This is a genomic window from Streptomyces sp. NRRL WC-3742 (assembly GCF_000720635.1).
Taxonomy (GTDB): Bacteria; Actinomycetota; Actinomycetes; order Streptomycetales; family Streptomycetaceae; genus Kitasatospora.
The window spans coordinates 1-92,651 of record NZ_JOCF01000020.1; the positions used below are offsets into that span (position 1 = coordinate 1).

The following is a 92,651-nucleotide window of genomic DNA, read 5'->3' on the forward strand; positions in this document are numbered from 1 at the left end:
GTGGAGGGAGGTGGGGGTGTGGGGTCGGGGGCGGTGAGGCGGGTGACGGCGGCGACGGGGTCGACGGTGCCGTAGCCGTAGGCGGGGTCGCCGGTGCGGTAGGCGGTGGCTTCGAGGCGGCGGGTGAGCTGGTCGGGGGTGAGGGTGGGGTGGTAGCCGAGGGTGAGGGCGGCGGTGGCGGCGACGAAGGCGGTGGCGAAGCTGGGGCCGGCGCCGGTGTAGTAGCCGCCGGCGGCGGGGCCGGGGCCCATGACGGCGTCGCCGGGGGCGGTGAGGTCGACGCGGCCGCTGAGGGTGCCCTCGGGCAGGGTGCCGCCGGGGGTCAGGTCGCGGACGGAGAGGACTTCGGGGTAGGCGGCCGGGTAGGCGGGCGGGAGTTTGCCGTTGCCGGCGGTGGCGTCGGGGCCTGCGGGGGCGACGACCAGCGCCCCCTTGGCCCGCGCCGACCGTACGGAGGCGGCGAGCGCGTCGTTGCCGGAGGGCAGGGCGACGCCGACCGCGATGACCCGGGCGCCCGCGTCGGCGGCGGCGGTGATGCCCCGGGCGAGGAGGTCCGGGGAGCTGCCGCCGCCCTCGTCCGTCACGGAGACGGCGAGGATGCGGGCGCGGGGTGCGAGCCCGGCGAAGCCCGTGCCGTCGCGGTGGTCGGCGGCGATGAGGCCCGCGAGGAAGGTGCCGTGGCCGACGCAGTCCTGGGCGGGGTCGCCGGCGCCCTGCAGCCGGGGGGCGTGGTCGAGGCGTCCGGCGAGCAGCCCGGCCCCGTCCGTGACGCCGGAGCCGACGACGGCGACGGTGACGCCCTCGCCCCTGCTGAGCGGCCAGGCCCGTTCGGGGCGCAGGAAGGTCTGCGGCCAGGGCGTGAGCGCGGTGCTCCTGGTGGACGGCGGCAGGCAGCCGGCGGGTTTGCCGCCGGAGTCGCGCCGCTGCTGGGTGACGCCGGGCAGTGCGTCCGGGGACGGGGAGTCGGCGAGGGCGACGCCGGCGGTGGGGAGGACCAGGCCGAGGGCGAGCACGACGGCGCAGGCACGCTTCACGCGAGGCTGCCGGTGCGCTCGGCCGGGATGTCCTGCGGCAGCAGCAGGCTGAGCTCGTCGAGGTCGGCGACGTCGAGGCTGGCGAGGCGCCCGGCCTGCCGGGTGATCATCGACTCGAGCACCTGCCGCGCGAAGCGCCCGTTGCCGAAGGAGCGGTCGCGCGGGACGGAGGCGAACAGGGTGCCGAGCGCCGTGAGCGTCTCGGGCGTGCAGCTGTACCCGGCGGTCTCGGCCTGGAGGCGCACGATGGTGACGAGTTCGTCGTCCGCGTAGTGGCCGAAGGTGATCTCGCGCGAGAAGCGGGAGGCGAGGCCGGGGTTGGAGGCGAGGAAGCCGCGCATCTCGTCCTCGTACCCGGCGACGATGACCACGACCTCGTCGCGGTGGTCCTCCATCAGCTTCATGAGGGTGTCGACGGCTTCCTGTCCGAAGTCCCCTCCCCCGCCGTGGCGCGGGGTCAGGGTGTACGCCTCGTCGATGAACAGCACGCCGCCGCGGGCGCGTTCGAAGGCGTCGCGGGTGAGCTGGGCGGTGTGGCCGATGTAGCGGCCGACGAGGTCGGCGCGGGCGGTCTCGACGAGCTGGCCGGCCGGCAGGACGTCGAGTTCGGCGAGGAGTTGGCCGTACAGCCGGGCGACGGTCGTCTTGCCGGTGCCGGGCGGGCCGGAGAAGACGAGGTGGTGGCTGACGGTGGCGGCGGGCAGGCCCGCCTCGACGCGGCGGCGGGTCTGGCGGGTGAGGTTGACGAGGTCCTCGACCTGCTGCTTGGCCGCGCCGAGGCCGACCATGTCGCGCAGCCGGTCGAGCAGGCCGGGTTCGGCGGGCTCGTCCTGACCGGCGGCGGCGCGGGCGGCGGCCGCGGCGGCCTGCTCGCCGACGTCGGCGGGCAGCAGCCGGGTGAGGTCGGCGTTGTCGAAGTTCTCGAGTTCGGCGAGGCGGGACGCCTGCCGGTCGACCATCTCCTCGAAGACCTTGCGGGCGGCGCGGCCGTTGCCGAAGTCGGGGCCCTTGGGCATCCTGTCGAAGTGGACGGCGAGGGCCTCGCGGGTGCCGTCGGCGAGCTCGTAGCCGTGGCCGCCGGCGGCGTGCTCGACGATGGTGGTCAGCTCGCCGACGCTGTAGTTCTGGAACTCGACGGTGCGGCTGAACCGGGAGGCGAGGCCCGGGTTGGAGGCCAGGAAGTCGCGGATCTCGGTCTCGTACCCGGCGACGATGACCACCAGGTCCTCGCGGTGGTCCTCCATCAGCTTGACGAGGGTGTCGATGGCCTCGCGCCCGAAGTCGGGGCCGGTGCCGCCGGAGCCGGCGGAGAGGGTGTACGCCTCGTCGATGAACAGCACGCCGCCGAGGGCCTCCTTGACGACCTCGGTGGTCTTGAGGGCGGTGCCGCCGATGATCGAGGCGACGAGGTCGGCGCGGGCGACCTCGACGAGGTGGCCGCTGCGCAGCACGCCGAGTTCGGCGAGGATCGCGCCGTAGAGCCGGGCGACGGTGGTCTTGCCGGTGCCGGGCGGGCCCGCGAAGACGAGGTGGCGGCTCATCGGCAGGGCGGGCAGGCCCGCCTGCTCACGGCGGCGGGCGAGCTTGTTGAGGTTGACGAGGGTGGCGACCTGCTCCTTGACGCCCTCGAGGCCGACGAGGGTCTGCAGGACGGCCTGCGGGCCCTGGGGGCCGGGTGCGGCGGGCGCCTCGGCGGCGGCCGCGCCCTCGGTGGCGTCCCCGGAGCCCGGGCCCGAGCCCGAAGCCGAGGACGCCGCCGGCGTGGCGGAGGCGGCCGAGGCGGTGCCGTGGGCGTCGGGCGAGCGGTTGTCGTGGCTGTCGAGGTTCTCGACGGCGAGGCGCTCGGTGGGCTCGCTCTGGCGCAGCCCGGCGCCCTGGTTCTCGGCGGCGACGCAGTCGGTGAGCCGTACGGGCTCGGCGGATTCGGAGCGCAGCCCGTCCACGGTGTTGCCGGTGAACTGGCAGGCGGTGAGGGTGGCGCGGGCGCCGGGCATCAGGTGCAGGCCGTGGCGGCGGTTGGCGCGCAGCCGGGCGCGGGTGGCGGTGAGTTCGCCGCCGCGTTCGACGCTGACGCCGTCGTAGGTGTTGTCGGCGCACTCGACGTCGCGCAGGGTGGCGATGCCTTCGGCGCCGATCGAGACGCCGCAGGACTTGGCGCCGCGGATCTGGGAGCCGCCGAGGTAGGTGTTGGCGCCGTCGCTGATGCGCACGCCGTGCTTCCCGGAGTCGAGGACGGTGGCCTCCTCGATCCGGCCGCGACCGTCGCGCAGCACCTCGATGCCGTGGGCGGCGGCGTTGGTGACGGTGGAGCGGCGCACCAGCGGGTTGGCGCCCTCGCGGACGACGATGCCGTTGCCGGAGCTGTCGTGCACCTCCAGCCGGTCGAACTCGGCGGCGCTCTCGCCGGTGAGTTCGACTCCGTCGCCCTCGCTGTCGCGCACGATCGCGCGCAGCACGCTGGGCCCGGCGGACTCGCCGACGTGGATGCCGGGCCCGGTGGCGGCGGTGACCTCGCAGTCCTCCAGGGTGCCCCGGGCGCGTCCGGCGATGTGCACGCCGCTGCCCTGGGGGCGGACGGCGCGGCAGCGGCGCAGCACGGGGTCGGTGCCGTTGGTGAGGACGTAGCCGTGGCCGCGTACGGCGGTGACGGTGCAGTCCTCCAGGACGGCCCGGGCGGTGGTGCCGACGAAGACGCCGAGGGCGGCGTCGCGGATCTCGGTGCGCAGCAGGCGGGTGGTGCTCTGCTCCTCGATGGCGACGGCGGGCTTGTCGGTGGCGAAGATCTCGCAGTCCTCGAGGACGCCGCGCGACTCGCCGTTGGCGCAGACGCCGTTGCCGCGGGCGTCGCGCAGGACGCAGCGGCGCACGGTGGGGTTGGCGCGTTCGCCGATGACGATGGCGGAGGTGCCGAGGTGCTCGACGACGCTGTCCTCGATGACGCTGTTGCCGGTGGAGGTCTCGACGAGCCCGGCCCCGGCGGTGTTGACCACCCGGCAGCCGCGCATGGCCAGTTCGCCCTGCTGGCGAGTGAGCACGGCCGTCCAGGAGTTGCCGACGACCTCGCAGTCCTGGAGGGCGAGCTGGCCGCGCGGGACGTCGACGGCGGGCAGGTCCTCGTCCTGCCCCTGGAGGATGAGGCCCGTCAACTGGACGGCTTCGGCGAGGACTTGGACGACGGAGCCGCGCCGGGGGCTGATCCGCACGCTCCCGCGGACGTCCTCGGCGGTGATGCTCACCACCTTGGTGAGGACGAGGTTCTCCTCGTACCGGCCGGGGCGCACCGAGATCACGGCGCCGCTGCGGGCCGCCTGGACGGCCTCGCCGATCGTGCGGTAGGAGCCGGGCTCCTGCCGCTCCGCGCAGACCGTCAGCACCGGGCGCGACATTGCCTGGGGGTTCCCTTCGTCATGGTGTGGTGAGCCCCGCCGGGGCGGCGGGGATCAGGGGGTGCAGGTGGCGCGGACGGCGCTGGCGGCGTGGTGGGCGTACTGGTTGCCGCCCCAGTCCACGCCGCGGCTGTGCAGGGTGACGGAGAGCCCGCCCTGGTAGGGGAAGGTGCCGGCGTTGACCCAACTGCCCCGGTAGGCCGTCTGGTTGATGTTGAACGAGCCGCCGCTGCTCACGGTGTAGACGGAGGGGTTGCCGCCCACGTTCTTCGCGTCGCCGCTGGCGGGGATGTAGACGGCGACGGCGCAGCTGGTGACGTTGCCCAGGTTGCTGAAGGACCAGACCACCGAGTTTCCGGTGTCGTCCTTGTTGGCCGCGCCGGACATGGGCATCGAGACGTAGGTGCCGTTGCAGCCGTCGCTGCTCCAGCCGCCGGAGTTCTTGTGCCAGCCGGTGACGCCCTGGTCGAACCAGCCGTTGATCTTCACACTGCCCTTGGCGTCGCAGTACGGGCCGGCGACGGCGACGACGGGGGCGGGCTTGGGCGGCGGCGCGGGCTGCTGGGCGGCGGGGGGCGGCGCGACGGCGCCTCCGCCGGAGCTGCTGGAGCCGCCGGTCGAGCCACCCGCGGACCCGCCGCCCGTGGAGCCTCCGCCCGAACCGCCCGACGAGCCGCCGGAGGCGCCCGAGCCGCCCTGGGAGCGGGTGTCCGTGCCGCCGGTGCCGGGTGCCGCCGCGCCGGGGTGGGCGGGCTGGCCGGGGGCGACCGGGGCGCCCGCGTTGGGGACGGCGGCCGGCTGGTCGCCCGGCGCGGCGGTGCCGCCGTCGGGCGCCGGGGCGGGTACGCCGCCCTGGCCGTCCGGGGCGGGGGTTCCGCCGGAGCCGCTGGTGCCGCCGTGCTCGTCGAAGGTGGGGGCGAAGCCGCTGCCGCCGCCGTCGCTCTGCCCGTAGCCGGGCGGGTTGTCGGCGCGGGCGGGGCCCTGCTTGGGGTCGTGGCCCAGGCGGGTGACGACCACGGAGGTGCCGACCAGGACGAGTCCGACCGCGACGGCCGCCGCGATCATCGGGCGGGAGACCCGGCCGGGGCGCGGTCCGGGGTCGCTCTCGCCGGCGGTGTCCGGCTCGGCCGCGACGGTGGCGGCGGCCGCTTCCGCGGCGACGGCCACGGCGGGTGCGGGCACGGCGGGTGCGGCCACGGCGGATGCGGCGGGCGCGGGCACCGCGAGGGCGGCCGTCGGGTCCGGGTCGGGCTCGGGCTCGGACTCCGGGTCCGGCGCCAGGGACGCCGGGGGCGCAATCGGCTGCGGGAGGGGAGCCGTGGCGCCGCCCGTCCCGTTCCCGCCGCTCCTCGCCCCGCTCTCCCGCTCGCCCTCCGACGGCGGCGCTTCAGGCTCCTCGGCCGCCAACGCCCAGTTCACCGACGGGAGTTGGAACCCCGCCGAGCCCGAGGCCCCCGCCCCGCCGCGCTTCTCCTCGCCCACCATGCTTCCCCTACGCTCGACGACACTCCCGTGGTGAGCTACGGACGGCGTGCCCGACCTGGTTCAGCCGGGTTCAGGACCCGACCGTCCACACCGGTTCGGCCGCCTCCCCGGGCGGGGTGAGCACGAAGGCCACCGCCCGTTCCAGCGCCTCCGCAGACGGCTTCGGGCACGGCACGTCGCCCTGGGCGCGCAGGTGGGCGAGCAGTTCCGGTTCGGGCGCCAGCCCGTACTCCCGCAGGTAGTACGTCACGGTGTCGGTCCAGACCCAGCAGCCGTCGGTTCGAAAGCCCATCGGGACGACGCCGCGGCGCTGCGGGTCGAGGACGTCGTCCATCAGCATGGGCGTCAGCAGCACGGCCTCGCCCTCGCTCAGGTACCGGACGAAAGCCTCCTGCTCGGCCCACTCGAGCCGTGGCCGGTCGGGCGCGAAGCCCGGGCCCGTCACCGGGTCCACCACGTCGAACACCGCCGCGAGCCGGAACCCGCCGTCCACCGTCGTCTCCTCGCCCATCCCCGTACTCCTTCTGCCGCCGGGCCTCACTCCCCTGACCACGGACGGCCGGCGCCCCGGGGTTCACCGAGGCCCCCGGCCGTCCGTGTCAGCGCTCCTCGCCGGTGTGCGTGGACGAGGGGGAGACGGGAGTGAGCGGGAGGGTGGCCGTGACCCGGAAGCCCGAGCGGTACGGCGCGGCGGACAGTTCGCCGCCGAACAGGGCGACGCGCTCCGCCAGCCCCAGCAGCCCGTGCCCGGTCGACAGCCCCCGGGCGGCGCTGCGGCGGCTGCGCCCGGCGCCGTCGTCCACCACCTCCAGGCGCAGCACCTCCGACCAGTCGATGCGCACCACCGCGCGGCTTCCCGGTCCGGCGTGCTTGGTGACGTTGGTGACGGCCTCCTGGAGGAGGCGGTAGGCGGTGAGGTCGAGGCTGTCGTCCAAGTGCGCCGGGGTGCCGGACACTTCGAGGTCGACGGCCACTCCGGCGCGGCGCACGTCCTCCAACAGGGTGGCGAGGTCGGCGAGTCCGCGGCGGGCGGTGTCGGGCTCGGTCTCCCGCTGCTCGTCCCGCTGCTCGTCCTGCTCGAGGGAGGATTCGGCGGTGCGCAACAGGCGCAGCAGGCGGCGCAGTTCGGCCATCGCCGCGCGGCCGACCTCCTCGATCCGGGCCAAGGAGGCGTCCGTACGGGCCGGTTGGACACAGGCCGTGGAGCGGGTGGCCTCGGCCTGCATCACCATCACCGCCACCGCGTTGGCGACGATGTCGTGCAACTCCCGGGCGATCCTGGTGCGTTCGTGCGCCACGGCGCGGCGGGCCCGCGCCAGCTCGCGCCGGTCCCGGGCGGCCGCTTCCGCCACCGCCCGGGACCACACGCCGATACCCCAGGCCGCGGCCGTCACCGGCAGGTAGAAGGCGATTCCCGCGATCAGCGCGGCCGTGCGGTGGCCGGGCGAGGCGAGGTGCTCCACGGTGTAGCGGATCGCGAGCCCCGCGGGCACCAGGGCGAAGGCGAGAGCGGCCAGGGCGGCGGCGCGCCCGCGCTGCCGGGCGACGGTGTAGAGCGCGACCAGCATGCCGAAGTACGGCGTGAACTCGAAGTCGGTGATGGCGGTGACCAGGTCGGCGCTCACCGCCACCGTCCACACCACCGCGAAGGCCGGCACCGTCCACCGGCGGCGGTACAGCAGGGCGAGGAACTCGGGCAGGCAGAACGCGACCAGTTCGAGCCGGCTGCGGGTGTCGGCGCCGGGGGTGACCGGGGCCCCGAAGAAGAACGCCTCGGGGACGATCACCGCGAGCGCGAGCGCCGCGTCCTGCAGCCGCGTCGAACGCAGCCAGCGGCGGCGGCGCGCGGGGGCTGGACGGCTCATTTCGTCCTGCAGCCACCGCAGTTCACGGTGATGCAGCAGATGCCCCCGGCGAAGACGACCAGGTCGTCGACGGCCAGGGAGAGCCACCAGGTGTCCGCCGGTGCTCCGCTGTCGTCCACCTCCGGGGGCTCCACCGGGAAGCCGAGGTCCGCGTAGGTCGACCACAGGTCACCCCGGTGGCGGCGCAGGCTGTCGGTGAGCGCCGCCAGCGTGGTCCGCACCTCCGCCGGCGCGGCGTTCCGGGACGGCTCCACCAGCGCCAGCACGGCGGCCGCCGTCCGGAACCCGTCCACCGAGGCGGCGGCCAGGCTCACTCCGGCCACCCGTACGGCCTCCGTGCCGATCTGCACCAGGTAGCGCTGCCACGGATCGCCGACCGCCTGCGGCGGATCCGGCACCAGCACGGTCGTCGGCCCCGCGAGGAACCCGTTCGCGAGGGCCGGCCCGGCGGCCCCGTCCGGCTCGACGAGGTGCACGGTGACACCGACGGTCGGGGAGTCGTTCATGCGCGGATCCCTGGGGGTGAGGCCACCGGGCACGGGGCCGGGCGGCGACCGGATGATCTCCCGTCCAGTCCTAACCCGGGTTCGCGGCCGGGCGCGCCCGGGAGCGGCCCGTGCGAGTGGAATACGCGGGCGGTGGGAGGCCGCACGGAAATCCGTTCGACCGGGGCACGGCCCGGTGCGAGCATCGCGGGATGGGCGCACTGGACGCGGTGGCGAGGAGGGTGGCCGACGGGGCCACGGTGGAGTTCCGGCCGAGCGGGACGTCGATGGTGCCGCTGATCCGCAGCCGCCAGGCGGTGGTCGTCGCCCCCGTCGATCCGACGCGGCTGGCGCCGGGCGACATCGTGCTCGCCCGGGTCGCCGGGACGGTGTACCTGCACCTGGTGTCGGCCGTCGACCCGGCGCGCCGACGGGTGCAGATCAGCAACAACCGGGGGCGGGTGAACGGGTGGACGGGGCACGAGCGGGTGTACGGGGTCTGCCTGTCGGTGGACGGCGTTGCCCGGCCGGGGGCGGCGGGGAAGGTGCGCTGAGGGCGGCGGGCGGGGCGGGCTGACACCTGCGGCGGCGGCCCGGCACTACGCATGTAGTGCCGGAGCCCCTTTACTCGGCCGGATCCGCAGGAGACGCCCGGCTACTGACAACTCAGCGGAGATCGGGCCGAGGGCAGCCGCTACTCCTCCGCCGACCGCGTAGCTCCCAGGTCGAGGAGGTAGCGGGACGGGTCGGCCGGCCGCGCGCGGTCGGCGGGGGCGACCGCGTCGCGGCGGGCGAGCCAGCCGCGCAGGCGGTCGGGGCCCGGGCGGACGCCGCCGATCTCGTGCAGGAGCACGCGCAGCGGGCGGCCGGTGTCGGGGTCTGCCGGGTCCACGTCGATCACCTCGAACCCGGTGCCCGGGGCGAAGATCACGGACGGCTGGTCGCCCGGCTCGCCGAAGGCCGAGCTGCGGCGTCCGCCGACCGACCAGATGGCGAACTCGACACCCACGCCGTCCCCCAGGTCCACCCCCGGCGCCGCGACGCCGCTGACCGGCGCCGCCTCCACCAGCACCGCGCCCGGGGCGTACCGCTCGGGATCGGCCGCGTCCGCCGGACCGGCCACCAGCACGCCGCCGTAGTGGCTGGGCAGACGCCGCAGTCCGGCGGCGAGGCAGCGCAGGTACGGGCCGTACGCCTCGGCGGCCTCGGGCGTGCCCGAGCGGGCGGCCGCGAGGAGGTCGGCGCGGGGCGCGAGGGGGGTGCTGTCGCCCTGGTGCAGGAGCACCGCGACGAGTTCGGCGGCGGCGTCCCCCTCCGCCGCCTGGACGCGCAGTGCGGGCAGGCGGGTGGCGGCGTCCTCGGCGCGGCGGGCGAGGCGGTGGTAGGTGGGGCCGAGTTGGGCGACCAGGGTGGCGCGGTCCTGGTCTGGCGTGGTGGGGGCACATTTTGGCCCCTCGGGGGGTTCGGGAGTCTCGCTCGCCACGGCGGGGGCCGGCGGGGTCGGTTCGGGCTCCGGGTCCGGTTCGGGCTCCGGGTCCGGTTCGGGCTCGGGCTCGGGTTCGGGCTCGGGGGCGGGCTCAGGCTCAGGTTCGACCTCGACCTCAGGTTCGACCTCGGGCTCGGGCTCGGGCTCGGTGCTCGCCACGGTGACCATGGGTGTGGGCGGAGCCAGCTCCAACTCGGGGCCTCCATCCGGTTCCTCGGCCTCGACGGGCTCGGGTTCCGGCTGGGACTCAGGCTCGGGGACCGCACTCGCCACCGTGACCACCGGGGTCGGCGGGGCCAGTTCGAGCTCGGGGGCGGCCTCGGGCTCCTCCGCCTCGACAGGCTCGGGAGTGGCCTCCGCCGTCACCGCCGCCGGGGCCGGCTCAGGCTCGGGCTCGGGCTCGACAGCAGGCGCAGGGGCGAATATTGGCCCTCCACCCACCACCGGATCAGCCCCCTCCACCCACTCCAGCCCGTACAACCGCGCGCAGAACCGCCCCACCGCCCGCGACTCCACGTCCAACGCGCCCGCCACCGTGAGCGCCAGCCGCCCCGGCGCGGGCGGCAGGGAGCCGAGCAGCGCACCCAGGTGGTCCCACAGCGACTCGGGCACCGGCCGCCCCGGCGTACCGACGACCAGCACCGGGCCCGCCGGGTCCGGGCGCCGCAGGCGCGGGCCGCGGTCGCCGGTCGCCGCCGGGCGCAGCCACAGGCCCGCCGCCACGGCCTCCAACTCCCAACCGGGGAAGGCCGGGTAGCGCGCCACACCGGGTACGGCGGGCAGGTCGGGCCGGGTGCGCCAGCCGACCGCCGTGACCGTGCGGTCGCTCGGGCGCGCCACCAGCTCGGTCAGGTACGGCTCCCACCCGGCACCGCCGTCCGCCGCCGGGTGCACGTGCCGCTGCTCGCCGACCGGTACGCCGACCGCCGCCCGCACCTCCCGGCCCAGCGAGGCCGCAACCACGGCCACCAGCTCGATCAGCGCGACCGGCTCCGCCCAGGGCGCGCTCAGCGTCAGTCGCTCGGGATCGCCGGACTGCTCCAGCAGCAGCGAGGCGGCGTTCGCGAGTTGGGGTCCGGTCGGCAGCCCGCCGTCCGACTCGCCGAGGACCAGCAGCAGGCCGTCCGCGACCGCCTGCCCCAGCACCGTCGGCGCCGACCTCACGGCGGCCTCGGTGACCCGGTACGCGCCACGGCCCAGCGGGGTGACGGTCGCGGCGGCCGGCCAGTACGCGCCCAGCGCGTCGGCGGGCGCGCCGTTGCCGTACGGGCGGCAGCGCCACCAGGTGCCGTCGACGGCGAGCAGGGTGCCGTCCGCCTCGATGCTCACCACCGAGTCGGGCGCCACCACCGTCAACCCGCAGCGCGCGGCCAGCAGTTCGGCCAGCCGCCGCCCGTCCGGGCCGGGCGCGGCGAGGCCGGAGGCCGCCAGGACCAGCACCTCGGCGCCACGGTCCGCCGCCGCCTTCGCCACCTCGTCCAGCGAGGCCAGCAGCACGGGCGCCGCATCGGCCGCCGCCGCGAACAGCAGCAGCGCCCGCGCCTCCGCCCGCACCGGCGCCAACGCCTCCGCCAGCCCGGCCGCCTCCGCCCCGACCGGCGCGATCACAAAGTGCGCCCCGAGCGCCCGCAACGTCGACGCCGTAGAACCGCCCATCACTCCATCTCCCGACCGACCCACACACCACCGACAACCGACACCACGCCACACCCGCCGCAACCGGGCCGGACACGCCGCGCGAACGTCACCGCACCACGCCCACCGACGCCGGACGCCGCGCCCGCGCGGCCCGGCACCTCCACGACCGCACCGCCCGACGCGAAAAGCTGTGGGCACCGTGGAAGCCCCGCCGCACGCGCCGGAGTCGTCGACCACGGCCGGCGAACCGGGGCGCGACGCCCCACGGGCGGGACGGCGTCGGCCGCTTCCGGCCGCCGCCCGGGACGCGTCACCCGCGCGGGGCCAGCGCCCGTCACTGCTCCTCCGTGTCCGCCAGGAGGCCCGTCTGCACCTGGACCGTCCGGCGGCGGGTCATGTAGAGGCCGCGGCCTGCGGGGAGGGCGCGGGGCTTGACGTTGCCCCAGAGGTAGCCCTCGCTCGGGGGGCAGGACATCAGCAGCGTCGGGGAGTTGACCTCCTGCAGCTTGCGGATCAGCGGGTCGCTCATCGCGCGGCCGATGCCGTTGGCGCTGCGGGCGATGACGAGGTGGAGGCCGATCTCGGCGCCCTGGGAGAGGTCTTCGAGGACGGCGGCGAAGGGGTGGGCGCCGGCGGTGGAGCCGACGAGGTCGTAGTCGTCGACGAGGACGAAGAGTTCGGGGCCGGTCCACCAGTCGCGGAGTTTGAGGCGGGCGGGGGTGATGTCGGCGGGCGGGATGCGGTTCTTCATGGCGCGGGCGGCGCCGTCGACGATCTGGCGGAGCTTGTCGACGGCGACGGCGTAGCCGAGGCGGTACTCCTCGGGAACGGCGTCGTAGAGGCCGCGGCGGTAGTCGACGAGCATGATGCGCGCTTCGGCCGGGGTGTAGGCGGTGGTGATGGCGCGGATCATCAGGCGCAGCATGTTGGTCTTGCCGGCTTCGCTGTCGCCGACGACCAGCAGGTGGGGGCTCTCCTCGAAGTCGTGCCACAGCGGCGAGACGTCGGTGTCCTCGAGGCCGATGGGCACCCGCAGGCGGCCTTCGGGGGCGGGGAGGCGGTCGGCGTCGAGGGTGAGGGGGAGGGTGCGGACTTCGGGGGCGCGGGGGCCGGTCCAGTGGGCGGCGACGGCGTCGACGAGGTCGGCGACGCCTTCGCCGAGGTCGTCGGTGTGGCCGGAGCCGTCGATGCGGGGCAGGGCGGCGAGGAAGTGGAGCTGTTCGTCGGTGAGGCCGCGGCCGGGCGACTTGGGGACCTTGGCGGCGGCGCGCATGTTGATGACGGAGTCGATGGCGTCGCCGAGGCGCAGTTCGAAGCGGGTCTGGAGCTGGTCGCGCAGGGCGCTGCTGATCTCGCCCCAGCGGGTGGTGCCGATGACGAGGTGGACGCCGTAGTTGAGGCCGCGCTGGGACATCAGGGTGAGCGGCTGGACGAGGTCGCCGAACTCCTGGCGCAGGGTGTTCCAGCCGTCGACGACGAGGAAGACGTCGCCGTGCGGGTCGTCGGGCAGTTCACCGGCGGCCTTGCGGCGGCGGAAGGAGGCGAGGGAGTCGATGCCGAGTTCGGCGAAGTACCGTTCGCGGCGGGTGATGACGGCGTTGACCTCGGCGATGGTGCGCAGGACGCGCTCGGCGTCGTGCCGGCCGGTGACGCCGCCCATGTGGGGCAGGCCCCGCAGGGCGGAGAGGGTGCCGCCGCCGAAGTCGAGGCAGTAGAACTGGACTTCGGCCGGGGTGTGGGTGAGGGCGAGGCCCGTGATGAGGGTGCGCAGCAGGGTGCTCTTGCCGCTCTGCGGGGCGCCGGCGATGCCGACGTGGCCGCCGGCGCCGGAGAGGTCGGCGGTGAGCATGTCGCGCAGCTGCTGGAAGGGCCGGTCGACGACGCCGACGGGCAGCGTCAGGGCGCCGTGGGCGCGTTCGTCGCCGGTGGTGAGGCCGCGCTCGGGGTGCGGGACGAGCGGGGGTAGCAGTTCGTCGAGGGTGGGCGGGACGTCCAGGGGCGGCAGCCAGACGCGGTGGGCGGGCGGCCCGGCGTCGCGCAGCCGTCCGGCCGCGACCTCGAGCAGCGAACCGGGGGACTGCTCCTCCTCCACCTCGACGGCCGCGACCGGCAGTTGACGGGGCATCACGTAGTCGGTGCCGTAGGCGACGACCTGTCCGGCGATGGCGGCCTGCTGCCCGGCGCGGCGCTTGGGCCGGTACGGGCCGGAGACGTACGCGGCCTTGAAGCGGGTGAGGGTGGAGGTGTCGCTGCGCAGGAAGCCGTTGCCGGGCGAGGAGGGCAGCTGGTAGGCGTCGGGGACGCCGAGGACGCCGCGACTCTCCATCGCGGAGAAGGTGCGCAGGCCGATCCGGTACGAGAGGTGGGACTCGAGCGCGCTCATCCGGCCCTCGTCGAGGCGCTGGGAGGCGAGCAGCAGGTGGACGCCGAGGGAGCGGCCGAGGCGGCCGATCATCACGAACAGGTCCATGAAGTCGCGGTGCGCGGACAGGAGTTCGCTGAACTCGTCGACGACGACGAACAGGGTGGGCAGCGGCCGCAGCGCCGTGCCCGCGGCGCGCGCGGTCTCGTACTCCAGCAGCGACGCGTACCCGGACTCGCGCAACACCTCCTGACGGCGCACGAGTTCGCCGTGCAGGGCGTCGCGCATGCGGTCGACGAGGGCGGCCTCGTCGGCGAGGTTGGTGATGACGGCGGAGGTGTGCGGGAGGGTGTCGAGGCCGAGGAAGGTCGCGCCGCCCTTGAAGTCGACGAGGACGAAGTTGAGCACCTCGGAGGAGTGGGTGACGGCGAGGGCCAGCACCAGCGTGCGCAGCAGCTCGGACTTGCCGGAGCCGGTGGCACCGATCAGCATGCCGTGCGGGCCCATGCCGCCCTGCGCGGACTCCTTCAGGTCGAGGTCGACGGGCCGCCCGTCCGGGCCGAGGCCCAGCGGCACGCGCAGGCGCTGCGGGATGCCGCGCTGCGCCCACAGGGCCTCGACGTCGTGGGCGTGCAGGTCGGGGATGCCGAGCAGGGCGGAGAGGTCGAAGTCGGTGGCGAGCGGCTCGGCGGAGTCCACGCCGTCGGCGATGCGGTAGCGGGCGAGCCGGGCGGCCAGGCGGGTGGCGGCGGCCGCGGTGAGGGTGTCGGGGCGGCCGAGGTCGGTGACGACGTCCTTGCGGTTGCGGTCGGCGCCGACCATGGCGAGGCGCCCGCCCTCGATGCGCAGCCGCAGGGTGACGCGCGAGGCCCGCCACTCCAGGGTGTCGGCGAGGTCGATCATGACGGTGTTGCGGTAGCCGGTGAGGGCCGCGCGGCTGCCGGTGTGGGCGCCGGGGCCGTCGAGGACGATGACGGTGAACGGCTCGTCGCGGTGCGGCACGGAGTCCGGCTCGAAGCCGGGGCGGCCGGTGAACTCCTCCCCCAGGAGCTGCTCGGCCTCGACGAGACTGCCGGCGACGAGGCGCACGGGCCCGGCGCCGTCCGTCTCCGTCGGGTGCAGGGCGTGCGGCAGCCACTTCGCCCAGTCCCAGTCCGCACGGCGGGCGTCGTCGGCGACCACGGCCACGCGCAGCTCGTCCGGGCCGTGCACGACGGCGAGTTGGGCCACCAGCGCCCGTACGAGGTCGCGGGCGGCGGCCTCGTCGTCGCTGCGCAGCAGCACCTGGGCGAAGCCGCGCAGGTGGATCGCCATCGGCTGTTCGGCGACGGTGCCGTACGCGTGGATGAAACGGCGCAGCGCGTGCGCGCAGAGCGGCTCGAGGTCCTCGACGGGCTTGGTGGAGAGCGGCGCGAGCGGGGTCGCCAGGCGCTGGGCGCCGATGCCGATGCGGACGTCGCTGAAGTCGGGGTGCGCGGCCCGGCGCTCCCACAGGCGGCTGGTCCCGACCAGGGACGGCAGTTCGGCCGGGGCCGGGTGGCGCCAGGCGAGCGCCTTGCGCTGGGCGTCGATGGCGCGGCGCACCTGGCGGCGCATCTGGGCGAGGTAGCGCAGGTAGTCGCGGCGCTCGGCGCGCAGCTGCTGCTTGCGGTCGCTGGAACCGCGGATCAGCTGGGTGACGAGCATGCCGACCGCGGACAGGGCCATCATGCCCATCGCCACGTAACTGAGCGCCCCGCCGCCCCCGTCGCCCCCGCCGGGGTGCAGGAACATGAACACCATCGACAGGGAGCCGAGCGCCATCGGGGCCATGGCGATCACGCCGGCCATGCCGCTCTGCTTCTCGGGCAGGCCCGGCGGCTCCTGGAGCTGGATCTCGCCGTCGGGCATCTCGGGCCCCGGGCGCCGGGGCGTCCGGCTGACCAGCTCGACACTCACTCGGGGCTCCTCATCGCCACGCGGTCCACGCTCACGATCTGACCCACGGCCGGTGCCGCGCCGCGGGTTCAGGTGGCTTTGAACGCGGCACGCCCGGCAGGCCGTTCAACCGGGCGGAGAGCATTCACCGAACCGGAGGACCGGCGTGAGCAGCAGTGTCGTGGCAGGACTGTGCCGATTGAGGTTCCACGCACCGGGAACGGCCTTCGAACTGGCCGTCCCCGCCGACGTGCCCCTGGCCGACCTGCTGCCCGCCGTCGTGGCCCACGCCGGCCCGGAACTCGCGGAGGAGGGCCTGGAGCACGGCGGCTGGGTGCTCCAGCGCCTCGGCGAGGAACCGCTGGACGAGGAGAACACGGCCGAAGCCCTGGGCCTGCACGACGGCGACACCGTCTACCTCCGGGCACGTCACGAAGCCCTGCCCGCCGTGCACTTCGACGACCTGGTCGACGGGGTCGCCACCGGCATGGACGAGCGCGGCGACAGCTGGCGGCCCGTCCTCACCCGCCGCCTCGCCCTGGCCTTCGCCCTCACCGCGCTCGCCGTCGGCTGGGTGCTGCTCGCCCTGCCCGGCCCGGCGCACGCCCGGGAGGCGGCGGCCGGGGCGGTCGCGGTCCTGCTGCTGCTCGGGGCGGCCAGCGCCTCGCGGGCCATGTCGGACGCCGGTACGGGCGCGGCCCTGGGCGCGGCCGCCGTGCCGTACCTGGGGCTGGCGGCGCTGCTGCTGCCGGGCGGGTCCGGCGGCTCCTCCGACGTGCTGGGCGCGCAGGTGCTGGCCGCCTCCTCGGCCGGGGCGGGCGCGGCGGTGCTGGGGCTCGCGGCGGTGGGGGCGGCGGCGCCGCTGTTCCTGGGAATCGTGCTCGTCGCCGTCATCGGGGTGCTGGCGGGCGTGCTGATCCTCGCCGGGCTCTCGCCCTCCGAACTCGTGTCGCTGGTCGCGGTGTTCGCGGTGCTCGTCGGGGCGTTCGTCCCGTCCATGGCGTTCCGGCTGTCCGGGCTGCGGCTGCCCATGCTGCCGCGCAACGCGGAGGAGCTCCAGGAGAACATCGAGCCCGTACCGGCCGAGGCCGTCCTGCCGCGCGCGCTCGTCGCCGACGACTACCTGATGGCGCTCTACACGGCCATCGGCGCGGTGTGCGCCGGCTGCCTGACGGTACTGGCGTACGCGGACGGGTGGGCCGGGGCCTGGGAGGCGGGCGCGCTGTCCCTGCTGCTCCTGCTGCACGGGCGCGCCATCGGCAGCATCCGCCAGCGGCTCGCCCTGCTCCTGCCGGGCGCGTACGGGGTGCTGGTGCTGATCGCCCGCGAGGCCGGATCGGCGTCGGCGGGCGGGCGACTGGGGCTGCTCGCCGCGCTGCTGGGCGTCGCGGCGGCGCTCCTGGTCGCCGGGTGGACGGTGCCGGGGCGGCGCCTGCTGCCGTACTGGGGGCGGCTCGCGGACATCCTGCACACCCTGTGCGCGCTGTCGCTGCTGCCGCTGGCGATGCAGGCGTGCGGGGTGTACCACGAGCTGCGGGGGCTGATGGGCTGAGCGGCGCGCGGTCAGGTGTCGTGGCTGCCGCCCCAGGGGGCCCGGAAGCCGGGGCTCGTCCTGCCCTACCGTCCACCCGCCCTACCGTCTGCGCGGTACGAGTCCGGCCTCGTAGGCGGTGATCGCCAGGTGGACGCGGTCCCGGGCTTCGAGCTTGGCGAACAGGCGCGCGACATGCGTCTTCGCCGTCGACGCGCTGATCACCAGCCGCTCGGCTATCTCGGCGTTCGACAGTCCCTGTCCGACCAGGGCCAGCACCTCGCGCTCCCGGTCGGTGATCCCCGCGATGAGACGCGGGTCCGCGGCGGGCTCGGCGTCCGGTCCGGGGGCCGCGGGGCCGGACATTCCGGCGAAGTCCGCGATCAGCCGTCGGGTCACGCTCGGCGCGATCAACGCGTCGCCGGCCGCCACCACGCGGATCGCGTCCAGGATCGCGTCCAGGGCCATGCTCTTGAGCAGGAATCCGCCGGCTCCGGCGCGCAGTGCGCCGTAGACGTACTCGTCGTCGTCGAAGGTCGTCAGCACCAGCACCTTGGGCGGGTCCGGCTCGGCGGTCGCCTGCCTGGTCGCCTCGATCCCGTCCATGCCCGGCATCCGGATGTCCATCACCACGACGTCCGGCCTCAGTTCACGCACCAGGCGCACCGCCTCGCGGCCGTCGCCGGCCTCGCCGACCACCTCCAGGTCGTCGGTGTCGCCGATCAGGATCCCGAGCCCGACCAGCATCAGCGGCTGGTCGTCGACCAGCAGTACCCGCACACTCATGCCGGGAGCCTAGCCGCCACGCGGAAGCCGCCCTCCGGACGCCGGCCCGCGCTGAACTGGCCGGACAGCAGCGTCACCCGCTCACGCATGCCGAGCAGGCCGAAGCCGCTCCCCCCGGCCGCCGAGTGCCTCGGACGGCCGGGCCCGCCGGGACCGTCGTCCCCGTCGTCCACCACCTCGATCGTCACTCCCGTCGGCTCGTAGCCGACCGCGACCCGGCACGTCCGCGCACCGGAATGGCGCACCACGTTCGTCACCGACTCCTGGACGATCCGGAACGCCGACAGCTCGATCTCCGGCGGCAGCGGACGCTGCTCGCCCCGCCAGGTCACGTGGACCCGCACCCCGACGTCGGCCGTGCGTTCGGCGAGCCGCGGGACGTCCGCCAGGCTGCCGGCCGGCGCCAGCGGAGCGGCCCCCGGCATGGCGTCGTCGGGCTCGGCGCGGCGTAGCGCTCCGAGCATGCGCTGCAGCCCGAGCAGCGTCTCCCGGCTGGTGGTCTCGATGCCGGTCAGCGCCTGCCGCGCCTGCGCGGGCCTGGTCTCCACGACCCGCGCCGCCGCTCCCGACAGCACCGTGATGATCCCGATGCTGTGCGCGACACTGTCGTGCAGTTCGCGGGCGATCCGCAGCCGCTCGGCCATGACGGCGCGGGCCGCGGTCTGCTCGTCCAGGGCTTCGAGGTACTCGCGGCGCTTGCGGTACACCCCGCCGAAGACCCAGGCGACCGCGAACACGAACGCAAGCTGCCCGGCCCCCTGGGCCACGTAGCCGACGGAGCCCCTGGGGTAGACGAGGGTGTCCTCGACGAACGCGGTCGCGACGGCCGCGACGGAGCCGACGGCGGCGGCCTTCGGCCGACGGGCGGCGAGGTACCCGGCCAGGACCGGGAGCAGGAGGACCACGAACCAGGACCGCGCGCCGAAGAGGTCGCCGAGGGAGGCTTCGCCCAGGACCGCCGCGAAGACCGCCGCGGGCAGACGGCGCACCAGCAGGATCGGAAGGGCGAGCACGAGGCAGAGACCGATCATCTGATCGGGCCTGAGGTCGGGGAACCGGAACGGGCCGCCGCCGTGCCGGACCTGACCGAGCGGCATCGTCCAGAAGAGCATCAACGCGTAGAAGCAGGCGGCGGCCAGCACCAGGGCCCGCGACGTCAGCCAGGTCACGGGTGCCGACGTCGAGAAACGCTGGAGCAGCTCTTCCATGCGGAGATCGTATGGACCGGTGTCGGCCCCGCGCGTCACCCCGGGGATGTACGCGGGGATGTACGCGGGTACGCCGCCGGGCCGATGGCCTGGGGGGAGGGGTGACATCCGCCGGCCGACGCGACGGACCACGGTCCGTTCCTAGGTTGATGGCCCATGACGAACGAACCGATGATCGCTCTCCAGGACGCGACGAAGAAGTACGACGACGGCCCGCCCGCGCTGGCCGGGGTGAGCCTGTCCGTGGCGGCCGGTGAGTGCGTGGCGATCCTCGGCCACTCCGGCAGTGGCAAGTCGACGCTGCTGAACCTGGTCGCGGGGCTGGACAAGCCCTCCAGCGGCACCGTGACCGTCAACGGAACGCGGGTCGACCAGCTCGGCGAGGCCGGTTCGGCGAAGTACCGACGGGCTTCCATCGGCATGATCTTCCAGTTCTTCAACCTGCTCGACGACCTGACGGTGCTGGACAACGTGATGGTCCCGGCGCAGTTGGCCGGGATGGGCAAGCTCGAGGTGAAGCGACGGGCGACCGAGTTGCTCACCTCGCTGGGCATCGACCGGCACGCCAAGGCATACCCGCAGCGGCTGTCCGGCGGTCAGCGGCAGCGGGTGGCGGTGGCCAGGGCCCTGATGAACCGGCCGGCGCTGCTGCTGGCCGACGAGCCGACCGGCGCGCTGGACTCGAGCTCGGCCGAGGACGTGCGCCGGCTGCTGCTGGAGCTGAACGCCGACGGCCAGACCATCCTGCTGGTGACCCACGACATCCAGCTGGCCGCGACCACCGCGCGACGCACGATCGAGCTGGTGGACGGTGCCGTGGCCCGGGACATGGTCAACCCGGTCGGCGGCGCCACCTCCGACAGCCCGGCGGGAGCGAGCCGGTGAGCGCCCTGGGCAAGGTCGTGCGCTCCGGCGTCGGCCGGCGTCGTGTGCAGTCCCTCGTCCTGGCCCTGACGACGTTCGCGGCCGTCACCTCCTCGGTGCTCTCGCTCGGTCTGCTGGTCGTCGTGCAGGCACCGTTCGAGCACGCCTTCAAGGCCCGGCACGGCGCGCACCTGTCCGTCCAGTTCGACGGCTCGAAGGCCACCGCCGCGCAGGCCGCCGCCACCGCGCACACCGCCGGCGTCACCGAGGCGTCCGGACCGTACCCGGTCACCGCCGCCCTGAACACGGCCTTCGGCGCGGACTGCACCTGGGAAATCACCCCGGGCATGCCGCTTGCCGGTCGCGCCAACGAGCCGGTCGTCGCCACCACCCGACCCGACCTGGCCGGCACCTCCGGCCTGGACCATCTGGCCCTGGTCGACGGCAGGTGGCCGACCCCGACCGCCGCGAACGAGATCGTCCTGGCCTCATGGGACCACCACTGCGCGGACGGTTCCGTGGTGTTCGACTCGCTGCCGGGCAAGCCCTCGTTCAAGGTCGTCGGCCTGGCAAACTCGCTGACGAACACCGCGACCGGCTTCCTCACCGGCGACGGCTTCGCGCGGCTGAACGCCGCCGGCGCCAGGACCGACGAGCAGATGCTCTACCGGTTCGCCGCATCCGGGACCGAGGCCGACCTCACCACGGACAAGCAGGCGATCACCGCCGCCGCGACGGCCGGTTCGGTCGAGAGCGGACAGTCCTACCTGGCCGCGGAGAAGCAGGCCGTCGGCACCGCGAAGTCCTACGTGCCGTTCCTGGTCGTCTTCGGCGTCCTCGGCCTGTTCCTGTCGGTGCTGATCATCGCGATCGTGGTCAGCGGCGCGGTGGTCTCGGGAATCCGGCGCATCGGGATCCTGAAGTCGCTCGGCTTCACCCCCTGGCAGGTGGCCCGCGCCTACGCCGCGCAAGCCCTGATCCCGGCGACGATCGGCGTGGTGGGCGGCACGCTGATGGGCAACGTGTTGGCCGTTCCGGTCCTGGGCAAAGCCGGCAAGGATCTCGGTGCCGCAGACACCGGCCTGCCGGTGTGGGTCAGCCTCGTCGTGCCGATCGGGACCTTGGTCATCGTCGGTGTCACCGCGCTCATCCCGGCACTTCGGGCCGGCCGCATGCCGGCGGTGCAGACCCTGGTCGTCGGCCGCTCCCCGAAGGCCCAGCGCGGCCAGGGTGCGCAGCGCCTGGCGAGCCGGCTGCCGCTGCCCCGGCCGATGTCGCTGGGACTGGCCCAGCCGTTCGCCAAGCCGGCCCGGGCCGTACTGGTCGGCGCCGCGGTGCTGTTCGGCGCGGTCAGTGTCACCTTCGCGGTGGGGCTGGAGAGCGCGTTCACCAAGTACTCGGACACGGGCAGCAACGGCCTCAACGCCGGGTCGATGATCGTGGTGCCCGCCGGCATGCCCGACGGCTTCCGCTCCCCCGGCGGCGGCCCTGCCAATCCCCACCTGGACTCCACCGGGGTGGCCGCCGCGCTCGCCTCGGTCCCGGGCACGAAGGCCGCGTTCGGCTGGGGCAACAGCGGCGCGACCGTGATCGGCGTGCCGCCGGGGGACCATACGGTGGTGGACACCACCACCGGTGACCTGTCCTGGACCAACCTGGCTCTGCTGCACGGCCGCTGGTACCAGAACCCCGGCGAAGCCGTGGTCAACGACCACCTGGCCTCGGCGGTCGGCCTGCACGTCGGCGACACCGTCACCGTGGCGCAGGACGACAAGCGGCTGCCGCTGCGGATCGTCGGCATCGACTTCGACGCCAGCGGCGACGGGGCCGTGATGACCGACAACGCCACCTTCATCGCCGCCGGTCTGACGCCGTACATCACCCAGTTCGACGTCGAGCCGGCCGACAACACCAGCGGCTCGGACTGGTCCCGCTCGGCCGCCCCCGCGCTGACTCCGTTGCACGCCGAAGCCACCCCGAACATCAGGCACGAGAACCTCACGGTGCTCACCATGATCGCCCTGGTCGCCACCCTCACCCTGATGATGCTCGCGGTCGCCGCACTCGGCGTACTGAACACCGTGGTGCAGGACACCCGGGAACGGATCCACGACCTGGGGATCTTCAAGGCCCTCGGGATGACGCCCAAGCAGACCATCGCGATGGTGCTGACCTCGGTGAGCCTCACCGGCCTGGTCGCCGGGCTGATCGGGGTCCCGATCGGGATGGCGGTGGAGAACGCGACGCTGACCCGGATGGGGAACGCGATCGGCAGGAACCTGCCGCCGAGCGTGACCCACGTCTACACCCCCGGGATACTGCTCCCGCTGCTCGCCGGCGGAATCGCGATCGCCCTGCTCGGGGCACTCCTCCCGGCCGGCTGGGCGGCTCGCTCCCGCACCGCCACCGCGCTGCGCACCGAGTAGAACCGGCCGCTCGTAGCGCTGGGGATCCACTGAGAGAGCGTCAAGGTGGTACGCCGTGCCCCACGCATGCGTGGGGCACGGCGGTTCCGGTACGGTCGCGAACTCGAACCACACCACCTTGCCGGGCCCGGCCGGGTGCCAGCCCCACGCGTGGGCCAGCGCCTCGACGAGCAGCAGGCCGCGCCCGCTGGTTGATTCGGCATCACGCTCCTGTCGCGGCAACTCCGGGCAGGGGTCGGACACTTCCACCCGCACACGTCCAGCGCCGCGCCGTACGGTGACGGCGCAGCGCTCCCTCGTGTGCAGCAGCGCATTGGCGATCACCTCGCTCGCACACAGCTCCAGTTCCCGAAGCGCCTCGGCGGAGAGCGGCACGTCCCACTCCCGCAGAATCGCCACCACCAACCGCCGAGCCGCCGGGACCGCACCCGGTCCCGGCGGCTCGCCCCACTCCAGCGGCACCGGAAAGCGCGCGGTTTTGAGCGGGCTCACGATCAACTCAGACCCCATCAGTCCTCCATCACCACGGATGGACGGAGAGCCGAAGGCAGCGCTCAGATCCACCCACAAGCCGCGACCGCCGGCCAGCGGTAGCGAAATGGACTCCGCCCATAGCTCTGCGCCATGGCAACGACACAGAAAGTAGTCGCAGAGTTTCTGCGAGTCAGCGATACTGTTACTCGCAGATTTTCGCCGAGTCGTGCGAGACTCGACCAAGCCTGGAAGGGGAGAACCATGGGATTCGGCCTTGTTGTGCGGTTCGTCGCCCGAGACGCGGCATCGGCTCAAGCCTTCGACGCCTTGGCAGCGGAGACGCTTCAAGGAATCCGGACCGCCGAGCCCGGCACGCTCCTCTATGTCAACCACGCGGTGCCGGACGAGCCGCATGTTCGAGTCTTCTACGAGCTCTACGCGGACCGCGAGGCGTTCGACGAGCATGAGCGACAGCCTCACGTCCGCCGGTTCCTTGCCGAGCGCGGCCAGTACCTCGAGTCATTCGAGGTCACCTTCCTCGAGGAGATCTCCGGCAAGGGCACCTCTCCCAACCAGGTCGCCTGATGACCGCTGAAGAAAGGCGGGCGTTCGGCGCTCGAGTCGCTCAGCTACGCAAGAGCCGCGGCTTGAGGCAGGATCAGCTCGCCGCAGCAATCAACCGAACTGCCAGTTGGGTCTCGCAGGTTGAGCGAGGCGTCCAGCCGGTTGTCCGCCTCGATGTGCTCCAGTTGCTGGCAAACGGCCTTGGCGTCTCCGTTCAGACACTGCGCCCCGATGCTCCGGTGCCCGCGGCACCAGCAGCCATGGACCAGCCCAACGACCTCGACCTGGCGCGACTCTCCCTCTCCGGGCACCCAGCCCTCGACGCATTGCTCGGCACACAACGTCAAACCGCTGCTCCTGACCTGGCCGAACTCACCACGGCTGTCGAGAGGCTCTGGAGTCTGACCCACGGCGCACGATTCGCCGATCTGAGCGCCGCCATCGCCGATGTCCTGCCACGGTTGGAACAGGCGGCGCGGGCATCCGGTGAGGGAAAGCGCGCGGAGATCCATCTGCTCCTCAGCCAGGCGTACCAAGCGGTCGCAGCCGCGTTCGTCCGTCAGGACGAGGCCGATGCAGCTTGGGTGGCCGCAGATCGCGCCATCCGGGCCGCCGAGTCATCAGGACACCCGCTGAACGTCTTCGCCGGGATCTATCGAATGGCCCACGCATTCGTGCGGCTCGAGCGGCTGGACCAGGCCGAACACGTAGCCGGGCCTGCGATCTCCGCCCTCCGGGCGTATACGTCGACCCCGAACCCGTCGGCAGAAGCCCTGTCGGTCCTGGGGTCGCTCCATTTGGTCCTCGCGCTGGCCGCCGCTCGTGGCGGTCAGCGCGAACAGGCCCGCAAAGCGATCGCCGGCGCCCGAGAGGTCGCCGCGCAACTCGGCGAAGACCGCAACGACTTCAACTTGGAGTTCGGCCCGACCAACGTGGAAGTGCAGGCGGTGTCCACGGCCGTCGACCTCGGGGACGCGGGTGAAGCCCTGGACCTCGGCAAGCGAATCGATGCCGGGCGGCTGTCGCCCGAGCGAAGGTCGAGGCTTATGATCGACCTCGGGCGTGCACACGCACAGCGACGTCAACTCGGAGAGGCGCTCGAGTGCCTCCTCCGTGCGGAAGAGGTGGCACCCGAGAGCGTTCGAACCCATGCGGCAGCTCGTGAAACGATCCATGAGTTGATCGCGATCGCCGGCCGTAGTGCCCCGTCGGAATTGCTGAAGCTGGCCAAGCGGGCGAACGCCACGGGGTGAGGGCCCGGCTCGATCGTTGACTCCACCTCAACGATCTTCATTCGATCTTGTCTTGATACCGGCCCGGGATTTGTGGATCGTGGAACCCGTCACCACGACCACCCTCACCACCCGGAGCAAGCCCCCATGCGCGTCATCGCCCTCGACCACCTCGTCCTCAACGTCGCCGACATCGAGCGCTCGCTGGCCTTCTACACGGGCCTGCTCGGTATGGAGCCCGTCCGGGTCGAGGAATGGCGGGCGGGCAAGGTGTCCTTCCCGTCCGTCCGAGTCAACGCCGCGACCATCATCGACCTGTTCCACCGTCCCCGGAACGAGTCCAACGTCGACCACATCTGCCTCACCGTCGAACCCCTCGACTGGCAGGAGGTCGTCGACTCCGGCGTCTTCACCGTCCTCGACGGCCCCGGCCCCCGCTTCGGCGCCCGAGGCACCGCCACCTCCCTCTACGTCCAGGACCCGGACGGCAACACCGTCGAACTCCGCTGGTACCCCGAGGACACCCCTGCCGCCTGACCAACCCCGAACACCCGAAGACCGCCCGCCGTGCCCCACGCATGCGTGGGGCACGGCGGTTCCGGTGCGGTCGCGAATTCCGGCAGCGGCTCGGCCAGGCGTGTGAAGAAGCCGCCCTCCTCCCGGGTCACCCCCGATCCGTGGACCAGCACCGCTACCGGACCTCGCGCTCCGGCTGCGCACACTGTGCCGAACAACGCGGTACGGTCCAGGGACCGAAACGCCGTCTCGTGATCGACCATGAGCAGATGGTAGCCATCCAGCGGGGTGCCAAGGCGCACCGTGGGTACACAACTCGAAGGAACCGGCGGTGTTGCACCGGTTGAACGAGGGATGGATCGATGATGCGCGGCGAGGGTACAAAGGGACGGTGACGTGCGGATAGGGATCACGGGACATCGCGGGCTGACGGTCGAGGTCGAGGCGCGGGTGCGGCGGTTGCTCGCCGGTGCCCTGATGAGGGCTGATTCGGTGGAGCTGACGGTGGTGTCGTGCATCGCGGACGGGCCGGATGCCTGGATCGCCGAGATCGCGCTCGCGTTGGACGGGCGGCTGGAGGTGGTCGTTCCCGCTTCTGAGTACCGGGGCGGGTTGCCGCAGTGGCATCACCCGGTCTACGACGGGCTGTTGGCGCGGGCCTCCGCCGTGCATCGCACGGGGTTGACCGCTTCTGACGAGGCTTCGCACATGGCGGGCAGTGGGCTCCTCGTCCGGCACGTCGACAGACTCCTCGCCGTCTGGGACGGCCTGCCGGCGCGGGCCTTCGGCGGGACCGCCGACGTGGTCGCGTACGCCCGGTCGCGCGGCGTGCCGGTCGAGGTGCTCTGGCCGCAGGGCGCACGTCGGTGAGGGGCGGGCCCCGGGATCGGGTGGCCCGGAGCGTCCGGGGCATCACGCGATCCCAGCACATCGAGGTGATCTCGCCCTGAGTTACCGGAAGTTCGTGCTGAGATCTATCGGCCTTCGCCTCGGCCCAGCACAATCACCCGTATGACGATCACTGCGGGTGTGTCGCCGTCGCCGCCCACGCACAACACGCCCCTCGCGCTCGCGCGGGGGGTCCTGACCGGTGGGGTGGTCGGGGCGTCACTTGCCGCGCTCGTGGTGAGCACCATCGTCGACAGACCACCGCTGTTCGTCGCGGGGTTGGTCGTTCCCGTCGCCTACGGGCTGCTGTTCCGTCTGGCCGGTGCGCCGAGGCGGGCGCGGGAGGCGGCGGTCGTGCCTCGTACGGCGCTTGCGATGATCGAGAGCCGGGAGGCCGTCGACGGCGAGACGAGCGACGTGACGGTGCGGTTCGAGCTCTCCGTCGTGCCGGACGAGGGGCCGGCGTTCCGGATGAAGATCACGCAGGGCATCAACCTCGTCGACCTGCCCGACTACCGGCCGGGCGGTGTCGTGGTGGTGCAGTACCCTCCGGACCGGCCCTGGCGGGTGCAGATCGTCAAGCGGCCGACGCCGGAGTGGGAGGAGCGGGCGGCATCGGCGCGGCTCGATTCGGTGCCCGGGACGGCCACGGTGGCCGCGCCGCCGGAGGGGTGTGCCTTCGGCTTGGTGGCGCTGTTCGGCCTGTTGCTCGGTGCGGCTGCGGTGGTGCTGTTCTTCCGTGCGGAGCTGTTCGACCGGGGCGACGACACCCCGAAGCCGTCGGTTTCGACCACCTCGTCGACGATCGTCGTGTCCTCGGCGTCCGGAACGGTGGCCCTGGGCCCGGGCCAGTCGTTCCTCAACCAGGGCGAGCTGGACCGGGCCCTCGGCTCGCTCACCAAGGGCGAGGACACGGGCCAGGCGCTCACCGTCGTCGTGCAGGAGCGCCTGCTCTCGGTGGTGTTCTCGCCACCCGGCACGCAGGCCCCGGGGTTCGACCCCCGTACGCTGCCCTTCGACCGGTTCCCCGCCCTGGTCGCGGACGCCACCAGTACCCTCGGGGTCCACTCCCCGCAGAGCTGGCAGATCACCGTCGAGCGTCTCACCGGCCCACTCGTCATCAGGGTCGTCGTGACCGGCGCCGAGGGCACGGCCACGCTGGAGGCGGACGGGCAGGGCCGAGTGACGCGCCGCGCTCCGGCGCGGTGAGGTGGCAGGAGGAACATGGACTGGTACGGGTATCTGCCGCTGTGGTGCGGCGTGTTCGGCGCGCTGGCGCTGGTCGGGTACGGGAGGTCGCTCGCCGGCGTGACGAAGGCGCAGCGGACGGTCCGGGTGAAGGGGCGGATCGAGCGGGTGGACGAGCCCCGGCACGGGAGTTCCCCGTCGGACGGGATATCCGTGGTCGTCTCCTTCCAGGACCCGTCCACCGGGCAGGAGTTCACCGTCACCAACGACGGCGGTCCCGGCGAGACGATCGGCACGGCCTGGACGGGCCGGGAGATCGGGGTCCACTACCCGCCCGGCCGGCCTCACGCCTTCAAGTTCGCCAATCACCTCTCCGAGGGCGGGCGCGGGCTCGGCTGGGCGAACTTCGCGCTGTTCCTGGTCTACGCCGGCGTGGTGACGGTCGTCGCGATCGACCGGGGCTGGCCGTGGGCGCTGGTCGGCTTCTGCGGCCCCTGGGCGCTGTCCGGCCTCTGCCACCTGCCGGGGAACCTCCGTGACCGCAGCCGCCGGATCGGCGCGCTGGGCGCCATGGTCGCCGTTCCCGGCCGGGTCGTCGCCGTCCTCAAGAGTGTGACCGTCGACTCCGACACCGGCACCTCCACCCGTCTGGTCCCGGTCCTCACCTTCACCACCCTCGACGGCAGGGCCGTCACGGCCTACTGCGAGTCCGGGCTGAAGAACCCGGCCGGATCGCGGGGGCTCGACGTCACGATCCACTACTCCCCCGACGACCCGGCGCGCTTCGTCCTGGACGTCGAGGCCGAACGCGATTCCTGGCACTGGGACATGGTCGTCAACATCGTCGGCGTCCTGGCCGTGACCGCGGCCGCCGTGGTGGGGGCGGTCATGCTCTGACGCGGGCGACGGGCTATCGTCCCGCCATGGAACCAGAGCCGCTCACGTTCGACTACGAGGACCTTCATCTGCGCGTGGACCGGGGGGTGTTGGAGGTGTTCAGCAGGGGCAGGTCCGAGCTGCGGGTTCCGCTGCGGTGGGTCGGGGCGCTGGTGCAGTACAAGAAGCCCGACAAGCCGGGCCAGTTGTTCATCGGCACCGTACGCGACCCGAACGCCCTGCTCTACGGCACCGATCCGGCCGCCTTCCAGTACTCCACCTCGCCCGCGTTCCGGGTGCCGCGCGCCGACGAGCCACTGTTCCGCACCTACTTCACCGAGGTCGCCCGGCTCGCCGACCGGCCGATGCCCACAGGGTGAGCCCCGGCTAGGGTGTCGGGCATGCCACTCGTCGACGTGACCTACGACCCCGCCGTGCCCGAGACCGTCCTGCGCGAACTGGGCGCCGTGCTACCGCACTTGGTCTCCCTCGCCGTGGAGTGCCCCGAGGAGCCGTACGACGGGGACCTCCAGCCCGGGGACGTGGAGATCCGGTTCCGGGCGCTGGGGCCGCTGGACCGCAGCGGGCTGGACGTCGTCATCGAGATCAGGTCCAAGTGGTTCGCCAGCAGGGCCGCCGACCGGCAGGAGCGGGTGGACGCCCTGCACGAGGGCGTCCACGCCGCCACCGGGCTGGAGGAGTTCGGCGTCTACCTGTCGCTGCCGGTCGCCGCCTGGTCCCAGGGGGACTGACCGGCGGTCAGCCGGTCAGCCGTTCCTGGGGTGGTGGGCGGGGGTGAGGACGTAGTACTTCCCCCCATCGGTGTCGATCTCCTTCTCCCACGCCTTCTCGTAGCCGTACCAGAGCCGGACCTCCATGGAGACCGGGCCCATGGACAGCCCCCGCTTGTTCTCCTGGCCCTTCTCCCCGTACGGCTTGCCCCGGGTCGGCTTGGCGTAGAGGACGATGACCTCGATGTGGGGGAAGTACTTGTTGTTCATGTCCTCCACCACGAACTTGCAGCTGTCGCAGGTGCCCTGGGTGGAGGCCACGATCAGGGTGCCGCGGGCATCGGTACGGTTCCTCGGGGTGAAGCCGCGCAGACCCATCTGCTCGTAGACCCTGCCCATGAGGTTGACCTCGGCGTCCTTCCGCTGCTGGCCGAGGGTCGCCATGTCCGTCTCGTTCCTGATCGTGGGAAGCGGCCGCTCCAGCTGCGCGGCCATGCTCTCGTGCAGCGGGCTGAGGGGCGTCAGCCTGGTCTCGACGACGCCGAGCGCCCTGACCACGCCGGTCACCGCCTCGCGTAGCGTCGCTTCGGGCTTCCCACCGGCGTTCACGACCTTCGCGAGCGCCGCGCGGGCCTTCGCCAAATCACCGACGGCCGCCCTGGCCGAGACGACGGCGTCCCGGGCAGCCCTGAACGGCGCACGCTCGATCGCCGTTCCGGGGCCGCTCGCCTGCTCGGTGTCCACCCGCTTCAGGAAGTCCTCGGACTCCTTCAGCGTCCTGTGGAGGGCTTCCCCCGCCTCCTTGAGCCGTGTGACCGCCTGCGCGTCCGGCTTCGGGTTCTGCCTCAGCTCCTCCCTGAGGAGGGCCTGCCGGGAGGCCGCTTCACGAATCCCGGACGCGATCCGGCCGTTGTCCTCGACGGCGGTCACGAGGGCCTTCCTCGCCGTGTCCAACCGCCACTTGTTCGCCGAGTCGGTCGCCAGGTCCTTCAACGCGGCTGCCGCCGGCGGGACCGTCCGGGCGGCCTGCTTCCCGTTCTTGAGCGGTCCGAGGGTCTTCCACTCCGCGGCCGTGGCCTGCTTCTCGTAGCCCTTCCTCCCCACCATGAGCCCGGCCGCCGCGAACGTCCCCGGGGCGCCGGCGTCCGCTTCCACGGCTTCGGCCAGCTTCGCGACGAGGGTCTCGATCTGGTCGTGGATGGCGGTGTCCCCGGGCAGGTGGTGATCGCGCGTGTAGGAGGTGACGGCCCGGATCTCGGCGCCCTCCTCGATGCCCTCGGGGTAGCGCTTCCCGTCCGCGGTCCACAGGTCGCGCCTTCCGGCATCGATCCAGTACCCCTTGCGGTCCTCACCGTGGACCACCGCGGCGAATCCGTGCTCGCCCAGGTCGACGACGGCGAAGCCGCCCGGACCCATGGCGCGGATCTGCCGTTCCACCGCCTTCAGGCCCTCCTGCCCCTTTCCGTACGTCCGGTAGTGGTCGGACAGGGCCGTCGGCACGTCGGTCAGCGTCGACTCCTTCTCGGCGACCTTCAGCCCGTTGTAGAACACCTCGCGCAGGGCGATGACGGCTTCCAGGCTCTGGAACCGGGTCGGCGCCTGCTCGCCGGGGTCGTGCGGGTTGACCAGCCTGAGCAGCTCCCCGGTGGGGGCCACCGGCGTCGTCGACGGCTCTCCGAGGTGCTTCTTGAGCGCCTCCAGCTCCGGTGAGTGCTTCGCCTGTCGGCCGGTGTCGTCGCCCAGGACGGTCGGCGGCTTGAGCTCCGGGTCGATCGGGGAGTCCGCACGCGCCGCTTCGATCGGCTTGTCGCCCTCGCGCAGGAGTTCCTGTCCTCGCGGCTCGGCGTGGACGACGCCGTCCTCGACCGTGAGGTGGTACCAGTCGCCCGGCTCCTCGACCCTGGGCTTCTGCGCCGCCGCATAGCCGACCGACCGGGCCGTGACGAACCTGGGCGGGCCGCCGGCTGCGGCCACGTGCACCGCGTCGGCCGCCGCGTAGATCGACGGGACGAGCTTCAGCTCAGGGTGCGCGGCGAGTTGCTCGTGCAGGGCCAACAGCGTCTTCGCGGCGGGCGACTCGGCGCCGCCTCGGGCGAAGTGGCCGGACAGGAAGCGCAGCGGTTCGCCCTTCCAGGTGCCCGCCGCGGCGAGCTTCAGCAGGGCTGCGGCCGTCGCCTTCGGGTCGGCGTTCCAGCCGTGGCCGGCGCCCTCCGCTCCGGTGAGGTGCGCGATGGTGACGTACCTCTCGTCGTTCGGGAACCGGCCCAGCAGAGCCTTGATCGGCTCCGGGAACGACGACCACGTGTCCGTCGGGTCGGACAGCAGGTGGAGCTTTCCGGCGGGCGTGAGCTCGAGTTCCCTCGATGGGCCGGGCGGCGGGGCCGGGTGGGCGTTCAGGACGGTCGGGTTGAGGGCCAGTTCGATGAGGTCGGCCTCGCTCAGCGGGTGCGGGTCGGCGAGCACCGGCTCGGGCTCCGGGACGAGGTTGGGCTCGCCCGTCGCCATCTCGTTGAACTCCCTTAGCCCGCGCAGCTGTTCGTCCGCCTCGCGGGTCCGCGTGACCGGGTTCGCCAACGCGGCCTGCGGGTCCGGCCCGTAGAGGCGCTCGAGCAGCGGCAGCAGCTCCGGTTCGTTCTCCCGCACCCAGTCGGCGCCGTTGTTGCGGGGCTGCCCGGTGACGGGGTCGTTGCCGTGGTTGGTGCCGAGGTAGGTGTTGGTGAGCTGGGCGAAGTACTCGTACTCGTCGGTGGCGGAGTAGTTGCCGACGAGCTCCTCGCCCCGGTTGCGCCGCCCGCCGTCCGGCCAGGTGCTGACGGACTCCTCCTGGAACACGTCGGCCAGGCCGTCCGCCTGCCGCTTGCCCAGGTACACGTCCTCGATCAGCGCCTGCTCGTCCTCGTCGAGGCCGAACTTGTGGACGGCGTGGGCGAGTTCGTGGGTGGCGATGGAGTACCCCTCGGCGTACTCGTTGCCGTGGCCGATGTTCGTCCGGTCGCCGGTGAGGTTCTCCTCCGGGATCACGACGATCTTCTCCACGTTCGCGCCACGGACCTGCCACCAGGCACGGCCGTCGCCCGCGTCGCCGCCGGCCTGGCGGCCGCGCAGCTGCTTCAGGCCCTCGACCTCGGTGATCGGCACGTCCTTGGGGACGACGACCACCTGGACGCCCTTCACCAGCATCCGCTCGGTGACCTCGGGGTCGTTGAGCAGCCGGCTCAGCTGGGTATGCGCCTGGTTGCGCGCCGAGACGGGCTGGTGGACGCCCGGGTCGACGTGCACCAGCAGCCGGGCGGCGGCGTCGGCGAAGTCGGCGGCGGGCATGCTGTCGCGCAACTGCCGTACGTACGCGGCGTCCTGGGCGAGGGTGCGCCGGTCCTCGTGACTCAACAGCTCCAGCTCCCGCACGCGCTCGTGCACGTCGCGCGGGGAAGCGGACGAACCGGGGTCGCGGACGGGCGGCGCCGAAGCGTTCTCCGACCCGGCCGGCGGCATGTTGTGGCGGCGCTTGAACGGCCGCTCCTCGACGTCCACGTCCATGTCCGTGGGCCCCGGGTGGGAACTGTTCTCCCCCAGCCGACTGTAGTGGTTGCCCGCCAGGAGGAGGTGGATGTCAACGTCCGCGCTCCCGTCCAGGGGCTGCATCGTGTGGACGTTGTCCCCCACGTGGATGTGCAGCCGGGCACCCAGCGCCGAGGCGACCATCATCGGGGCCAGGTCACCCGCCGGCGTGGCCCAGTTGCCGGTGAGGGCGATCGTCAGGAACAGCTCCTCCAGGTTCGTCCCGCGCGTCTGCGCGAAGGCGGTGACGGCCTGGAGGTTCGCCGGGCGCAGCATCCACTCGACGACCAGGTTCCGCAGCCCCAGAGCGTCGTCGACGCCCTCGATGGTCACTGCGTCGTTGACCGCGTGGTAGAGGCAGTCGCCGTCCGCCGGGACGCGGCCGGCGATGTGCCACCCCTGCGGGTCGTTCAGCCCTGCGGCCGGGAGTCCCTCGAGGAGGTCCGGGGTGTCCCGCAGCATCGCGAGCTTGCGGCCGAGGCGGAACGCCGGGGTCGACAGGGCCAGCGTGTGCGTCATCACCTCCTTGTGCTCGGGCTGGATGCCCGCGTGGATGCCCTCGAACGGCCCGTCGAGCGGCGCGGACGTGGTGTGGCTGAGCACGTTGTGCCTGGCGCTCCCGAGCCAGGCGGCGTCCTGAGCGGACGGCCGCCAGGTCTCCCCCGGTCCGAGCGGTTCGTCGGTGCGCAGCCGCGCCTTGCTCTCGGGGTCGTACGCCTTGCGGTACTTCGAGGCGCTGGTGCCCTTCTTCGCGCCCCGTGGCGGGAACTTCTTCCCGGTGTCCGGATTCGTGGCGCCGGTGTCGTTGCTGAGGAGCCGGCCGGTCACGGTCGTCAGCTGGACGTGCGACTGCCCCAGCATCGGGCCGTCGTCCTCGCCGCCGCCCTCCTCGTCCTCCTCGTCCTCCTGGTCCCTCGCCCTGAGCTTGCGCTTCGGGAGCGGCTTGTCGTCCAACGGCGGCTGCCCGGCCGCCCCGGCGGCCTTCGCGGCCGCGTCCAGCTCGGCCTTGTGCGCCTTGTTCCAGACGGCCTCCAGCTGGGTGGCGGCCAGCCTGGACAGGTCGGTGACGACCGCCCCGTGCTCGAAGTCCGTCCGGAACGCCGAACCACGGTGCGGCAGACGGTTGTTGGAGGCGTCGGCGCGGGTCTGCTCGATGATCTCGTCCCGGCCCTGCGGCTGGACCGGCGCCATCCTGGGCCTGGGGTTCGTCGCCAGCTCCCCCTTGTGCACCCACTCCAGTTTCGGCACGTGGACGGACGGGGGGAGGTTCCCCAGCAGCGGTTCCTGCCGCCGCCCGAGCTCCCAGGCGTTGAGGCGGTTCAGCCGTCGGCCCAGTTCCTCGAACTCGGCGCCGCCGTTGCCCCATTGCAGCCAGGGCTTGCCCTTCGCGTCCTTGAGCCGTACGGCCAGGCCGTCGACGAGCAGGTTCGGTTCGGGGGCGTACGGGAGCAGGGGTGCGTAGGTAGCCTGCCAGTCGCGCTCCTCCATGTCCTCGCGGATGGCACGACGCCACCGCTCGACCAGGACGTTCCGCCCCCGCTCGGACTGCCACATCTCGGGGAGCTTCGTGCCCAGCCGTCGCGTCGTCTCGCGGATCAGGCGCGCCACGTCCTCCTGTTCGGTGGGCACCCGGTAGCCGCCGCTGAAGGCCAGCGGGCGGTCGGGATTCCACAATCCGTCATCGCCGTCCGGCCGGTCGGGCCCGTCCGTGCGCCTCGTCCACTCGGGCCCGTCGTACTCGCCCGGGTGGTCGGGGCGCGGCTGCGGGCGCCTCAGCACCTCCTGGACGTGGTCGAAGAAGTGCCGGCCCGAGGGCACCAGGCGCGAGCCGTGGTCGAAGTCCTGCACCGAGAGATAGGGGTGGAGGCCCTGCCGCACCATGGCGTCGATCAGCTGGTGGGTCGGCGCGCTGTTGAGGACGCTGTTGCGCATGGTCCCGTACGGGAAGACCTTCTCGGCCTTCTTGACGATCTCGCCCGTCGCCAGCGTCGTCTTCTTCGTCTTCCTCGTCCACTTGAAGGTGTCGGAGACGACGGCGACGGGGATGTCCAGGTCCCGCACGAGTTCGCGGGCGCGGGCCACGGCGGCGTTCAGGGCTGTGGGCTCCTGCCCCCTCGGCGGCCTGGGAGCGTTGAGCCCGACGACGATCACGACGCGCCCGCGGGTGACGTCGGAGAGCCCTTCGACGATCCGGTGGACCACGTCGACGATCTGTTCCACGTCCGCGTGGGAGGTCATGGTGTTGACGACGAAGCCGATCCGGCGGGCGTCGCCCGTGGCCTGCTCGACCAGGTGCAGGTACTCGTCCGGTCCGATGAGCGGCCTGGGGGCGGCGCTGCCGAACGTCGCCACGTAATGGTGGAACGCCGTGTTACCCACGTCCGAGGACGGCACAGCGGGCGGCGCGACGGGCGGCGCGACAGGCGGCGGGGTCTGGTCCACGTCCATGGCCATGTCCTCGGTATGGACGTGGGCGGCACCCGACCCGCCGGGCGGGGGCGTGCCCCCGGCGTCCTCACCCCCGATGGACATGCTGCTGAGCAGGGTGGAGATCGTCGGGTCGCGCACCAGCCTGGGCGGCTGCTGGGGCGGACCACTGCCGTCGCCGAAGCCGAGCACCACTGCGTGCTCCCCGTCCAGCTCCGGGTGCTCGCCCGGGCGCGGCATCGGGTCGGGGCGCGTCACCGTCTGCCGCGCCCCGTCCTCGGCGACCGTGGTGTGGTGCCAGCCGCCGGGGCCGGTGATGGCGGGCCGTCCGTCGAGCCCGAATCCGACGGTCACGGCCAGGGCGCGGGGCCGGTCCCCGCGCACGACGACCACGTGGTTCGGGGAGGAGACGATGTGCAGGGCCTCGCCCGGGAGGGCGGCGTGGAGGCCGTCGATCACGTGGGCGATGTACGAGGTGTCGCCGCCGTCGGCGGTGCGGCAGGAGTAGAACCGCACCTCCTGCCCGACCTGCCACTGCCCGGACTCGCGCATCCGCAGCAGGGCGGCGACGGTCTCCTCCGGGGTGACCTTGAGGCCGCGCCAGGTGGGGGCGCCGTCGTCGTGGAGGGAGTGGTAGGCGATGGCGAGCACGCCCTCCACGTGCGGCAGGGCCTCCAGCGCCTCCCGGATGTGGTCGTTGACGGGCAGGTTCCTGGCGTCCGGGTCGATGAGCCAGCGGATGCCGGAGGCGAGGGGGCGGGACAGCTCGGTGGCGATCTCCTCGGGCGAGGGCGTCGTCCGCTGCAGGGACTGGCCGCCGGGGTGTTCCGGGGTGAAGTGCATCCAGTGGTTCGCGGGCACCGTGACGGTGGTGGTTCCGGCGAGGGGGGTCTCGAGCTCGATCGGGATGAGGCCCTTGTGGGGGAACTCCAGGGTCTCTCCGCCCTTGCGGAAGTTGATCTCGATCTTGGTGTAGCCGGTGTAGCGGGCCATCGGCATGCCGACCTTGGCGTTGCCGGGCAGCTTGCCGCTGGTGGCCGTGATCGCGCCCTGGCGGCCCCGGCGGGTGAGGCCGATGGTGCCCAGGCCGTTGCCGTCGGGTGAGGAGCCGGGCCCTGCCTGGACGCCGACCTGGCCGCGGACGTTCCAGGCGAAGCCGTCCAGGTCGGTGGAGCGGGAGGTGGCGACTGACTCGTTGGCGGGGCTGAGCGCCGCCTGCTGGTTGTTCCGGTCGAACTCCAGCTGCACCAGGGTGACGGTGGCCGTGACCTCGGCGTCCTCGACGAACCAGCGCTTGCCGAGCGAGGGCGTGGCGATGGTGCGCTGGGCGGGACCGCCCTCGACGTGCGGGGGGCCGATCACCGAGGAGAACAGTGCGGACAGCTGCGCGTGGCTGAGGCTCCCCGTGACGATCGGCTCCAGGCGGGTCCAGACGTCCTTGCCGAAGAACCTGGGCCCCGCGCTGCGGACGAGACTCAGAGGCCCGGAGGTGTCGCCGAGCCAGCGCAGCACGTCGTGCTCGCGCAGGCCCCGGGTGAACAGCGTGGCCGGGGGCACCGGGACGGTCTGCTCCGGGGAGTGGCCGCGACGGCCGCCGGCGGCGCCGTTGGCGGTGTCGACCGTGCGGTTGCGCTCGGTCAGCAGGTCGGCGTGGACGACGGTGTGGGCGACGCCGCGGCGCAGCTTCCACTGCGGGGTGACGGCGTCGACGGCCTTCCTCACCTGGGTGAGCACGGGGGTGACGGAGGCGTCGGATGCGGGCCGCGTCGTCGGCCTGAGCTTCACCTCGTCGTGGGAGAACGGGTGGAGGTCGATTCGGGCCTGGCGCTCCATCCACACCGTCAGCCGGATCTCGGCGCGCTGCGCGTCGGCGGGGACCTTGGACTTGACGGCCGTGCCGGAGGCGACCACGTCGCCGTGGCTGTTCAGCTGCTCCTTGGACCAGGTGAGGCTGCCGCCGCCCCCGGCCATGAGGGACACGCCGGTGCCGAGCGGGTCGGTGGTCGCCAGCGCGCTCGCGTCGACGGTGTGGTGCTGCCCGCCGCCGGTGTTGGTGCCGCCCTCGGAGTTGGTGACGGCGGTCTGCAGGCTGCTGCCGAGGTTGAACTCGACCGCCCCGACCTCGCCGGTCTTGCGCACGTGGACGACGGAGGCGGTGACGCGCACCGTGCTGCGGCCGTGCCGGACGACGACCTCGTAGCCCGAGGAGGCCGACTTCAGTTCGGCGTGCAGGGCGTCGAAGTCGAGCTTCTTCAGCAGTTCCTTGCGGACGGGCTTCCAGTCGCCGCCGAGGATCTCGATCCCCTTGCCGGCCAGCTGGTCGACGACCCGGGCCACGGCCCGCGGCCCGGTCTGCGGCTGGCCGACCACTCCGGAGTCGTGGAAGATCCGGCTGATGATGTCGGAGGAGCCGAGCCGGTTGTCCGGCAGGTGCCGCAGCACGGTCTCGTTCCCCACCGGGAGGAGCACCACCTCGCGGTGCGGGACGGCGAACTCCAGGGGCGCGTCGACCCGGTCGGCCGCCAGCTTGCGGTTGAACGCGCTGGGCTTGTAGACGATGTCGAAGACCGCGTCGCCGCCGAAGAGGACGGCCGGTTCGGTGCTCTTGCCCCGGCTGTTGGTGCCGGCGGTGCGCTCGGTGATCAGCCCGCTGACGCTGTCGCGGGTGTGGGCGTACGAGCCGGTGACGGCGACGTGGGGCACGTTGCCGCGGAACGCCACCATGTAGCGGGTGCGCCGGCGGCTGTCCCAGACGAAGCCGGTGACCGTGCGCTGCTGGCCGCCCAGCTCGAACTCGAAGCCGGTCACGGTGCGCCGGGCCGTCATCTCCAGCGGACGGACCGTCACCTCGACGGTGCCCTTCCAGCTGCCGGTGTCGACCTTGACCTTGACGACCCTGCCACGGGTCATCCCGGACACCGAGGCCGTCAGCGCCGTGTCGTCGAGCTTCTCGGCGAGCCGGGCGAGCACCTTCGGCGGAAGGGCGCCGAGATCGCCGAGTTTGGTCTCGACGGCCTTCAGCACGGTGGTGTCGCCCCGGCCGAGGCTCAGCACCACGTCGGAGCGGTTGAGGCCCGTGGGCCTGCTCAGGCCCTCGCCGAGGTCCGTGGGCGGCGCGGGCAGGCGGCCGAGGTGCTCGCTGCTGACCTGGGCCTGCAGCAGGGTCGGGGTGTGCAGCCCCTCCGGGCTCGTGAGGTGGTGCTCCTGCCCGTCGACCTTCACCGTCAGCTCGACGGTGACGTCGTGCAGCGCCTGCCAGGACTGCAGCTTGCCGTTGGCGTACCCCTTGGTGGAGGTGCCGCCGATCCAGCCGTCCCGGTCCTGCACCGTCCGGCTGAAGGTGGCGGTGCCCTGGAGGGTGTCGCTCCACGGCTTCCCGCTCGGGTCGGTCTCGCCCGGACGCTCCTTCACCGGGCCCTTGCCGAACACCTGGACCTGGCCGGTCTTGGCGTCCGAGCGCAGGTTGCGCTGCCCGTCCTGGGTGGTGGTCTCCCGGATGGGGTTGAGGTCGGAGTCGCGCTGCTCCCGGACGAACTGCTCGGCGGTGACGTGGGCGGTGACCTCGATGTGGAACGTGCTCAGCGGGCCCCGGCCCGTCACCGGGGTGCGCAGCGGCACGCCCTGGGTCATGGCGGCCAGGTGGGCGCTGAGGGCCGCGTGGGAGAACGTGCGCAGTACGTCCTCGCGCACCTCCAGCCAGCCGTAGTCGCCGTACTGCGCCCTGCCGATGGCGTCGAGCTGCCGGTGCAGGGGGGAGACGTCGCGCAGGTCGCGTACGACGGTGTTCTTCGGCAGGCCCTGGTACCCGGCCAGGTGCTCGCGTGTCGTGACGGCCAGGTGCGGCTCCGGCACGACGGGCGTGCCGGCCGGGAGCACCTCCCCGACGACCTCGGCCTTCTCGACGACAGTCCGGAAGCCGAGGCCCGTCCGGCCCTGGCCGCTCGCGTGGACCGTGTTCCGGCTGAACTTCTCGAAGGTGACGACGATGTCGGCCTCGCCCTCGTAGAGCAGGGCGTCCGTCCTGCGCTTGATGCCGAGGCCCAGTTCGTCGCTGTCGCCGTGCCGCTGGATGTCGGTCCGGCCGGCGTTCGCGGCGGCTCCGGCGCCGCCGCCGAAGACCTTGCCGGTGCCGGTGCCGCCCAGGGGCAGGGGGAACTGCGCCCCCTTGACGGTCGTGTCCTGCTCCAGGTGGGAGCGGGTGACGGCGGTGGAGAGGTTGATCTCGGTGGTGGGCAGTTCGGCGGTGTTCTCGTTCCTGCGGATCGTCGCCTGGTGGAAGGTGACCACCAGGTCGGGGCCGGTGGTCCGCTCCAGCACGATGCTGCGGGAGTCACCGGACATGAGGGCCTTGAGGTCCTGGTGCAGCATGCCGAGGTCGAGTTCCTCCAGCACGCGTCGGCGCATGTCGGGCCAGTCGCCGCCGAAGTACGCCTGCGCCTCGTGCTCGAAGCCCGCGACGAAGTCCTCCAGGCCGTTCGGGGCGTGCGGGGCGGGGTGGAGGGCGGGGAGTTCGATCCCGTCGGGGCCGACGACCGGCGCCGGGCGCGGCGGGATCGTCCAGACCTCGGCCAGGATGTGCGAACCCGCCAGCCGGCCACCGGCGCCCGCCCCGGGCGGCGGGCCGAAGCGCGGGCCCACGAAGGCGCCCAGCTGCCCCGCCTCCCGGGAGGGGAAGGCGACGTACGCGTGCACGGGGACGGTCACCGGGCCCGGCGCCACGAGGGAGGAGAGGACGGCGGGGGTCTCGACGCTGCGGTAGGCGGTGTCGACGAACTCGACGGTGAGCGTGTAGGTCGTCAGGTGGACGGTGGCCTCCTCGCTCGTCTTGCCGCGCGCCAGCGTCCTGCTGGCCTCCATGGTCGTCGTGCCGTGCTGCTTGCCGTACTGCAGCCCGAGGGTGCCCGTGACGGTGCCGACCTTGTCGGGCTTGACGGTGCCCTGGAAGCTCACGGCGCCCTGCCAGAGGCGGTCGCCGGTGACGCCCACGGAGGTCTGCTGCTCGGAGCCGTACTCGAACTCGAACCCGGGGAGGGTCCGGTCGAACACGCTCCGCAGGAAGTCCGCCTTGATCCGGACGGTGCCCGACCAGGAGTCGACGGAGTAGGGGATGTCCCAGACCTCGCCGTGGGAGAGCGAGGTGAGCTTGGCCTGGAGGCTCTCGGGGCTGAACAGGTACTCGGCGAGGGTCCTCGCGGCGGCGTGCTCGCCGTGCAGGGCTCCCGCGAAGGCGGTGGTGAGGGTCCGGATCAGCTCGGCGTGCGTGCCGTCGACACCGAGCAGCACGTCGGCGGGCGCGAGACCCCGGTCGGCGATCCGCGCGGGCGCGGCGTGCTCCCCCAGCGGCGGCTGCGGCGGGGTCACATGCCCGCCGGGCGGGGGCACCAGGCCCAGCGGGGGCGGGGGCGGTGTGCCGTCACCGCCGGGCGGCGGCACGGTCGCCGGGTGGCTGACGGCGTTGCCGAGCACCACCGCGTCCAGGCCCTCCAGCGGGACCTGCTCCTGCGGCGGCAGTGCGCCGTCCTGGAGTTCCGGGCCGCCGAGCTCGTGCGAGCTCGTGGTCACCTCGATGTGGCCGTCCTCGTCCATCCGGAGGTGCTCGAACTCGCCGGGGGTCATGACGAGCGGGCGGCCGTCCTCGCTGAACTGGACCCGGCCCGCCAGCACCCGGGCCGCGCCGCCCTCGGGGTCGGGGATGACCACCACGTGGCCCTGGGTGGCGACGAGGTGCACGGCCTCGCCCGGCAGGGCCGTGTGGAGGAGGTGCAGCACGTCGACGACGTACGAGTCGCCCTCCGCCGTGATATGGGCGGCGCGGCAGCCGAGCAGCCGCAGCGTCTCGCCGACCTGCCACTGGCCCTGCGCGCGCATCTCCAGCAGGCCCTCGACGAACTTCTCGGGGGTGACCGGGCTGCCCATCCACTCCGGGACGCCGTCGGCGCGGGTGGTGTGGTAGCCGATGGTGACCGTGCCGTCCTGGTGCGGGACGGCCTCCAGCGCCTGCCGCACCAGTGCGCCGCCGGGGGTGTCGCGGTGGTACACGTCGGCGAGCCAGCGCGTCCCGGCCGCGTTGATCGGGTGGGCCAGGGAGTCGGCGAGCGAGAGGATCTTGGCGACCTCCTCTCCCCCGGGCGTCTCCGCCGTGAACCGGAGCCAGTGTTCGGGCCTCGGGGTGACGGCCTGCGTCTCGTCCTCCGGGATGTCCAGTTCGATCGGCAGGCGCCTGGTGAGCGCGTCGAAGGGCGCGGGCGAGCCGTCGCCCTCGCCGTGCGGCGGCGTGGTGGTGGCCGGCGGGTCGAGCCGGAGGGTCTCACCGCGCTTGCGGAAGGTGACGCTGACCTCCACCAGGCCCGTGTAACGGGCCATCGGCACGCCGACCTTGAGGTTGCCGGGGAACTTGGAGCCCTCGCTCGTGACCGTGCCGCCACGCTTCTGGTACGTGCCGCCGACGGTGGCCGTGAGGCTGCCGACGGCCGCGCCCGCGGGCCCGACCTGCACGCCGCCCGTGACGCGGGCGTTGCCGCCCAGGCCGTCGAGCCGGGTGTTGCGGGAGCCCCCGGCGGACTCGTTGGCCGGGCTGAACGCCGCGGCGCCGTGGCTGTTGTGGTACTCCAGCTGGAGGAGCGAGACGGTGGCGCTGACCTCGGCGTCGCCGACGATCCAGCGCCGGCCGAGGGCGGGCGTGCCGATGGTGTGCTGGGCCGCCCCGGGGTTCCCGGGGTTCGGGCGCGGGCCGATCGCGTCGCCGAGGAGGGCCGACAGCTGGGCGTGGCCGAGGCTGCCGGTGACCAGGGGCTCCAGCTTCCCCCAGGTGGCCTTGCCGAAGAAGGCCGGGCCCTGCTCCTGGAGGAGGGTGGCCAGGCTCCTGGTGTCGCCGAGCCAGCGCAGGACGTGGCCCGTGCCCAGTCCCTCGGTGAACACGGTGGCCGGGGGCACCCGGACGACGGCGGTGTCGCGGCCGCGCCAGCGGGTGCGGTCCCCGGGGTCGAGCGTGCGGCCCTTCTCGGTCAGGACGTCGACGTACACCGTCGTCTCGGCGACGTCGCGCCGCGTCCGCCACCGGGAGACCAGGTCCCGGCCGGCCTCCTGGAGGTGGACGAGCGGCCGGAGACCGCTCGTGGCGGGGGGCAGGTCGGGGTTGCCGACGGGCGGCCGCTGCGTCAGCCACCCGGCCTCGGACGGCTTGACCGCGGTCCGCCCGTCGGGGCCGAGCAGGGAGGTGCTCTCCATCCGTACCGTCAGCACCACCTTCGCCCGGTGGGCGTCCGCGGTCACCTTCTCCTTGATCGCCGCGCCCGTGGCCAGCACCTCGCTGTGGTGCTCCAGTTGCTGGATGCTCCGGGTCAGCGCGACGTTGCCGCCGATGACGCCACCGACCAGGCCGGAGCCGGTCGGGTCGATGACGACCTGCCCGCCGACGCCGCCGGTGAACACGTGGCCGCCGCCGGTGTTGCCGTCGACCTCCGTGTTGACGAACCCGGTCTGGAGGGTGGTGCCGATGTTGAACTCGACGGCGCCGGGGGCGTTGACCTCCCCGCTGCGCCGCGTCTCCGCCACGGAGGCGGTGATCCGCACCGTGTGGCGGCCGTGGCGGACGACGCGTTCCTCACCGGCCGTCATCGGCTTGACGTGGGAGTGCAGGTTGTCGAACCCGAGCTCCTCCCTCACCTTGGGACGCAGCTCGCCCCACACGCCCTCGCCGAAGACCCTCGCCCCGGTCCCGTCGAGGTGGCTGACGACGGCCTCGACGCCCTCCGACCCGTACCGCGCCACGCCCTGGTCGTCGAGGTGGTAGACGCTGGTGACGGTGTCGGAGGAACCGAGCTGGTCGTCCGGCATCCGCCGGGGCTGCTCCAGCTCGCGCGGGGACACCTCCCGGCTCGGCGCCGCGACCTCGACGGGCGCATCGACCCGGTGGCCGGGAAGGGGGGCGGTCCTCTCGGACCGGAGGGTGACGGTGAAGACGGCCCGGCCGTTGAGCAGGTCGGCGGGCTCGGTGCTCTTGACCCGGCTGTTGGTGCCGCCGGTGCGCTCGATGGTCAGCCCTCGGGAGTTCTCCTTGGTGTGGGAGCCGTCGGAGCCGACGGTCACGTTGTCGACGCCGAGCCTGGACGCCCCGCCGAGGACGACGCGGGTCTGGCGGTCCCAGGTGTAGCCGACGGTGACGCGCTGCTGGGAGCCCAGCTCGAACTCGAAGGAGGCCGTCGACCGGCGCCCGGTCAGGGTCAGCGGCGCCGCCGTCACCTCGACGGTGCCCTTCCAGATGCCGGTGTCGACGGCGATCTCGATCCGCCCGCCCCGGGTGAGGCGGGGCAGGGCGGTGGTCAGCGCGGTCAGGTCGAGCCCCTGCTCGAGCTGGACCAGGGCCCGGCGCTGCTGCGCGGCGGGCGGCGCCGAGAGCCCCAGCTGGGACAGGACCCCGCCCGGCCGGTCGGTGGGCGACACCGCGAGGCCCAGCCGTTCCTTGACGAAGCGCAGCACCCCGGCGGCCTCGTTCCCCAGCGACAGCACGACGTGGGAGCGGCCGAGGACGGTCGGCACGTGCGGGGTCATCTGCAGGGCCTCGAACGCCTCGGTGGCGAACGGCCGGCTCAGCTCGACGTCCAGGCGCACCGGCGCCTCCAGCCGCCTGCCGTTCACCGTCACCGTGAGGTCGATCCTCGCGTCGTACATCGCCTGCGGGACGCGCAGCTTGCCGTTCGCGAAGTCCTTGGTGGACGTGCTCTCCGTCCAGCCGCTGCGGGCCTGGCCGTCGAGGCCGCCCAGGGCGGTGCCCTGCGGGGTGAGCTTCTTCGACCCCTGGAAGGCGCCCTTGAGGAAGAGCTGCCCCTGCCCGTTGGCCCCGGTCGCGGCGAGCCTGCGCCCGCCCTCGAAGCCGGAGGTCTCCCGGACGACGCTGAGTTCGGTCGCGCTCTGGAAGCGCCGGTACTCGGCGCCGACGAGCGTGGCGGTCACCTCGATGTGCAGCCCGCTCATCGGCCCGCGGTCGGTCACCGGGGTGCGCAGCGGCACGCCGTTGCTCATGCCGACCAGGTGGGCGCCGACGGCGGCGTGCGAGTACACCCGCAGGACGTCCTCGCGGACCTTCGCCCACTCGTGCGCGCCGAGCGCGTCCCGACCGGCACGGTCCAGCGCCGCGTGCAGCGGCGCGACGGAGACCAGGTCGCGGACGAGGGTGGTGGTGGGCAGGTGGGGGGTGTCCAGGTGCGGCGCCGGCCCGGGGGCGGCCGCCGGGGCGACGTCCGGGAACTCCGCCCTCTCGATGACGGTGCGGAACCCGAGGCGGGCCTCGGCCCTGTCCGGGGCGGGGTACGGGTTCTGGCCGTCCGTCCGTTCCACGTGCTGGTGGCCGGGCTTGCCGAAGACGACCTCGATGGTGGCCACACCGGTGGCCATCCGGGCGGGGACCTTGGGCTTGCTGCCCAGCGCCACGTCGTCGCCGCCGCCCTCGCGGTGGACGTCGTCCTTGGTGCGGCGCAGGCCCCCGGTGCCCCCTCCGCCGCCGTTCTTGCCGGAGCCGGTGCCGCCGAACGACGCCTGCCAGCCCTTGCTGTCGATCTGCTGGTCCACGTGCGAGCGGCTGATGCCGGTGGAGACGTAGAGCTCGGTGTCCCCGGGCAGGGCGACCACCGACTCGGTGGTGAGGACGTGCGCCCTGCGGAAGGTGAGCGTGCCCTCGGGGGAGGTGACCGTCCCCAGCGTGACGGTCAGCTCCTCCCCCGCCATCAGGGGCTTGAGCTGCTGGTGCAGGACGTCGAGGTCCACCTCCTCGACCAGACGGCTGCGCAGGGCCGACCAGGTCTTCCTGCCGAAGAACGTCTCGGCCTGCGCCTCGAAGCCGTCGACGAACAGGTCCATCCCCCGCCGGTCGGAGGCCCCGTTGCGGGGGGTCATCTCCAGGCCGTCCGCGCCCAGGCCGTCCGCACCCAGGGCTCCCGCGGGGCGGGTCCTCCCCGGCACGGCGACCGGCCAGACCTCGGCCAGGACGTACGGGCCCTTGAGCCGTGCGTCGGCGCCGCCCGGCAGGACGGCGGGCAGGACCTCCTCGTTCGCCCCCGGGGGAAGGTCCCAGGACCACTTGGGCACGGCGACGTGGGCCGTCACCGTGACCTCGCCGGGGTTCTCGGGCCGGAGCAGGGGGCCGCCCGGGACGCCGATGAAGCCCAGGTCCTCGAAGGTCATCCTGAGGGTGAACGGCAGCTCGTAGACGGCGGCTTCGGCGGTGGTCTTGGCGCGGGCCAGGTTGCGGCTGGCCTCCCCGGTCACCGAGCCCTCCCGCCGGCCCTTCTGGCCTCCGGCGCTCCCGGTGAGGCCGCCCTTGCCGACCTTGCCGGTCCCCTGGGCGGTGAGCGAGAACTGCAGGAGCGAGTCCCCGGTGAAGCCGACCGAGGTCTGGTGCTCGGAGCCGTACTCGACCTCGAGGCCGCCCAGGCGGCCGAGCAGGGTGCCGCTGCCCGCCGTGAAGCGGTCGGCGCTGATCCGCAGGGTGCCCGACCAGGCGCCCGCCTCGAAGGGGACGGTCCACGCCTCGCCCCGGGAGAGCCCGGTGAGCCGGGCGCGCAGCGTCCCGGGGTTGAGCACCGTCTCGGCCAGGAACTTCGCGGTGGCGCCGTGGCCGTGCAGGGCCGCCTCGAGGCTGCGGGTGAGGCCCGCGACCAGGTCGGCGGGCGGGCCCTCCAGGCCCATCAGGATGTCCGTGCGGGAGAGTCCGCGCTCGACGATGCGCTGCGGCACCCCGAGCGGCGGCGCGGTCTGTCCGGCGGCGGGCGTCGCGGGGAGGAGGAAGCCGGGCGGGGCCATCAGCGGGCCGCTCTCCACGGGCACGGTCACCGTGGTGTCGCCCTCGCCCCCGCCCTCTCCCTCGCCCTCGCGGTGCGGCGGCGGCACGGCGCCCAGGTGGGCGTCGCCCTCGCCGAACAGGAAGCGCACGCCCTCGTAACCCTCGTTCAGGTGCACGGGGTTGGCGCGCTCCGAGGAGGGCCGGTCCTTGCCGTAGAGCTTCTCCAGCAGGGCGACCATCTCGGGCGACTCGTTGCGCCGCACCCAGCCGGGGCCGTTGTTGCGGGCCCGGCCGGTGTACGGGTCCTCGCCGTGGTTGGTGCCGAGGTAGGCGTTGGTCAGCTGGGCGAAGTACTCCTCCTCGCTGCGGGAGGCGTAGTTCTGGGCGTCGTTGTCCTTCACGCGCCGGGGGCCGTCCGACCAGGGGGCGTCGTCGCCGGCCTCGTGCTTCTTCCGGTACGCCTCGCTGATGGTCCTCCGGTCCGTCTCGGACAGGACGCGGTGGATGGCGTGGGCGAACTCGTGGGTGGCGGTGGAGTATCCGTCCGCCTGGTGGGGGGCCGGGCCGATGGTGGTCTTCTCGCCGGTGAGGTTCTCCTCGGGCACGGCGGTGTCGCGCCGGTCGTTGGCGCCGCGCGTGGTCTCGTACGGGCGGTGGAGCGCACCGCCCTCGGCGCCGTGGGTGCCGGCGAGGTGGGTGAAGGGGCCCAGCTCGGTGAGGGGGACGTCCTTGGGCAGGACGTGCACCCGGGTGTCCTCGGCGAGCAGCTTCAGGGCCACGTCGCGGTCGCGCAGCATCCGGCCGAAGAGGGTGACGGCGCTGCGCCGGGCGAGGCCGGGCTCGCTGGTACGGCCGTCCACGTCGACGAGCAACTCGGCGGCGGCCTGGGAGAGTTCGTGGTCGTCGAGCCTGCTGAGGTTCTCCAGGACGGAGGGGTCGGTGCGCAGGTCGGAGCGCTCTTCGGGGGTGAGGTGGCGCAGGGTCTCGGAGCGGTCGGCGGAGGAGAGCTCGTGCAGGCCCGGCTTGCCGCCGCCGCGCAGGGCGACGGCGAGTTCCTCGGGGCCGGGGTTGTGCGGGTGGTGGCCGAAGGCGTCCTCGTTGGCGCGTTCGTGCTCGCGCCAGCTCCTGGCGTCGAGGTTCCTGAGCGTCCAGAGCTTGTGGTACTCGGCGATGAACTCGTCGCCGTACTCGCCCTTGAAGTGGCGGGTGAGCTCGTCGTTGAGGGCGTGGCGCGCGGCGAGGTCGTCGAAGCCGCGGGCGGCCTCGCGCAGGGCGGGGGCGGCCTCGGCCTCGAAGCGGGCGTGGTCGGCGAGTTCGCCGTTCAGCTCGGTCTTGCGCGTCTGCCAGGTCGGCAGCTGCTCGCGGAGCTTGGCGGGGGTGTCGAAGACCTCGTCGAAGGCGCGGCCGGCGCGGTCGGTGTGGCCGGTGCTCAGGCGGTCGGTGGCGGCCGGGGTGAGGCCCCCGTGGTCGCGGGCGGCGGTGCGGGCGGCCTCCTCGGCCTCGCGGCGGGCGGCGAGGCGGGCGGCCTGGTGGGTGATGCGCTCGTGCAGAGCGGCGCGGGCGGTGAGTTCCTCGACCTTGGCGGCGAGGGCGTGCGGGTCGGCGTCGGGGTCGGTGACCAACCGGTCGGCGGCGTCGGCGACTTCGCGCATCACGGTGTCGCGGGCGCGGTCGGCGTCGGCCGTGTCGGCGCCGAACTCCTTGGCGAGGTCGCGCTGTTCCTCCTGCTTCGACCAGCTGTCGGAGGCGTGGTCGACGGCGTCGGCCGCGCGGCGCACCACCGTCTCGCGGGCGGCCTGGAGGGCGTACTCGTGCGGCAGGTGCCGGGCGCGGCCGGCCAGGGCGGTCGCGAACTCGGCGGTGGCCTCGGCACGTTCGCGGCGCGGGCCGACGAAGCCGTCGAGGCCCCCGGCGCTCTCCTCGAAGTCGCGGGCGAGCTGCTCGCGCAGGGACTCGCGCAGCCGGTCCTCGCCGACCGGGGAGAGCTCGGGCTTCTCGGTGATGCCGAGGTCGGCGAGCATTTTCCGGTCGTCGGCGGAGAGCCGGTCGAACCAGGTGTCGGCGGCCTGCTCGGTGAGGTGGTCGGCCTGGGCGAGGGCGCGTTCGTGGTCGGCGCGCAGCCGCAGGTCCGCGAGCAGGTGCTCGTCGAGCCGCTCCAGCGAGGCCCGCGCCCTGTCGTACCCGGCCTCGCTCAGCGCGTCCGGGTGGTCGAGGACGAGGGCCGCCTCGTTCTCGGCCAGGGCGCGGAAGGCCCTGCGCGCCTCGGGGCGGATCAGGTCCAGCCCGGCGGGCGGGAGTTCGGAGGCGTTGCGCGCGCCCCACTCGGTGACCGTCCGCTCGAAGTGGTCCATGGCCGTACGGACGGCGCCCTCGCGGGCGGCGGCGAGGCGGGTGAAGTCGTCGGCCCGGGCGAGGATCTCCTCGCGGTCCTGCGGGCGCCGCTCCAGCTCGGTGTACATGAGGTCGCGGGCGCGGCGGCGCTCGGGGTGGGCGGGGCCGTTCGGGTCGTCGGCGGGGAGGCGGACGGGCCCCTCCCGGTAGGCGCGCTCCAACGCCTCCTCGGCCTTCTCGTCGCGGCGGTGGCCGCTGCCGTCCGGGTCGTGGGAGAGCTGGTCGGAAGCCTCGGTGAGCTTGGTGTCGTAGGTGTCCTGGAGGTCGCGTTGGGTCTGCCGCCACTGTTCCTCGCGGCCCTCCTCGGTGCGGAGGTGCTCGGGCAGCGGGGCGTAGTGGTGCTCGGGCTCGGGGGCGTTCTCACCAGGGGCGTTCTCGCCGAACTTCTGCGCGTCCGGGATCGGGTCGGTGATCCTGCTCGGGTCGAGGGTGCGGAGGTACCGGTCGGGCAGCGGGGCGGGCCGCTCCCGGGGCGCGTCGACGTCGTCCTTGCCGAACTCCAGGACGGTGCCGCGGCCTTCGACGATCGGCCGGCCCTGCGCGTCGAAGCCGACGTTCGCCGCCACGATCACGTGGCCCGGGCCGGAACTCGGCGTGAGCCCCTCCTTGGTCGTCTCGAACGCGGGGGCCACCCAGACCGACCCCTTGGCGACGACGACCTTGAGGTCGGCGGTGTCCGGGTTCTCCCAGACCTTCGTCATCGCCTCCTTGAGGAAGGCGTGCCCGGCGCCGCCGAGGTCGCAGGCGACGAAGTCGAGGGTGCGCCGGCCGTCGTCCAGGTGGCCGTTGGCCTGCAGCACCGTGATGGTCTCGACGAGCTCGTCGACCGTCAGCGGCTTTCCGTTGCGCGTCGGCAGCCCGTCGGTGGTGTGCGCCACCACGGCGAGGCGGGTGCGGTCGACGGGGAGCAGCTCCAGCGTCTTCAGCGTCGCGTCGGACGGGTGGTCGCCGAGCACCCACGCGGGCTGCCGGTCGGGGCCGCCGGGCACGGAGTGGCCGTGCTCGGGGAGTTCCAGGTAGGTGACCGGCTCCTCGGGCGTGTGCACGGGCCGGGGCGGGTGCGCGGGCTGGATCGTCTCGTGCTGCTCGACGGGCTGGGGCTCGGGCTGGTGCTCGGACTGGTTCTGGGGCTGGTGCTCGGGCTGGGGCTGGTGCTGGGAGACGGTCGACGTGACGGGCTCCGGCCGGGTGACGGTCTCGTTCCCCGAGCCGCCGGCGTGCGCGGAGGCGCCCTTCCCCTCGGACTCCTCGACGGGCTTCTCCGGCGCGGGGGCGGGCCTGTTCTCCCCGCCGGTGGTGGGCACCTTCTTCGGCGCGTTCCCGGATTCGTTCGCCTGGTCCGTGGACCCGTTCGCCTTGTCCGAGGACTGGTTGCCGCCCTTGGACTCCGTGGGGATCGGCGACTCGGCCACGCCGCGGTGGGGCGTCGACTGCCCCTCGCCGACCGTACGCACGCCGTCCCCGCCCAGCTCCGCCGCCAGCCGCGCCTCGCGGGCCTTGGGGCCCTCCGGCCTCGGGATGAACGGGTTGGTCGGGTGCCCGGTCAGGGTGGACGCGACGGCGAGCCACACGCGCGGGTCCTTCAGGCCGTAGTACTTGGCGTCGCTGGTCAGGGCCGACTGCTCGTCCAGGTGCTTCATCGCCTCCTGGAACTTGAGGCGCAGCGGGCCGGTCGCGACGTGGCCGAGGTGGCCGAGCACGCCCATGGAGACGCCACCGACGAAGCTGTCGACGGTGACGTTGAAGGAGTGGTCCTCGCTGAAGACCAGGTTGTAGGTGCCCTCGGTGAGGACGTTCTGGAGGCCGCCCCTGAGCGAGCCGGCGAGCGCCTCCCCGAACTTGTACAGGAACTGCATCGCCGTCTGCGGCCGCAGGCCGTCCATCAGGACCATCGCCCGGTCGGTGAGGTCCTTGACGACCTGCTTGGCGCCCGGGTCCGCCACGTCCTTGACGACGGCGTTGAACAGCCGGCTCACGGCGCCCATGTCGACGGCGTAGCGGGCACCGTTCTCGATGATCGTCCTGGCGAAGTTCTCGGCGGCCTCGCGGGCGACCTCCCCGCTGACGCCGAGCCGGCCGAGGTGCTCCTCGAAGGACTTGACCAGCTCCTTGGTGAAGACCTCCTGCTTGGTCAGCTTGGAGACGATCTCGTCGGCGGTCTCCTTGGTGAGGGCCTTGGCGCCGTCCTTGGCCACCGCACCGATGCCGTCCTTGGCCAGGGCGCCCGCGCCCGTCTTGCCCAGGTCGTTGCCGATCGTCTTGCCGACCCCGCCGCCGATCTCGCGGATGGCGTCGTTGACGACGGTCTTCTCCAGCTGCTTGAGCTCGTTCTTCTCCAGGTTCTTGACCAGGTCCCCGCTGAGGAACTTGCCGATCCCCGAGAGGTCCTTGGTCAGGTTCCCGAGGATGCCGCCGCCGAAGATCTTCCCGAAGAGCTTGCCCAGACCGAAGGTGAGCAGCTCCAGCGGACCGGTGAGCAGACCGTTGATCGCCCCGAACTCGATGGCCTGGATGAGGGATTCGGTCTCGTAGTGGTCCTTGTGGCCCTGGGCCATCTGGATGCCCTGGATGATGCCGTCCATCACGATGCCGGTGGTGATGGAGAGGAACTCGTGCAGCATCAGCTGCTTGAACAGCCAGATGAAGAGCTGCTTGACCACCTCGCGGGTGATCCCCTCGGCGATGAAGATCTGTGCGAGCGAACCGCCGAAGGTGAGCGGGATGTTGGCGATCGCCCAGGCGATCTGGGCCAGCAGCTGGATGAGCTGGGCGATGATCATCCACTTCGTGTACTCGATGGCGTTGGCCACCTTGTACGCGTAGTCGCTGAGCTCCTTCGCCGCGTTGCCCGCCGCGGTGAGGTAGTCGGTGGCGCCGCTGCCGCCGTAGAGGCGGCGCATCTTGAGGACGAACTGGTCGGCGGCCTCGCCCTCGAAGTTGTCCTTGCAGACGCCGACGAGCTGGACGAGGTACTCGCGCAGCTCCGGGACCTTCTGGTGGATCAGCAGGTAGTCGTCGCCCGCGATGCGCAGGTCGTCCTCGCTGCCCTCCGGCCACTTCATGCCCGTCACGATGTGGAACAGCTTCCGCAGGCCCTCGGGCAGGGGGATGGACACGGCGGTGGGCTCCTGGCGGTGGTGAAGGCGGGGCGCGGAGGGGAGGAGGGCGGGCCGTCAGGGCGGGCCGTCAGGCTTGGCCCGAGGCGTCGTGGTCGGCGTCGTTGAGGATCTGCGACGCGTTCCTACCGCCCTGGCCGGCGCTGTCGAGGACCTCGCTGACCCTGGAGAACAGCTTGATGACGCCCTCGGTCGGCCTGTCGACGTTCTCGTGGTACTGCTTGCCGATGTCGTCGTTGCCGGCCGAGCTCTTGTTGTACCGGTTGATCTCGTCGGTCTTGCCCTTGATCAGCGTGATCAGGTCCGACATCTCGTGGAACTTGGCGAACTTGGACTCCAGGTCCGACAGGGCCTTCAGCTCCTCAGCCACGGAACTCCTCCTGGCGGTCGCGCTTGCGCCGCTCCTCGGCCGCCGCCTCGTCGGCGAAGCCGGGGCGCATCTGCCGCAGCGGCGCGAAGAGGTCGTCGAGTTCGGTTCCGCCGGACAGCGAGGCCCGCAGGCTCTCGCCGAGGCCCTTGAAGGAGCCCATCGTCTCGGTGATCCGGTCGCCGATGTCGGCCCGCGCGGTGTTCAGCAGGTCGGTGAGCAGCGAGGCGAGCGCGGCGGGGGCCATCGACCGGTAGCCGGTGGTGTGGAAGGTCATCGACACCACCTGGCCCTGGGCGCCGACCGTGACGGAGACCATGCGGTCCTTGGACGTCGCCGTGGCCGTCGCGTTCTGGAGCTCGCGGGCCGCCTCGGTCATCTTGGCCTGCTGCTCGGTGAGCCTGGTCATCGCCTGCTCGATCTGTTCGGCGTACGAGAACGCCATTCCCGCCTCCTCCGTGTCGGTCCCCGCGGTCACCCCGATGGCGTCGTCCCGGGCCCACGGGGGTCGGGCCCGGGACGCGCCGGTCTTCGGGGGTCGTACGGTCCTCTCTACGGACGGGGTGGGCCGCCCGGTTCGACGGGCCCGCGATCAGCGGCCGATGACTCCCGTCACCGCGCCGGAGTCGGTGCCCCAGACCTCCTCGTCCTCGGCCAGCCAGGTGGTGCGCTGACGCTCCTTCTCGCCCTGGCCCGCCCCACCACCGGCGCCGCCCGGGGGCGGCATCATCGGGGCGCCCGAGCCGCCGGTGGTGGAGATGCCGCGGCCCATCAGCGCCGCCTCCTCGGCGGCGGTGGCCGCGGCGGCCCGCCCGGCGGCCGCGTTGCGGGCCATGGCCGCCTCCTCGGCCAGCGCGGCACCCGCCTTGGCCGCGATCGGCGACAACCGCCCGCCCGTGCCGATCGTGGGCACGCCGCCGGACACACCGCCGGTGGTGCGCACGCCCGCGCCGAAGCCCTCGCCGATGCCCTCGCCGATCCTCGGGAGCGCCGTCGTGCGGCCGGAGCCGAAGTCGCCGACGCTGCTCCAGTTGGAGCCCAGGCCGGGCAGGCCGCCGGTGCTGCTGCCGGTGCCCAGGTGGCTCTCGATGGCGCGGCGCTGGTCGGAGATCATCTGGTCGAACGGGGAGACGGTGCGGCCGCCGGAGTCGCGGACGACGCCGTCCTTGTCGATGGTCGTGTCCTTGTCGAGCACGACCGTGTTGCCGTTGCCGTCCTTCATCAGCGTGCCGTCGGGGAGGGTGACGGTGCCGTCCGGGTTGCGCTTGGAGCCCGGCGGCACCTTGAACGCACCGCCCGGGATGATCGGGTCCGGCAGGCCGACCTTGGTGCCGGGCGGCACCTTCCGGGGCTTGCCGTTCGCATCCAGCAGCGGCTGGCCGTTCGGGCCGATCAGTTCGCCCTTGCCGTTGACCGTGGTGCCCGGCGGCACGTACATCGGCTTGCCGTCCTTGCCGAGGACCGGCTTGCCGTCCTTGTCGAGGAGCGGCGACTGGCCCGCGGTGCCGAGGTTGAGGTTGCTGCCGGGGCCGCCGCTGCCGGTGTGGCTGCCGTTCTTGTTGGGGTTGAGGTCCAGCTTGGGCGGGGGCGGCCCGCCGCTGCCGGTGTGGTTGCCGTTCTTGTCCTTGTTGTTCAGGTCCTTGAGGTCGGGGCCGCCCTTGCCTCCGCCGCCCTGGCCACCACCACCGCCGCCGCCCTGGGTGTCCGGCGCCTTGGGCGGCGCGTCGACCGGGAGGATCATCCGCACGTCACTGAACTTGCCGAGCGGGCCGCCCGCGTAGCCGTAGGACGTCGTCAGGTTCGCCTTCACCCTGATGGCCGCACTGTCCAGCGTCCAGGCGACCCAGAGGTTCCAGAGGGCCTTGGCCTGCTGCTCGATCTGCTGGAGGAAGGCCGAGCTGCTGCCGGCCACCGGTTGCACGCCGTCCCTCACCGACCAGGTGACGCTGCCGTAGTCGGAGCTGTCGGCGAGGGTCGGCACCAGGCCGTACGTCATCATGCTGAAGGCGTAGTGGACGCAGTACCAGGGCCAGGACAGGGAGTCGTCCTTGAAGTGCTTGACCTCCCAGCCCGTGCCCCCGTCCAGGTTCCCGGACTTGTTGCGCCAGGTGTTGTAGCCGTCGTAGAGGCCGTACAGCGCGAAGTTCAGGCCGTCGCCGCCGGACTTGAGGTGCGTCTCGACGCGGTGGTCGTCCCCGCCGAGCCGCTCACGCAGCTGGTCGAACTCGCTGCGCAGGCCGACCAGGACCTCCTTGAACCGGCCGGCCGCGCTGCCCTGGAACTTGTCGCCGGCGCCGTCCACGTGGTCGGCCCAGCCCTGGACCTTCTTCTGGCACTCCGTGGCCCAGGTGTGGAGGTCGGCGATGTCCTGGGCCACGTCGGCGAAGCTCTGGATGCTCGTCGTGTCGTTCCCGTGGCCGCCCCACAGCATCGGGCCGAGGATCTCGTCGGCCATGTGCTCGAAGCGGTACAGGTTGGTGCGGACGTCCTTCGGGTCGCTCGGCGTCCAGGTCTCCCAGTGGAGCTTGCAGCCGACGATCGTCGAGACGGCCGGGTTCGTTCCCGGGTAGGTCCACTCCGACCACACGGCGAAGCCGTCCTTGTAGCCGTTGATCTGCCCCTGGGTACTGGTGTAGACCTGGATGTCGCTGATCCACTGCTCGGCCAGGACGTCCTCGCGCTTCGCCACGTCGACCTGGTTCGAGGCGGCGAACGCCTTGATCATCTCCTCCCAGGGCTGGAGCGGCGTGGTGGCCGTCCCGGAGTTCTGGGGATCCTTGGTTTCTGCCATGGCTGCTTCCTGGTGCGAGGGAGGGCTGGTCGAGGCGTGGGCGGCCGGGCCGGGTGGGTCCGCGGCCCGGCCGCTCTGCGGTCAGACGTTCGGCTAGGTCCCGGTGCCGCCGCCGGTGCCGCCGCCGGTACCGGTGATTCCGCCGCCACCGGTGCTTCCGCCGCCGCCACCGTTGAGGACGTCGCTGAGGATCTGCATCATGTTGGCCTCGGTCCAGGCGCTGTGCTCACCCTCGCCCAGCCGGGTGTTCGCGTTCTGGAGGTCGACCACCACCTTGTCGATGGCGTCGTGGATGGTCCCCATCGAGGTCGTGAGGCTCGTGCGGTACGCAGTCAGCCTGTCCCGCAGGGTCTTGACCGGCTGGAACGAGTCGTTACCGGGCAGCAGCGCGTGGTTGGTGATCGTCGCCGACTTGGTGCCCACCTCGTCCCTGAAGGTCTGCAGGTCCCCGACGAAGTCCTTGATTCCGTCGGGATCGACCTTGATCGTGCCCTCGCCCATGGGCGAACTCCTAAGCCCTCGTGGCTAGTTGAACTGCTTCCGGCCGTCCTGGTCCGCCTGGATCATGGTCTCGTGCATGTGGCCGAGCCTGCCCGCGGCGGCGATGATGTCGTCGTTCATCGCCTGGGCGTTCCTGTTCACGACCTGCTGGAAGTTCGTGAAGGCGGTGGCCGCCGCACCCTGGAACTGACCGCTCTCCGTCAGATGGGTCAGCTGGTTCATCACCGCCTGGAGGCTGTCGCTCATCCCGCCGCCGGCCTGCGCCAGCTCGCTCTGCGCCTGCTCGATGCTCTCGTGGTGGAGCTGGATGCTCCCGAAGTTGTCCATGCCCATGGTTCGGCGTTCCCTTCCCGTCGTACGCGCCGTCAGGCGCCCTGGAGTCCTTCGTAGATGCCGTCGGCGGCCTGCGCGCGAGCCTCGGCCTCGGCGTTGGTGATGATCTGGCTGGCGCCCTGGGTCGACTCGACGAAGCGCTCGAAGGCGGCGATGACCTCGTGGTAGCGGCGCATCCAGTCGTCGAGCTTCTCCTGGAAGGTCGAGCTGGCGCCGGAGATCCAGCCCTGCCCGACCTCCTCCTTGATCCGCTGGACCGTACGGCCGGCCGTGATCATGTCGTCGATCTGCTGCTGCAGACCCTTGAGGACGTTGCTGATCGCCTCGTCCTGTTTCGTCAGCATGCCAGGCGTGCTCACCAGGATCTCCCTTCCTCCGCGCGCCGGGCGCGCGCGGTTCCGAACGACTCAACGGGGCTGCCGGGACGGGCGGTTCAGTCGCAGGCCGACGGGGCCGGAGAGGTGGCCTGAGCACCCGGACCGACCGCCGCCACCGTGGGCGCCCCCGCCACGGGGACCCCTGCCGCGGGGGCTCCTGCCACCGGGGCCCCCGCCGAGGCGGCGGTCGCGGAGACGGCGCTCGCGGAGACGGCGGGCACGTCCGCCAGGGCCGCCGGGTCCAGGCTCGGCCCCGCCGGCAGCAGCGCCACCACGGCGGCGGGCACGGCCGCCGGCGTCACACCCGCGTAGCCGAGCTGCTTGACCACGGCGGCCGAGGGCAGCGCGTACCGCACCCCGCCCTCGGTGACCAGGTACTGCGTCCCGCCGCCGCCCGCGCCCGACAGCACCCGCACCAGCGCGCCGCGCCCGGGCCGTACGGCGATCCGGTCGGCCACCGCGCAGGCGCCGGGCGCCGCCGGGGCCGGGGCGCGGCCCACGTCCGCCACGGCGGCGGGCAGCACGGTGACGGCGGTGGTCGGGGAGGCCGCGCCCGCGTGCACGTCCGCGCAGACGCCCTCGCCGCGCAGCGGGGTCACCAACTGCGGCGGCGCCTGCGGCAGTCCGCCGCCCGGGGCGGCGCCCGGCGCGGAGTGCGCGGCCAGGTCCTCCGCACCGATCGCGACGGGCGCGGGGGCGGCGCTGCCGTACGCCTCGCGCTGGGTGCGCCGGTCGCCGAGCAGCAGCCCGTACTGGGTCGCGGTCAGCGGGGCGAGGCCCTCACGGGTCAGGACGTAGCGGGCGCCGCCGGAGGCGTCGAAGAGCTGGCCGATACGGGTCGGCTTCCCCGCCAGCGCCGGGCCCGGGTCGCCCCGGCCGGGGACGGCGGGCGCGGCGAGGTCCGGCCCGGCGGGCAGGGCGTTCAGCACCCCGGCCGGGACGGGGAACGGCGTCGCACCGCCGTAACCGAGCGCCTGGAGCGCGCCGTTGGCGGTGTCCACGCGCAGCCGCTGACCCTGCCAGAGCAGGTGCACCGAGCCGTCCGGCAGCGCGACCAGCAGGCCCTGGCCGGGGCCGAGGGCCCTGCCCTCCCCCGCCGGGTCCACCTGCAGCGCCAGCCGGGGCGCGGGGGCGCCCGTCGGGCCGGGCTGCACGGTGCCGCAGACCAGCCAGGTGCCGCCGCCCAGGTCACCGGCGGGCGGCAGCCCGTCCGGGGCGCCGGCGATCCCCACCGGCAACCCGCGCGGGGCGTCCGCGATCGAGTCCCGGCTCACCGAACGGACCGTCAGCTGGTCGCCGGCCAGCAGCTTGGCGCTGGTGTCGTTGAGCACCGGGTGCAGCTGCCCGCCGATGGACAGGTAGCGGGCGCCGCTCTCCTCCACCACCAGCAGGGTGCCGGGCTTCTCCCAGCCGGAGTCGCCGCCGGGCTTGATCACCCCGTACACCGTCACACCGAGCCCGATCAGCACCGCCACCGCCAGGCCCGTCACCGCACCCCGGGTGGTCCTGCCGGTCGGGCTGTCCGGCGCGTCGGGCTCCGCCCGCAGCATGCCGGAGGCCAGCCTGCTCATCACGAACAGGTGCGCCTGCACCTGGTCGCGTCGGGACTGCATCCACGTCCTCCCCGCATCGCACACCGGGGCGCCGCCGATGCCGCGCCCCCACCCCGGTCCTACGGGCGGGAAGGGCCTGGGAGTTCATCCATATCTCTTGAACCCTCCGGTGCGGGTGCAGGATGCTGGGGGCCTTCGTGTCGGGAATCGAGGAGGGGCACGGTTGGACTGGGCTCAGGCCGCCGGGTACGGGGCCGTCGGGGGCGCGCTCGTCGAACTGGTCATCGTCAACGGGCGGTTGCTCGCCTGGCAGGCCGCCCGGCACAGAGCCCGCGACGAACGCAAACGCCGACTGCCTCCCCTGCGGCACTACATCGACCCGACCGCCGACCTCGCCGCCGCCCTCAGCCGGATCGCCCTCGGGGCACTGACCGGCTGGCTGCTCCACTCGCAGGTCACCGGGCTGTACGCGGCGGTGGCGGCCGGGGCTTCGGCGCCGGCGCTGATCCGGCAGCTGGGGACGTTCGGGAGCGTGCAGGACGTGGTCCGGGGGCCGGTGGCGTCGGCGGAGGTCGAGGCGACGAGGGAGCGGGCCGAGGAGGTGGGGTCATGACCTTCCTCCAGCGGTACCTGCGCTCGCTGCTGGGCCTGGGGGCCCCGGTCGGGCTCTCCTCGGACGGGCCTTCCCCGGTCGGGCTGTCCTCGGACGGGCTGTCCTCCGACGGGCTGCGGCCGGGCTCCGGCCTGCCCTGGTGGCGCCGGTACGCGGCCTCGCTGGTCGGGGTGCCGCTGGCGGCGGCGCCGGTCGGCGGCGGTGGCGTGGTGGCGCAGCCGTCGAGGGGGGCGCAGCCGTTCCACGGGTACACGCGCGGGAACCGGCACCTCCTGGTGCCGCGGCCCGGCTCGTACCAGCGCCTCGAGCCCGGGGGGCCTGCGATCGCCTACGGCGTCCCCACGGCGACCGGCTCCCCTCGTTCCCGCCGCCTGGTCGGCGTCGGCTTCGCCCTGGCACTGATCGGCGGGGTGATCGCCCTGCTCCTGACCGCCACTCCCGCCGACACGCCGAACCAGCCGGCGCCGAGCACGACCGCCCCCACGACGCCGGGCCGGAGCAGCCCGCCTCACCCGACGCCCTGACGGCCGCTCAGCACGGCACGGCCCTCCGGTGCCCACCGCAGCCGCTACGGTGGTCGTCGACCGGCGGACAAGTCGCCCAGCTCCCTGGGCACTTGAGCCGCAGCCGCGCTGATGACCTCCGGGGGACCCAGTGACGTACTTCGTGGAACTGCCCGTGACCGCCGGCCAGGACCCACCCGAGACCGTACGCGTCGAGATCACCCAGGTCGGCGAGGGCCTCGTCCAGGTCTCCCGCCCCGGCCAGGTCGTCGCCCGCGCCACCCGCTCCCTCGGCGACATGCTCGCCGGCATCCGCCCCGTCGCCCAGAACTTCGTCGAAGGCTTCCAGGGCCTGGCCCACGCCCCCGACGAGATCAGCATCGAGTTCGGCCTCTCCCTCTCCGCCGAGGCGGACGTGGTCATCTCCAGCACCTCCGCCGAGGCCAACTTCAAGGTCTCCCTCACCTGGAACCACCACCCGAGGGCCGAGCCCGCCGCCGAGGAGGAATAGGGAACCGTCAGGGCCGCATCAGCACCCCGTCAAAGCCCGACCGGCACTCCGCCCGGCGGGTGCAGGGTGGACGTCACCTGCAAGTCCGCAGGTTCGCACCGGAGGTGAGCCCGCATGTCCGTCTTCGCCGCGTTCCACTCCCACGCCCCCGCGCCCGCCCTCGACCACCCCGGGCATCGCCTGCGCGCCGCGTTCGCCCGGATCGTCGAACGGCTCACCGCGAGCCCCCTCGACAACTCCGTCCTGCACGCCATGGGCGCCCCCCGCACCACCACCCGGCCCGCCGGGCTGCACGCCCACTGGCACCCGGTCCGCCGCCCCGACGGCACCACCGGACTCGAGGCCGACTGGCACACCGGGAACTGAGTCCGTTCCCACGGCAGGGGCCGGGGCGGGACCATGCGGTATGGAGTTTCTCGCCTACCACCGCGACCGCCCCGGCTCGATGCCGCTGCGCAGCGCCCTGATCGAGGCCCACTGGTCCTACATGGACGGCTTCGCCGAGCAGTTGATCGCCCGCGGCCCGACCTTCGACGAGGCCACCGACACCGTCACCGGCAGCGTCCACATCGTCGACCTGCCCGACCCGGCCGCCGCCCGCGCGTTCGCCTTCGACGAGCCCAACTACCAGGCCGGCGCCTACCGGGACGTCCTCCTGCGCCGCTGGACCAACACCCTCGGCCGCACCATGTGGGACCACCCGGACCTCATGACCGAGGAAGCCCCCCGCTCCCTCATCCTCGCCCTCGGCGAAGGCGACCCCGCCGACCTCACCCCACCCCCCACCCACAAGCCCCACCTCATCGCCTACGGCCCCCTCCTCGCCGACGACGGCACCACCTGGCTCGGCACCGCCGCCATCCTCGACACCCCCGACCCCACCACCGCCCACACCCTCCTCACCCCCACCGCGTACGCCACCGTCGAAGTCCACTCCTGGGCCCCCGGCGGCCGCCGCTGACCCCCCACCCGGCCCCGCCCCCGACACTCGGGGGCCGGGCCGGGTACTCGAGCATCGAGTCGAACTTGGCAGGGATGGGCCACCGGTCCGGGTCAGGGCCCCGCATCAACCAGAAGAAGTGGTCGGAGTTGTATCCCCACTTCAGAAGCCCGCCCTCTGCCGGGGAGCACACCCGGCCAACTGCTCCAGCGTTTCTTCGATGCCCACGTTCTGCTCCAGGCTCTGTCAGGTCCGGTTGAGGGTGTCCTCGATGAGGTCGCGGGCGGCGGGGCCGTAGACGGCGGAGACCTTCAGGCGGTCGAACGCTCTGCGGAAGACGTCGAGGCGGGCCGGGTCGGTGATGGTTTCGGCGCCGCGGAAGCCTTCGACCTCCGCTCTGCGGTCGTCGAAGAGGGCGAAGCCGTCGCCCGGGTAGACGAGGAGCCTGGCTCTGGCGGGGATGATGCCGAGCTTGAGGCCGGGCAGGTCGATGGCCTCGGCCAGCCTGCGCAGTTGGCCGCGCATCACTTCGGAGCCGCCGATGTTGGTGAGCAGGGCCTGTTCGCCGAGGAGGACGTGGTAGGTGCGGCCCTCCTGCCCGATGTACTGGGCGCGGGCGGTGCGGGCCGCGACGCCGGCCCGGATGTCGTCGGGGGTGCCGTGGAAGTCGACGACGAGGCGGAGCATGGCCTCGGCGTACTGCGCGGTCTGGAGATTGCCCCAGATGACGTCCGGCGAATAGCCCGCGTAGTGGCGGGTTTCTCTGACGAGGTCCAGAAACGATTCCTGTACCGGGCCGGTGCCCTGCCGGAGGAGGCTGTCCCAACTCTCTTCTGTCGCCATGCCCGGGATTGTTCCAGTAAGTACTGACAGCCGTACGGGAGTTCCGCTGCCCGCCGTGGGGCGGGCAGCGGGGAGGGTCAGGGGGTGGGGCGCTTCTCGAGGCGGGTGCCTTCGCGGAGGGTGATGGACATGAGGTCGCTGGGGGCGTCGAGTTCGAGGCGGTGCCAGCGGCCGCGGGGGACGATGACGGCGGTGCCGGGGGTGAGGTGGTGCATCTCTTCGGGGGTGTCGGGGTGGTCGGGGCGGAGGTAGAGGCGGAGGGAGCCGGTGAGGCAGCAGACGGCTTCTTCGGCGTGGGGGTGCATCTCCCAGTGGTCGGCGTGGACGTCGGCGTCGGTCTCGACGTGGAAGGTGCCGATCTGCCAGGCGCCGGTGGGGCTGGTGGCCATCTTCCGTTCGGCGGCGTGGACGTGGCCGTCGGGGTGGAAGTGGAGGGCTGAGGCGAAGAGGGAGAAGGAGGAGGTGGTCATGAGGGGTTCCTTTCAGCGCGGCGTGAGGGCAGGGCGAGGACGGCGACGGCTGTGGCGAGCAGGAACAGGCAGGCCCCGCCTGCGAGGCCCGCGGCGTAGCCGTCGCCGAGTGCGGCGGTGTCGGTGGCGCCGCCGGTGTGCTGGGCGGCGACGGTGGCGAGGGCGGCCAGGCCGATGCAGCCGCCGAGTTGGCGGGAGCTGTTGAGCAGGCCGGAGGCGGTGCCGGCCTCGGCCGGGGCGACGCCGGTGGTCGCGGCGGCGGCGACGGGGGCGAGGAGGAGGCCGAGGCCGATGCTGGTGACGGCGGAGGGGCCGAGGATGTCGGTGAGGAAGGTGCCGTCGGGGCTGAGGCGGGCGAACCAGGTGAGGCCCGCGGTGGCGAGGAGGGCGCCGGCGATGAGGCAGGCGCGGGGGCCTCGGGTGGTGGTGACGCGGGTGGCGATGACGGTGCCGACGACGACGCCCGCGGAGAAGGGGAGGAACGCGGAGCCGGTCGCGGCCGCGCCCATGCCGAGGACCTGCTGCATGTAGAGGGAGACGAAGTAGAAGGCGGCGAACTGGCCTGCGGCCGCCAGGAACACCAGGACGTTGGCCCCGGCGACCCACCGGCTGCGCAGCAGGCCGAGCCGTAGCAGGGGTGCGGAGCTGCGGGACTCGACGAGGACGAAGGCGGCGAGCGAGGACAGGGCGACGGCCAGGGTGAGCAGCGTGGCCGGGGAGCCCCAGCCGAGGCGGTCGGCGCGGACGACGCCGAGGACCAGCAGTCCGCAGCCGCCGGTGGCGAGGAGTGCGCCGGGCACGTCCAGGCGCTCCCGGCGCGCGGGGTGCGCGTCGGCGGGTACGCCGGCGGCCGTCAGCGCGAGGGCGGCGGCGACGATGGGCAGGTTGACGAGCATCACCCAGCGCCAGCCCGCGTACTGGGTGAGGAGTCCGCCGGCGAGTACGCCGAGTGCGCCGCCTGCGGCGTTGACCGCGCTCCACACGCCGAGGGCGCGCACCCGGCTGCGCCCCTCGGGGAAGGTGGTGGTGAGCAGGGAGAGCGCCGCGGGGGCGGCGGCCGCGGCGCCGAGGCCCTGTCCGGCGCGGGCGGCGACGAGCTGCCAGGGGGCCTGGGCGAGGCCGCCGGCGAGGGAGCAGGCGGCGAAGAGGGCGAGGCCGAGGGTGAGTAGCCTGCGCCGCCCGTACAGGTCGCAGGCGCGGCCGCCGAGCAGGAGGGCGCCGCCGAAGGTGAGCGCGTAGACGTGGACGACCCAGGAGAGGTCGAGGGGGGCGAAGCCGAGTGCGGTGCGGACGGCGGGCAGGGCGACGTTGACGACCGACTGGTCGAGGGCGAAGACGAATTGGGCGACGGCGACCGCCGCGAGCACCACGGCGGGGCGCCCTCGGGAGTTTCTGTACATGTATAGAAACGTAGCGCGCAGCGGCGACCCCTGTCGAGCGAGAAGCGGGAAGAGGGCCCGGGGGATGATGGACCCATGCCCGAGCAGCACGAAGAGCCCCGCGAAGACCGGCACGAAGAGCCCCGCGAAGAGCAGCGCGAAGACCAGCGCGAAGAGCAGCGCAGAGCGCCCCGCAAGCCCCCCGGCCGCCCGCCCCGAATCTCCCTCGACCAGGTCCTCGACGCCGCGCGCCGGATCGTGACCGAGGAGGGCGTGGCCAAGCTGACGATGCGCCGGCTCGCGACAGAGGTCGGAAGCACCCCAATGGCGCTCTACCACCACGTGCGCGACAAGGACGAGCTGCTCGTCCTGCTCCTCGACGACTACGCCCGGCGGAACCTGCGCCGCCCCGAGCTGCCCGCCGACCCCCGGGAGCGGGTGCTCCTGGCCGCGACGGCGATCCACGACGCGCTGGCCGGCTGCCCCTGGATCGTCGAGGTGCTGACCGCCGACGACCTGATGTCCACCGCCTCGCTCTGGTTCGTCGAACAGATCGTCGAGGGTCTTCTCGCCTGCGGCCTGACCCCCGAACGGGCCGTCCACGGGTACCGCGCGATCTGGTACTACACGGCCGGGGAGATCATGGTCCGGGCGACGGCCGGCCGGCGGCGCGCGGACAGCGACCATCGAACGTACAGGGAGCGAGTTTTCGCCGATCTCGACGCAGAGGAGTTCCCGCGTTTGGCCCAGGTCGCGGCCGACTGGGCCGCTATCACGGCCGAGGACACCTACCGTCAGGGCCTCAGGGCCCTGCTGAACGGACTCCTGGCTGCTTCCTGACGCCTCGACACATCACCTCCACAGCCCCGGAAGAGACGTATCGTCACAGGTCATCCCACCTGTCACCACCCCAAACGCACCCTCCCCCGGAAACAAGCGGTAGGCCAATCTTCAAATCTCGACCATGCGTTTCACACATCCACCTCTTCGGGTGGTCCGGATGCTCTACATTGATTTCCGCCTCGCACGGTTGGACGAGGGGCGACGTTTGATGATCTGCGGTTCAGCGCCGGGGGCGGTGTGTTGACACCCCCTCGGGCGCGGGGTGGGGACGATCATTTCTCGGCGCCCGGGCGGGGTGTCCACGTCACGCGGCAATAGCGGCAATAGTCGATTCGCCATTCCCGGGAGCAGCGTTCCGGGAGACGCGACGGCTGCAGGAACGGTGCGGCACGGGAGGTGGGGCCTCCCCAGGGGAGGCATTCAGGTACGGGAGGCGCGAGCCTTCCTGGGGGGAGGGATCGTGTGGAGCGAACACGTCGAACCCGCTGACGACCTCGAAGGGGCTGTCGAGCAGGGGGAAGCCGAATTATCGACCCCGTTGCCACCGGCGCGACGGCGCCGGACGCACGGGGCGATCGACCGGGACGCGCTGGACTGGGAGCAGCAGTACCGCCGGACCGTGGTCGTGAGCGACACGGTGGCCACCGCCTTCGTGGTGGCGGCGATCGGCGGCTTCTTCGGAGTCAGGGACGCGGCCAACTGGCACGAGAAATGGGGAATTCTCGCCTTCGGCACCGAGATTCTGGTGCTGGTGGCACTGACGACCACCCGGGCATGGGCTCCGGCGGTGCTCGGGCAGGGCGCCGAGGAGTTCCGCAGACTCGGACGGTCCCTCTTCACGGCGGCCGTGGTGCTGTCGCTGGGGGGGATCGCCCTCACGTCGACCAACATCAAACTCTGGATCTTCGTCGCGATCCCGGCGATCACCCTGGTCACCATGACCGAGCGGTATCTGCTGCGGCTCGCGCTGCACAAGCAGCGCAAGGCGGGGCGGTGCCTGCGCCCGGTGCTCGCCGCCGGGAGCCCCGCCACCCTGCGCGACCTGATCGCCCGCACCCGCAAGTTCCCCCACCTGGGCTGGCGGGTGGAGGCGGTGTGCACGCCGTACGGGCTGGGGCCCAACGGGGACCGGCTGGACGGCGTTCCGGTGGTCGGCCGGCTCACGGACGTGGCCGGCCACGTGCACCGCGACGGCTACCGGGTCGTCGCGATCACCCCCGACCCGTACTGGTCGCCTGACCGGCTGCAGCGGCTGGCCTGGAACCTGGAGGGCGGCGACGCCGAGATGGTCGTGGCGCCCGTGCTGATGGAGGTGGCCGGGCCCCGGCTGCACGTCGACGCCGTCCTCGGCATCCCGATGCTGCGGGTGTCCATGCCGGCCTTCACCGGCGGGCCCCGGGCGGTCAAGGCGGTCGTGGACCGGCTCGGCGCCGCCGTCCTGCTGGTGCTGTTCTCGCCGTTGATGCTGGCCGTCGGGCTCCTCGTCCTGATCGACAGCAGGGGCGGGGCGTTCTACCGCCAGCACCGGGTCGGCAAGGACGGACGGCAGTTCACGCTGGTGAAGTTCCGCACGATGGTCGTCGGGGCGGACCGCAAGCGCGCCGAACTGGCCGAGCGAAACGAGGGCGCGGGCCTGCTGTTCAAGCTCCGCCGCGATCCCCGGGTGACCAGGGTGGGCGGGGTACTGCGCCGGTACTCGCTGGACGAACTCCCGCAGCTGTTCAACGTGTTGGCCGGATCGATGTCGCTCGTCGGCCCCCGGCCGCCGCTGCCGGAGGAGACGGCCGCGTACGGGCCTGACATCAAGCGGCGGCTGCTCGTCAAGCCCGGGCTCACGGGCCTGTGGCAGATCAGCGGGCGCAGCGACCTGCCGTGGGAGGAGGCCGTGCGCCTCGACCTGCGGTACGTGGAGGACTGGTCGCTCGCCCTGGACGCGGTGATCCTCTGGAAGACGCTGCGGGCGGTGCTCCAGGGGCAGGGAGCGTACTGATGCACGAGCCGCAAGAGGCGCAAGAGGTACACGAGTTGCAAGAGCCGCAAGAGGTGCACGAGCCGCACGAGGTTCAAGGGGAGCACGGGGGGCGCCGGGCAGCCGGCGCGCGGACGGCCGGCCACCGGGGCCGGCCCGAGGGGAGGGACGGATCATGCGGGTCAGCGTCTTAGGTCTGGGCTACGTCGGGTGCGTGTCGGCGGCCTGCCTGGCGAGCCTGGGTCACGAGGTCATCGGGGTGGACGTCAACCCCGTGAAGGTCGAGCTGGTCAACGACGGCAAGGCCCCGGTGGTCGAGGAGCGCATCGGCGAGATGATCGCCGAGGTCGTCGCGTCGGGTGCGCTGCGCGCCACCGTCGACGTCCGGGACGCGGTCCTGGGCACCGAGGTGTCGCTGGTCTGCGTGGGCACACCCTCGGAGGCCAACGGCAGCCTGTGCACCACCTACCTGGAGCGGGTCGCCGAGCAGATCGGCGCGGCGGCGGCGGAGAAGGCCGAACGCGGCGAGCGGCACACCGTGGTCTTCCGCAGCACCATGCTGCCGGGCACCTGCCTGGACCTGCTGGTGCCGATCCTGGAGAAGCACCTGGGCGGCACCGCCGGGGTGGACATCGGGGTGGCGGTCAACCCGGAGTTCCTGCGCGAGGGCACCAGCGTGCGGGACTTCTTCGACCCGCCGAAGACCGTCATCGGCGAGCTGGACGCGGCCAGCGGCGACGTGGTCGCCGCCCTGTACGAGGGCCTGCCCGGCGAGGTGTTCCGGGTGCCCGTCCCGGTGGCCGAGGCGATCAAGTACGCGGACAACGCCTTCCACGGCCTCAAGATCGGCTTCGCCAACGAGCTGGGCGCCGTCTGCCAGGCCCTCGGGGTGGACTCGCACCAGGTGATCGACGTCTTCCTCGCCGACCGCAAGCTCAACATCAGCCCCGCCTACCTGCGCCCCGGCTTCGCCTTCGGCGGCTCCTGCCTGCCCAAGGACCTGCGCAGCCTCGTCCACGCGGCGCGGCGGGCCGACATCTCGGTGCCGATCCTCTCGCACGTGCTGCCCTCCAACGCCGACCACCTCCAGCGCGCGGTGGAGCTCATCGAGCGCACCGGCAAGCGCCGGGTGGGCCTGTTCGGCCTCTCCTTCAAGCCCGGCACCGACGACCTGCGCGAGAGCCCGCTCGTCGAGCTCGCGGAGCGGCTCTTCGGCAAGGGCTACGACCTGCGGATCTACGACCCGAACGTGAGCCTGTCCCGGCTGCTCGGCGCGAACCGCGAGTACATCGAGACCCGGCTGCCGCACCTGGCGCAGCTGCTCGCGGAGTCCGTCGAGGAGGTGCTCGACCACGCCGAGGTGGCCGTGGTGGGCACCAGGGAGCCGGCCGTGCTGTCGGCCCTGCCCCACGGTGGCGGCCCGCTGATCGTCGACCTCATCCGCCTTCCCGACGCCGACGCGCGCCGGACCGAACCGGGGTACATCGGCCTTGCTTGGTGAAGAGACCGGCCGCGGCGGGCGCGGACGCCGCGCGCTGATCCTGGTGGAGAACCTGTCGGTGCCCTTCGACCGGCGGGTGTGGCAGGAGTGCACGACGCTACGCGAAGCGGGCTGGACGGTGGACGTGATCTGCCCGCAGGGCAGCAAGCGGGACACCGAGCCCGAGGCGGTGATCGACGGGGTGCGCATCCACCGCTACCCGTTGCAGGCCGCCACCGGCGGCCCGGCCGGCTACCTGAAGGAGTACGGCACGGCGCTGTGGCACACCGCCCGGCTGGCCCGCAGGGTCGGCCCGGTGGACGTCGTCCACGCCTGCAACCCGCCGGACCTGCTGTTCCTGCCGGCGCTGCTGCTCAAGCGGCGCGGCGCCCGGTTCGTCTTCGACCAGCACGACCTGGTGCCCGAGCTGTACCTGTCCCGGTTCGACCGGGGCAAGGACGCGCTCTACCGCGCCGTCTGCGCGCTGGAACGATTCACCTACCGCGCGGCCGACGTGGTGATCGCCACCAACGAGAGCTACCGGGAGGTCGCGCAGCGCCGCGGCGGCAAGCGGCCCGAGGACGTCTTCGTGGTGCGCAGCGCCCCCGACACCTCGCGGTTCCAGCCGGTGCCGCCGGAGCCGGAGCTGAAGCGCGGCAAGCCCCATCTGCTGTGCTACCTGGGCGTGATGGGCCCGCAGGACGGCGTGGACTACGCCCTGCGCGCCCTGGCGAAGCTGCGCGACGAGGTGGGCCGCAGCGACTGGCACGCCGTGTTCGTCGGCGGCGGCGACACCTTCGACGCGATGGTGGAGCTCTCCCGCGAGCTGGGCCTGTCCGAGCAGGTGCAGTTCACCGGCCGTGTCCCGGACGCGGACCTGGTGCGCTACCTGTCCTCCGCCGACATCTGCCTCTCCCCCGACCCGCTCAACCCGCTCAACGACGTGTCGACCATGAACAAGGTCCTGGAGTACATGGTCATGGGCCGGCCGATGGTCTCCTTCGACCTGCGGGAGGCGCGGGTCTCCGCCGGGGACGCCGCCGTCTACGCGCCCGCCAACGACGAGTCCCGTTTCGCCGAGCTGATCGCCGAGCTGATGGACGACCCGGACAGGCGCGCCGAGATGGGCAAGCTCGGCCAGGAACGCATCAACGGGCCGCTGGCCTGGCGCAACTCCCAGAAGGCCCTGCTCGACGCCTACGCCGCCGCCTGCCGCAACCACGGGAGCAGGAAGCACCGTTGAGCGACGACACGATACGCCTGGTCACGATCGGCCGGATCTTCCGACGGCGCTGGCGGCTCCTCGCCGTCCTCGCCGTCGTGGGCGGACTCGTCGGCTACGGCACCTCCCTGCTGTTCCCTCCGCAGTACACGACCTCCGCGTCGGTGCTGCTGCCGGGGGCGTGGCAGGAACGCGAACTGCTCACCCAGGCCCAGATCGCCACCAGCTCGGTGGTGATCGACCGCACGGCCGCCACCCTCAAATGGGCCGGGGTGGGCGGCACCGAACTGCGCGACCGGGTGACCGCCACGGCCTCGAACGGGAACATCATCGAGATCTCGGGCACGGCCGACACCCCGGAGCGGGCCCAGCAGCTCTCCGACCAGGTGGCCAAGCAGTTCGTCGGCTACGCGGCGCGGCTCACCGGCGACGGCACCGACCCGGAGGCGGCGCAGCCCGAGGCGCTGCGGCAGATGGTGCAGCAGGCCAGCAGCCGCATCACCGAACTGGCCAACGCGGCCAACCCGGGGCAGACCGTGGAGAGCGTGCAGACCCGCACGGAGCTCGCGAAGCTGCGCACCGCGCTCCAGGAGGCCGTCAAGAAGCTGGACCAGGCGGACCCGGCCACCTTCAAGTCCGCCAACATGGTGGTCATGGGCCCGGCCGCCCGGCCCACCGGGGAGGCGGCGCCGACGCGGATGCAGCTCGTCGCCGCCGGGGCGCTCTCCTTCTTCCTGTTCGCCGTCATCGGGCACCTGACGGCCGCCCGGATGAGCCGGCGGCTGCGCACCGAGGGCGAGATCGCCGCGGCGCTGGGCACCTCGCTGCTGGGCAGCGTCGACGTGCCCGGCGACAGGGCCGAACTGCGGCCCGGGGGCCGGGGCCCCAAGGCGCTGCTGCGCCGGCTGCTCGCCCTGGACGTGCGCTGGGACCTGCCGGTCCCGCACGCCTCCGGGGACGAGGCCAGCCGGCGGATCCGCTACCGCCGGGTGTGCGCCCGGCTGAAGGACCGGTTCGCCGCGCCCCGGCGGCTGCTGCTGCTCGTCCCCGAGGGCGACGGGCCGGCCCGCCTGGGAGCCGAGCAGCTCGCCGCCGAGGCGGGGAAGGACCCGCTGCTGCGGGTGGTCGAGGTGCCGCTCGCCCGGCCGCTGGTGCCCGACCACGACGAGGAGTCCGGCGCCGTGGTGATGCTCAGCGCGGGCAACTGGACGGCTCTCGAGCTCGGCGGCATCACCGAGGCGTGCGCGGACGCCGGGCACGAGGTCGTGGGCCTCGTCCTGGCCGGCCCGGTCGTCACCAAGGGGAAGCGCTCCGGCGGCCGCGCCTCGAAGAAGGCCGCCATCGCGAACACGGACGCCGAAGGCGGTGAGCGGTGACCACCCGTACGACCTCCGAGCCGTCGGCCGCCTCCCCCCTGCTGGACCTCCAGTCCCTGGTGGTCGCGGTGCGCAGGCGCCGCCGCCTGTGGTCGCTGCTGGCGCTGGTCGGGTTCGTGCTCGGCGCGGCCGTCGCCGTCCTGAAGCCGCCGCCGCCCACCGCCGTGGCCACCGTGCTGGTGCAGCACACGGCGGACCAGCCCAACGACCCCGGGACGCTGATCAAGACCGACGCGGCCCTGTTGCAGACCACCAACATCGCGGGCGCCGCCCTGAAGACCCTCGGGTCCCCGGACAGGCCCGAGGACTTCATCAAGGACTACAGCGGCACCGGGCTGACGAACAACCTGCTCCAGATCACCGTCACGGCCAGGAGCGAGACGCAGGCGACGGCCCGGGCCAAGGCCCTGGCCGAGACGTTCGTCGCCGACCACGTGGCCCGGCTCCAGCAGGCCGCGGAGGCCGAGTCCAAAGCCCTGCTCGAACAGCGCGACCGGCTCAAGGAGGAGCTCGCCCAGGTCAACAAGAGCATCGGCGACGCCTCCCAGGGCAACGCGTCCAAGACCTCGCCGAACCTGGAGTCGCTGTACGCCAGCCGGGCCGAACTCACCTCCCGCATCACCGACTTCGGGCAGCGCGCCGCCGAGGCCCGGGTCGGCACGCCCCGGCTCGTCGCCGGCACCCAGATCGTGGACGCCCCGCGCCTGGTCAAGGCGTCCCTGCCGAAGGCCGCCGCCACGGACGCCGCCGTCGGCCTCGTCCTCGGGCTGGTCATGGGCATCGCGCTGGCCGCCGTCGGCGCGGTGGTGGCGGACCGTCCGGTGCTGCGCCGGGAGATCGCGGCGAACCTGGGCGCGTCCGTCCTCACGGAGCTGCCCCGGACGCCGCGCGGGCCGCTCGCCCGCCTCCGGCGCCGCCGCGTGCGCGAGGCCCGGGAGCGGCTCACCGCGACGCTGGCTCGCAGGGTGCGCGGCGGCGAGGGGACGGTGTGCCTGCTGGAGCTGGGCTCCGCGCGCAGCACGGCCGGGATCGCCCTGGACCTCGCCGCGGACCTCCGGAAGGAGGGCCCAGTACTCCTCGTCGACGGCCTTCCGGGCACCCAGCTGGCCAGGGCCCCGAAGGCTTCGGGCACCACGGTGGTCCGCGCCGCGCAGGCCCCCGACACCCCCGAGACCGGCCAACTGCGGCTCGCCGTCGGCTCGGTGGCCCCCGGCACGGCCTGGACCGACCTGCAGTACCTCGGCACCCGCGCCGTGCTGGTCGTCCGGGCCGGGCACGGCAGCACCGCCTGGCTGCACACCGTGGCGCGCCAGCTCGCCGAGCAGCGCATCGAGGTGATCGGCGTGGTCCTGATCGACCCCGACCCGCGCGACCGCACCGACGGCACCCTCTGGGACGGCCCGCCCGCCCCGCCGCGCGGCGACGGCCAACCGCCCGCCCGCCTGAACGGGACCGCCCCGCGGCGGACCGAACGACAGCCCGTGCGGACCGCAGCGGTCCCCGACGACGACAGTGACCAGGAGGCGAGGTAAGGACATGTGCGGAATCGCAGGCACGTACCGATGGCCGAACGGGAAGGCCGTGACCGACCTTCTCACCGAGACCCTCGCCCACCGGGGCCCGGACGGGGCCGGCCGCTACAGCCACGCCCTCGCCGAGGGCGAGGTGCACCTGGGCCACCGGCGGCTGTCCATCATCGACCTGTCGGAGACCGGCGCCCAGCCGATGGTCCGCGACGGCCTCGTCCTCACCTACAACGGCGAGCTGTACAACGCGCCCGAGCTGCGCACCGAGCTCGAGGCCGCCGGGGTGCGCTTCCGCGGCACCTCCGACAGCGAGGTGCTCCTGGAGGCGTGGCGGCGCTGGGGCACGGACTGCCTGCCCCGGCTGCGCGGCATGTTCGCCTTCGGCGTCTTCGACGAGCGCACCGGCGAGCTGGTGCTCGCCCGCGACCAGCTCGGCATCAAGCCGCTGTTCCTGATCCGGCGCGGCGAGGGCCTGGTCTTCGCCTCCGAGCTCAAGGCGCTGGCCGCCGCCACCGGCGGGTCCCTCGAGGTGGACCACGCGGCGATGGTCGCCTCCCTCCTCTACTACTGGGTGCCGGACTCGCGCTGCGCCTACCGAGAGGCGGAGAAGCTGCCGCCGGGCAGCTGGCTGCGGGTGCGCCCCGACGGCCGGGTGGACCGCGGCCGGTTCTGGCACCTGCGGGACGTCGCCGCCGAGGGCCGGGAGCGGGCCCTCGCCGGCGAGCTTCCCGACCTCGCCGCCATCGTCGAGGAGTCCACGCGCCGTCACCTGCTCTCCGACGTCCCCGTGGCGACCTTCCTGTCCGGCGGGCTGGACTCCAGCTACCTGACGGCGCTGGCGGCCCGCGACCACCCCGGCATCTCCGCGTACACCATCGGCTTCCGCGCCGAGGACGCCAAGTTCGAGGCCATGCCCGACGACCTGCGCTACGCCCGGCAGGTGGCCCAGCGGTTCGGCGTCGACCTGCACGAGATCGAGATCGCCCCGGACGTCCTCGACCTGCTGCCGCAGATGACGTACCACCTGGACGAGCCGATCGGGGACCCGGCGGCGATCAACACCTACCTGATCTGCACGGCCGCCCGCGAGGCCGGGGTCAAGGTGATGCTGTCGGGGATGGGCGCCGACGAGCTGTTCGCCGGCTACCGCAAGCACCTCGCCAACCAGCTCGCCCTGCGCTACCAGCGCGTCCCGCGCCCCCTGCGGCGGGGCGTGTCCGCCGCCGTGGACCGGCTGCCGGTGGCCACCTCCAGCCGGGGCCTGCGCTCGGTGCGCTTCGCCAAGCGGTTCCTCTCCTTCGCCGACCTGCCGGAGGAGACGGCGTTCCGGCGCAGCTACACCATGTACGACCGCTCCGAACTGCTCGGCCTGGTCAACCCGGACCTCGCCCCGGCGGTCGAGGACGTGCTGGCCGAACACGCCGACGTCTACGAGGACAACGACCTCGACGACTTCGTCAACCGCATGTGCCTGGGCGACGCCCGGATGTTCCTGCCGGGCCTGAACCTCGCCTACACCGACCGCTCCAGCATGGCCGCCTCCACCGAGGTGCGGGTGCCGTACGTGGACGTCGAGGTGGTCAGGGCGGCGTTCACCTTCCCCGGCGACCGCAAGATCGTCGGCCGCCAGGGCAAGGCCGTCCTCAAGGAGGCGGCCGCCTCGGTCCTGCCGCGCGAGATCGTGTACCGGCCCAAGGGCCTGTTCAGCGCCCCGCTGCGCGCCTGGATGAGCCGGGACCTGGCCCCGCTGGTGCGCGAGGTGATCAACGACGGCGAGCTGGTGCGCTCCGGGTTCCTGCGCCGCGAGGCGCTGGCGCGGCTCGCGGCCGAGGACGCCGCCGGGCAGCAGGACTTCTCCAAGCACCTGTGGCACGTGCTGACCCTCGAGTACTGGTACCGCGGCGCGACCAACGCGTAGCGGCCATCCCGGAATTGAAGCAACCGGCATAGAAGCAACCGGCATAGAAACAAGGGGACTTCCGGTGAAACAGGTTGTGCAGAACTACAAGAGCGGCGAACTGTCGGTGCTCGAGGTGCCGGTACCGGGCTGCAAGCCGGGCGGGGTGCTGGTGCGCACCGTCTACTCCCTGATCTCCACCGGGACGGAGATGATGAAGGTCTCCGAGGCCGGGATGTCGATGGTGGGCAAGGCCCGCTCGCGCCCGGACCAGGTGGCCAAGGTCATGCAGAGCGTGGCCACCAACGGCCTGCCCGCCACGTACCGCAAGGTCATGGGCAAGCTCGACTCCTACACGCCGCTGGGCTACTCGCTGTGCGGGGTCGTCGAGCAGGTCGGCGCCGGGGTCGACGACGTGAAGGTCGGCGACCTGGTGGCCTGCGCCGGCAACGAGCACGCGCTGCACGCCGAGATCAACTGGGTGCCGAAGAACCTCTACACCCCGGTCCCGGACGGCCTCGCGCCGCAGCACGCCTCCTTCGGCACCGTCGGCTCGATCGCCCTGCAGGGCGTGCGCCAGGGCGAGCCGCAGCTCGGCGAGGTGGCGCTGGTCATCGGCCTCGGGCTGATCGGCCAACTGGTGGTGCAGCTGCTCACCGCCGCGGGCGTGCGCGTGGTCGGGGCCGACCCGGACCCCTCGCGCTGCGAACTGGCCGAGCGCCTGGGCGCGGCGGCCTGCGGCGACCCGGGCTCGGCGGCCGTGGAGAACGCCGTCGCGGAGCTGACCGACGGCCACGGCGTGGACCAGGTGTACCTGGCGGCGGGCGGCGGCAGCAACCAGCCCGTGGAGCTGGCCGCCCACCTGGCCCGGGACCGCGGCCGGGTGATCGACATCGGCAAGTGCCGCCTGGACCTGCCGTGGAACGCGTACTACGAGAAGGAGCTGGACGTCCGCTTCTCCCGCTCCTACGGCCCCGGGCGCTACGACCCGGAGTACGAGCTGGAGGGGCGCGACTACCCGATCGGGTACGTGCGCTGGACGGAGCGGCGCAACCTGGCCTGCTTCATCGACCTGATGGCCCGCGGCCGCGTCGACGTCGACCCGCTGATCTCCCACGTCGCCGACTTCGAGGGCGCGGTGGAGACGTACCGGCGCCTGAAGGACGGCGAGTTGAAGGCCGTCACCGCGCTGTTCCGCTACGCCCCGGCGGAATCGGAATCGGAATCGGAGTCGCAGACGAAGGCCGGGGCCCCGAAGCTGGAGATCCCGGCCGTCAGGCGCCCCGCCGCGCAGGCCGCGTCGGCCCGCCCGTCCCGGTCCCCGGTGCGGCTGGCGTTCATCGGCGCGGGCAACTACGCCTCCTCCATGCTGCTGCCGCACCTGGCCCAGCGCGAGGGCGTGGCGCTGTCCACCGTCGTCACCACCACGGCCCTGTCCGCGGCCAACGCCCAGCGCAAGTTCGGCTTCGCCCGGGCGACCACCGACCTGGACGCCGTCCTCGGGGACTCCTCGATCGACGCGGTCTTCGTGGTCACCCGGCACAGCTCGCACGCCTCGCTGACCCGCAGTGCGCTGCTCGCCGGCAAGACCGTCTTCGTCGAGAAGCCGCTCGCCCTGACCGCGGACGAACTCGCCTCCGTGCTCGCCACGGTGGAGGAGTCCGGCAACGACCGCCTCCAGGTGGGCTTCAACCGCCGGTTCGCCCCGCTGCTGCGCGAGGCCAAGGCCCGCCTCGGCGCCCGCACGGGCCCGGCCAGCCTGCGCTACCTCGTCAACGCGGGCCGCCTCCAGCACGGCAGCTGGTACCTCCGGCAGGGCACCGAGGGCTCCCGCTTCGAGGGCGAGGGCGGGCACTTCATCGACACGGCGAGCTGGCTGCTCGGCGCGGACCCGGTCTCGGTGTACGCCGTCGCCCCGTCCGGCAACGAGGACCTGCAGATCGTGCTGACCTACCCGGACGGCTCCACCGCCACCATCAGCTACGTCACCTCCGGCGCGCCCGCCTTCCCCAAGGAGACGCTGGACCTGCTCGCCGACGGCAAGGTGCTCAAGCTGGACGACTTCGTCCGCGCCTCCGTGTTTTTCAGCAGCACAGCCGGCAGGAAGCGGTGGGTTAGCTCGCGGCTGCCCAAGGCCCGGGACAAGGGCCAGTCCAACGAACTCGCTTCGTTCGTCAAGGCCGTACGCACCGGCGGGCCCATGCCCGTACCGCTGGAGTCCCTGGTCGCCACCACGGCGGCCACCCTCGCCGTGCAGGCCAGCCTGGCCGCCGGCGCCCCGGTGGCCCTGGCGAGGTCGCTGTGACCATGAGCGCGGGCTGGTACCTGCGGCGCCTCTCCGCGATGGGGCCGCAGGAGGTCGCCGGCCGGGTGGGCGACACGCTGCGCCGGCGCCGGTGGGGGAACGAGACCCCGCCGGCGGGCCCGGCCGTCAGCGGCGCCCGGTTCACCGCCGTGCTGCCCGCCGGGGCCGTCGAGGCGGTGCCCGCCGACGCCGCCGAGCGGCTGGTCGCCGAGGCGGACCGGCTGATGGACGGCCGCGCCGAGTTCTTCGGCGTGGAGCGCGAGGACATGGCCGACCCGGACTGGTGGTTCGACCCGAGGACCGGCCGCCGGGCCACCGCCGGCTACGCCTTCGACGTGCCCTACCGCGACGAGGGCACCGTCGGCGACATCAAGCAGATCTGGGAGCCCTCCCGGCACCAGTACCTGACGGTGCTCGCCGCCGCGTACGCCGTCACCGGCGACGAGCGCTACGCCGAGCGCGTCGCCGCCCACCTGCGCTCCTGGTGGAAGGTCAACCCGCCGCTGGAGGGCGTGCACTGGGTCAGCGGCATCGAGCTGGGCATCCGGCTGCTGTCCTGGGTGTGGGTGCGCCGGCTGCTGGAGGGCTGGCCGGGCGCGGCCGCGCTGTTCGAGTCCAACCCGACGGCGCTGCACCAGATCTGGCACCACCAGCGCTGGCTGGCCGCCTTCCCCAGCCGGGGTTCCTCGGCGAACAACCACGTCATCGCCGAGGCGGCCGGGCAGTTCGCCGCCTCCTGCGCCTTCGACTGGTTCCCCGAGTCGGAGCGCTGGCGCGCGCAGGCGCTGCGCTCCCTGGACCGGCACCTGCGCGCCAACACCTTCCTGTCCGGCCTCAACCGGGAGCTGGCCAGCGAGTACCACGGGCTCGTCCTGGAACTGGGCCTGGCCGCGGTCGCCGAGGCGGACGCCACCGAGGTGCCCGTCCCCGCGACGGTGCGGCTGGTGCTGCTGCGGATGACCGACGCCCTCGCGGCCGTGGTGGACAACCGGCTGCGGCCCCCGCGCCAGGGCGACGCGGACGACGGCCACGGCCTGATCGTGGACGGCGCGGGCACCGACCGCTGGGCCTCGCTGCTCGCCACCGGGGAGGCCGTGTTCGGCCGCCTGCCCTGGTGGCCGGAGGTGACCGCCGGCGACGCCCGCACCCCGATGCTGGCCGCGCTGCTGCGGCCGTACGGGGCGGACGTGGCCCGCCCGGCGCGGCGGCCCGTCCACCTGCCCGACGCCGGGATGACCATCCTGCGCGACGCGCGGGACCGGATCTGGTGCCGCTGCGACGGCGGCCCGCACGGGTTCCTGTCCATCGCCGCGCACGGCCACGCGGACGCCCTGTCCGTGGAGGTGCGCCACGACGGCGTCGAGGTGCTCGCCGACCCGGGGACGTACTGCTACCACGGCCAGCCCGAGTGGCGCAGCTACTTCCGCTCCACGCTGGGCCACAACACCCTGGAGCTCGGCGGCGAGGACCAGTCCGTCTCCGGCGGCCCGTTCCTGTGGACCAGGCACGCGAGGACCCGTGTCCTGGTCGCCGACACCTCCGACCCGGCCGTGGCCCGCTGGTGCGCCGAGCACGACGGCTACCGGCCCTCGACGCACCGGCGCCGGGTCGAACTCGCCTACGCCGAGCAGGAGTTGAGGATCACCGACGAGGTGGTCGGCGAGGGCGGCCAGGTGCGCCTGGCCTTCCACCTCGGCCCGGAGGTCACGGCCGAACTGTCGGACGGGCTCGCCAGGCTCACCTGGAGCGCGGACGGCGAGGAGCGCTCCGCGGTGCTCGACCTGCCCGGACAGCTGACCTGGCGGGCGCACCGGGGTGAGAGCGGGCCGCCGCTGGGCTGGTACTCGGCGGGCTTCGGCCGCAAGGTGCCCGCCACCACGCTCGTCGGTACGGGCCTCGGCCCCGCCGAGGGCGCGCAGGGTTTCGTCACCGTACTGAAGTTCGGCTGAGCTCAACCGAGTTCGGGGCAGCGCTTTTCAACGGCTAGGGAGGGCCACGGGGTTGGGAACGACAAGGCGGCTATGGGGGGCGTCGGCGGGGCTGGTGCTGGCCCTGCTGGCGGCGACCGGGTGCTCCAGCGGGTCGGGGGCCCCGTCGGAGCCGACGGCTCCGTCCTCGCGGTCGACGGCCGTGCCCGCCCCCGGGCCCGCCACGCCCTCCCCGGCGACGGCCGTCGCCCGGGTGTGCGCCGGGCCGCAGGCCGGGCCGGCCACTCCTCCGGACGGCGCGGTCCCCGTCGACCCGGCGGTGACCGGGGACCTCACGGCGAAGACCAAGGCCAGCCCCCCGCACACCACCTTCTGGCTCAAGCCCGGCACCCACACCCTCGAAGCCGACCGGTACGCCCAGGTCGTCCCCAAGGAGGGCGACACCTACCTCGGCGCGCCGGGCGCCGTCCTCGACGGCCACCGGACCAACCAGTACGCCTTCGGCGGCTCCGCCCCCGACGTCACCCTCCGGTACCTCACCGTCCAGGGCTTCGTCGCGCCCCAGAACGAGGGCGTGGTCAACCACGACTCCGCCGACGGCTGGGTGATCGAGCACTCCGTCGTCCAGAACAACTCCGGCGCCGGGCTGATGGCCGGCGCCCGGCAGAAGGTACGCGCCAACTGCCTGCGCGACAACGGCCAGTTGGGCCTGAACGCCTACAAGTCCGGCGGGCCGCTGAGCGACCTGCTCGTCGAGGGCAACGAGATCACCGGCAACGACACCGACCAGTGGGAGAAGCGCCAGCCCGGCTGCGGCTGCACCGGCGGCGCCAAGTTCTGGGCCGTCAACCGCGCCGACGTACTCGGCAACTGGGTGCACGACAACCGCGGGCCCGGGCTGTGGGCGGACACCAACGACAACGACTTCCGCATCGAGGGCAACGTGCTGGAGTCCAACGACGGCGCCGCCCTGATCTACGAGACCAGCTACAACGCCGTCATCCGCAACAACACCATCCGGCGCAACAACTGGGTCGACGGCCGCCGGGCCGCCGACCGCGGCGACTCCTTCCCGTACGCGACCGTCTACCTGTCCGAGTCCGGCGGCGAGCCGCGGGTTCCCGCCCGGACGGACCGGATCGAGATCGACCACAACGTCCTGGAGGACAACTGGTCGGGCATCACCCTGTGGGAGAACGCCGACCGGTTCTGCAACAGCCCGGCCAACACCTCCTCCGGGGACTGCACCCTGCTGGTGAAGGAGGCGGCGCGCTGCGCCCAGCCGTCCATCGCCGCCGGGGCGCTGTACGCGGACTGCCGGTGGAAGACCCAGCGGGTGGACATCCACGACAACCGCTTCTCGCTGGACCCGTCCGTCGTCGGCTGCACCACGGGCTGCGGCCGGATGGGCGTGCTGGCCAACTACGGCACCTACCCGGACTGGTCGCCGTACAAGGGCGAGCTGGTGGCCGAGGCGATCACCCGCTCGCAGGACAACCGCTGGCAGCGGAACACCTACGTCGGGCCCTGGACCTTCGTCGCCCACGACCCGAGCCGCACCCTCGACTTCGGGCAGTGGCAGGGCGCGCCCTACCAGCAGGACGCGGGCAGCACCCTCCAGCCGACGGCGGGTGGGTGAGATGGCACAGAACACCGGGACAACACAGAAGACCGCACAGAACCCCGCGCCGGTCACCGGCCCGCCGAGGACCGTCGAGCTGATCTGGGGCCTGCTGATCCTCAACACCCTCGGCTCCGCCGGCGCGAAGACGATCATCCCTCTGCCCCGCTCCCTCATCCAGATGGCCACCATGGGCGCGCTGGTCTCGGCGTTCGTGCTGGCGCTGCTGCTGAACCTGCGGATCAGGCTGCGGGCCAGTGCCTTCCTGTTCCTGCTGACCCTGATGCTGGTGCTGAGCGTGGTCGCCAGCGTGCACATGGGCACCGGCTTCGGCTCGCTGTTCCGCTGCTTCCGGCTGTCGCTGTTCGTGGGCACCCTGTGGCTGCTCTCCCGCTGGTGGGACGGCGGACCGACGTTCGTGCGCTTCCACATCCGGATGTACTTCGTGGTGCTCGCCTCGGTGGCGGCCGGCCTGGTCGCCTCCCCCGGCGCGGCCATGCCCGAGCTGTACGGCGGGCGGCTGGTGGGCGCGTTGTGGCCGCTGACCCCGCCTCAGATCGGGCAGTACGCGGCGGTGATCATCGGGCTGACCGTGCTGCTCCTGCTGGACGGGCGCACGACGGGGCGCAGCGCGGCGACGATCATCGTGCCCTCCCTCGTGCTGCTCGCGCTGACCCACACCCGCACGGCCACCCTCGGCATGATCGTCGGGCTGCTGCTGGCGATCGGCTCGCTGCTGCTGACCAGCGCCGCCGCCCGGCGGTTCTTCAGCTGGGCGGTGGTGATCGCGGTGGTGGCCGCGGTGGGGCTGAGCTCGCTGCTGCAGGCGTGGTTCCTGCGCGGCCAGAGCCAGGAGAACTTCTCCAACCTGACGGGCCGGGCGAAGGTGTGGGACGCGCTGCTGGCGGCGCCGCGCACACCACTGGAGGAGTGGCTGGGCTTCGGCCTGGGCGACAAGTCCTTCGGGGGCCTGCCGATCGACAACAGCTGGCTGGCGGTGTTCAACGAGCAGGGCCTGGCGGGGGTCGGCATCGTCGCGGCGGTGTTCCTGGCGCTGGGCGGGGTCGCCCTGCTGCGGCCGCCGTCGCTGGCGCGGGCCTGCGCGATCTACCTGATCAGCTACTGCGCGATCGCCTCGTACACCGAGGCGGGCCTCGGCGACGCCTCGCCGTACCTGCTGCACCTGACGGTGGCCGCCTCGCTGCTGGTGCCCGCGCCGACCCCTCTGGCCGACCCGGCCGCTCCCCTGCCAGTACCGAGGATCCCCCGCCAACGCGGACCGCGACGAGCCCAGAGATCGGAGGCGAGCTGAGATGCACGTCCTCGTGGTGCACAACCGCTACTCCTCGGCGCAGCCGAGCGGAGAGAACAAGGTGGTCGACCAGGAGGTGGCCCTGCTGCGCGAGGGCGGCCACCGGGTGGAGCTGTTCGAGCGGCGCAGCGACACCATCGCCGGGCGCTCGCTGCCGGGCAAGGTGGCGGTGCCGCTGCTCGTGCCGTGGAACCCGGCGGTGCGGACGGAGCTGGCGGCGAGGCTGCGGGCCGAGCGCCCGGACGTGGTGCACGTGCACAACGTGTTCCCGCTGCTGTCGCCGTCGGTGCTGGCGGCCTGCGCGGACGCGGGGGTGCCGGTGGTGGCCACGCTGCACAACTACACCCAGGTCTGCCCGCCGGGCACGCTGCAGCGCGACGGGCGGCCGTGCACCGAGTGCGTGGGCGGCTCGCCGCTGCCGGCGGTGAAGCACGGCTGCTACCGGAACTCGAGTCTGGCGACGGTGCCGCTGGCGGTGAGCCTGGCGGTGAACCGGCGGCGCTGGTGGTCCGGGGTGGAGCGGTTCTTCTGCATCTCGGCGGCTCAGCGCGACGTCCTGGCGCGGGCCGGGATGCCGGCCGAACGGCTCGCGGTGAAGCACAACTTCGTGCCGGACCCGGGGATCCTCCGCGAGGGCGGGGGCGAGCACGTGCTCTACCTCGGCCGGCTGGCGGAGGCCAAGGGCGTGCGGCTGCTGATGGCGGCCTGGGACGAGCTCACCGCCGCCGGCGGGGTGGGCGTTCCGCTGGTGATCGCCGGGACGGGGCCCCTGGAGCAGGAGGTCACCGCCTGGGCCGCGGGCCGCGGCGACGTGCGCGCCGTGGGCCTGTACGACACCGAGCAGTGCCGGGCGGCGATCGCGCGCTCGGTGGCCGTGGTGGCGCCGTCGACCTGGCTGGAGGCGTTCGGTCTGGTGGTCGTGGAGGCGATGGCGGCCGGGGTCCCGGTCGTGGCCGCCGGTCACGGCGCCTTCGTCGAACTCGTCGAGGACGGCGTGACCGGGCTGCTGCACCGGCCGAACGACGCCTCCTCGCTCGCGGGGGGCCTGCGCCGGATCGCGGCGGAGGCCGGCCGCAACAAGGAGATGGGCTTGGCGGCCCGGAGCCGTTACGAGCAGGGGTTCAGCCCCGCCGTCGGCCTGGAGCGCCTCGTGGAGGGGTACCGGTCCGCGATCGCGGGCCGGTCCGGCGGCGCGGACGGCGCGCCGCCGGTGACGGATGGAAACGCTGGCCCGCGGCGGGGCGACCGCCCGGGCAGGAATGGGGGCACCACACCATGACACGTTGCCGACTGTGCGGATCGACGGCGTTGGGGAGCGTCGTCGACCTGGGGGCGACCCCGCCGTGCGAGAGCTTCCTCTCCGCCGAGCAGCTGGACCTGCCGGAGACGACGTACCCGCTGCACCTGCGGGTGTGCACGGACTGCTGGCTGGCGCAGATCCCGCCGCTGATCACGCCGGAGGAGACGTTCAAGGAGTACGCGTACTTCTCCTCCTTCTCGACGTCCTGGGTGGAGCACGCCCGCACCTTCGTCGACGGGGCCGTGGAGCGCCTGGGCCTGGGCCAGGACTCCTTCGTGGTCGAGGTGGCGAGCAACGACGGGTACCTGCTCCAGCACGTGGTCGGGCGCGGCATCCGCTGCCTGGGCATCGAGCCGTCCGTCAACGTCGGCGCCGCGGCCCGCGAGGCGGGCGTGCCCACCCTCACCGAGTTCCTGTCCCCGGAGACGGGCGCGGCGGTGCGCGCCGAGCACGGCCCGGCGAGCCTGGTCGTCGCCAACAACGTGTACGCGCACATCCCCGACGTGGTGGGCTTCACCCAGGGGCTGCGCGCCCTGGTGGCCGACGACGGCTGGGTCTCCATCGAGGTGCAGCACCTGCTGACCCTGATCGAGGAGAACCAGTACGACACGATCTACCACGAGCACTTCCAGTACTACACGGTGGCCTCCGCCATCCAGGCCCTGGCCAGCGGCGGACTCGCCCTGGTGGACGTGGAGTTGGTGCCCACGCACGGCGGCTCCATCCGCCTGTGGGCGCGGCCCTCCGAGGTGGCCGGCGAGCCGACGCAGCGGGTCGGCGACGTGCTGGACCGGGAGAAGGCCGCGGGCCTGCGCGAGCTGTCCGGGTACACCGAGTTCTCCGCCCGGGTCGCCAAGGTCCGCCGGGACCTGCTGCGGTTCCTGGTCGAGGCGGCCGAGCGCGGCGAGACGGTCGTCGGCTACGGCGCCCCCGGCAAGGGCAACACCCTGCTCAACCACTGCGGCATCCGGGCCGACCTGCTGCCGTACACCGTGGACCGCAACCCGTACAAGCACGGCCGCTTCACCCCGGGTACCCGCATCCCGATCCTGGCGCCCGAGCAGATCAGCAAGGACAAGCCGGACTACGTCCTGGTCCTCCCGTGGAACCTGCGGGCCGAGCTGATCGAGCAGTTGTCGTTCGTGAACGAGTGGGGCGGCCGCCTGGTCTTCCCCATCCCGGAGCTGAGCATTGTCGAGGTGGGATCGTGAAGGTCGTCCTGTTCTGCGGCGGTTACGGGCTGCGCATGCGCAGCGGAGCCTCCGACGACGTGCCCAAGCCGATGGCGATGGTCGGCCCCCGGCCGCTGATCTGGCACGTGATGCGCTACTACGCGTACTTCGGGCACACCGAGTTCATCCTGTGCCTGGGCTACGGCGCCCGGCACATCAAGGACTTCTTCCTCAACTACGAGGAGACGGCGTCCAACGACTTCGTGCTGCGGGGCGGCAAGCCCGAGCTCCTGTCCACCGACATCTCCTCCTGGACGATCACCTTCGCCCAGACCGGCATCGAGTCGCCGATCGGCGAGCGGCTGCGCCGGGTGCGCCACCACCTGGACGGGGACGAGATGTTCCTCGCCAACTACGCCGACGTGCTCACCGACGCGCCGTTGCCGGAGATGATCGAGAAGTTCTCCCGGCGCGACGCCGGGGCCTCGATGATGGTGGTGCCGCCGCAGTCCTCCTTCCACTGCGTGGAGCTGGGCGAGGACAACCTGGTGGGCGGGATCACCGCCGTCAGCGACATGCCGCTGTGGGAGAACGGCGGCTACTTCGTGCTGCGCCAGGAGGTCTTCGACCACATCCCGGAGAACGGGGACCTGGTCGCCGACGGCTGCGCGGGCCTGGCCAAGCAGGGCCGGCTGGTCGCCCACCAGCACCGCGGCTTCTGGAAGCCGACCGACACCGTCAAGGAGCGCGCCGCCCTGGACAACGCCTACGCCCGGGGCGAGCGCCCCTGGGCCGTGTGGGAGAAGGACGGCGCCGGCTCCGGCCTGAGGACGGCGTGATCCGCCTCGGAGCCCCCGGGCTGGGCAGCGTCGTGGCGGTGGGCGCCCACTGCGACGACATCGCCATCGGCGCCGGCGGCACCCTGCTGACGATGTGCCTGGCGCGTCCCGGGCTGCGGGTCGACGCGCTGGTGCTCTCCGGCGGGGGCGGCGAACGGGAGCAGGAGGAGCGGGCCGCGCTCGCCGCCTTCTGCCCCGGCGCCGACCTGCGCCTGACCGTCCTCAAGCTGCCCGACGGGCGGATGCCGGCGCACTGGGACGAGGCCAAGGCTGCGGTGGAGGAACTGCGCGAGCGGACCGACCCCGACCTCGTCCTCGCCCCGCGCACCGAGGACGCCCACCAGGACCACCGCGGCCTGGCGAAGCTGATGACCACCGCCTTCCGCGACCACCTGGTCCTCGGCTACGAGATCGTCAAGTGGGACGCCGACCTCGGCCGCCCCACCGCGTACCAGCCGCTGACCACCGAGATCGCCGAACGGAAGGTGCGGCTGCTCCAGGAGCACTACGCCTCCCAGCGCCACCGCCCCTGGTACGACCGGGAGGCGTTCCTCGGGCTGGCGCGCATCCGCGGCATCGAGTGCCACGCGCGCTACGCCGAGGCGTTCGCCGCCACCAAAGTGACGCTCAACCTCGCGACGCCTACCCCCGCCACGCCCGACCCCGCCACGCCCGACCCCGCGACTCCCGCCCTGGAGGGCTGACCCTTGCGCGTACTGCTGACCGGACACCAGGGCTACCTGGGCACCGTGATGGCCCCCGTCCTCGCCGAGGCCGGACACGAGGTCGTCGGGCTGGACTCCGGCCTGTTCGCGGACCACGTCCTCGGCCCCACGCCCGCCGACCCGCCCGGGCGCCGGGTCGACCTGCGCGACGTCACCGCCGAGGACGTCGCCGGGGTGGACGCCGTCATCCACCTGGCCGCCCTGTCCAACGACCCGCTGGGCTCGCTGGCCCCCGACCTCACCTACGACATCAACCACCACGCCTCGGTGAAGCTGGCCTGCCTCGCCCGCGAGGCCGGGGTGGAGCGCTTCCTGTACGCCTCCACCTGCTCGGTCTACGGCGCCGCGGGCGGCGACGAGCTGGTCGGCGAGGACGCGCCGCTGCGGCCGGTGACGCCGTACGCGGAGTCCAAGGTGCGTGTCGAGGACGACCTGCACGAGCTGGCCGACTCCGACTTCACCCCGGTGTACATGCGCAACGCCACCGCCTTCGGCTACTCGCCCCGGCTGCGCGCCGACATCGTGCTGAACAACCTGGTCGGCCACGCCCTGCTCTCCGGCGAGGTGCTGGTCCTCTCCGACGGCACCCCGTGGCGTCCGCTGGTGCACGCCGCCGACATCGCCCGGGCCTTCGCGGCCGCGCTGGTCGCGCCCAAGGAGGCCGTGCACGACCGGGCGTTCAACATCGGCAGCGAGGTCAACAACGTGACGGTGGCGGAGATCGCCGGGCAGGTCGCCGAGGCGGTGGAGGGCTCGACGGTGCGCATCACCGGCGAGGCCGGCGCCGACCCGCGCTCCTACCGGGTGGACTTCTCCCGCTTCCGGGCCGCGATCCCCGGCTTCGACTGCGAGTGGACGGTCAAGCGAGGCGCCCTCGAACTCGCCGACGCCTACCGGAAGTTCGGCCTGACCAGGGAGAGCTTCGAGCGGAGCTTCACCCGGCTGGCCGTGCTGCGCGCCGCCACCGAGGCCGGCACCGTCGACGACACCCTCCGGTGGCGCCGGTGACGACCCTAGGGGAGTCCATGCACGCCCTGGTGGAGCGGCTGTACCCGCTCTGCCGGAGCATCACCGGGGACGGCGTGCGCGCCACCCTGGACATCGTCGGCGAGTACCTCCCGCTCCAGGTGCACGAAGTCCCCACCGGCACCCCGGTGCTGGACTGGACGGTGCCGCAGGAGTGGAACATCCGCGACGCGTACGTCGCCGACGCCTCCGGCCGCCGGGTGGTCGACCTCGCCGCCTCCGCCCTGCACGTGCTCGGCTACAGCGTGCCGGTGGCGGCGACCATGCCCCTCGCCGAGCTGCGCCCGCACCTGTTCACCCTGCCGGACCAGCCCGCGCTGATCCCGTACCGCACCAGCTACTACAAGCCGGAGTGGGGCTTCTGCCTGGCCCAGGAGACCCTGGACGCCCTGCCCGAGGGCGACTACGAGGTGCGGATCGACTCCACCCTCGCCGACGGCCACCTCACCTACGCCGAGCACGTGGTGCCCGGCCGGGTCGCCGAGGAGGTGATCGTCTCCTGCCACGTCTGCCATCCCGCGCTCGCCAACGACAACATGGCGGGCGTCGCGGTGGCGGTGTTCCTGGCACGGGAGTTGGCGCAGCGCGACCCCTGGTACACCTACCGGTTCGTCTTCGCCCCCGGCACCATCGGGGCGATCACCTGGCTGGCCCGCAACCGGGAGCGGGTGGACCGGGTGAAGCACGGGCTGGTGCTGGCCTGCGCCGGGGACTCCGGGCAGCTGACGTACAAGCAGAGCCGGCGCGGGGACGCGGAGATCGACCGGGTCCTGGCCCACGTCCTGTCCACCTCCGAACGGCCGCACGAGATCAGGGAGTTCACCCCGTACGGCTACGACGAGCGGCAGTACTGCTCCCCCGGGTTCGACCTGGGCGTCGGCTCGCTCTGCCGGACCCCGTACGCCGAGTACCCCGAGTACCACACCTCGGGGGACGACCTGGCCTTCGTGAAGCCCGAGGCGATGGAGGACACCCTCGCGGTCTGCCGCGAGGCGTTCGCCGTCCTCGACCGCAACCGCAGCTACGTCAACCTCAGCCCGTACGGCGAGCCGCAGTTGGGCCGGCGCGGGCTGTACGACTCGCTGGGCGGGCGCAGCGACGCCAAGGAGGCGCAGATGGCCGTGCTCTGGGTGCTGAGCATGTCCGACGGCACGAAGAGCCTGCTGGACGTCAGCGAGCGCTCCGGGCTGCCCTTCGACACCGTGGCCGCCGCGGCCGACGCCCTCCTGGGCGCCGGGCTGATCAAGGCGTGAGGCCGGTGACCACCGAGGAGGAGAGGACGGCCGCACCGGCCGGGGAGCCGGACGCGGCCCCGCCCGCCAAGCGGGGCGGCGTCCTCGGCCGGCTGTCCTGGGGGCTGGCCGACCAGGCGGTCTCCAGCATGATCAACTTCGCGGTGGGCATCTACGTCGCCCGCGAGCTGGGCGTGGACGCCTTCGGCGTGTTCAGCCTCGCCTGGCTCACCTACGGCGTCGTGCTCAACGTCTCCCGGGGCGTGGCCACCGACCCGCTGATGGTGCGCTTCAGCGGCGTGCCGGAGGCCGCGTGGCGTACGGCGGCGGGCCGCTCCTCCGGCGCCGCGCTCGCCGTCGGCACCACCCTGGGCGCCGTGTGCGTGCTGGTCGGGCTGGGCCTGGGCGGCGAGGTGGGGACGGCGTTCTCCTGCCTCGGCGTCGCCCTGCCCTGCCTGCTGCTGCAGGACTCCCGGCGGTTCGCCTTCTTCGCCGCCGGGAGCGGCCGGAAGGCGTTCTTCAACGACCTGGTGCAGGGCGTCTCGCTCGTCCCCGCCATGCTCGTCGCGGCGCGCTTCGGCACCGTGGCCGCGTTCATCCTGGCCTGGGGCGCCGCCGCCCTGGCCGCCGCCGGGTACGGCTTCCTCCAGTCCGGCATCCGGCCCCGGCTCACCGAAGCCCGCGGCTGGCTGCGCGAGCAGCGCGACCTCGGCAGCCGGTACCTGGTGGAGAACGTCAGCCTCAGCGGCGCCGGCCAGCTGCGGGCGTACGGCCTCGGCGCCATCGTCGGGGTCGCCGCGGTGGGCGCCGTGCGGGGCGCCGAACTCCTGCAGGGGCCCTTCCTCGCCCTGCTGATGGGCCTGTCCCTGGTCACCGTCGCGGAGGCGGCCCGGGTCCTGCGGCAGTCGCCCGAGCGGCTCGGCCGGTTCTGCTTCCTGCTGGGCGGCGGGCAGGCCGGCGCCGCCCTGCTCTGGGGATCGGCGCTGCTGCTGATGCCCGACCGGCTCGGCGAGGCGGTCCTCGGCGACGTCTGGCACGACGCCTCCCGGCTGATCCTGCCCGCCACCCTCGGTGTCGCGGGCGCGGGCCTGGGCAGCGGCGCCGCGGCCGGCCTGCGCGCCCTCGCCGCCGCCCGGCGCAGCCTGCGCTGCCAGCTCTTCGCCTCCGCCTGCTACCTGGGCGGGGGCCTCGGCGGCGCCGCCCTCGCCGGCACCGTCGGCTCCGCCTGGGGCGTCGCCACTGCCACGGCCTGCGGCGCGGCCCTGTGGTGGCTGCACCTGCGGGCCGCCCTGCGCGAGCACCTCAGCAATCCGAAGACACCCCCGAAGTGAGGACGCAATGACCGCCGTTCCCCGGTTGAGCATCGGGCTGCCCGTCTACAACGGCGAGGAGTACCTCGCCGAGTCCCTCGACGCCCTGCTCGGCCAGACCTACGCGGACTTCGAGCTGGTCATCTCCGACAACGCCTCGACCGACACCACCGAGGACATCTGCCGCGACTACGCCGCGAAGGACTCGCGCATCCGCTACCTGCGGCTGTCCCGCAACATCGGCGCCGCGCCGAACCACAACTACGTGTTCACCCAGTGCCGGGGCGAGCTGTTCAAGTGGGCCTCCCACGACGACCTGTACGCCCGGGACTTGCTGCTGCGCTGCGTGGAGGCCCTCGACGAGCGGCCGGACGTCGTCCTCGCCCACTCCGACCAGGCCGTCATCGACGAGACCGGCAAGGTCAAGGTGCCCTACGAGTACGGGCTCGCCACCGACTCCCCGTCCGCCCCCGTGCGCTTTCGCAGCCTGCTGTTCGAGCCCGGCGGCGACGACTTCTACGGCGTGATGCGCGCCGACGTGCTGCGCCGCGTCAAGCCGCACGACAGCTACCACCACGCCGACCGCACCTTCGTCGCCGAGATCACCCTGCACGGCCCCTTCCACCAGGTGCCCGAACTGCTGTACTTCCGCCGCGACCACCCCACCCGCGCCGAGCGGGCCAACCCCTCCAAGCGCTCCCGCTGCGTCAACCTGGACCCGCGCCGCGCGGGCCTGCTGCACCCGACGCCCCGTCTCCTCGTCGAGTACGTCTGGGGCTTCGTCGAGGCGATCCGGCGGGCACCGCTGTCCCCGCAGGACCGGCGCGAGTGCTACCGCGCCCTGGGCGCCTGGCTGACCAGCCGCCGTCACCCGGGCGCCGGCGAGCGGGTCGAGGACCGCGCCCCGGTCGTGCCCCCCGAGGTCGCCGTCTCCGTGGACGACCTGGTGGCCGGGCGCGAGGGGAGGCGGTCGTGACCTCCGGGCGCCCGGTGCGCGTGGGGGTGTTCGGCCTGCTCGGCTCCGGCAACCTCGGCAACGACGGCTCGCTGGAGGCCGTCCTCGGCTACCTGCGCGCCGCGCACCCGGACGCGGTGGTGGACGCGCTGTGCGGCGGCCCCGAGGCCGTCACCGCCCGCTACCGCATCCCCGCCACCCGGCTGCACTGGTACCGCGGGGAGTACCGCACCGCCTCGCGCCTCGGCTCGGTCCTCGGCAAGGGAGCGGGCAAGCTCGTCGACGTGGCGCGCACCGCCGCCTGGGTGCGTCGGCACGACGTGGTGATCGTTCCCGGCATGGGCGTCCTCGAAGCCACCCTGCCGCTGCGGCCCTGGGGCTTCCCGTACGCGCTGTTCCTGCTCTGCGCCTCCGGGCGGCTCCTCGGCACCAAGGTGGCGCTGGTCGGCGTCGGCGCCGCCCCGATCCGCGACCGCGCCGTACGGGCCCTGGTGCGCCGCTCGGCGCGCCTGGCCGCGTACCGCTCCTACCGGGACGAGCTGTCCCGCGAGGCCATGCGGGAGATGGGCGTGGACGTCTCCCGGGACGCCGTCCACCCCGACCTCGCCTTCTCGCTGCCCGCGCCGCCCGCCGTCGAGGCCCGGGACGGGCGGGTCTGCGTGGGCGTCATGGACTTCCACGGCGGCAACGACGACCGCGCCGAGGCGGAGCGGATCCACCGCCGCTACGTCGAGGGGACGACCCGCTTCGTGCGCACCCTCGTCGAGGCCGGGCGGCCGGTGCGGCTGCTCACCGGCGACGGGGCGGACGCCGCCGTGGTCACCGCCATCCTCGAGGCGGTCGACTCCCCGCTGGTCACCGCCTCCCCTGCGGCCTTGCTGGCCGAGCTGATGGCGGAGGCCGCCGCCGCCGACGCCGTGGTGGCGACCAGGTACCACAACCTGGTCTGCGCCCTGAAGGCCGGCGTCCCGACACTCTCCCTCAGCTACGCGGCCAAGAGCGACGCCCTGATGACCGCGATGGGCCTGGACACGTATTGCCATCCGGCCCGCGAGGTCGACGCCGACCGACTGACCGAGCAGTTCCGCGAGTTGGAGAAGAACGCGGCCGAACTGCGGCAGACCCTCGCCGAGCACAACGAGGCCGCCGTACGGCGCCTCGACCAGCAGTTCACCGCCCTGACCGCGGCCCTCTTCCCGAAGGAACCCTCATGAAGGTGACCGAAGTCCCGGCGATCGCCGGCGCCTACCTGTTCGAGCCGACGCCGTACGCCGACGAGCGCGGCTTCTTCTGCCGCACCTTCGACGCCGAGGTGCTGCGCTCCGTGGGCATCGACCCGAACTCCTTCGTCCAGCACAGCGTCTCCCGCTCGGTGAAGGGCGTGCTGCGGGGCCTGCACCTGCGCTCCGGCGCCGGCGAGGCCAAGCTGGTGCGCTGCTCCCACGGGGAGGTCTTCGACGTGGTCGTCGACCTGCGCCCCGACTCCCCGACCTACCGCAACGTGGCCACCTTCGCGCTCTCCGGCGAGACCCAGGCCAGCGTCTACATCCCGGCGGGCTGCGCGCACGGCTTCCAGGCGCTGACCGACGCCGACGTCTCGTACCGGATCGACCGCCCGCACGACCCGAGCGAGGACGTGACCATCGCCTTCGACGACCCGGAGCTCGCCGTCCCCTGGCCGCTGCCGCCCGTATCGATGTCCGAGCGGGACCGGAAGGCACCGAGCCTCGCCGAGGCCCTGGCCCTGGCCCTGGTTCCGGCCCTGGCTCCGGCTCCGGCTCCGGCTCCGGCACCCGAGGAGAGCTGAACCCATGGACGTTGACGACTTCCAGCTGCCCAGGTCCCGGGCCGCGAACGAGCGGCTGCACGCCCTGGTCCCCGGCGGCGCGCACACCTACGCCAAGGGCGACGACCAGTACCCGGAGAACCTCGCCCCGGTCATCAGCCACGGCCGCGGCGCCCACGTGTGGGACGTCGACGGCAACCGCTACGTCGAGTACGGCTCCGGCCTGCGCTCGGTCAGCCTCGGCCACGCCCACCCGCGGGTCACCGAGGCCGTACGGCACGAACTCGACCGGGGCAGCAACTTCGCCCGGCCGTCCATCCTCGAACTCGAGGCCGCGGAACGGTTCCTGGCCACCGTGCCCACCGCCGAGATGGTGAAGTTCGCCAAGAACGGCTCCGACGTCACCACCGCCGCCGTACGCCTCGCCCGCGCCGCCACCGGCCGCCCCCGGGTGGCGATCTGCGCCGACCACCCGTTCTTCTCCACCGACGACTGGTTCATCGGCACCACCCCCATGGACGCCGGCATCCCCGCCGCGATCACCGACCTCACCGTGTCCTTCCCCTACGGGGACCTGGCCGCCACCGAGGAACTGCTCACCCACCACCGGGGCGAGATCGCCTGCCTGGTCCTCGAACCCGCCGGCCACGCCGAACCCGCCCCCGGCTACCTCGCGGGCCTGCGTGAACTCGCCGACCGGCACGGCTGCGTGCTGATCTTCGACGAGATGATCACGGGCCTGCGCTGGTCCGAGGCCGGCGCCCAGGGCCTGTACGGCGTCGTCCCCGACCTCTCCACCTTCGGCAAGGCGCTGGGCAACGGCTTCGCCGTCTCCGCCCTCGCCGGGCGCCGCGACCTGATGGAACGCGGCGGACTGCGCCACCCCGAGGACCGGGTGTTCCTGCTCTCCACCACCCACGGCGCGGAGACCCACGCCCTGGCCGCCGCGATGGCCGTGCAGACCACCTACGTCGAGGAGGGCATCAGCGCCCGGCTGCACGCCCTCGGCGAGCAACTCGCGGCGGGCGTCCGGGAGGCATCGGCCGGGATGGGCACCGGCGAGCACGTGGCGGTCCGGGGCCGGGCCAGCAACCTGGTCTTCGCGACCCTGGACGAGCACGGGCAGCCCTCGCAGGAGTACCGCACCCTGTTCCTGCGCCGGCTGCTGGCGGGCGGGGTGCTCGCCCCGTCGTTCGTGGTGAGCAGCGCCCTGACGGACGACGACATCGCGCAGACCGTCGACGCGGTGGCCGCCGCCTGCGCCGTCTACCGCAAAGCCCTGGACGCCGGCGACCCCACCCCCTGGCTGGGCGGCCGCCCGGTCAAGCCGGTCTTCCGCCGCCGCGCCTGAGGTCTCTCTTCTCCGCTACCCGACCGACCAGCCAGGCGGTGGCCGGTACCGCCGCCAGCGCGGTGCACCAGCCGCCGAGGGCGTCGGTCGGGTAGTGCGCGCCCAGCACCACCTGCGCCCAGCCCATGACGGCCCCGGCCGCCAGCGCTGCGGCCGTACCCAGCCCACTGCCGCCCCTGCCGCGTGTGACCGCCATCGCCACGGCGAGGGCGAGCGCGGTGAAGAACGCCGTGTGCCCGCTCGGGTAGGACAGGTTCTGCTCGCCGTGGATGGTGCGCCCGACCACGTGCTTGAGCACCGTCGCCGTGCCCACGGCCAGGGCGACGCTACCCACGACCACCGCCGCCGCCCGGGGCTGCCGCAGCACCAGGCAGCCCGCCACCACGGCCGCGACCAGCAGGGTCGATCCGACGGGCTCCCCCAGCCAGTCCATGGCGTGCGCGAAGTCCCGCCACGGCGAGCGCAGCCCGTACAGCTCCTGCCCGAGCCTCCCGTCCACCGGCCCCGGCTGCCCCTTGCCCGCGAACCAGAACCCGAGCAGGACCACCACGACCCCCGCGCCCACCCCGAGCCGTCCCCGCCACCGCTCCAACGCCCGCCCCATTCCTCGCCGTTGGGGACTATTCAAACTCATGGCGGGCCCGGATTCCCATTTCACGTCACATTGACGATAATGCCGCCATGAGCACGGACGAGCGCAGCCCACTACAGGCATCCCTGGAAGCCGAGATCACCCGCCTGAGCGCCCTCATCAGGCTGACCCCCTACCAGACCCCCAACTTCACCTTCCTCGAGGGCGCCACCCCCGCCATGTTCGTCGACCCCGACGGCACCCTCCACCAGCGCTACTTCGAACGCGGCGAGCTGGTCTCCGAACGCTCCACCCGCGACCCCGACGAACTCCTCTACTGGGCCTTCGAAGCCGCCACCGCCCACGCCGCCCACTTCTGGGCCACCAACCATCCCGAAGAACCCGGCGACTACCCCACCCGCAAACTCGCCCGCCAACTCTCCCTCCTCCACGCCCTCCACCCCCACTGGGCCGCCCGCCTCCGCACCGAACACCACATCCCCCTCCCCGACC

61 protein-coding genes and 2 pseudogenes are annotated in these 92,651 nt (G+C 73.2%); 40 read left to right on the forward strand and 23 right to left on the reverse strand.

The genetic code is table 11. From position 1 onward, the window contains the following. From IH61_RS0113540 to IH61_RS0113565, 6 genes are all read right to left on the reverse strand, one after another. Positions 1-1,034, reverse strand: a 1,034-nt coding sequence (locus tag IH61_RS0113540; RefSeq protein WP_051836978.1) for a S8 family serine peptidase, incomplete at its 3' end; no start/stop codon positions are given. Beyond that, a complete protein-coding gene (locus IH61_RS0113545) occupies positions 1,031-4,420 on the reverse strand; it encodes a right-handed parallel beta-helix repeat-containing protein (RefSeq protein ID WP_031069239.1) in 3,390 nt (1,129 codons plus the stop codon). The genes IH61_RS0113545 and IH61_RS0113540, both read right to left, overlap by 4 nt. Before the next feature lie 54 nt (positions 4,421-4,474). After that, entirely contained in the window at positions 4,475-5,905 is a 1,431-nt protein-coding gene (locus IH61_RS0113550) for a hypothetical protein (RefSeq protein WP_031069240.1), read from the reverse strand. Between the two features lie 70 nt (positions 5,906-5,975). Continuing rightward, the gene (locus IH61_RS0113555) at positions 5,976-6,416 is read right to left on the reverse strand and encodes a hypothetical protein (protein WP_031069241.1); all 441 of its coding nucleotides are present in this window, start codon (positions 6,414-6,416) and stop codon (positions 5,976-5,978) included. An 88-nt stretch (positions 6,417-6,504) separates the two neighbouring features. After that, a complete protein-coding gene (locus IH61_RS0113560; RefSeq protein WP_051836979.1) occupies positions 6,505-7,770 on the reverse strand; it encodes a sensor histidine kinase in 1,266 nt (421 codons plus the stop codon). Next, a complete protein-coding gene (locus IH61_RS0113565; RefSeq protein WP_031069245.1) occupies positions 7,767-8,276 on the reverse strand; it encodes a hypothetical protein in 510 nt (169 codons plus the stop codon). Before IH61_RS0113565 ends, IH61_RS0113560 begins: the two co-directional genes overlap by 4 nt. Positions 8,277-8,467: 191 nt before the next feature. Between IH61_RS0113565 and IH61_RS0113570 the strand changes: the two genes are divergently transcribed. Then, positions 8,468-8,809, forward strand: a complete 342-nt coding sequence (locus IH61_RS0113570; RefSeq protein ID WP_031069247.1) for a hypothetical protein — start codon at positions 8,468-8,470, stop codon at positions 8,807-8,809. Positions 8,810-8,949: 140 nt separating this feature from the next. Here the strand turns inward: IH61_RS0113570 and IH61_RS47735 are convergent, their stop codons facing one another. Both IH61_RS47735 and IH61_RS0113580 read right to left on the reverse strand, forming a co-directional pair. Beyond that, positions 8,950-11,349: a hypothetical protein gene (locus IH61_RS47735; protein ID WP_037972573.1), complete on the reverse strand. Its 2,400-nt coding sequence runs from the start codon at positions 11,347-11,349 to the stop codon at positions 8,950-8,952. Positions 11,350-11,713: 364 nt separating this feature from the next. After that, positions 11,714-15,679: a type VII secretion protein EccC gene (locus IH61_RS0113580; protein WP_031069251.1), complete on the reverse strand. Its 3,966-nt coding sequence runs from the start codon at positions 15,677-15,679 to the stop codon at positions 11,714-11,716. Positions 15,680-15,857: 178 nt separating this feature from the next. On the opposite strand from IH61_RS0113580, the gene eccD reads away from it, so the two are divergent. After that, positions 15,858-17,210, forward strand: coding sequence for a type VII secretion integral membrane protein EccD (gene eccD / locus IH61_RS0113585; RefSeq protein WP_234327173.1), 1,353 nt, complete (start codon positions 15,858-15,860; stop codon positions 17,208-17,210). Between the two features lie 81 nt (positions 17,211-17,291). Here eccD and IH61_RS0113590 read toward each other — a convergent pair whose 3' ends face one another. After that, a complete protein-coding gene (locus IH61_RS0113590; RefSeq protein ID WP_031069254.1) occupies positions 17,292-17,975 on the reverse strand; it encodes a response regulator in 684 nt (227 codons plus the stop codon). Then, a complete protein-coding gene (locus IH61_RS0113595) occupies positions 17,972-19,183 on the reverse strand; it encodes a sensor histidine kinase (protein WP_199823313.1) in 1,212 nt (403 codons plus the stop codon). The genes IH61_RS0113590 and IH61_RS0113595 overlap by 4 nt, the downstream gene beginning before the upstream one ends. 156 nt (positions 19,184-19,339) lie before the next feature. On the opposite strand from IH61_RS0113595, the gene IH61_RS0113600 reads away from it, so the two are divergent. Together IH61_RS0113600 and IH61_RS0113605 are read left to right on the forward strand one after the other, a co-directional pair. Then, a complete protein-coding gene (locus IH61_RS0113600) occupies positions 19,340-20,068 on the forward strand; it encodes an ABC transporter ATP-binding protein (protein ID WP_051836980.1) in 729 nt (242 codons plus the stop codon). Continuing rightward, the gene (locus IH61_RS0113605; RefSeq protein ID WP_031069260.1) at positions 20,065-22,473 is read left to right on the forward strand and encodes an ABC transporter permease; all 2,409 of its coding nucleotides are present in this window, start codon (positions 20,065-20,067) and stop codon (positions 22,471-22,473) included. The genes IH61_RS0113600 and IH61_RS0113605 overlap by 4 nt, the downstream gene beginning before the upstream one ends. Positions 22,474-22,590: 117 nt before the next feature. On the opposite strand, the pseudogene IH61_RS50265 reads toward IH61_RS0113605, so the two are convergent. After that, positions 22,591-22,983, reverse strand: a pseudogene (locus IH61_RS50265) (ATP-binding protein); the annotation flags it as partial. 225 nt (positions 22,984-23,208) lie between these two features. On the opposite strand from IH61_RS50265, the gene IH61_RS0113610 reads away from it, so the two are divergent. The 8 genes from IH61_RS0113610 to IH61_RS0113645 all read left to right on the forward strand — a co-directional run bounded on the left by IH61_RS0113610 (position 23,209) and on the right by IH61_RS0113645 (position 28,963). Then, positions 23,209-23,532: a putative quinol monooxygenase gene (locus IH61_RS0113610; RefSeq protein WP_031069261.1), complete on the forward strand. Its 324-nt coding sequence runs from the start codon at positions 23,209-23,211 to the stop codon at positions 23,530-23,532. Further along, positions 23,532-24,764 (forward strand): helix-turn-helix domain-containing protein, encoded by a 1,233-nt coding sequence (locus IH61_RS44465; protein WP_031069263.1) that lies wholly within the window; start codon positions 23,532-23,534, stop codon positions 24,762-24,764. Before IH61_RS0113610 ends, IH61_RS44465 begins: the two co-directional genes overlap by 1 nt. 126 nt (positions 24,765-24,890) lie before the next feature. Continuing rightward, positions 24,891-25,280: a VOC family protein gene (locus tag IH61_RS0113620; protein WP_031069264.1), complete on the forward strand. Its 390-nt coding sequence runs from the start codon at positions 24,891-24,893 to the stop codon at positions 25,278-25,280. Positions 25,281-25,655: 375 nt separating this feature from the next. Beyond that, positions 25,656-26,129, forward strand: a complete 474-nt coding sequence (locus IH61_RS0113625) for a hypothetical protein (protein WP_031069266.1) — start codon at positions 25,656-25,658, stop codon at positions 26,127-26,129. A 141-nt stretch (positions 26,130-26,270) separates the two neighbouring features. Beyond that, the gene (locus IH61_RS0113630; RefSeq protein ID WP_031069269.1) at positions 26,271-27,356 is read left to right on the forward strand and encodes a hypothetical protein; all 1,086 of its coding nucleotides are present in this window, start codon (positions 26,271-26,273) and stop codon (positions 27,354-27,356) included. A 15-nt stretch (positions 27,357-27,371) separates the two neighbouring features. After that, on the forward strand, positions 27,372-28,232 hold the full coding sequence (locus IH61_RS0113635; RefSeq protein WP_031069270.1) for a DUF3592 domain-containing protein: 861 nt from the start codon (positions 27,372-27,374) through the stop codon (positions 28,230-28,232). Between the two features lie 26 nt (positions 28,233-28,258). Beyond that, positions 28,259-28,591 carry a hypothetical protein gene (locus IH61_RS0113640; protein ID WP_031069271.1) on the forward strand — a complete coding sequence of 111 codons (333 nt, stop codon included), beginning with the start codon at positions 28,259-28,261 and terminating at the stop codon, positions 28,589-28,591. Positions 28,592-28,612: 21 nt separating this feature from the next. Then, positions 28,613-28,963 carry a hypothetical protein gene (locus IH61_RS0113645; protein ID WP_031069272.1) on the forward strand — a complete coding sequence of 117 codons (351 nt, stop codon included), beginning with the start codon at positions 28,613-28,615 and terminating at the stop codon, positions 28,961-28,963. A 15-nt stretch (positions 28,964-28,978) separates the two neighbouring features. Here IH61_RS0113645 and IH61_RS0113650 read toward each other — a convergent pair whose 3' ends face one another. From IH61_RS0113650 to eccB, 8 genes are all read right to left on the reverse strand, one after another. Continuing rightward, positions 28,979-51,211: a hypothetical protein gene (locus IH61_RS0113650; protein ID WP_031069273.1), complete on the reverse strand. Its 22,233-nt coding sequence runs from the start codon at positions 51,209-51,211 to the stop codon at positions 28,979-28,981. A 70-nt stretch (positions 51,212-51,281) separates the two neighbouring features. After that, positions 51,282-51,581, reverse strand: a complete 300-nt coding sequence (locus IH61_RS0113655; RefSeq protein ID WP_031069275.1) for a hypothetical protein — start codon at positions 51,579-51,581, stop codon at positions 51,282-51,284. Continuing rightward, positions 51,574-52,023, reverse strand: a complete 450-nt coding sequence (locus IH61_RS0113660) for a YbaB/EbfC family nucleoid-associated protein (RefSeq protein ID WP_051836981.1) — start codon at positions 52,021-52,023, stop codon at positions 51,574-51,576. Before IH61_RS0113660 ends, IH61_RS0113655 begins: the two co-directional genes overlap by 8 nt. 147 nt (positions 52,024-52,170) lie before the next feature. Beyond that, positions 52,171-54,369 carry a hypothetical protein gene (locus IH61_RS0113665; RefSeq protein WP_031069278.1) on the reverse strand — a complete coding sequence of 733 codons (2,199 nt, stop codon included), beginning with the start codon at positions 54,367-54,369 and terminating at the stop codon, positions 52,171-52,173. Positions 54,370-54,462: 93 nt separating this feature from the next. Beyond that, on the reverse strand, positions 54,463-54,870 hold the full coding sequence (locus IH61_RS0113670) for a hypothetical protein (protein ID WP_031069280.1): 408 nt from the start codon (positions 54,868-54,870) through the stop codon (positions 54,463-54,465). A gap of 24 nt (positions 54,871-54,894) precedes the next feature. Then, positions 54,895-55,203 carry a WXG100 family type VII secretion target gene (locus IH61_RS0113675; RefSeq protein ID WP_031069283.1) on the reverse strand — a complete coding sequence of 103 codons (309 nt, stop codon included), beginning with the start codon at positions 55,201-55,203 and terminating at the stop codon, positions 54,895-54,897. A 32-nt stretch (positions 55,204-55,235) separates the two neighbouring features. After that, a complete protein-coding gene (locus tag IH61_RS0113680; RefSeq protein ID WP_158844957.1) occupies positions 55,236-55,562 on the reverse strand; it encodes a hypothetical protein in 327 nt (108 codons plus the stop codon). Positions 55,563-55,636: 74 nt separating this feature from the next. Continuing rightward, positions 55,637-57,193, reverse strand: coding sequence for a type VII secretion protein EccB (eccB, locus tag IH61_RS0113685; RefSeq protein ID WP_063763193.1), 1,557 nt, complete (start codon positions 57,191-57,193; stop codon positions 55,637-55,639). A 163-nt stretch (positions 57,194-57,356) separates the two neighbouring features. On the opposite strand from eccB, the gene IH61_RS0113690 reads away from it, so the two are divergent. The 5 genes from IH61_RS0113690 to IH61_RS0113710 all read left to right on the forward strand — a co-directional run bounded on the left by IH61_RS0113690 (position 57,357) and on the right by IH61_RS0113710 (position 59,721). After that, the gene (locus IH61_RS0113690; RefSeq protein ID WP_031069287.1) at positions 57,357-57,746 is read left to right on the forward strand and encodes a hypothetical protein; all 390 of its coding nucleotides are present in this window, start codon (positions 57,357-57,359) and stop codon (positions 57,744-57,746) included. Next, positions 57,743-58,270, forward strand: coding sequence for a hypothetical protein (locus IH61_RS0113695; RefSeq protein WP_031069288.1), 528 nt, complete (start codon positions 57,743-57,745; stop codon positions 58,268-58,270). Before IH61_RS0113690 ends, IH61_RS0113695 begins: the two co-directional genes overlap by 4 nt. A gap of 130 nt (positions 58,271-58,400) precedes the next feature. Further along, positions 58,401-58,760, forward strand: coding sequence for a CU044_2847 family protein (locus IH61_RS0113700; RefSeq protein ID WP_031069291.1), 360 nt, complete (start codon positions 58,401-58,403; stop codon positions 58,758-58,760). Positions 58,761-58,874: 114 nt separating this feature from the next. Further along, positions 58,875-59,126: a hypothetical protein gene (locus IH61_RS45890; protein ID WP_037972576.1), complete on the forward strand. Its 252-nt coding sequence runs from the start codon at positions 58,875-58,877 to the stop codon at positions 59,124-59,126. Positions 59,127-59,166: 40 nt separating this feature from the next. Continuing rightward, positions 59,167-59,721: a YciI family protein gene (locus IH61_RS0113710; RefSeq protein ID WP_031069293.1), complete on the forward strand. Its 555-nt coding sequence runs from the start codon at positions 59,167-59,169 to the stop codon at positions 59,719-59,721. A 225-nt stretch (positions 59,722-59,946) separates the two neighbouring features. Here the strand turns inward: IH61_RS0113710 and IH61_RS0113715 are convergent, their stop codons facing one another. The 3 genes from IH61_RS0113715 to IH61_RS0113725 all read right to left on the reverse strand — a co-directional run bounded on the left by IH61_RS0113715 (position 59,947) and on the right by IH61_RS0113725 (position 62,413). After that, positions 59,947-60,543: a DUF5753 domain-containing protein gene (locus tag IH61_RS0113715; protein WP_037972578.1), complete on the reverse strand. Its 597-nt coding sequence runs from the start codon at positions 60,541-60,543 to the stop codon at positions 59,947-59,949. A gap of 77 nt (positions 60,544-60,620) precedes the next feature. Next, complete coding sequence (locus tag IH61_RS0113720; protein WP_031069296.1) at positions 60,621-61,013, reverse strand: cupin domain-containing protein; 393 nt, start codon at positions 61,011-61,013, stop codon at positions 60,621-60,623. Further along, entirely contained in the window at positions 61,010-62,413 is a 1,404-nt protein-coding gene (locus IH61_RS0113725) for an MFS transporter (RefSeq protein WP_051836983.1), read from the reverse strand. The genes IH61_RS0113720 and IH61_RS0113725 overlap by 4 nt, the downstream gene beginning before the upstream one ends. A 75-nt stretch (positions 62,414-62,488) precedes the next feature. Between IH61_RS0113725 and IH61_RS0113730 the strand changes: the two genes are divergently transcribed. The 22 genes and pseudogenes from IH61_RS0113730 to IH61_RS0113835 all read left to right on the forward strand — a co-directional run bounded on the left by IH61_RS0113730 (position 62,489) and on the right by IH61_RS0113835 (position 91,567). Further along, on the forward strand, positions 62,489-63,232 hold the full coding sequence (locus IH61_RS0113730) for a TetR/AcrR family transcriptional regulator C-terminal domain-containing protein (protein WP_078911075.1): 744 nt from the start codon (positions 62,489-62,491) through the stop codon (positions 63,230-63,232). Positions 63,233-63,773: 541 nt separating this feature from the next. After that, on the forward strand, positions 63,774-65,225 hold the full coding sequence (locus tag IH61_RS0113735; protein ID WP_031069302.1) for a sugar transferase: 1,452 nt from the start codon (positions 63,774-63,776) through the stop codon (positions 65,223-65,225). A gap of 154 nt (positions 65,226-65,379) precedes the next feature. Further along, a complete protein-coding gene (locus tag IH61_RS0113740; protein WP_031069304.1) occupies positions 65,380-66,705 on the forward strand; it encodes a nucleotide sugar dehydrogenase in 1,326 nt (441 codons plus the stop codon). Further along, positions 66,695-67,927, forward strand: a complete 1,233-nt coding sequence (locus IH61_RS0113745) for a glycosyltransferase family 4 protein (RefSeq protein WP_031069305.1) — start codon at positions 66,695-66,697, stop codon at positions 67,925-67,927. The genes IH61_RS0113740 and IH61_RS0113745 overlap by 11 nt, the downstream gene beginning before the upstream one ends. Further along, positions 67,924-69,282: a YveK family protein gene (locus tag IH61_RS0113750; RefSeq protein ID WP_031069307.1), complete on the forward strand. Its 1,359-nt coding sequence runs from the start codon at positions 67,924-67,926 to the stop codon at positions 69,280-69,282. Before IH61_RS0113745 ends, IH61_RS0113750 begins: the two co-directional genes overlap by 4 nt. Continuing rightward, positions 69,279-70,814 carry a Wzz/FepE/Etk N-terminal domain-containing protein gene (locus tag IH61_RS0113755; RefSeq protein WP_031069309.1) on the forward strand — a complete coding sequence of 512 codons (1,536 nt, stop codon included), beginning with the start codon at positions 69,279-69,281 and terminating at the stop codon, positions 70,812-70,814. The genes IH61_RS0113750 and IH61_RS0113755 overlap by 4 nt, the downstream gene beginning before the upstream one ends. Positions 70,815-70,818: 4 nt before the next feature. Further along, positions 70,819-72,726: an asparagine synthase (glutamine-hydrolyzing) gene (gene asnB, locus IH61_RS0113760; protein ID WP_031069310.1), complete on the forward strand. Its 1,908-nt coding sequence runs from the start codon at positions 70,819-70,821 to the stop codon at positions 72,724-72,726. Between the two features lie 64 nt (positions 72,727-72,790). Beyond that, a complete protein-coding gene (locus tag IH61_RS0113765; protein WP_031069312.1) occupies positions 72,791-75,010 on the forward strand; it encodes a bi-domain-containing oxidoreductase in 2,220 nt (739 codons plus the stop codon). Further along, complete coding sequence (locus IH61_RS0113770) at positions 75,007-76,959, forward strand: heparinase II/III family protein (RefSeq protein ID WP_031069314.1); 1,953 nt, start codon at positions 75,007-75,009, stop codon at positions 76,957-76,959. Before IH61_RS0113765 ends, IH61_RS0113770 begins: the two co-directional genes overlap by 4 nt. Before the next feature lie 52 nt (positions 76,960-77,011). Next, positions 77,012-78,577 (forward strand): right-handed parallel beta-helix repeat-containing protein, encoded by a 1,566-nt coding sequence (locus tag IH61_RS0113775; protein ID WP_031069315.1) that lies wholly within the window; start codon positions 77,012-77,014, stop codon positions 78,575-78,577. Between the two features lies 1 nt (position 78,578). Continuing rightward, positions 78,579-79,871, forward strand: coding sequence for a hypothetical protein (locus tag IH61_RS0113780; protein ID WP_051836987.1), 1,293 nt, complete (start codon positions 78,579-78,581; stop codon positions 79,869-79,871). Position 79,872: 1 nt separating this feature from the next. Continuing rightward, positions 79,873-81,150 (forward strand): glycosyltransferase, encoded by a 1,278-nt coding sequence (locus IH61_RS0113785; RefSeq protein WP_031069318.1) that lies wholly within the window; start codon positions 79,873-79,875, stop codon positions 81,148-81,150. Beyond that, on the forward strand, positions 81,147-82,382 hold the full coding sequence (locus IH61_RS0113790; RefSeq protein WP_031069320.1) for a class I SAM-dependent methyltransferase: 1,236 nt from the start codon (positions 81,147-81,149) through the stop codon (positions 82,380-82,382). Before IH61_RS0113785 ends, IH61_RS0113790 begins: the two co-directional genes overlap by 4 nt. Then, a complete protein-coding gene (locus IH61_RS0113795) occupies positions 82,379-83,182 on the forward strand; it encodes a glucose-1-phosphate cytidylyltransferase (RefSeq protein ID WP_031069322.1) in 804 nt (267 codons plus the stop codon). Before IH61_RS0113790 ends, IH61_RS0113795 begins: the two co-directional genes overlap by 4 nt. Beyond that, a pseudogene (locus tag IH61_RS0113800) lies at positions 83,179-83,817 on the forward strand (PIG-L deacetylase family protein); the annotation flags it as partial. The gene IH61_RS0113795 and the pseudogene IH61_RS0113800, both read left to right, overlap by 4 nt. 72 nt (positions 83,818-83,889) lie before the next feature. Then, entirely contained in the window at positions 83,890-84,915 is a 1,026-nt protein-coding gene (locus tag IH61_RS0113805; RefSeq protein ID WP_031069324.1) for an NAD-dependent epimerase/dehydratase family protein, read from the forward strand. Beyond that, positions 84,903-86,186 (forward strand): DUF4910 domain-containing protein, encoded by a 1,284-nt coding sequence (locus IH61_RS0113810; RefSeq protein ID WP_031069326.1) that lies wholly within the window; start codon positions 84,903-84,905, stop codon positions 86,184-86,186. Before IH61_RS0113805 ends, IH61_RS0113810 begins: the two co-directional genes overlap by 13 nt. A 5-nt stretch (positions 86,187-86,191) precedes the next feature. Next, positions 86,192-87,496: a membrane protein gene (locus IH61_RS0113815; protein WP_031069328.1), complete on the forward strand. Its 1,305-nt coding sequence runs from the start codon at positions 86,192-86,194 to the stop codon at positions 87,494-87,496. Positions 87,497-87,503: 7 nt separating this feature from the next. After that, a complete protein-coding gene (locus IH61_RS0113820) occupies positions 87,504-88,451 on the forward strand; it encodes a glycosyltransferase family 2 protein (protein WP_031069329.1) in 948 nt (315 codons plus the stop codon). Beyond that, complete coding sequence (locus IH61_RS0113825) at positions 88,448-89,644, forward strand: polysaccharide pyruvyl transferase family protein (protein WP_031069330.1); 1,197 nt, start codon at positions 88,448-88,450, stop codon at positions 89,642-89,644. The genes IH61_RS0113820 and IH61_RS0113825 overlap by 4 nt, the downstream gene beginning before the upstream one ends. Next, positions 89,641-90,237 carry a dTDP-4-dehydrorhamnose 3,5-epimerase gene (gene rfbC, locus IH61_RS0113830; RefSeq protein ID WP_078911077.1) on the forward strand — a complete coding sequence of 199 codons (597 nt, stop codon included), beginning with the start codon at positions 89,641-89,643 and terminating at the stop codon, positions 90,235-90,237. The genes IH61_RS0113825 and rfbC overlap by 4 nt, the downstream gene beginning before the upstream one ends. A gap of 4 nt (positions 90,238-90,241) precedes the next feature. After that, positions 90,242-91,567 (forward strand): glutamate-1-semialdehyde 2,1-aminomutase, encoded by a 1,326-nt coding sequence (locus IH61_RS0113835; protein WP_031069333.1) that lies wholly within the window; start codon positions 90,242-90,244, stop codon positions 91,565-91,567. On the opposite strand, the gene IH61_RS0113840 is transcribed toward IH61_RS0113835, so the two are convergent. Further along, positions 91,539-92,201 (reverse strand): phosphatase PAP2 family protein, encoded by a 663-nt coding sequence (locus tag IH61_RS0113840; RefSeq protein WP_051836989.1) that lies wholly within the window; start codon positions 92,199-92,201, stop codon positions 91,539-91,541. The genes IH61_RS0113835 and IH61_RS0113840 overlap by 29 nt on opposite strands. Positions 92,202-92,248: 47 nt before the next feature. On the opposite strand from IH61_RS0113840, the gene IH61_RS0113845 reads away from it, so the two are divergent. Continuing rightward, the coding region (locus IH61_RS0113845; RefSeq protein WP_031069336.1) for an Imm63 family immunity protein at positions 92,249-92,651 on the forward strand (403 nt) is incomplete at its 3' end.

Excerpts from the sequence above, each read along its gene's own strand:
- IH61_RS0113545 (WP_031069239.1), bottom strand. The coding sequence starts at position 4,420 with ATGTCGCGCCCGGTGCTGACGGTCTGCGCGGAGCGGCAGGAGCCCGGC.
- IH61_RS0113550 (WP_031069240.1), bottom strand. The coding sequence starts at position 5,905 with ATGGTGGGCGAGGAGAAGCGCGGCGGGGCGGGGGCCTCGGGCTCGGCG.
- IH61_RS0113555 (WP_031069241.1), bottom strand. The coding sequence starts at position 6,416 with ATGGGCGAGGAGACGACGGTGGACGGCGGGTTCCGGCTCGCGGCGGTG.
- IH61_RS0113560 (WP_051836979.1), bottom strand. The coding sequence starts at position 7,770 with ATGAGCCGTCCAGCCCCCGCGCGCCGCCGCCGCTGGCTGCGTTCGACG.
- IH61_RS0113565 (WP_031069245.1), bottom strand. The coding sequence starts at position 8,276 with ATGAACGACTCCCCGACCGTCGGTGTCACCGTGCACCTCGTCGAGCCG.
- IH61_RS0113570 (WP_031069247.1), top strand. The coding sequence starts at position 8,468 with ATGGGCGCACTGGACGCGGTGGCGAGGAGGGTGGCCGACGGGGCCACG.
- IH61_RS0113590 (WP_031069254.1), bottom strand. The coding sequence starts at position 17,975 with ATGAGTGTGCGGGTACTGCTGGTCGACGACCAGCCGCTGATGCTGGTC.
- IH61_RS0113595 (WP_199823313.1), bottom strand. The coding sequence starts at position 19,183 with ATGGAAGAGCTGCTCCAGCGTTTCTCGACGTCGGCACCCGTGACCTGG.
- IH61_RS0113600 (WP_051836980.1), top strand. The coding sequence starts at position 19,340 with ATGACGAACGAACCGATGATCGCTCTCCAGGACGCGACGAAGAAGTAC.
- IH61_RS0113610 (WP_031069261.1), top strand. The coding sequence starts at position 23,209 with ATGGGATTCGGCCTTGTTGTGCGGTTCGTCGCCCGAGACGCGGCATCG.
- IH61_RS44465 (WP_031069263.1), top strand. The coding sequence starts at position 23,532 with ATGACCGCTGAAGAAAGGCGGGCGTTCGGCGCTCGAGTCGCTCAGCTA.
- IH61_RS0113620 (WP_031069264.1), top strand. The coding sequence starts at position 24,891 with ATGCGCGTCATCGCCCTCGACCACCTCGTCCTCAACGTCGCCGACATC.
- IH61_RS0113630 (WP_031069269.1), top strand. The coding sequence starts at position 26,271 with ATGACGATCACTGCGGGTGTGTCGCCGTCGCCGCCCACGCACAACACG.
- IH61_RS0113635 (WP_031069270.1), top strand. The coding sequence starts at position 27,372 with ATGGACTGGTACGGGTATCTGCCGCTGTGGTGCGGCGTGTTCGGCGCG.
- IH61_RS0113640 (WP_031069271.1), top strand. The coding sequence starts at position 28,259 with ATGGAACCAGAGCCGCTCACGTTCGACTACGAGGACCTTCATCTGCGC.
- IH61_RS0113645 (WP_031069272.1), top strand. The coding sequence starts at position 28,613 with ATGCCACTCGTCGACGTGACCTACGACCCCGCCGTGCCCGAGACCGTC.
- IH61_RS0113660 (WP_051836981.1), bottom strand. The coding sequence starts at position 52,023 with ATGGCGTTCTCGTACGCCGAACAGATCGAGCAGGCGATGACCAGGCTC.
- IH61_RS0113665 (WP_031069278.1), bottom strand. The coding sequence starts at position 54,369 with ATGGCAGAAACCAAGGATCCCCAGAACTCCGGGACGGCCACCACGCCG.
- IH61_RS0113670 (WP_031069280.1), bottom strand. The coding sequence starts at position 54,870 with ATGGGCGAGGGCACGATCAAGGTCGATCCCGACGGAATCAAGGACTTC.
- IH61_RS0113675 (WP_031069283.1), bottom strand. The coding sequence starts at position 55,203 with ATGGGCATGGACAACTTCGGGAGCATCCAGCTCCACCACGAGAGCATC.
- eccB (WP_063763193.1), bottom strand. The coding sequence starts at position 57,193 with ATGCAGTCCCGACGCGACCAGGTGCAGGCGCACCTGTTCGTGATGAGC.
- IH61_RS0113695 (WP_031069288.1), top strand. The coding sequence starts at position 57,743 with ATGACCTTCCTCCAGCGGTACCTGCGCTCGCTGCTGGGCCTGGGGGCC.
- IH61_RS45890 (WP_037972576.1), top strand. The coding sequence starts at position 58,875 with ATGTCCGTCTTCGCCGCGTTCCACTCCCACGCCCCCGCGCCCGCCCTC.
- IH61_RS0113710 (WP_031069293.1), top strand. The coding sequence starts at position 59,167 with ATGGAGTTTCTCGCCTACCACCGCGACCGCCCCGGCTCGATGCCGCTG.
- IH61_RS0113715 (WP_037972578.1), bottom strand. The coding sequence starts at position 60,543 with ATGGCGACAGAAGAGAGTTGGGACAGCCTCCTCCGGCAGGGCACCGGC.
- IH61_RS0113720 (WP_031069296.1), bottom strand. The coding sequence starts at position 61,013 with ATGACCACCTCCTCCTTCTCCCTCTTCGCCTCAGCCCTCCACTTCCAC.
- IH61_RS0113725 (WP_051836983.1), bottom strand. The coding sequence starts at position 62,413 with ATGTACAGAAACTCCCGAGGGCGCCCCGCCGTGGTGCTCGCGGCGGTC.
- IH61_RS0113730 (WP_078911075.1), top strand. The coding sequence starts at position 62,489 with ATGCCCGAGCAGCACGAAGAGCCCCGCGAAGACCGGCACGAAGAGCCC.
- IH61_RS0113740 (WP_031069304.1), top strand. The coding sequence starts at position 65,380 with ATGCGGGTCAGCGTCTTAGGTCTGGGCTACGTCGGGTGCGTGTCGGCG.
- asnB (WP_031069310.1), top strand. The coding sequence starts at position 70,819 with ATGTGCGGAATCGCAGGCACGTACCGATGGCCGAACGGGAAGGCCGTG.
- IH61_RS0113780 (WP_051836987.1), top strand. The coding sequence starts at position 78,579 with ATGGCACAGAACACCGGGACAACACAGAAGACCGCACAGAACCCCGCG.
- IH61_RS0113785 (WP_031069318.1), top strand. The coding sequence starts at position 79,873 with ATGCACGTCCTCGTGGTGCACAACCGCTACTCCTCGGCGCAGCCGAGC.
- IH61_RS0113790 (WP_031069320.1), top strand. The coding sequence starts at position 81,147 with ATGACACGTTGCCGACTGTGCGGATCGACGGCGTTGGGGAGCGTCGTC.
- IH61_RS0113820 (WP_031069329.1), top strand. The coding sequence starts at position 87,504 with ATGACCGCCGTTCCCCGGTTGAGCATCGGGCTGCCCGTCTACAACGGC.
- rfbC (WP_078911077.1), top strand. The coding sequence starts at position 89,641 with ATGAAGGTGACCGAAGTCCCGGCGATCGCCGGCGCCTACCTGTTCGAG.
- IH61_RS0113835 (WP_031069333.1), top strand. The coding sequence starts at position 90,242 with ATGGACGTTGACGACTTCCAGCTGCCCAGGTCCCGGGCCGCGAACGAG.
- IH61_RS0113840 (WP_051836989.1), bottom strand. The coding sequence starts at position 92,201 with ATGAGTTTGAATAGTCCCCAACGGCGAGGAATGGGGCGGGCGTTGGAG.